General features: G+C 70.1%; 110 protein-coding genes and 1 pseudogene (2 of these 111 running past the window's edge). 52 read left to right on the forward strand and 59 right to left on the reverse strand.

Annotation, left to right across the window (positions count from 1 at the left end; all coding sequences use genetic code 11):
- The 9 genes in view from DY262_RS09740 to DY262_RS09780 are tightly spaced (at most 48 nt apart) and all read right to left on the reverse strand, a layout consistent with a single transcriptional unit that may run on beyond the window.
- On the reverse strand, window positions 1-744 hold the 5' end (the start) of the coding sequence (locus tag DY262_RS09740; RefSeq protein WP_070400761.1) for an AMP-binding protein. The gene continues 858 nt to the left of window position 1, outside the view; the window shows 744 of its 1602 coding nt (coding positions 1-744); the start codon lies at window positions 742-744; the stop codon falls past the left edge of the window.
- Window positions 745-787: 43 nt separating this feature from the next.
- Complete coding sequence (locus tag DY262_RS09745; protein WP_070400762.1) at window positions 788-1381, reverse strand: carboxymuconolactone decarboxylase family protein; 594 nt, start codon at window positions 1379-1381, stop codon at window positions 788-790.
- A 40-nt stretch (window positions 1382-1421) separates the two neighbouring features.
- Window positions 1422-2129: an ABC transporter ATP-binding protein gene (locus tag DY262_RS09750; RefSeq protein ID WP_070400763.1), complete on the reverse strand. Its 708-nt coding sequence runs from the start codon at window positions 2127-2129 to the stop codon at window positions 1422-1424.
- Window positions 2126-2878 carry an ABC transporter ATP-binding protein gene (locus DY262_RS09755; RefSeq protein ID WP_070400764.1) on the reverse strand — a complete coding sequence of 251 codons (753 nt, stop codon included), beginning with the start codon at window positions 2876-2878 and terminating at the stop codon, window positions 2126-2128. Before DY262_RS09755 ends, DY262_RS09750 begins: the two co-directional genes overlap by 4 nt.
- Window positions 2875-3843, reverse strand: a complete 969-nt coding sequence (locus DY262_RS09760; protein ID WP_070400765.1) for a branched-chain amino acid ABC transporter permease — start codon at window positions 3841-3843, stop codon at window positions 2875-2877. The genes DY262_RS09755 and DY262_RS09760 overlap by 4 nt, the downstream gene beginning before the upstream one ends.
- Window positions 3840-4697, reverse strand: coding sequence for a branched-chain amino acid ABC transporter permease (locus DY262_RS09765; RefSeq protein WP_070400766.1), 858 nt, complete (start codon window positions 4695-4697; stop codon window positions 3840-3842). Before DY262_RS09765 ends, DY262_RS09760 begins: the two co-directional genes overlap by 4 nt.
- 48 nt (window positions 4698-4745) lie before the next feature.
- Complete coding sequence (locus DY262_RS09770) at window positions 4746-6008, reverse strand: ABC transporter substrate-binding protein (RefSeq protein WP_245980922.1); 1263 nt, start codon at window positions 6006-6008, stop codon at window positions 4746-4748.
- The gene (locus DY262_RS09775) at window positions 5980-6219 is read right to left on the reverse strand and encodes an SDR family oxidoreductase (protein WP_070400768.1); all 240 of its coding nucleotides are present in this window, start codon (window positions 6217-6219) and stop codon (window positions 5980-5982) included. Before DY262_RS09775 ends, DY262_RS09770 begins: the two co-directional genes overlap by 29 nt.
- Before the next feature lie 25 nt (window positions 6220-6244).
- A complete protein-coding gene (locus DY262_RS09780) occupies window positions 6245-7432 on the reverse strand; it encodes a lipid-transfer protein (protein WP_070400769.1) in 1188 nt (395 codons plus the stop codon).
- Between the two features lie 201 nt (window positions 7433-7633).
- On the opposite strand from DY262_RS09780, the gene DY262_RS09785 reads away from it, so the two are divergent.
- The gene (locus tag DY262_RS09785) at window positions 7634-8329 is read left to right on the forward strand and encodes a TetR/AcrR family transcriptional regulator (RefSeq protein WP_070400770.1); all 696 of its coding nucleotides are present in this window, start codon (window positions 7634-7636) and stop codon (window positions 8327-8329) included.
- A gap of 117 nt (window positions 8330-8446) precedes the next feature.
- Here the strand turns inward: DY262_RS09785 and DY262_RS09795 are convergent, their stop codons facing one another.
- Genes DY262_RS09795 through DY262_RS09805 form a run of 3 tightly spaced genes read right to left on the reverse strand, consistent with a single transcriptional unit; the run spans window position 8447 to window position 12314 of the window.
- On the reverse strand, window positions 8447-10231 hold the full coding sequence (locus DY262_RS09795) for an acyl-CoA dehydrogenase (RefSeq protein ID WP_070400771.1): 1785 nt from the start codon (window positions 10229-10231) through the stop codon (window positions 8447-8449).
- A gap of 23 nt (window positions 10232-10254) precedes the next feature.
- A complete protein-coding gene (locus DY262_RS09800; protein ID WP_070400772.1) occupies window positions 10255-11481 on the reverse strand; it encodes a phenylacetate--CoA ligase family protein in 1227 nt (408 codons plus the stop codon).
- A gap of 14 nt (window positions 11482-11495) precedes the next feature.
- On the reverse strand, window positions 11496-12314 hold the full coding sequence (locus tag DY262_RS09805) for an enoyl-CoA hydratase/isomerase family protein (RefSeq protein WP_425459290.1): 819 nt from the start codon (window positions 12312-12314) through the stop codon (window positions 11496-11498).
- A 105-nt stretch (window positions 12315-12419) separates the two neighbouring features.
- Here DY262_RS09805 and DY262_RS09810 point away from each other — a divergent pair, with 105 nt between their 5' ends.
- From DY262_RS09810 to DY262_RS09860, 11 genes are all read left to right on the forward strand, one after another.
- Window positions 12420-13487, forward strand: coding sequence for a CaiB/BaiF CoA transferase family protein (locus DY262_RS09810; protein ID WP_070400773.1), 1068 nt, complete (start codon window positions 12420-12422; stop codon window positions 13485-13487).
- Window positions 13488-13607: 120 nt separating this feature from the next.
- Window positions 13608-14846 (forward strand): thiolase family protein, encoded by a 1239-nt coding sequence (locus tag DY262_RS09815; protein ID WP_070400774.1) that lies wholly within the window; start codon window positions 13608-13610, stop codon window positions 14844-14846.
- A 26-nt stretch (window positions 14847-14872) separates the two neighbouring features.
- On the forward strand, window positions 14873-15634 hold the full coding sequence (locus DY262_RS09820; protein ID WP_070400775.1) for an SDR family NAD(P)-dependent oxidoreductase: 762 nt from the start codon (window positions 14873-14875) through the stop codon (window positions 15632-15634).
- A 78-nt stretch (window positions 15635-15712) separates the two neighbouring features.
- Window positions 15713-16510, forward strand: a complete 798-nt coding sequence (locus tag DY262_RS09825) for an ABC transporter ATP-binding protein (protein WP_070400776.1) — start codon at window positions 15713-15715, stop codon at window positions 16508-16510.
- Complete coding sequence (locus DY262_RS09830) at window positions 16507-18474, forward strand: AMP-dependent synthetase/ligase (RefSeq protein ID WP_070400777.1); 1968 nt, start codon at window positions 16507-16509, stop codon at window positions 18472-18474. Before DY262_RS09825 ends, DY262_RS09830 begins: the two co-directional genes overlap by 4 nt.
- Window positions 18471-19355: a branched-chain amino acid ABC transporter permease gene (locus tag DY262_RS09835; RefSeq protein WP_070400778.1), complete on the forward strand. Its 885-nt coding sequence runs from the start codon at window positions 18471-18473 to the stop codon at window positions 19353-19355. Before DY262_RS09830 ends, DY262_RS09835 begins: the two co-directional genes overlap by 4 nt.
- Complete coding sequence (locus DY262_RS09840; RefSeq protein WP_070400779.1) at window positions 19352-20410, forward strand: branched-chain amino acid ABC transporter permease; 1059 nt, start codon at window positions 19352-19354, stop codon at window positions 20408-20410. The genes DY262_RS09835 and DY262_RS09840 overlap by 4 nt, the downstream gene beginning before the upstream one ends.
- Window positions 20411-20491: 81 nt before the next feature.
- Window positions 20492-21742: an ABC transporter substrate-binding protein gene (locus tag DY262_RS09845; RefSeq protein WP_083293312.1), complete on the forward strand. Its 1251-nt coding sequence runs from the start codon at window positions 20492-20494 to the stop codon at window positions 21740-21742.
- A gap of 60 nt (window positions 21743-21802) precedes the next feature.
- Window positions 21803-22591 carry an ABC transporter ATP-binding protein gene (locus tag DY262_RS09850; RefSeq protein ID WP_070400780.1) on the forward strand — a complete coding sequence of 263 codons (789 nt, stop codon included), beginning with the start codon at window positions 21803-21805 and terminating at the stop codon, window positions 22589-22591.
- 45 nt (window positions 22592-22636) lie between these two features.
- Window positions 22637-23788, forward strand: a complete 1152-nt coding sequence (locus tag DY262_RS09855) for an acyl-CoA dehydrogenase family protein (protein ID WP_070400781.1) — start codon at window positions 22637-22639, stop codon at window positions 23786-23788.
- A gap of 92 nt (window positions 23789-23880) precedes the next feature.
- Complete coding sequence (locus DY262_RS09860; protein ID WP_083293313.1) at window positions 23881-24591, forward strand: TetR/AcrR family transcriptional regulator; 711 nt, start codon at window positions 23881-23883, stop codon at window positions 24589-24591.
- A 178-nt stretch (window positions 24592-24769) separates the two neighbouring features.
- Here the strand turns inward: DY262_RS09860 and DY262_RS09865 are convergent, their stop codons facing one another.
- The 3 genes and pseudogenes from DY262_RS09865 to DY262_RS21605 form a co-directional block, all read right to left on the reverse strand.
- Window positions 24770-25702 carry a YozE family protein gene (locus tag DY262_RS09865; RefSeq protein WP_070400783.1) on the reverse strand — a complete coding sequence of 311 codons (933 nt, stop codon included), beginning with the start codon at window positions 25700-25702 and terminating at the stop codon, window positions 24770-24772.
- A gap of 263 nt (window positions 25703-25965) precedes the next feature.
- Window positions 25966-26550, reverse strand: a pseudogene (locus DY262_RS09870) (SDR family NAD(P)-dependent oxidoreductase).
- 46 nt (window positions 26551-26596) lie between these two features.
- Window positions 26597-27106, reverse strand: a complete 510-nt coding sequence (locus DY262_RS21605) for a hypothetical protein (RefSeq protein WP_139147118.1) — start codon at window positions 27104-27106, stop codon at window positions 26597-26599.
- A 422-nt stretch (window positions 27107-27528) separates the two neighbouring features.
- Between DY262_RS21605 and DY262_RS09875 the strand changes: the two genes are divergently transcribed.
- On the forward strand, window positions 27529-27774 hold the full coding sequence (locus DY262_RS09875; RefSeq protein ID WP_070400785.1) for a hypothetical protein: 246 nt from the start codon (window positions 27529-27531) through the stop codon (window positions 27772-27774).
- Between the two features lie 406 nt (window positions 27775-28180).
- On the opposite strand, the gene DY262_RS09880 is transcribed toward DY262_RS09875, so the two are convergent.
- Window positions 28181-29233 (reverse strand): hypothetical protein, encoded by a 1053-nt coding sequence (locus DY262_RS09880; protein WP_147326206.1) that lies wholly within the window; start codon window positions 29231-29233, stop codon window positions 28181-28183.
- A 244-nt stretch (window positions 29234-29477) separates the two neighbouring features.
- Window positions 29478-30530, reverse strand: a complete 1053-nt coding sequence (locus tag DY262_RS09885; RefSeq protein ID WP_116958707.1) for a DMT family transporter — start codon at window positions 30528-30530, stop codon at window positions 29478-29480.
- 266 nt (window positions 30531-30796) lie between these two features.
- On the opposite strand from DY262_RS09885, the gene DY262_RS09890 reads away from it, so the two are divergent.
- Window positions 30797-32341: a methyl-accepting chemotaxis protein gene (locus DY262_RS09890; RefSeq protein ID WP_116958708.1), complete on the forward strand. Its 1545-nt coding sequence runs from the start codon at window positions 30797-30799 to the stop codon at window positions 32339-32341.
- A 167-nt stretch (window positions 32342-32508) separates the two neighbouring features.
- Window positions 32509-32820 (forward strand): DUF4148 domain-containing protein, encoded by a 312-nt coding sequence (locus DY262_RS09895; protein WP_116958709.1) that lies wholly within the window; start codon window positions 32509-32511, stop codon window positions 32818-32820.
- Window positions 32821-32898: 78 nt separating this feature from the next.
- Here DY262_RS09895 and DY262_RS09900 read toward each other — a convergent pair whose 3' ends face one another.
- The 5 genes from DY262_RS09900 to DY262_RS09920 are packed head-to-tail and all read right to left on the reverse strand — an operon-like array spanning window position 32899 to window position 37491.
- Window positions 32899-33579: a PqiC family protein gene (locus DY262_RS09900; protein WP_116958710.1), complete on the reverse strand. Its 681-nt coding sequence runs from the start codon at window positions 33577-33579 to the stop codon at window positions 32899-32901.
- A complete protein-coding gene (locus DY262_RS09905; protein ID WP_116958711.1) occupies window positions 33576-34544 on the reverse strand; it encodes an MlaD family protein in 969 nt (322 codons plus the stop codon). The genes DY262_RS09900 and DY262_RS09905 overlap by 4 nt, the downstream gene beginning before the upstream one ends.
- The gene (locus tag DY262_RS09910) at window positions 34541-35326 is read right to left on the reverse strand and encodes an ABC transporter ATP-binding protein (protein WP_116958712.1); all 786 of its coding nucleotides are present in this window, start codon (window positions 35324-35326) and stop codon (window positions 34541-34543) included. The genes DY262_RS09905 and DY262_RS09910 overlap by 4 nt, the downstream gene beginning before the upstream one ends.
- Window positions 35327-36091: an MlaE family ABC transporter permease gene (locus tag DY262_RS09915; protein ID WP_116958713.1), complete on the reverse strand. Its 765-nt coding sequence runs from the start codon at window positions 36089-36091 to the stop codon at window positions 35327-35329.
- 59 nt (window positions 36092-36150) lie between these two features.
- The gene (locus tag DY262_RS09920) at window positions 36151-37491 is read right to left on the reverse strand and encodes an MFS transporter (protein ID WP_181936464.1); all 1341 of its coding nucleotides are present in this window, start codon (window positions 37489-37491) and stop codon (window positions 36151-36153) included.
- A 201-nt stretch (window positions 37492-37692) separates the two neighbouring features.
- On the opposite strand from DY262_RS09920, the gene DY262_RS09925 reads away from it, so the two are divergent.
- The 5 genes from DY262_RS09925 to DY262_RS09945 all read left to right on the forward strand — a co-directional run bounded on the left by DY262_RS09925 (window position 37693) and on the right by DY262_RS09945 (window position 44076).
- Window positions 37693-39738, forward strand: a complete 2046-nt coding sequence (locus DY262_RS09925) for an AsmA family protein (RefSeq protein ID WP_116958714.1) — start codon at window positions 37693-37695, stop codon at window positions 39736-39738.
- A gap of 111 nt (window positions 39739-39849) precedes the next feature.
- Window positions 39850-40773, forward strand: a complete 924-nt coding sequence (locus DY262_RS09930) for a LysR family transcriptional regulator (RefSeq protein WP_116958715.1) — start codon at window positions 39850-39852, stop codon at window positions 40771-40773.
- A gap of 135 nt (window positions 40774-40908) precedes the next feature.
- Window positions 40909-41901 (forward strand): Bug family tripartite tricarboxylate transporter substrate binding protein, encoded by a 993-nt coding sequence (locus DY262_RS09935; RefSeq protein ID WP_116958716.1) that lies wholly within the window; start codon window positions 40909-40911, stop codon window positions 41899-41901.
- 13 nt (window positions 41902-41914) lie between these two features.
- Window positions 41915-43108, forward strand: coding sequence for an aromatic ring-hydroxylating dioxygenase subunit alpha (locus DY262_RS09940; protein WP_116958717.1), 1194 nt, complete (start codon window positions 41915-41917; stop codon window positions 43106-43108).
- A gap of 8 nt (window positions 43109-43116) precedes the next feature.
- Window positions 43117-44076, forward strand: a complete 960-nt coding sequence (locus tag DY262_RS09945; RefSeq protein ID WP_116958718.1) for a PDR/VanB family oxidoreductase — start codon at window positions 43117-43119, stop codon at window positions 44074-44076.
- 19 nt (window positions 44077-44095) lie between these two features.
- Here the strand turns inward: DY262_RS09945 and DY262_RS09950 are convergent, their stop codons facing one another.
- From DY262_RS09950 to atpE, 3 genes are all read right to left on the reverse strand, one after another.
- Complete coding sequence (locus DY262_RS09950; RefSeq protein WP_116958719.1) at window positions 44096-44578, reverse strand: hemerythrin domain-containing protein; 483 nt, start codon at window positions 44576-44578, stop codon at window positions 44096-44098.
- A 100-nt stretch (window positions 44579-44678) separates the two neighbouring features.
- The gene (locus tag DY262_RS09955; protein WP_116958720.1) at window positions 44679-45227 is read right to left on the reverse strand and encodes a Rossmann-fold NAD(P)-binding domain-containing protein; all 549 of its coding nucleotides are present in this window, start codon (window positions 45225-45227) and stop codon (window positions 44679-44681) included.
- A 9-nt stretch (window positions 45228-45236) separates the two neighbouring features.
- Window positions 45237-45479 (reverse strand): F0F1 ATP synthase subunit C, encoded by a 243-nt coding sequence (gene atpE, locus DY262_RS09960; RefSeq protein ID WP_070400801.1) that lies wholly within the window; start codon window positions 45477-45479, stop codon window positions 45237-45239.
- A gap of 263 nt (window positions 45480-45742) precedes the next feature.
- Here atpE and DY262_RS09965 point away from each other — a divergent pair, with 263 nt between their 5' ends.
- A complete protein-coding gene (locus tag DY262_RS09965) occupies window positions 45743-46069 on the forward strand; it encodes a hypothetical protein (protein ID WP_070400802.1) in 327 nt (108 codons plus the stop codon).
- A 6-nt stretch (window positions 46070-46075) separates the two neighbouring features.
- On the opposite strand, the gene DY262_RS09970 is transcribed toward DY262_RS09965, so the two are convergent.
- Window positions 46076-46516: a PACE efflux transporter gene (locus tag DY262_RS09970; protein ID WP_070400803.1), complete on the reverse strand. Its 441-nt coding sequence runs from the start codon at window positions 46514-46516 to the stop codon at window positions 46076-46078.
- 121 nt (window positions 46517-46637) lie between these two features.
- On the opposite strand from DY262_RS09970, the gene DY262_RS09975 reads away from it, so the two are divergent.
- Complete coding sequence (locus DY262_RS09975; protein ID WP_116958721.1) at window positions 46638-47552, forward strand: LysR family transcriptional regulator; 915 nt, start codon at window positions 46638-46640, stop codon at window positions 47550-47552.
- Window positions 47553-47625: 73 nt separating this feature from the next.
- A complete protein-coding gene (locus tag DY262_RS09980; protein WP_147326207.1) occupies window positions 47626-47829 on the forward strand; it encodes a putative motility protein in 204 nt (67 codons plus the stop codon).
- Window positions 47830-47845: 16 nt separating this feature from the next.
- Here DY262_RS09980 and DY262_RS09985 read toward each other — a convergent pair whose 3' ends face one another.
- Complete coding sequence (locus tag DY262_RS09985; RefSeq protein WP_116958723.1) at window positions 47846-48838, reverse strand: LysR family transcriptional regulator; 993 nt, start codon at window positions 48836-48838, stop codon at window positions 47846-47848.
- Between the two features lie 125 nt (window positions 48839-48963).
- Between DY262_RS09985 and DY262_RS09990 the strand changes: the two genes are divergently transcribed.
- The 3 genes from DY262_RS09990 to DY262_RS10000 are packed head-to-tail and all read left to right on the forward strand — an operon-like array spanning window position 48964 to window position 51188.
- Window positions 48964-49941, forward strand: coding sequence for a tripartite tricarboxylate transporter substrate-binding protein (locus DY262_RS09990; RefSeq protein ID WP_116958724.1), 978 nt, complete (start codon window positions 48964-48966; stop codon window positions 49939-49941).
- A 3-nt stretch (window positions 49942-49944) separates the two neighbouring features.
- Window positions 49945-50502, forward strand: coding sequence for a 4-hydroxylaminobenzoate lyase (locus DY262_RS09995; protein WP_116958725.1), 558 nt, complete (start codon window positions 49945-49947; stop codon window positions 50500-50502).
- Window positions 50499-51188 (forward strand): nitroreductase, encoded by a 690-nt coding sequence (locus DY262_RS10000; protein ID WP_116958726.1) that lies wholly within the window; start codon window positions 50499-50501, stop codon window positions 51186-51188. Before DY262_RS09995 ends, DY262_RS10000 begins: the two co-directional genes overlap by 4 nt.
- A gap of 52 nt (window positions 51189-51240) precedes the next feature.
- Here the strand turns inward: DY262_RS10000 and DY262_RS10005 are convergent, their stop codons facing one another.
- The 4 genes from DY262_RS10005 to DY262_RS10020 all read right to left on the reverse strand — a co-directional run bounded on the left by DY262_RS10005 (window position 51241) and on the right by DY262_RS10020 (window position 58099).
- On the reverse strand, window positions 51241-52674 hold the full coding sequence (locus DY262_RS10005) for an efflux transporter outer membrane subunit (protein WP_116958727.1): 1434 nt from the start codon (window positions 52672-52674) through the stop codon (window positions 51241-51243).
- A gap of 13 nt (window positions 52675-52687) precedes the next feature.
- Window positions 52688-55909, reverse strand: coding sequence for an efflux RND transporter permease subunit (locus tag DY262_RS10010; RefSeq protein ID WP_116958728.1), 3222 nt, complete (start codon window positions 55907-55909; stop codon window positions 52688-52690).
- A gap of 24 nt (window positions 55910-55933) precedes the next feature.
- Window positions 55934-57172 (reverse strand): efflux RND transporter periplasmic adaptor subunit, encoded by a 1239-nt coding sequence (locus tag DY262_RS10015; RefSeq protein WP_116958829.1) that lies wholly within the window; start codon window positions 57170-57172, stop codon window positions 55934-55936.
- 93 nt (window positions 57173-57265) lie between these two features.
- Entirely contained in the window at window positions 57266-58099 is an 834-nt protein-coding gene (locus tag DY262_RS10020; protein WP_116958729.1) for an alpha/beta hydrolase, read from the reverse strand.
- A gap of 120 nt (window positions 58100-58219) precedes the next feature.
- Here DY262_RS10020 and DY262_RS10025 point away from each other — a divergent pair, with 120 nt between their 5' ends.
- The 4 genes from DY262_RS10025 to DY262_RS10040 all read left to right on the forward strand — a co-directional run bounded on the left by DY262_RS10025 (window position 58220) and on the right by DY262_RS10040 (window position 61985).
- Window positions 58220-59131: a LysR family transcriptional regulator gene (locus tag DY262_RS10025; RefSeq protein WP_116958730.1), complete on the forward strand. Its 912-nt coding sequence runs from the start codon at window positions 58220-58222 to the stop codon at window positions 59129-59131.
- Between the two features lie 49 nt (window positions 59132-59180).
- Complete coding sequence (locus DY262_RS10030; protein WP_116958731.1) at window positions 59181-59801, forward strand: response regulator transcription factor; 621 nt, start codon at window positions 59181-59183, stop codon at window positions 59799-59801.
- Window positions 59802-59809: 8 nt separating this feature from the next.
- Window positions 59810-61597, forward strand: coding sequence for an ATP-binding response regulator (locus tag DY262_RS10035; RefSeq protein WP_116958732.1), 1788 nt, complete (start codon window positions 59810-59812; stop codon window positions 61595-61597).
- A 79-nt stretch (window positions 61598-61676) separates the two neighbouring features.
- Complete coding sequence (locus DY262_RS10040; protein ID WP_116958733.1) at window positions 61677-61985, forward strand: hypothetical protein; 309 nt, start codon at window positions 61677-61679, stop codon at window positions 61983-61985.
- Between the two features lie 7 nt (window positions 61986-61992).
- On the opposite strand, the gene DY262_RS10045 is transcribed toward DY262_RS10040, so the two are convergent.
- From DY262_RS10045 to DY262_RS10140, 20 genes are all read right to left on the reverse strand, one after another.
- Window positions 61993-62505 carry a hypothetical protein gene (locus DY262_RS10045; protein ID WP_116958734.1) on the reverse strand — a complete coding sequence of 171 codons (513 nt, stop codon included), beginning with the start codon at window positions 62503-62505 and terminating at the stop codon, window positions 61993-61995.
- A gap of 103 nt (window positions 62506-62608) precedes the next feature.
- Complete coding sequence (locus tag DY262_RS10050) at window positions 62609-63487, reverse strand: sugar phosphate isomerase/epimerase family protein (protein WP_116958735.1); 879 nt, start codon at window positions 63485-63487, stop codon at window positions 62609-62611.
- On the reverse strand, window positions 63487-64671 hold the full coding sequence (locus tag DY262_RS10055) for a dihydrodipicolinate synthase family protein (RefSeq protein ID WP_116958736.1): 1185 nt from the start codon (window positions 64669-64671) through the stop codon (window positions 63487-63489). The genes DY262_RS10050 and DY262_RS10055 overlap by 1 nt, the downstream gene beginning before the upstream one ends.
- A gap of 1 nt (window position 64672) precedes the next feature.
- Entirely contained in the window at window positions 64673-65848 is a 1176-nt protein-coding gene (locus DY262_RS10060) for a Gfo/Idh/MocA family protein (protein WP_116958737.1), read from the reverse strand.
- 38 nt (window positions 65849-65886) lie between these two features.
- Window positions 65887-66858 carry a tripartite tricarboxylate transporter substrate binding protein gene (locus tag DY262_RS10065; RefSeq protein ID WP_116958738.1) on the reverse strand — a complete coding sequence of 324 codons (972 nt, stop codon included), beginning with the start codon at window positions 66856-66858 and terminating at the stop codon, window positions 65887-65889.
- Between the two features lie 25 nt (window positions 66859-66883).
- Window positions 66884-68239, reverse strand: coding sequence for an enolase C-terminal domain-like protein (locus tag DY262_RS10070; protein ID WP_116958739.1), 1356 nt, complete (start codon window positions 68237-68239; stop codon window positions 66884-66886).
- Window positions 68236-69066 carry a sugar phosphate isomerase/epimerase family protein gene (locus tag DY262_RS10075; RefSeq protein WP_116958830.1) on the reverse strand — a complete coding sequence of 277 codons (831 nt, stop codon included), beginning with the start codon at window positions 69064-69066 and terminating at the stop codon, window positions 68236-68238. Before DY262_RS10075 ends, DY262_RS10070 begins: the two co-directional genes overlap by 4 nt.
- On the reverse strand, window positions 69063-70562 hold the full coding sequence (locus DY262_RS10080; RefSeq protein ID WP_116958740.1) for a tripartite tricarboxylate transporter permease: 1500 nt from the start codon (window positions 70560-70562) through the stop codon (window positions 69063-69065). The genes DY262_RS10075 and DY262_RS10080 overlap by 4 nt, the downstream gene beginning before the upstream one ends.
- 12 nt (window positions 70563-70574) lie before the next feature.
- Window positions 70575-71084: a tripartite tricarboxylate transporter TctB family protein gene (locus DY262_RS10085; RefSeq protein ID WP_116958741.1), complete on the reverse strand. Its 510-nt coding sequence runs from the start codon at window positions 71082-71084 to the stop codon at window positions 70575-70577.
- An 18-nt stretch (window positions 71085-71102) separates the two neighbouring features.
- A complete protein-coding gene (locus DY262_RS10090) occupies window positions 71103-72110 on the reverse strand; it encodes a Bug family tripartite tricarboxylate transporter substrate binding protein (RefSeq protein WP_116958742.1) in 1008 nt (335 codons plus the stop codon).
- Window positions 72111-72197: 87 nt separating this feature from the next.
- Complete coding sequence (locus DY262_RS10095) at window positions 72198-72848, reverse strand: TetR/AcrR family transcriptional regulator (protein WP_116958743.1); 651 nt, start codon at window positions 72846-72848, stop codon at window positions 72198-72200.
- A 118-nt stretch (window positions 72849-72966) separates the two neighbouring features.
- A complete protein-coding gene (locus DY262_RS10100) occupies window positions 72967-73365 on the reverse strand; it encodes a DUF4148 domain-containing protein (RefSeq protein ID WP_116958744.1) in 399 nt (132 codons plus the stop codon).
- 246 nt (window positions 73366-73611) lie between these two features.
- A complete protein-coding gene (locus DY262_RS10105; RefSeq protein WP_116958745.1) occupies window positions 73612-74361 on the reverse strand; it encodes an SDR family NAD(P)-dependent oxidoreductase in 750 nt (249 codons plus the stop codon).
- Between the two features lie 7 nt (window positions 74362-74368).
- Window positions 74369-74872: a flavodoxin family protein gene (locus DY262_RS10110; RefSeq protein ID WP_116958746.1), complete on the reverse strand. Its 504-nt coding sequence runs from the start codon at window positions 74870-74872 to the stop codon at window positions 74369-74371.
- Window positions 74873-74884: 12 nt separating this feature from the next.
- Complete coding sequence (locus DY262_RS10115; RefSeq protein WP_116958747.1) at window positions 74885-75397, reverse strand: CBS domain-containing protein; 513 nt, start codon at window positions 75395-75397, stop codon at window positions 74885-74887.
- Window positions 75398-75540: 143 nt separating this feature from the next.
- Window positions 75541-76326 carry a helix-turn-helix domain-containing protein gene (locus tag DY262_RS10120; RefSeq protein WP_181936465.1) on the reverse strand — a complete coding sequence of 262 codons (786 nt, stop codon included), beginning with the start codon at window positions 76324-76326 and terminating at the stop codon, window positions 75541-75543.
- 158 nt (window positions 76327-76484) lie between these two features.
- Entirely contained in the window at window positions 76485-77129 is a 645-nt protein-coding gene (locus DY262_RS10125) for a LuxR C-terminal-related transcriptional regulator (RefSeq protein WP_116958749.1), read from the reverse strand.
- A 70-nt stretch (window positions 77130-77199) separates the two neighbouring features.
- On the reverse strand, window positions 77200-79269 hold the full coding sequence (locus DY262_RS10130) for a PAS domain S-box protein (RefSeq protein WP_116958750.1): 2070 nt from the start codon (window positions 79267-79269) through the stop codon (window positions 77200-77202).
- Window positions 79266-79928 (reverse strand): phosphoribosyltransferase, encoded by a 663-nt coding sequence (locus tag DY262_RS10135; protein WP_116958751.1) that lies wholly within the window; start codon window positions 79926-79928, stop codon window positions 79266-79268. The genes DY262_RS10130 and DY262_RS10135 overlap by 4 nt, the downstream gene beginning before the upstream one ends.
- A gap of 83 nt (window positions 79929-80011) precedes the next feature.
- Window positions 80012-81052 (reverse strand): hypothetical protein, encoded by a 1041-nt coding sequence (locus DY262_RS10140; RefSeq protein WP_116958752.1) that lies wholly within the window; start codon window positions 81050-81052, stop codon window positions 80012-80014.
- A 182-nt stretch (window positions 81053-81234) separates the two neighbouring features.
- On the opposite strand from DY262_RS10140, the gene DY262_RS10145 reads away from it, so the two are divergent.
- Entirely contained in the window at window positions 81235-81690 is a 456-nt protein-coding gene (locus tag DY262_RS10145; RefSeq protein ID WP_116958753.1) for a hypothetical protein, read from the forward strand.
- A gap of 67 nt (window positions 81691-81757) precedes the next feature.
- Here the strand turns inward: DY262_RS10145 and DY262_RS10150 are convergent, their stop codons facing one another.
- The 3 genes from DY262_RS10150 to DY262_RS10160 form a co-directional block, all read right to left on the reverse strand.
- Window positions 81758-82744, reverse strand: a complete 987-nt coding sequence (locus tag DY262_RS10150) for an acetyltransferase (RefSeq protein WP_116958754.1) — start codon at window positions 82742-82744, stop codon at window positions 81758-81760.
- A complete protein-coding gene (locus DY262_RS10155; protein ID WP_116958755.1) occupies window positions 82741-85431 on the reverse strand; it encodes a bifunctional acetate--CoA ligase family protein/GNAT family N-acetyltransferase in 2691 nt (896 codons plus the stop codon). The genes DY262_RS10150 and DY262_RS10155 overlap by 4 nt, the downstream gene beginning before the upstream one ends.
- A gap of 61 nt (window positions 85432-85492) precedes the next feature.
- Window positions 85493-87262: a PHA/PHB synthase family protein gene (locus DY262_RS10160; protein WP_116958756.1), complete on the reverse strand. Its 1770-nt coding sequence runs from the start codon at window positions 87260-87262 to the stop codon at window positions 85493-85495.
- 168 nt (window positions 87263-87430) lie between these two features.
- Here DY262_RS10160 and DY262_RS10165 point away from each other — a divergent pair, with 168 nt between their 5' ends.
- The 10 genes from DY262_RS10165 to DY262_RS10210 all read left to right on the forward strand — a co-directional run bounded on the left by DY262_RS10165 (window position 87431) and on the right by DY262_RS10210 (window position 95512).
- Window positions 87431-88420 (forward strand): zinc-dependent alcohol dehydrogenase family protein, encoded by a 990-nt coding sequence (locus DY262_RS10165; RefSeq protein WP_116958757.1) that lies wholly within the window; start codon window positions 87431-87433, stop codon window positions 88418-88420.
- Between the two features lie 118 nt (window positions 88421-88538).
- Entirely contained in the window at window positions 88539-88970 is a 432-nt protein-coding gene (locus DY262_RS10170) for an Hsp20/alpha crystallin family protein (protein ID WP_116958758.1), read from the forward strand.
- The gene (locus DY262_RS10175; protein ID WP_116958759.1) at window positions 88967-90469 is read left to right on the forward strand and encodes a bifunctional aminoglycoside phosphotransferase/ATP-binding protein; all 1503 of its coding nucleotides are present in this window, start codon (window positions 88967-88969) and stop codon (window positions 90467-90469) included. Before DY262_RS10170 ends, DY262_RS10175 begins: the two co-directional genes overlap by 4 nt.
- A gap of 84 nt (window positions 90470-90553) precedes the next feature.
- A complete protein-coding gene (locus tag DY262_RS10180) occupies window positions 90554-90907 on the forward strand; it encodes a hypothetical protein (RefSeq protein WP_116958760.1) in 354 nt (117 codons plus the stop codon).
- Between the two features lie 362 nt (window positions 90908-91269).
- Window positions 91270-92280, forward strand: a complete 1011-nt coding sequence (locus tag DY262_RS10185; RefSeq protein WP_245980925.1) for a thiamine pyrophosphate-dependent dehydrogenase E1 component subunit alpha — start codon at window positions 91270-91272, stop codon at window positions 92278-92280.
- 21 nt (window positions 92281-92301) lie between these two features.
- Window positions 92302-93360 (forward strand): alpha-ketoacid dehydrogenase subunit beta, encoded by a 1059-nt coding sequence (locus DY262_RS10190; RefSeq protein WP_116958761.1) that lies wholly within the window; start codon window positions 92302-92304, stop codon window positions 93358-93360.
- Entirely contained in the window at window positions 93357-93626 is a 270-nt protein-coding gene (locus DY262_RS10195) for a lipoyl domain-containing protein (RefSeq protein WP_116958762.1), read from the forward strand. The genes DY262_RS10190 and DY262_RS10195 overlap by 4 nt, the downstream gene beginning before the upstream one ends.
- A 3-nt stretch (window positions 93627-93629) precedes the next feature.
- Window positions 93630-94325: a lipoate--protein ligase family protein gene (locus DY262_RS10200; RefSeq protein WP_116958763.1), complete on the forward strand. Its 696-nt coding sequence runs from the start codon at window positions 93630-93632 to the stop codon at window positions 94323-94325.
- A complete protein-coding gene (locus DY262_RS10205) occupies window positions 94322-94975 on the forward strand; it encodes a BON domain-containing protein (RefSeq protein ID WP_116958764.1) in 654 nt (217 codons plus the stop codon). Before DY262_RS10200 ends, DY262_RS10205 begins: the two co-directional genes overlap by 4 nt.
- Before the next feature lie 63 nt (window positions 94976-95038).
- Window positions 95039-95512, forward strand: coding sequence for a phasin family protein (locus DY262_RS10210; protein ID WP_116958765.1), 474 nt, complete (start codon window positions 95039-95041; stop codon window positions 95510-95512).
- 27 nt (window positions 95513-95539) lie between these two features.
- Here the strand turns inward: DY262_RS10210 and DY262_RS10215 are convergent, their stop codons facing one another.
- From DY262_RS10215 to DY262_RS10230, 4 genes are all read right to left on the reverse strand, one after another.
- Complete coding sequence (locus DY262_RS10215) at window positions 95540-96007, reverse strand: helix-turn-helix domain-containing protein (RefSeq protein WP_116958766.1); 468 nt, start codon at window positions 96005-96007, stop codon at window positions 95540-95542.
- 212 nt (window positions 96008-96219) lie between these two features.
- Window positions 96220-97068 carry an HpcH/HpaI aldolase/citrate lyase family protein gene (locus tag DY262_RS10220; RefSeq protein ID WP_116958767.1) on the reverse strand — a complete coding sequence of 283 codons (849 nt, stop codon included), beginning with the start codon at window positions 97066-97068 and terminating at the stop codon, window positions 96220-96222.
- The gene (locus DY262_RS10225) at window positions 97065-98300 is read right to left on the reverse strand and encodes a CaiB/BaiF CoA transferase family protein (protein ID WP_116958768.1); all 1236 of its coding nucleotides are present in this window, start codon (window positions 98298-98300) and stop codon (window positions 97065-97067) included. Before DY262_RS10225 ends, DY262_RS10220 begins: the two co-directional genes overlap by 4 nt.
- Complete coding sequence (locus DY262_RS10230; RefSeq protein ID WP_181936466.1) at window positions 98293-99672, reverse strand: amidase; 1380 nt, start codon at window positions 99670-99672, stop codon at window positions 98293-98295. The genes DY262_RS10225 and DY262_RS10230 overlap by 8 nt, the downstream gene beginning before the upstream one ends.
- A 151-nt stretch (window positions 99673-99823) precedes the next feature.
- On the opposite strand from DY262_RS10230, the gene DY262_RS10235 reads away from it, so the two are divergent.
- From DY262_RS10235 to DY262_RS10275, 9 genes are all read left to right on the forward strand, one after another.
- A complete protein-coding gene (locus tag DY262_RS10235) occupies window positions 99824-100648 on the forward strand; it encodes an IclR family transcriptional regulator (RefSeq protein ID WP_181936467.1) in 825 nt (274 codons plus the stop codon).
- The gene (locus DY262_RS10240) at window positions 100645-101337 is read left to right on the forward strand and encodes an HpcH/HpaI aldolase family protein (RefSeq protein WP_116958771.1); all 693 of its coding nucleotides are present in this window, start codon (window positions 100645-100647) and stop codon (window positions 101335-101337) included. Before DY262_RS10235 ends, DY262_RS10240 begins: the two co-directional genes overlap by 4 nt.
- A gap of 29 nt (window positions 101338-101366) precedes the next feature.
- Window positions 101367-102191 (forward strand): class II aldolase/adducin family protein, encoded by an 825-nt coding sequence (locus DY262_RS10245; RefSeq protein ID WP_116958772.1) that lies wholly within the window; start codon window positions 101367-101369, stop codon window positions 102189-102191.
- A gap of 66 nt (window positions 102192-102257) precedes the next feature.
- A complete protein-coding gene (dctP, locus tag DY262_RS10250; RefSeq protein ID WP_116958773.1) occupies window positions 102258-103337 on the forward strand; it encodes a TRAP transporter substrate-binding protein DctP in 1080 nt (359 codons plus the stop codon).
- A 58-nt stretch (window positions 103338-103395) separates the two neighbouring features.
- Complete coding sequence (locus tag DY262_RS10255; RefSeq protein WP_116958774.1) at window positions 103396-103938, forward strand: TRAP transporter small permease subunit; 543 nt, start codon at window positions 103396-103398, stop codon at window positions 103936-103938.
- Window positions 103935-105227, forward strand: a complete 1293-nt coding sequence (locus tag DY262_RS10260; RefSeq protein WP_116958775.1) for a TRAP transporter large permease — start codon at window positions 103935-103937, stop codon at window positions 105225-105227. The genes DY262_RS10255 and DY262_RS10260 overlap by 4 nt, the downstream gene beginning before the upstream one ends.
- Window positions 105227-106627 (forward strand): amidase, encoded by a 1401-nt coding sequence (locus DY262_RS10265; protein WP_116958776.1) that lies wholly within the window; start codon window positions 105227-105229, stop codon window positions 106625-106627. The genes DY262_RS10260 and DY262_RS10265 overlap by 1 nt, the downstream gene beginning before the upstream one ends.
- Before the next feature lie 9 nt (window positions 106628-106636).
- Window positions 106637-108388, forward strand: a complete 1752-nt coding sequence (locus DY262_RS10270) for a thiamine pyrophosphate-binding protein (RefSeq protein WP_116958777.1) — start codon at window positions 106637-106639, stop codon at window positions 108386-108388.
- Window positions 108381-109304, forward strand: coding sequence for an NAD(P)-dependent oxidoreductase (locus DY262_RS10275; protein WP_116958778.1), 924 nt, complete (start codon window positions 108381-108383; stop codon window positions 109302-109304). Before DY262_RS10270 ends, DY262_RS10275 begins: the two co-directional genes overlap by 8 nt.
- A 61-nt stretch (window positions 109305-109365) precedes the next feature.
- Here the strand turns inward: DY262_RS10275 and DY262_RS10280 are convergent, their stop codons facing one another.
- The gene (locus DY262_RS10280; protein WP_116958779.1) at window positions 109366-109677 is read right to left on the reverse strand and encodes a DUF4148 domain-containing protein; all 312 of its coding nucleotides are present in this window, start codon (window positions 109675-109677) and stop codon (window positions 109366-109368) included.
- A gap of 170 nt (window positions 109678-109847) precedes the next feature.
- Here DY262_RS10280 and DY262_RS10285 point away from each other — a divergent pair, with 170 nt between their 5' ends.
- The gene (locus tag DY262_RS10285) at window positions 109848-110036 is read left to right on the forward strand and encodes a hypothetical protein (protein WP_116958780.1); all 189 of its coding nucleotides are present in this window, start codon (window positions 109848-109850) and stop codon (window positions 110034-110036) included.
- A 30-nt stretch (window positions 110037-110066) separates the two neighbouring features.
- A protein-coding gene (locus DY262_RS10290) for a B3/B4 domain-containing protein (RefSeq protein ID WP_116958781.1) crosses the window boundary here: on the forward strand, window positions 110067-110369 show its start. It continues 426 nt past the right edge of the window; the window shows 303 of its 729 coding nt (coding positions 1-303); the start codon lies at window positions 110067-110069; its stop codon lies beyond the right edge, outside the window.

Consider the following 110369-nt stretch of genomic DNA (forward strand, 5'->3'; position numbering starts at 1 on the left):
GAAGCGCTGCTTCAGGAAGGCCGGGATGCCCGCCAGCACCGTGGCCCCCAGTTGCAGGAACAGGCCGTTGGCATGGAACAGGGGCAGGCAGATGTAGTACTTGTCGGTTTCGGTGATTTCCAGGCTGCGTATCGACCCCAGCCCAAGCAGTGCGCAGTGGCAGTGCGGCATCAGCACGCCCTTGCTCGGCCCGGTGGTGCCGGAGGTGTACATGATGCAGAAGATGTCCTCGGGCCTCGGCGCGGGGCCCTCCCAAGGCGCGCAGGCGTTGCTGTCCGTCCAGGCCACCTGGCGCAAGTGCTCGGGCACGGCGGCGGGCGCATCGCCCACCACGATCAGGGTGCGCAGGTGGGGCAGTTCCTCCGCCAGGATGGCGATGTGTTCGACCAGCGATGCGTCCACCACTATGGTGGCCAGTTGGCAGTCGTTCAACTGGTGACGAAGGAATGAGGAGCGCAGCTCGGTGTTGAGCATCACCGCTGTGGCCCGCAGGTAGCCGATGCCGAACGTGGTCGCCACCATGGCGCAGCTGTTGAACATGAAGACGCCGACGCGCTCCTCAGGCTGCACGCCCAGTTGGTGTAGGAAGCCGGCAAACCGCTGGCTGCTCGCGAAGGCCTGCTCCGCAGTGAGGGTGCTGCCCCGGCTGTCCTCCAGCCAGGGCGCGCCAGGGTGGCTGGTGGCCCATTCGCGCAGGGCATCGGTCAGCGTGCATGCGTGGGGTTCGTGGATACGGCTGTACATGGGTCTCTTTCTCCATTCCTTGGAATATCGATGTGGGGCAGGCTCAGACTTCCAGGTTCTTGAGCCAGGGAACGTGGGCCAGCGCCTCCGAGGGAACTGGCTCCAGCACCGATCCCATCAGGCCGTTCCAGCGGTTGAACCATCCGACCATGGCCACGCAGGACACGATCTCGACGACTTCCTCCTCGGTGAAGACCTGCCGGGCCTGCCCGATGGCCTGGGCTGGTTCGCGCACCGGCAGGGTGCCGCCCGCGGTGGCGATGGCCAGCGCCTTGCGCTCCTGCCCGGTGTACCGGGGATCGTCCAAGTAGGACGGCAGCGCGGCCAGCTTGTCCCAACCGATGCCCAGGTGGTGGGCGGCATGGACGAGGTGTGTCGTCGTATAGCGGCAACGCGCGCCGCGCGCGGCTTCCGCGGCGACCAGGAAGCGCAGTGGCTCCGTGAGCAGGCCGTCGCCGCGCAGCGTCACGCCTAGCAGCTTGAGCAGCGCGGGCACCACGCCGGGCTTGCGCGCCATGGTCAGCAGCGCATTCGGGCGATAGCCGACGAAATCCACCAACTCTTCCAGCACGGGGTCTTGGGAGCGGGGGTCGTTTTCATGCAGGGGCACGATGCGCGCGGCGGTGTGGACGTTCATGGGCATGCCTTGACTTGAGATTTTTGTGAACACGGAGCGGTCACGCCGCCGCGCCCGTCGTGATGAGACCCTCGACGTGGGCGCGCTGCGCATCCAACTCCTGGGCCGTGCCGGACCAGGCGACCTGGCCGTGGTCCAGCACGTACTGACGGTGGGCCAGCTTCATCGGCACCTTGAGGTTCTGTTCCACCAGCACGATGCCGGTGCCCTGGCGATGGACCTCGCTGAACACCCGGACCAGCTGGGCTACGATGACCGGCGCCAGCCCCTCGGTGGGTTCGTCGAGCAGCAGCATGCGCGGGTTGCCCAGCAGGGCGCGCCCGATCGACAGCATCTGCTGCTCGCCGCCGGAAAGCTGGTCACCGCCAAAGTTCAGCCGCTCCCGCAACCGCGGGAACACGTCCAGCACCCGATCGAGGGTCCAGTGCCCCGGCTGGTGGGCCAGCGCGCCCATCTTCAGGTTCTCCAGCACCGAAAGGTTGGGGAAGATGCGGCGCGTGTCCGGCACCAGCGCCACGCCGAGCTTGGCGATGGCTTCCACGCCCAGGCCCGAAATGTCCTGCTCACCCAGCAGGCGCCGGCCGGCCACCAGCGGCATCAGGCCGATCAGGGCTTTCAGCAAGGTGGTCTTGCCCGCGCCGTTGCGCCCGACGATGGCGACGATCTCATGAAAATCGATCCGCACTGAGATTTCTTCCAGCGCCAGGGCCTGGCCGTACTTGATACTGGCTTTTTCGAGTTCGATCACTGCGCGTCCTCCCCGAGGTAAATCGAGCGCACCGATTCGTTCCGGCGGATAGCCTCGGGAGAGCCGCACGCAATGACCGAGCCGTTGCTCATGACCACAATTTCGTGGGAAAGCGACATCACCACGTCCATGTTGTGCTCGATCAGCAGCACCGTCCTCCCCTGCGCGGCCTTACGGATCAGGGCCAGTGCGGCCTGGATCTCATGGTGGCCGATGCCGGCCAGTGGCTCGTCCAGCAGCAGGATTTTGGGGTCGGGCAGCAGGGTCACGCCCAGCTCCAGCGAGCGCTGCAGGCCGTAGGGCAGCGTACCCGCGATGTCGTCGCGGTGGGCCGTCAGCCCCGTCAGCTCCAAAATGGCATCCAGTTGCTCGCGGAATTGCCGGTCAAAGTGGCGGCTCATCCAAAAGGGCTGGAACCCCGGCCTGCGCGACTGAGCCGCGACCATCAGGTTCTCCGCCACCGTCATCTCGCCGAAGATCTTGATGATCTGGAAGCTGCGCCCGATGCCCATGCGGGCCCGCTCGTGGGCTGGGCGCTGGCTGATGTCCCGGCCGCCGCAGTAAACCTTGCCGGAATGGCGCATCTGCCGCCCGGCGAGCACATTCAGCAGCGTCGTCTTGCCCGCGCCGTTGGGCCCGATCAGGCCGTAGATGCGGCCCTCCTGGAACTCATGGCTGACGTCGTTGACCGCCTTCAGGGCGCCGTAGCTGACGGTCACGCCCTCGCATCGCAGTGCCGCCTGGCTCATCGGGGACTTCTCCGCCGGTTCTTCTGGTACACCGCAAAGCCCTTCTCCAGTTCGCCGACGATGCCCCGCGGGAAGAATATGGTCGTGAGGATGAACACCAGGCCCAGCACGCCGTACCAGTACTCGGTCCAACTGCTCAGCCACTCCTTGAGCACCTCGAAGGCGATCACGCCGACAGTGGCGCCCCATAGCGAGCCGGAGCCGCCCAGCAGGGTCATGATGATCACGTCCCCAGAGGTCGTCCAGTGCAGCATCTGCGGGTTCATGTACATCAGCAGCGAGGCCAGCAGAGCCCCCGCCAGGCCGCTCAGGCCACCCGAGATCACGAAGGTGATCTGCTTGTATCGATTGACGTTGAAGCCCAGTTGGTCGGCGCGGGTCTCGTTGCCGCGGATCGCCGCGATCACGCGGCCGAACGGCGAGCTGCGCAGCGAGATCACCGCCAACATGACTAGGGCATACACGCCCAGCACGAACCAGTAGTAGTGGACGGGGTCGTAGAAGTCGATGCCCAGGAAACCCGGCCGCTCCACGCCCGAGATGCCGTCCGACCCGCCGGTGAAGCCGCGCAGCTTGCTGTCCGCCAGGATGAAGATCAACTGGGACAACGCCAGGGTCACCAGCGCGAAGAAAATGCCGGACACCCGCAGCGCAAAGAAGCTGAACAGCAAGGCGAACGCGGCCCCCACGATGATGGCCAGGCCGACGCCAGCGGAGAAGGGCAACCCGTACTTCTGCGTCGCCAGGGCCACGGCATAGCCGCCCACCCCGAGGAAGGTGGCGTGCCCGAACGACACCATGCCCAGCGCGCCGAAGACGAAGTCAAAGCCGACGGCGAAGATCGCCCAGATGGCCGCCAGGGTGACCAGTTGGATCAGCGCCTCCCCTGGGTGAAGGAAGGGCAGCAAGATGCCCGCCGCGGCCAGCAGCAGGCCAAAGCAGATGTCGAATCTGGTGAGTTTCATGCCGTCCTCGCCGTCCGGTAGAACAGGCCCTGCGGCCGCGTCAAAAGGGTGCCAATCAGCAGCACGAAGGTCATGATGTCCACCCAGCCGGGCAGGTACACATAGCCCAGCGCACGCACCATGCCGATCAGCATGGACGCGGCAATCGCCCCCCGGATGTTCCCGAGGCCGCCCAGGATCACGACGATGAAGCAGTCGATGATGGTGTTGGTCGCCATGCCCAATTCGATGGGGAACAGCGGCGCAGCAATTGCGCCCGCCAAGCCCGACAGGCCACAACCTGTGGCGAAGACCGCCATGCGGATCGTGCCCACCGGCAGGCCCAGGATGCGCACCATTTCCGCGTCGCTGCTGGCGGCCCGCACGAGCATGCCGAAGGTGCTTTTCTCCAGCACCAGGTACAGGCCCGCCGAGACAAGTGCGCCGAACCCGATCACGAACAGCCGGTACATCGGGATCGTGCTGCCCAGCATGTCCACGGTGCCGTTCCACAGCTGCGGAATCGCTACTTCCTGGTAGCCAGGACCCCAGACGAATCGCACCAGGTCGCTCAGGATCAGGATCAGACCGAAGGTCAGGATCAACTGGTAGAAGTGCGGGCGCTCGTAGAGCGGGCGCAGCGTCAGCTTCTCGATCACCGCGCCCGCCAGCGCGGTGAAGAACGTGGCAGCCAGCACCCCCATGAGAAACGAGCCCGTTCGCCGCCCCGTTTCATACGAGACGTAGGCGCCCAACATGTAGATGGCACCGTGGGCGAAGTTGATCACGCCCAGCATGCCGAAGATGAGCGTCAGACCCGCCGCCAACAGGAAGAGCAGCATGCCCAGGCTCAAGCCAATCACGATAGTTGACATAGTGATTCACCAAGTGCGGGGGGCCGGGGCGGCGCCCCGCAACAGCCCTCAGCTCTTGCAGGCCTCGAACAGCTTCTCTTCGGGGAAGACCTTGGTGATTTTCATCGTCAGGAGGGGGGCCGGCGGGGTGCCCTGCACCACCTCGCCCCAGAAGCCCGGCTGCAAGGCCTGGTGGTCGCAGGCGCGCATGGTCTTCTTGCCCTCCACGGAGTTCTCGCGGACGCTGGTGGCGAAGGCGTCCACCCACTTTTCCTTGTCCCAGGAGCCAGTCTTTTCCACCGTGTCCAGCCACCAGGCCATGCCGTCGTAGGCTTCCCCGGCCGTCATGCTGGGAGAGACGCCGAACTTCTTGCGGTAGGCTTCGACGAACTTGCGGTTGGCGGCGGTGTCGATGGTGTGGTCATAGCGCAAGCCGGAATTGACGCCCAGCGAGGCCGGCCCAGCGGCCGCTGCCATGGTTTCATCGGCAACCACAGGTCCGAAAAGCACCTTGCTCTTGCCCAGGTTCACCTGGCCCGCCTGTTTGAGTAGGGTGACCACGTCCGAACCCGTCAGCATCAGCAGCACGCCGTCGGCGTCGGACTTGGCGATCTTGTCCACGATCGACGAGTAGTCGCGGTTGCCCAGGGGCGGAAAGTCCTCGCCCACGATCTGTACACCGGTGGACCCGACCTGGCTCTTGATCCACTCATAGCCGTCGCGGGTGGCTTGGTAATCGGCGGTGACGGCGTAGATCTTCTTGAGCTTCTTGTCCTGCATGTACACCAGCGCCATGCGGTTTTCCATGCCCAGGTTGTTCGACGTGCGGAAGGTGTAGCGGGAGCCGCCAGGCACGGTGATTTTGTCGTCCGCCGAAATGGTGACGAGGTGGGGAACCTTGCGCTGCTTGGTCAGGTTCATGACGGCGAGCGTGGAGGCGGAGCTGAGCGCGCCGAAGATCATGTGCGAGCCCTCGGAGATCAGCTTGGTGGCCTTCTGCACGGCCGGCTGGGGCTTGGTCTCATCGTCCTCCCAGGTGATTTCGATGGGGACGCCCAGCACCTTGCCACCGCGCTCCTCGACAGCGACCTGCGCGCCTCGACGCATGTCCTCGCCCAGCAGCCCGTAGGGGCCGGACAGCGACAGCACGCCACCGATCTTGAACTTTTCCGGCTTGGTCTGGGCGTACCCGTTGGACACCAACCCCATGGCCGCCGCCGCGGCGACCACCATGCTCTTCTTGAACCATTTCGCAACGCTACCCATGATCTGTCTCCTGTCGTTGGTCACCATGAATTCCAGGTCAGCCGATGCCGGCGAAAATGCCGCCATCAACCATGATTTCAGCGGAAGTGACGTACTTGGATTCGTCACTCGCCAGCCACAGGGCCGTGTAGGCCACGTCCCATGCCTCTCCCATGCGGCCCATGGGACGCTGCCGGTCCCGCTTGGCCAGCGTTTCTTCCAGCGAGGCCTCCTGATATCCGTCCGCCAAGGCCAGTGAAGGTTGCCGAACCATGGGCGTATTCATCAGGTCGGGCATCAGCACGTTCGAGCGGATGCCTCGCTCAGCCTGCGCGCCCGTACAGGGTTACCACGGTGACGCCACCCAGGCCCGCGTTGTGCTGCAGGGCGAATCGCGCACCCTCAACCTGGCGTTCTTCGGCGCTACCGCGGATCTGGTGGGTCAGCTCGTAACACTGCGCCAGGCCGGTCGCGCCCAGCGGATGGCCTTTGGACAGCAACCCGCCCGAGGGGTTGACGACGACCGCGCCGCCATAGGTGTTGCCGTTGGCCTCGACGAAGGCCTGGGCCTCTCCGACGGGGCAGAACCCCAAGCCCTCGTAGCTGAGCAGCTCGTTCTGCGCGAAGCAGTCGTGCAGTTCGCACACGTCGATGTCCTGCGGCCCCACGCCCGCCGCCTTGTAGACCTGGTGGGCGGCCTCGCGCGTCATGTCGAAGCCCACGACGGAAATCCCCGACTTCTCGTCGAACGTGCCGGGACGGTCGGACACCAGCGACTGCGCCAGCACCTGGACGTTGGTGCCCAGCCCCATCTTCTGCGCGAACTTCTTGCTGACAAATACCGCCGCCGCGGCGCCGCAGGTTGGCGGGCAGGCCATCAGGCGGGTCATGGTGCCGGGCACCAGGGACGAGCTAGCCATCACTTCTTCCTCCGTCACCTCCTTGCGGAACAGCGCCAGCGGATTGCGCGCGGCATGGCGGCTCGCCTTGGCGCGGATCTTGGCGAAGGTTTCCAGCGAGGTGCCGTACCGGTCCATGTGCTCGCGGCCCGCCGCGGCGAAGTAGCGGATCGCCATGGGCAGCTCCGGATGGCCGAACACTTCGTCCATGACCCCGTTGAAGCGATCAAGCGGGTCGGGCCGGTCATCCCAATAGTTCTTCAGGGCACCGGAAGGCATCTGCTCGAAGCCCACCGCGAGGGCGCAGTCGACCGAGCCGTTGGCCACTGCCTTGCGCGCCAGGTACAGCGCAGTGGAGCCGGAGGCGCAATTGTTGTTGACGTTGATCACCGGCACGCCGGTCATGCCGACTTCATAGACAGCGCGCTGGCCGCTGGCCGAGTCGCCATAGACATAACCCGCATAGACGTCCTGCACGTCGGAGTAGGCGAGGCCGGCGTCCTGCAGCGCCTGGCGGATCGCCTGCGCGGCCATTTCCGGATACGGCAGGTTGTCTCCGGGTTTCTTGAAAGGGGTCATGCCGACACCGGCGACGAGAACGGGTTCTGACATTGCGATACCTCCGGGTTGATTCATCAAAACGTACGTTGAATCGAAGCGCACCGCACAATCCGCATGCTGTCCGCAACAGCGGGAAGGACGTTGTGCATGCTTTTCAGTGGGTACTATTTCGCATAAATTGGTACCATTAGATGCCCTTCATCGGTACCATGTCAAATGATTTGGTACCGAATTTGACTGGTGAAAACCCTTATGAGAAAGAATCTCACCGACGACGACTTCATGGATGCGTTGACCGATCTGCTGCTCGCGGAGGGCATCAACGGCCTGACGGTGGGCGAGATCGCCGCACGGCTGCACTGTTCGCGGCGGCGCCTCTACGACGTTGCGCAGACGAAGGAAGAGATCTTCTGCGCGGCGGCTGAGCACTTCTTCAACCGCATCCTGGGCCAGAGCGAAGCGCTGGTCGGCCGTGAGCAGGATCTGACAGCGGCGCTCGCCGCCTACCTCAACGTAGGTGTTCAGGCGGCCGGCCGGATCGGCGTCCAGTTCCTGAAGGATCTGGAATACTCCGCGACCGCCAGGAGCATCTTCGACCGCTACCAACAGGCGCGCACCATGAGGCTGTCCCAACTGATCGACGAGGGAGTGCAGCAGGGCGTGTTCGCGCCCTGCCACGGGTTGGTGGTGTCCGAACTCATCCTGGGCGCCGCGCTGAGGCTGCGCCGCCCGGCCTTCCTCGCCCAGGCCAACCTGACCATCGAGGAGGCCTTTCAGGAGTTCTACCGGGTATTGCTGGGTGGACTTCTGATCGACTCAGCCACTCCGAAAGTGACTCAGGATGGCACGCGGACAGGCCGGACTACCGCGCGGCGCACATTCGCAAAGAAAGATGTTGGTGCTGACGAGGTCGGCGCGATGTTGATGGCCGCCTGGAACCGCGATTAGTACTACAGCCGTAGCGATATCCGCTGCGGTGATGGTCTTCGAGAAGCAGGCGTTCATACCCGTCTGCAGATCTTCGGACGTCGTAGCCGTTCTGATCGTTCATCGTCTGCTCATCTTTCAGAGCTGGTCGTCCGACAATGCCAACGTGCTGGCCGCTCCATTGATCACGATGTCGCGCAGCGCGGAAGCCTCCACTAGGACGTGCGTCGCGTAGTGACTGGCCGTGATGCGCTTGGCACTCAGGAAGCCCGCATCGCCAGCGCCCGCCGCCAGTTGCGCCGTCGCGGCCTCAGCCATGCGCGCCGACAGCCAGCCCCCGATCACGGTGCCCGCCAGTCGAAGGAAGGGTACTGCGCCTGCGGCACAATCCTGCGACTGCGCATCACTGTGGACGAGCAGCCAATCAGCGCTTTCCTCCAGGGCATGAGCTGTTTTCATCAGCGCATCCCCGATTGGCTCGAGTTCCGGGTCGCGCGCATCCATCAGCCGGCGCGCATCGCTGTCGATACGAGCCAGTAACGCCTTCAGCGTGCGCCCACCCTCGCGCGCCAGCTTGCGGCCAATCAGGTCGTTGGCCTGGATGCCCGTGGTGCCTTCATAGATCGTCGTGATGCGGGCGTCGCGGAAGTACTGCGCAGCACCGGTTTCCTCGACGTAGCCCATGCCGCCATGGATCTGCACGCCGTCGGAGGTGATGCCCTGCGCGCTGTCAGTGCACCAGCCTTTGACCACTGGCGTCAGCAGGCCGACAAGGGCCTGTGCCTGCGCGCGCTCCTGGGTGTCGGGGTGACCGGCGGCACGGTCCATCTGGCCGGCGCAGAAATAGGCCAGCGCGCGCATCGCCTCGGTTCGCGCCTTCATGTCCATCAGCATGCGCCGCACGTCGGGGTGGCCGGCGATGGTGCCGCTGACGGCCAGCGCCGGCTTGCCCTGCACGCGCTCGAGCGCATAGGCCCGAGCATGCTGGTAGGCGCGCTCGGAAACGCCCACGCCCTCCAGCCCCACATTCAACCGCGCGTGGTTCATCATCGTGAACATGCAGGCCAGCCCCTGGTGCGGCTCACCGACGAGATAGCCGATGGCGCCCCCGCGCTCGCCGAAGCTCATGGACGCCGTGGGGCTGCCATGGATGCCCAGCTTGTGCTCGATCGAAGTGCAGGAAAGGTCATTGCGTTCACCCAGGGAGCCGTCGCCGTTGACCAGGAATTTCGGGCACAGGAACAGCGAGATGCCTTTGACGCCCGGCGGCGCATCGGGCAGGCGAGCGAGCACCAGGTGCACGATGTTCTCGGCCATGTCGTGCTCTCCCCAGGTGATGAAGATCTTGTTGCCGCTGATGCGGTAGTGATCCCCCTCGGGTACGGCGCGGCTGCGCAGCGCGGCCAGATCGGATCCGGCCTGCGGTTCGGTGAGATTCATGGTACCGGTCCAGCGACCTGCGATCATCGGCTCGAGAAAGCGCTGCTTGAGGGCGCCGCTGCCGTGGTGGGCGATCGCCTCCACGGCACCGAGCGTGAGCATCTGGCAGAGGCTGAAGGCCAGGTTGGACGACTTCCACATCTCCAGCACGGCGGTGGACACCAGCGTCGGCAGGCCTTGGCCGCCCCATTCGGTGGAGGCCGGCATGCCGATCCAGCCGTTCTCGCAGAAGCTGGACCAGGCTTCGCGAAATCCATCGGCAGACGTGACCTCGCCATCGTTCCAGCGCGCGCCCTGCACGTCGCCCGGACGATTCAGCGGATCCAGCACGCCAGCGGCATAGTTGGCAGCCTCCCGCAAAATTGCCTCGACCAATTCAGGCGTGGTCTCCTCATGGCCGGGCTGGGCGCAGATCGCCTCCAGGCCTCCCACTTCTTTCATCGTGAACAGCATGTCGCGCAAAGGCGCGGTGTAAACGGACATCGCTTACTCCTTGTATCCCCGCACTAGGAGTGCTTCCGATCGACCAGCAAGGGGGCATCAACGGCCAGATCGTCGGCTGATATCCATTCGATAGCGTCCAGCTTCAAACGGGTGCGTTGCTTGAAGATCTCGTGAAGAGCCTTCTCGGCCATTGCCGCCTCTCCGCCTGGGTTCAAGACGCCACGCAAGGTGATCGTTTCGCGATGCTGCTGGCTCGTGACCACCACTTGAGCTCGCTGGATAGGCGGAACCTGCGCCAACACCTCCTCGACGTTGCGCGGATAGATGAAGATTTCCCGGGCCTTTACACCCTGTCCGACCCGGCCTTCCAGAAGGTTGATGTGGCTGACGAAACCATCCGCTGAGGCGGCGCGTCCGCTGGCCACGTCGCCGGTGCCAAACCGCACGAGTGGCCAGCCACGGTTCATGGTGGTGACCACGATTTCACCGGTTTCACCCAAGGGCAGGGGAACGCCGGTTTGCGGGTCGCAGATCTGGACCAACCTTTCCGGTTGCACGGTGTAGCCTTCCTCGTCCGCTTCTTCGTAGCCGATGAGGCCGAAGTCACCGGTGGCGTATGCGGAGAAGATCTTGATGCCGTACCGGCTCTCGAGCGCGCGTCGCTTGCCCATCCAGTCGCCCATCTCCCCGCCGAGGAACGCCGACTTGAGCTTCCAGGCGCACGGCAGCGCGTGTCCCATGTTCTCCAGGGTCCGGATCAGTGTGAGAAAGAAGGCGGTGGAGGCACAGATGCAGGTGATGCCCAGTTCCAGGATCAGCTGGGCCTGCTGCTCGGCGCCACCTGGGCCGCAGGGGACGACGGTGGCGCCTGTGGCGGCGATGCCCTGATCGAGCAGCACGCCGGCGGGCACCAGGTGGTACGACCAGGTGTTCAGCACTCGGTCCTGCGGGCCGAGGCCTGCGCGCTGGAAGCAGTGGGCGAAACCGTGGCCGTCCTGGTCGTCCACCAACTGGGGTTCGTAGATGGGGCCGGGTGACACGAAGATGCGCTGGATCGCCGCTTCATCGACTGTCAGGAAGCCGCCAAAGGGCGGCGCCCGGCGTTGGCGCTCCAGTAGCGCGTCCTTGCTCGTGACGGGCAGGCGCGCCAGGTCCGCCGCGCTGCGGATGTCCTGTGGCGTCATGCGCGCGCGCTCGTAGATCTCGCGGATGGCGGGCGCCCGCTCGAAGGCGTGCTGCTGCGCCGCGCGCAGCGCGCCGAGACGATCGGATGGGAGGGAATGCGTCATGGCCCGGCGCTCCCTTACTGGCCGGTGAACCGCGGTGAGCGCTTCTCTTCGAAGGCCAGCAAGCCCTCGCGCAGATCGGCGCTGTGCGCATGCACCTCCGAGGCGAGCAGCTCTAGGCGCAGCGCGGTCTCGATGGGTTGTTGCAGGCCGTCGTCGACCAGCGCTTTCATGCGCCTCAGGCCCAGCGGGCTCTTGGCGGCAATCTTGTCCACGAGCGCCTGGGTGGCCGTTTCCAGTTCACCAGGGGCCACCACCTGGTTAACCAGGCCGGCCTCCATCAGTTCTTCCGCAGTGAGGAAGTCGCCGGTGAACAGCAGGTACTTGGCGCGTGTGGCCCCGATGATGCGGGGCAGGCGCACCGACCCCCCTCCACCAGGCAGCAAACCGTAGTTGGCGTGGGCATCGCCGATCTTGGCGCCGCGAACGGCGAGCACCAGGTCGCAGCAGAGCACCAGCTCGAGGCCGCCCGCCAGGGCCAGCCCGTTGAGTGCGGCGATCACCGGCTTGGGGAAACTGTCCAGCCGGTTCATCGTGGCCAGCACGGTGTCGAGGAAGCGGCGCGGGCCGTCCAGATCCAGATCCGATTGCGACCGAACGTACTTGAGGTCGGCCCCGGCGCAAAAAGCCCGGCCCGTGCCGGTGAGAACCACCGCGCGCACGTCTGGGTTCTTCTCGGCGTCGTTCAAGGCCTGATCGAGGCCGCCGAGCACTTCGGGCGTAAGGGCGTTCATCGCGTCCGGCCGGTTCAGGCGGATCCACATCGCACCTTGGCGGACTTCCGCGGCAACAGCGGCGGGCGGCATCGTTTCCATTTCCTGGGCTTGGTTCTTCATGGGCGGATTCTGCGATTCAAGGGTCGGTTTGGCTCTCAGGGGATTCCATTACTGCATGGTCGTTCAATTTACTTTACAGTAAAAATGATCAACAGAAAGGTCGACATGAATCCACCGATTGCATCGCAGGGATCTCCGCTGAAGGGGATCAGGATCGTTGAGTTCGAGGGCATCGGCCCGGGGCCGCTGGCCGGCCTGTTTCTGGCGCAGCTGGGCGCGGATGTCACGGTCGTGGCTCGTCCGGGTCCTGGCGCTTTGCCGAAGGACATGACGCCGCGCGAGGACGGCTTGCTGTCGCGTGGCAAGCGTCGGGTGGTTCTGAACCTGAAGCAGGAAAACGACAGGGACCGCGCGTTGGAGATCGTCGCGGCCAGCGATGGCTTGATCGAGGGCAACCGGCCGGGTGTCATGGAACGCCTAGGCCTGGGGCCCGGCGTCTGCGGGCGCTTGAACCCGCGCCTGGTATATGGGCGCATGACCGGCTGGGGACAGGACGGACCGCTGGCCCAGGCCGCCGGCCACGACATGAACTACGTGGCGCTCACGGGCCTGATGGCGCTGACGGAGCGCCCCGGCCACCCGCCCATATTGCCTCCCACGGTGCTCGGCGATGCGGCGGGCGCACTGGGCTTCTCGCTGGGCATGGTGTCGGGCCTGCTGGCCGCCAGGACGAGCGGGCAGGGCTGCGTGGTGGATGGCGCCATCGTGGATGTGCTGGCCATGCTGTCGCCGCTGGTACAGCTCGTCAGCGCCGCGGGCGGCTTCGATGCAGGCGTGCCGAGTGTGTTCCATGACTCGCCCTTCTACGACCGCTACCTCTGCGCCGATGGTCGCTACGTCACCGTGGGAGCGATCGAGCCACCGTTCTACGCACTGCTGCTGGAGCGGCTCGGGCTGAGCGACGTGGTGCTGTCCGAGCAGATGGACCGGTCCGCTTGGCCTGCATTGAAGGCGCGCATGGCGGCGCTCTTTGCATCGCGGCCCAGTGCGCACTGGACGCAGTTGCTGGAAGGCACAGACGCCTGCTACGCGCCGGTCTTGAACATGGCCGAGGCGGCCAGGCACCCTCACAACGTGGCGCGTGGCCTCTACCACGTGACACCGGCGGGCGATGTCGAGACCGTCAGAGGGCTGCGCTTCGCCGCGCTGGCGGACCGCGCCACCAGGGCCTGATCAGCCTCGGGATTTCCCTAGGCGGCTTGCGTGAATTTGACTATATAGTAAATCACTTTTATTTATAGTAGATTGGCGCTGATGCGGCGCCAACCATCGATCCAGTACAGGAGAAGCGCGTTGGAAGACATCTACGTCGTTGGTGTGGGGATGACCCCGTTTGGCCGGCATCTGAACAAGGACATCAAGCAGCTGACGCGCGAGGCCACTGAGGCGGCGTTGCTGGACGCCGGGATCCGGCGGGAGGACTTGCAGGCAGCCTTCTTCGGCAACACCTCGCAGGGCCACATGGATGGTCAGCACATGATCCGCGGGCAGATCGCCCTGCGTGCCATGGGGATCGGCCGCATTCCGGTGGTCAACGTAGAAAACGCCTGCGCCAGCGGCTCGTCCGCGTTCGTGCTGGCGTGCAACCACGTCCGCTCCGGTGCCGGCGAGGTGGCTCTGGCCATCGGTTCGGAGAAGATGTTCACCGCGGACAAGCAGAAGATGTTCTCGGTCTTCGACAGCGCCTGGGATCTGTCGAGGGCAGGCGAGATTCGCGAAAACCTGATGCTGCTCGGGCGCGACGTGGTGGTGCCGGAGGGCTCCACTTCGCCCAAGCCCTACAGCGTGTTCATGGATGTGTACGCGGCCTTCGCCCGTTCCCACATGCGCAGCTTCGGCACTACGCAGCGCCAGCTGGCGGCCGTCTCGGCCAAGAACCACGCGCATTCGGTGCACAACCCGCTGTCGCAGTACCAAGTGGCCTACAGCATCGAAGACGTGCTGGGCGCCCCGCCCATCACCTACCCTTTGACGCTGCCGATGTGCTCGCCGGTGTCGGATGGCGCCGCTGCGGTCATCGTGTGTAGCCGGTCCGCGCTCCAGCGGCTGGGCATCGACACGCGCCGGGCGATCCGGGTGCTGGCAGCCCTCGTTCAAAGCGGCTCGGACCGCAGCGAGGACGACCATGCCAGCCATTGCACCGCGCTGGCGGCCCGCCGGGCGTACGAACTGGCCGGTGTGGGGCCGGACGACATCTCCGTGGCCGAAGTCCACGATGCCACGGCCATGGGCGAAATCATCCAGTCCGAAAACCTGGGCTTCTGCGAGTTCGGCCAGGGCGGTGTGATCGCCGAGCGGGGCGACACCCGCATCGGTGGGCGCATTCCCATCAACCCCTCTGGCGGCCTGGAGTCCAAGGGGCATCCGGTCGGCGCGACGGGGCTGGCACAGGTGCACGAGCTGGTGACTCAACTGCGCGCGGAAGCCGGTACCCGGCAGGTAGAAGGCGCGCGCATCGCCCTGGCAGAAAACGGCGGGGGCCTCGAGGGCATCGAGGAAGCCGTGGCCTGCATCACCATCCTGGCGCGTTGAGCGCCCTACCCAAAGCGACAAGCAACATGGACATCAAGAACACGGTAGCGCTGGTGACCGGCGCGGGATCAGGCCTCGGCCTGGCGACTTGCAAAGCCCTGGTCGAAGCAGGCGCCCAAGTGGTGGCCGTCGATCTGGACGAAGAACGCCTGGTACGCGAGATGGCCCCGCTGGGCGAGCGCGTGCACACCCTGAAAGTGGATGTGGCCGACGACGCCAGTGTGGCGGCCGCCGTGGCGTTTGCGGTCGACACCTTCGGTGGCTTGCACGTGGCCGTGAACTGCGCGGGCATCCTGGGGCCGTGCAAGACCTTGTCCAAGGGTGAGCTCTTTCCGCTGGATCTCTGGAACCGAGTGATCGGCGTCAACCTCACCGGCACCTTCAACGTCATCCGGCACGCCGCACGTGCGATGGCGGCCAACGAGCCCAACGAGGATGGAGAGCGTGGCGTGATCGTCAACACATCGTCCGGCGCGGCCTGGCAGGGGCAGATGGGGCAGGCCGCCTATAGCGCGAGCAAGGCCGCTGTCATGGGTCTGACGCTACCGGTGGCACGCGACCTGGCGTCGCACGGGGTGCGCGTCGTCGCGCTAGCGCCCGGCCTGTTCGAGACCGGCATGTCGGCCGGCATGCCGGCCAAGGTGGCGCAAAACATCATCGACAACGTGATCCTGTTCCCGAACCGCATGGGGCAGGCGCCGGAGTTCTCGGCCCTGGTTTGCCACGTGGTGGAGAACGCCTACCTGAATGCCACCACGCTAAGCATCGACGGCGGGGCCCGGCTCTGATGCCCATCGTGCAAGCGCGCCACGACCTGAACAAGGAGACCCGATGGACATGATCCAACCTGGCAAAGGTCATTCGGCATGACGGCCGCCCACCCTGCCCACCACGACGACGTCGTGCTCTCGGCCCGCAACCTGCTGCTGCAGTTCGGTGGCATCGTCGCGCTCAACGACGTGTCCATCGACGTGCGCAAGGACGAGTTGCTGGCCATCATCGGCCCGAACGGCGCGGGCAAGTCCTCGCTCATGAACTGCCTGAGCGGCTTCTACCGCCCCAAGAAAGGTGACATCACGCTCGGCGGGCGCAGCGTGCGCCAGATGGCGGTGCACGAGGTTGCGGGCCAGGGCCTGGCCAGGACCTTCCAGGGCACGCACATCTTCTCGGGCATGACGGTGGTCGAGAACCTGATGGTGGGCCGCCACCTGCACATGCGCACGAACCTGGCGCAGTCGTTCTTCTACTTTGGCGCGGCCCGGCGCGAAGAGGTGGCCCATCGGGAAGTGGTGGAGGAAATCATCGAGTTCCTGGAAATCGAGGCCATCCGCCATGCCCCGGTGGGCAGCCTCGGCTATGGCCTTCGCAAGCGCGTCGACCTGGGCCGGGCGCTGGCTCAGGATCCTCGCATCCTCTTGATGGACGAGCCCATGGCGGGCATGAACGCGGAGGAAAAAGAGGACCTGGCGCGCTTCATCCTAGACGTGCGCGAGGCCAAACGCATTCCGGTCGTACTGGTGGAGCACGACATGGGCGTGGTGATGGACCTGGCCGACCGCATTGCGGTGCTCGACTTCGGCCGCAAGATCGCCGAAGGAACCCCCAAGGAGATCCAGGCCGATCCTGCCGTCATGAAGGCCTATCTCGGGGAGGACGGGCCATGAAGCTCCAGATCGAAACCCTGCCGCAGCTGTTGCAGCGCCGTGCGCAGGCCACGCCCGATCGGCTGTCCCAACGCCACAAGCAGCGCGGCATCTGGCGCGAGTACAGCTTCTCGGCGGTGCAGCGCCATGTGCTGGAGCTGACCCTGGGGCTGCACCGCATGGGCGTGCAGCGCGGCGCCACCGTGGCCATCATGGGCGAGAACGAGCCGCAGCACTACTGGGCCGAATTCGCGGCGCACGCGCTGGGCTGCAAGGTGGTCTCGCTGTATCCAGACCTGACGGCGGAGGAAGTCCGGTACCTGCTGGAAGACAGTGAGACGGTCTGCCTGTTCGCTCAGGACCAGGAACAGGTGGACAAGGGCCTGGAGGTCAAGGACGGACTGGGGCTGCTGCGCCACATCGTGTACTGGGACGACACGGGCATGTGGTCCTACAAGGACCCCGTCCTTAGCACCTTCGGGGCGGTGCAGCAGCAAGGGCGCGAGCTGGATGCGCAGGCCCCTGAATTGTACCGCTCGCTGGTGGCGCAGGGCACGCCCGACGATGTGGCGGTGTTGTCCTACACCTCGGGCACCACCGGCAAACCCAAGGGGGTGGTGCTCACGCACCGCTTCCTGATCGACAACGCGCAGCGCCTGATCCAGGCCACCGATGCCCAGCCGGGCATGGAGTACCTGAGCTACATCGCGCCGGCCTGGGCCACTGAGCAGATCAACGGGATTTCCATGGGCCTGGGCTTGCCCATGGTGGTCAACTTCCCGGAAAGCCCCGAGCAGGTGCTGGCCAACATCCGGGAACTGGCGGTCGAGGCCATGACCTTCGCCCCGCGCCAATGGGAAAGCATGGCCTCGTCGGTGCAGGCTCACATGCTGGACGCCGGGCCGGTGCGGCGTGCCGTGTACGAATGGGGCTTGAAGGTGGGGCATGCCTTCCACGTCGGCCGCCTGGATGGCAAGCCGGTCGGCTGGCTGGATCGCCTGCAGTTCCCCCTGGCCGAAGCCCTGGTCCTGCGGCCGTTGCGCGACCAACTGGGCCTGACCCGGTTGCGAATCGCCAGTTGCGGGGGGGCCACCATGGCGCCCGACGTGTTTCGCATGTTCCACGCCATGGGCGTGCCGCTGCGGAACATCTACGGCTCCACCGAAACTGGCCTGCTCACCTGCCACCAGGGCGAGCGCTTCGATCTGGAAACCGTAGGGCACTGGATGCAGGCGCACCCGCAGGCGGGCGCACCGCTCGAATGGCGGGTGAGCTCCGACGGCGAGCTCCAGATCCGGGGTGGGAGTCCCTTTCTGGGCTACTACCGACGGGAGGGCTCGGTCGAGTCCAAGGTCAAGGCCGGCTGGTTCCACACCGGCGATGCCGTGACCAGGACCGAGCGAGGAGAGCTGGTCTTTCTGGAGCGGCTGTCCGACCTGAAGCGGCTGCGCAGCGGTGACACCTTTCCGCCCCAATTCGTCGAGACGCGCCTTCGCTTCAGCCCCTTCATCAAGGACATCATGACCGTGGGCGATGAGCAGCGCGATTTCGTGGCCGCGCTCATCAACATCGACATGGCCGTGCTGTCGCGCTGGGCCGAAGACAAGCGCATCGGTTTCTCGACCTTCACCGATCTGTCGCAGCGGCCCGAGATCGCGGCCCTGATCAGCCAGGAAATCGCGCGTGTCAACCAGTTCCTGCCTGCGCATGCGCGGGTGAAGCGATTCGCCAACTTCCCCAAGGAACTTGATCCCGACGAAGGCGAGCTGACGCGTTCGCGCAAGCTGCGGCGCGAGTTCCTGGAGGAGCGCTACGGCGCCCTGATCCAGGGCCTGTACGACGGCTCCCGTGAGGTGCGGATCGACATCCCCGTGACCTACCAGGACGGACGCCGGAGCAACTTCAACGCGAACGTGTTCATTCACGATGCCGACGGATCCGGTGCAAACACCTCGACCGAACCCCAGCGCAGGAGGCCTGCATGAGCGATTTTCTGAACTACCTCATCAACGGGGCATTGACCGGTCTTCTCTACGCCCTGATGGCCATGGGCTTCGTGGTGATCTACCGCGCGTCCAAGGTGTTCAACTTCGCGCAGGGAGAGCTGGTCGTCTTCGGTGGTTACATGGTGTGGTGGACCATCATCCAGATGGGCATGCCGATGTGGCTTGGTCTGCCCGTGGCCTTCGCGAGCGCGGCGATCTTCGGGCTGATGATCGAGCGGATCTTCTTCGCTCGCCTCGTGGGCGAATCCGTCTTCTCGATGGTGATGGTGACCATCGGGCTGCTGATCCTGATCCGCGGCATCGTGCTGGTGTTCTTTGGCCCCCAGGTGCGCGCGTTCCCGATCATCTTTCCGATCGAACCCATCATCCTGGGTGACGTGGTCATCTCCCGCTCGCTGCTGTACGGCGGCCTGCTGACTATCGCCTTCGGCTTTGGCCTGTCCTGGTTCTTCAACCGGACCCGCATGGGCTTGACGATGACGGCCGTGGCCGAAGACCACCAGGTGGCCATGTCCATGGGTATCTCGGTGCAGCGCTCGATCGCCTTCGCCTGGATGCTGGGCGCCGCGCTCTCGACGCTGGGCGCCATGGTCCACCTGAGCGGCCGCTCCATCAACATGATGAGCTCCGACATCGGGCTGGCGGCGCTGCCGGTGGCCTTGCTGGCGGGCCTGGAGTCGCTGGCCGGGCTGCTGCTGGCCGGCATTCTGGTCGGCGTCATCCAGGGGCTGGCATCGGCCTACCTCGATCCCCTGGTGGGCGGGGCGCTGGGCTCGGTCTTCCCTTTCATCATCATGCTGCTGATGTTGTTGATCCGTCCCACCGGCCTGTTCGGCTGGAAAACCATTGAGAGGGTATGAGCATGGATCCCGCAGGCGTCTTCGCGACCTCGTTTACCCAGGACCAAGCGCTGGTGCGCACGCGCCGCCAGGCCGTGACACTGGTCCTGTTCGTGCTGGCCATGTTCTCGCTGCCCTTCGTCGCCGACGCCCGCGCGGTGGCGGTGATGACGTCGATGCTGATCACCGCCGTGGTGGTGATCGGCCTGCAGATCAACACCGGCCTGGCCGGCCAGATCAACATGGGCCAGGCGGCCTTCATGGGAGTGGGCGCGTACGCCACCGCGCTGCTGGCAACCAAGGGCGGCCTGCCGTTCTGGCTCGCGCTGCCGGCGGGCGGTGTGTGCGCGGCTCTGTTCGGCCTGGTGTTCGGCTTGGCCGCCGTGCGCATCAAGGGCTTCTACCTGGCCCTGACGACGATCGCGGCACAGATCCTGTTCCATTTCATGGTGCTGAACATGCCCGCGGCCTGGCTGGGAGGCTCCAACGGCATCACGGTCGAAGCGGCCCGGCTGTTCGGCCTGGTGCTCGACACCGACACCGGCGTCTACTACCTGTGCCTGGTGGTCGCCTGCATCATGATCGCCGGCGCCTACGGCGTGGCCCGCAGCCGGCACGGTCGGATCTTCGCCGCCGTTCGCGATGACGATGTCGCCTCCGGCATGATGGGCATCAACGTGGTGCGCACCAAGGCACTGGCCTTCCTGCTGGGTGCGTTCTACGCGGGCATCGGGGGAGGGCTGTGGGCGTACTACGTGCGCTTCGTCTCGATCGACCAGTTCACCCTGATCCACTCCATCTGGTTCATCGCCATGATCATCGTGGGCGGCATGGGCTCGGTGACGGGCGCATTGATTGGCGTGTTCGTCATCCGGCTTGCGCAGGAATCCTTCACCAGCGTGGGCCCTTCGCTGGTCGAGAGCTTCTCCTTCCTGAGCGGCGACGTGGTCTTCGCCGCGATGAACATTTTCCTGGGCGGCATCATCGCCGGCTTCCTGATTTTCGAGCCGCGTGGATTGATGCACCGCTGGAACATCCTCAAGCGTTCCTACCGGATGTGGCCCTACCCCTACTGATGCCGGATCTTCGCGGCCGTCCGCTGCGCTGGAGGACGGTCGATTCGTGTTGGACAGCGTGATCAAAATCAGGAGACTTGTGTGAATACAAACAATGGATGTCTGTCGGCCCTCGCGCGTCTGGCGCAATACGGCGCCTTGGCCGCGGGTGTGTTCGGTCTGGCGGGCACGGCCCAGGCGCAGACCACGTACAACATCGCCGGCCTGGCCGACTTCACGGGGCCCTATGCCGATGTCATGAAGGACATGACGGGCTGCCGCAAGGGCGTTCTGGACTGGTGGAGCGAAGAGGTGGGCAAGGCCCAGGGCGTGGCGCTTCGCATCAAGGAGTACGACACGCGCTACGATGTCGCGCAGGTGGCCAGCCTGTGGCCCGGCATCAAATCGGAACTCGACCCCGTGGCGATCCTGGGCATCGGCGGCTCGGACGCGGCGGCACTGCAGCAGCGCCTGCCCAACGACAAGGTGCCTCAGATCCTGGCCACCGCCGGCTATGGCTTCGCCTGGAAGAGCGACAGCTGGGTGTTCAACGCACGCGCCACCTACCCGCACGAAGTGGCGGCCTTCTACACCTGGCTGCAGAAAAAATCGGGTTCCACGGCGCCGATCAAGGTCGGCGTGATCTCGTCCGAGGTTTCCCCGGCCTACGTGGACATCCACAAGGGCACCGAGAAGTTCGCGAAGGACAACCCCAAGATCCTGGAGGTCGTGGAGACGGTCTACACCGAAGCCCAGCCGACTGACCTCACCCAGCAGGTGAACCGCTTGGTCCGCAAGGGCGCGACCGTGCTCCAGGTCTTCAACAACACGGCCTCCGTGGTGGCGACCCGCCGTGCACTTCAGAGCCTGGGCAAGACCAACATCCCCATCGTCATGTCGGCCCACAACGGCCTGGTTTCCTCGGGCAAGGCCCTGGGCGGGCTGGAGCAGATGGAGGGCAACTTCGAGGTCTACGGCATGGCCATGTCCACGGACGATCCCACTCCGGCACGCGCCTACTTCGAGCAGTTGCGCACCAAGTACAAGGCGCAGGTCAGCTACACCTCGGCCTGCATCATGGGCATGAGCCAGGGACTGATCGTGGCCCGTGCCGTCGAGCAGGCGATCAAGACCAAAGGTGCCAAGGGCGTCAAGGGCGAAGACGTGCGCGCGGCGCTGCTGACCACGCCGATGCCGAGTGAACGCAGCTTCGGCGTGCTGCCCGACCTCCAGTATGGCAAGGACGCGCCCTTCCCCACCGAAGGCCTGGCCGTGAACATCGGCACGGTCGAAAAGGGCAAGTACAAGCTGCTGGAGCAGAACGTTCCCATGCCCGTGCTGAACAAGTGGTAAATGAACCCTGGCCTGGATCCGGATCGATTCCGATCCAGGCCCACTCCAATGGAGTCCCCTGTGCTTGAACTGAACAACGTCGAGGTCCTGTACAGCGATGTCATTCTCGCGGTCAAAGGCATTTCGGCCAAAGTGCCTGCCGGGCAATGCGTGACCCTCCTGGGGGCGAACGGTGCCGGCAAGAGCACCACGTTGAAGGCCATATCGAACCTGATCAAAACGGAAGACGGCCGTGTGACGGCCGGCACCATCAGTTTCGATGGTATCGACATCGCGGGGGGCAATCCGGCCGACCAAGTCCGTCGAGGCATGGTGCACGTGATGGAGGGCCGCAAGGTGCTGCGGCATATGACGGTGGAGCAGAACCTGGTGGTCGGCGGACACATGGGCTCCGGGCGCGATGCCAGGGCCCTGCTGGACGAGGTATATGGTCGCATCAAGCGGCTTGCCGCCCTGCGTCACCGCACGGCGGGCTACCTGTCCGGGGGCGAGCAGCAGTTGCTGGTGATCGGGCGTGCCCTCATGGCCAAGCCCAAGCTGGTCATGATCGATGAACCCTCGCTGGGCCTGGCCCCGCTCATGGTGGAGGAGGTCTACGGCCTGCTGTCCGAGCTCAAGGCCAGCGGCCTGACGCTGCTGATCGTCGAGCAGAACACGCGCGTCGCGCTGGAGCTGGCCGACTACGGCTATGTGATGGAGGGTGGCCGCGTCGTGCTCGAAGGCCCGTCGACCAGCCTGCGGAGCAACGAGGACGTGCGCGAGTTCTACCTGGGCCTGACGGTGGAAGGTGAACGCAAGAGCTTCAGGGACATGAAGCACTATCGCCGCCGCAAGCGGTGGTTGGGCTGAGGGCATGGCCCGTCGGAACCGACAGACAAAATTCAAGGATGAGCAATGAGCAGCGTGTCGAATGCGTTTTTGAGCGAACAGGAAGTGATGATCCGGGAGTCGGCCCGCCGCGTGGCCAACGAGGTGGTGGCCAGCACCGCTGCCGAGCGCGACCGCAGCAGCGCCTGGCCTCACGATGAAATCCGGGCGGTGGCTGAACTCGGCTTCATGGGAATGCTGGCGCCCCAGGCCTACGGCGGATCTGGGCTGTCGTTCGTGGAGTACTGCCTGGCTATTGAGGAATTCGCCGCAGCCGATGGCGGCTTTGCCACCATGATGCATGTGCACAACTCGGCCGCGCACGTGCTGCGGTCGTTTGGCACCGAGGAGCAGATGAACTCCTTTCTGCCCGAGCTGGCCAGTGCGCAACGTATCGGGGCCTTCCTGCTGTCCGAACCCCAAGCTGGATCGGACACCGCCGCCATCCGCACCACGGCCCGGCGCGAGGGCAACAGCTATGTGCTCAATGGGAGCAAGCAATGGATCTCAAACGGCAGCGAGGCCGGCTTCGCACTGGTGGTCGCCGCCACGGGCGATCCGGGCTCCCGCGACCGCTTCAGCCTCTTCATCGCGGATCCGAAGGAACCGGGGTACCAGTGCCTTCGAATCGAGAACAAGCTGGGTCAGCACACGGCTCACACCGCCCAGATCCAGTTGGACAACCTGCGTGTGCCAGCGAAGAACATGGTTGGCGAGGAAGGGCGTGGCTATGGCAAGGCGCTCTCCTTGCTGTCGGATGGCCGCATCGCGATCGCAGCGCTGTCCATCGGCATTGCCCGTGCTGCTTTGGAGGCCGCGATCCACTACGCGAAGGAGCGGGAGGCCTATGGCAAACCGATCGCCGAACTGCAGGCCGTGAGCTTTGACCTGGCGGAGATGGCCACGCAGGTGGACGTGGCCCGCCAGTTCATGCTGTACGCCGCGCGCCTGACGGATGCGAAACTGCCGTCCATCAAAGAGGCTGCGATGGCCAAGCTATTTGCCAGCGAAATGGCAGAGAAGGTCTGTTCGGCTGCGCTGCAGGTCCATGGCGGCTACGGCTACGTGAATGACTTCCCCGTCGAGCGCTATTACCGCGACGTGCGGGTGACGAAGATCTACGAAGGCACCAGCCACATCCAGAGGCTGATTATTGCGCGCCAGATCTTGGCAGGATGACTCGGGCTTGCGACTTGAAGCTGCGATTAGCCTGTCCGATATCATCGAAGCCCAGCCTGCATCCGGGTTAACGCGCAGAGGACACTGCAAGAATGAGCACGCAGATTGACGCCAAGCCTAAGTCGAGACCCCGCGGCAACGCCGCCAGACGTCCAGGCAAGGGCGTTAAGTGGAACAACGCGGTGGGTGGCGCGGATGAGCAGTACCAGCTCAAGAAGCAGGCGGTCATTGCCGAGGCTTCTCGCACCTTTGGCCGCCATGGGTACAAGAACGTGTCCCTGGACGAGATTGCCGCCGCGCTCAATGTCACCAAGCCCGCTCTCTATTACTACTTCAAGAACAAGCAGGAGCTGATCTACGAGTGCCACGAACTGTCGATGAGGCTTGGTGACCAGGTGCTGAAAGACGCCATTGCATCAGAGGGAACCGGGTATGGGCGCGTCACTACCTTCATCAAGAACTACATCTCTCTGCTGACCGACGAGATGGGGGCCCCTGCCATCCTCCACGACTTCTCTGCGATGACGGCGGCGGATCAGCGCAAGATCACCTTGAGGCGCCGCAAGTTCGATTTGGAGTTGCGCCAGGTGTTCGAAGAAGGCATACGGGATGGATCCATCGCACCGTGCGATGCCAAGCTGGCGGTCTTCTGGTTCATGGGAGCCGTCGGCGGGATTTCCCAGTGGTTCCACGCAGAAGGTCGTCTGCGTGGGGATCAGGTCGCCGACATATTCATCGGCCTGCTGGCCCATGGCATTCGACCGGCTGCGCCGGAAAAGGGCGGCGCGAGGGGGAAGTCTTGATCCGATGTTCGGAACCATTGACCGTGATCAGCCAGCCCTGAAGCGCGTAAAGAAGTCGAATGCCACAGTCGATTGACCCAGACCCTGCCGCAAAAGCGGGGCGTACCGAGCCCGAGGTCGAGCGGGCCAAGTGCGCCTTGCGGCCGCAAAGACTTAGGTCTTCGGCGGCCGCAGGTTCTCAGTTGGGAAAGTCCGCACCGCGGATGTCGTCGAAGAACCACTCGTCAACGGTCAGCTTGAGCGTACCGCGCTTCTTCATCAGTTTGGCCGCAAGCTTCGGAGACGCGTAGTTGGTGAAGTCGAACTCGAATCCCGTGCGCACGTCCCCACTGTGGTTCGTCAGTTCCATCGCCTCTGCATCGGTCAGCTCGTGCGCTTCGGCCACAGTCAGCTTGAGCTCTGCGGCCAATGCCTCAGCCAGTGTGCGATGGCGCAACTCCCCGCCCTCAAACTCGCGCCAGGCCTGACGCGCGGCGCGAACGACGTGTGAGCCGTAGCCCGCAAAGTAGTCTTCCACCTCGCGCCAGGTAGAAGCCCCGATAGGGAAGGATTTGTCACGCTGGATGTCGCCAGCGACATCACCAATTGGGTCACTGCGACCTCGCTGGCCTTCGAGCCAGCGATGGAATGGAGCGCGCGCAGCCTCTTTTGCGACCTGTGTTGCACGCAAAGGCGTCTCCAGCACGTTCGGGGCACCGTCAGGGCGGTACTTCCGGCCGCGCTCCTCGGCCGGCAAGGTGTTCCATTGAGCAAGGCTGGAGAGGAAGCGCTCGCCGTCCTTGCCGTCGGTGTGATAGCTGGTGGGCACCAGGTGGTCCAGTGGCCAAAAGACGTCACAACGGGCGCAATAGCACTTCGTAGGGTCGTCTTCCACAACGTCTCCGTGCAGGTAGTAGCGGTACGGACCGGATGGGCGCAACGGCTTCGGCGCGTCCGCGACAGCCTGCGACGAGCTATCGCTGTGCTTCGACAGCAGCGACCAGTTGGTGAAGCCGTTCTGCACCGCAATGCGGTCCAGGGCTTCGCTGTGGCAGATGGAGAGTGCGCGGCCGAGCTTCTTCGCTTCGCGGCGGAAGCGCTCGAGCTGCAAGGGAGAGAAAGATGTAGCCATGACTTGACTCCGCGGTCGCGGCAAGTCCGATGCGCCCACACACCGAGCCAGCGGCGACCATTGGAAGGTCAAGGCAGGACTCGTCTTGAAACTCGCGCTGTCAGTACGACTTCGCCTCGTGGGCGGGCAAGCCGGCGGAACGGCTTGAGCCGAAGCATAGCGACACTTGGGCCGAATTGTCTAGTACCCCTGGAGGCGTCAGCAGCGCACCAGACGCCTACCTGTTGAACGTTCGTAAAGTCGCGTGCCTGTCTCACGTACATCTAGGTGCTCAGGCCGCCATCGACCATCAGGAGACTTCCGGTAGTGAAGGAGCTCATGTCCGACGCCAGATACAACGCCGAACGTGCGATTTCCGGAGGAGTGGCATGGCGTCCCAGCGAAATCTACTCGTCAAACATGGTTGCGGCATCTCGTTGGATGGCCTGCGAAATCTGCCGCTCTATGCCGAGCTGGAAGTCATTGGAAACCGGTCCAGGGTGAAGGGTGTTCACTCGGATGCCCCGGTGGCCTGCCTCCTTCGAGATGGAGCGCATCAGACCAATCTGCGCATGCTTGGCAGTGATGTAGGCGTACACGCCCTCAGCTCCAATGACGCCTGCCACACTGCTCGTGATGATGATGCTGCCGAAGTCGGCCATGTGCGGAAGAGCGTACTTGCAGACCAGAAACGCGCCGCGAACGTGTACAGCCATCACGCTGTCAAACACGTCTTCCGGGTACTCCGCGAGCGGCGCCACGACGCCAGCATTGCCAGCGTTGCTGAACAATACGTCGATGCGGCCCCAGGCTTGGCGCGCGGCTTCGATGAACGAACGAACGTCCTCGGCGCGTCTTACATCGGTCATGTGCACGTGAACCCTGTCGTCGTTGAGTGACTTCACTGCCCAAGAATCACTTTGCCTTGGAGCAACGTCTCGGACTGAGCCTGCTTTTCGCGGTGGGCAGTTGCCGTGCCACTTCAGGCATTGTCATTCCTTCCAGCACGTGGGTGATGACTTGCCGCTCTCGTCCCGAGAGAGCCGCCATGGTGTGCCTGGAGAGCTTGGCTGTCGCTCTCTCCTGCCTCGCCACTTGCATGTGGCGTCTTACCGCGCTGCAGGTAAGTCGTGCCTTCTGAGTCAACGCAGAGATGTCTTTTCCGTCGAAATCAGGGTGGGAAAGGCTGCGGCAGAGGTTCACGGCTACGCGGCAGCCATCGCGGAACACCGCCAGCAGGGAGAGTCGTTCTCGAATTCCCGTCTCTGCGTAGCAGACGGCGCGGTACTCCTCGTTGGAGACGTGTTCGGCCAACTGGTGGCTGCACCACAACTGCAATGCGCTCGTTGGCTTCTGTCTGCCAAGCCACAGCATGTTGGAATCCTGCAGGTCGAATCCCATGCGCAGGTAGTCGACCGCGGTCATCGATGCGGCTTACATAAGGGAGTGTTCAGCACCGCATGGGTGAACTCAATCAGCGGTGCGGGCGCTTTCGGCGCAAGTGCTGCGCTCGATATCGTTTAGGTTGAAAGCACTTTTCTCCGTTGGATTTCTTGTCTCTCCCTGGTCGTTGATACGCTCTGTAGCGCACGTAGAGATTCTCTAGACCAATGGCCGATTCGATGTCCTACGGAATCAGGACGGGCCAACCCGAAAAACCTCACCGCGTCAGTAGCGAGTCGACGGTCCAGTAACTGGTCGCCGTGGCCCATGCCGCATTCGCACTCACCGTCTTGTCGCTCTCAATCTGCGGTGGGGCTGGGGGTGCTTCCACGTCAAACCAGCCGTAGAGTGGTCGGCACTGGTGCTTCAGCCTTGGGAGCGTTGTCAGCGGAGAGGCCAAGATCATGGCGACTTTGGTGGAGATTGCAAACGCACTGGTCTATGCGGGACGGACCAAGCTGAGCAGCGTCACTCTAGAAACGCGGGCGCGATGCATCGGCGTTTCGATGTTTGTAGAAGCAGACTCCTCGAAACTCGTCGTGCCTGTCTGGGACGGTCTTTTGAGGCCGAAGGGGTTGCCCGAGGACGTCCACGCCAAGCCGTTGGCCCTCGTTGTGCGCGCCATCTACTCCGACGAATTGCGCGCGTAGTTGGTGGCGTTGGGAATTGAGTGCAAGTCAAGTGTCCTGAAGAATGGACCAAGTTCTTGAGGGAGGATTCTCAGATGAGGCAGAGGCGTCATCCGCAAGGCCAACATTCCGCTCGAAAACTGAGGGTGTGGTCCCCCGAAGGCGGCAGAAGATCGGTCTACTGATCTATGTTGCTTAGACGAAGAAACGCACCAGGATGCGCAGTTCTCGACTCTATTTGCTGCAACGCAGCGGTAGGCCACGCGGACTGCGGCGGCAGTTTTCGACATTGGGCGGAGTACGATGTCCTTCGACCTTGGCGAAGACCGCATGCGCCCTAGCGGGCAGTTTGCGACATTATTTGATCAGAATATCGATTGCGCGATCCGGCGCCAGCCCTCGGCGAATCCGCCGAGCGGATGGGGGGCTATCTCGATGCCACGGCGGGCTGCTCGTAACTGGGTGGCGGCGCGTTTCCCTGCTTCAAGGCCGCCGCCAGCCCACGAATCGAGCTCAACTCGGCGTCCGACATCACGATGTCGCCCACCGGCATCTTCTGCGCCTGGGCCCGAGCGAACATCTCGATGCCTTGGGAGGGGTCTTCGCCCAGTGCGTGCAACTCCCGCGTCGCGAATTCGGCGGCCGTCGGGTAGACGCCGTCCAGGCCGAAGTAGAGGATCGACTTCGAGACGTACCGTCCGGACAGCCAACTGCCTCCCGGGATGATGGCCAGAGCCACATGCCCCGCCAGGCCAGGCACCGCCGCGAGTCGCGCCTTGGTTCTGCGCGACTCGGCTTCGGGCGACGAGGTGATGTACAGGCCATAGGCCGCCAGCCAGCGCAGATCGTTCGCCGTCTGGGCTTGCTTGAGCAGGTTCGTCGGGAGTTTGATGCCCGGCGACAGGTCGAACCCCAGCTGGTGCGGGTTGGGATCGAAATAGGTGCTGTACACACCCGCTTCGCATGCCGGCTTTCCGAGCAGCTCCACCGCCTGGCCATCGTCGAGCGTCACCTGGAAGGGCTGGCCTGGCTGCAGGCCATGGCGGGCCTTTCGAAGCGCCACCATCGCCGAGTAGGGCTCGTCGGGTTCAATGGCCCGGCCGTTGATGGCCACCACGACGTCGCCGACCTTGAGCTTGGGCTCGGCCGTCGGGTCCACCCACACGACACGGGCCTTGTGGTCCACGCCAAGCTTGGCATAGGCCGCGCGCAGCTCATCGCTCAGCTGCTGGGGGTCGACGTGGCCCGTCGTCATCAGAATGAAGGGCTCGTGCGGGTGAGCCGTGCTGCAGTAGCGCTGTGTTGCCATGCGCTGGGCCTGTTCGTAGACGGCGCGCAGCAGGCCGATCTCGTTGTGGAGCTGAACCCGCGCCTGCTCCAGGGCGCCGGGGGAGACAGGCATGTCTTTGGCGATGCGCTGCGAGGCGCAGCCCGCCAGGGCGAAAAGCGACATCGCCAGAAGGAATGTGCGCAGTGTCATTTCAGATGGTTCGGCGCTGTCCCATGGCTGTGCCGACAGCCGGTGGCCCCGCGGTGGCGAAAGCCCGCCAGGTCGCGGGCCGTGGATGCTTGCATTTGAGCTAGCTATCGGCGACGGCGCCGAAAGCTTGAGGCCTTGCCGGCCGCGCTCGGTTCAACGCGGAAGACCCAGCCCCTGCCCATTCCTTCCGCGTTGAGCGCTCGCTCGCGCCCCCCCACCGGGTGCTCGACGCGCGAGGGGGCTCTCAATGCGTATGGCCGTGGTGCAGGTCGGGCACATGGGGGTGCGCATGCACCTGTGCCGCATGGACATGGCGATGGCTGTGAGCCCCCTGGGGCATGGGCTCGTGGTGGTGGTCGTGGTGGCCGTCGTCGTGCGTGTGGGCGTGCTCGTGTTCGGTGGGCTCGTGCGCGTGTTCGTGCTCATGCGACTCCAGCAGATGCAGCGCGATGCCCGCGAGCATGAGTGCGCCGCCCAGCACCAGCAGCAACGATCCACCGCGTTCCCCGAGGCCCCATGCACCCAGCGCGCCAATGAAGGGCGCAAAGGCGAACACGGATCCCGTGCGCGCGGCGCCAAAGCTGCGCTGGGCCAGCAGGTAGAAGCGAAGGCTCAGGCCATAGCCGCTGGCGCCGATGCCCACCAACCCGCAGGCCACCCAACCGCCGGGCAGGGGTTCGCCGAATGCCCAGGCCAGGGTGAACGTGGCCACCGCGCCCAGACAGGATTTGCTCAGCACGACTTGCCCGGGGTCGCGGTCGGCGAGCCCTCGCGACAAGCTGTTGTCCACGCCCCAGGCGGCGGTGGCCACCATCACCGCGACCAGGCCGAACAGCTGCGCGTGGCCCTGCAAGCCTTGCTCGAATGCGAGAACCACGCCGCCAGCCAGCAGCGAGGCCATGGCCAGGACGACGCGCTTGTCCACGGTCTCCCCATACAGGCGCCATGCCAGAACGGCGGTGAAAAAGGCTTCGAGGGTCAACATCAGCGAGGCCGAAGTGCCGCTGGTGCGCTGCAGGCCCCAGGCCAGGGCAACCGGCCCGATGACGGCACCCGACAGCGCCATCCCCAGCAAACGGCCGGTGTCGCCGAGCCGCAGTGGCGCTTCGCGCTCCCGGGGGCGGCGCACAAACAGCGACACCAGGCTGGCACCGCCGTAGAGGAGGGCGGCCGTGGTGAATGGGCCGAGGCCCTGGCCCCACCGCTGGACGAAGGGTGTGCTCAGGCCGAAGAGCGTGGCCGCCAGCAGCGCCAGCAGGCCACCTTTGAGCACGGGTGAAAGCGATCCGTGTGTCATGTCATGGCGACGGGTGAAGGGCGAGGCAACGAAGTGGCCCGGGTGAGAGAGAACGGCATGCGGATTCTGCTTCCTTCTGTCGGCCGCGACCGGCGCGCGTGAACGCGTCGCCCACGGGGGCTTGGGTGCGCGGCGCACCGGCCCGCGGTCCAGCGGTCGGCGGGCGGCTCAAGAACACCCACACGCCGTCGATACGGGAAGCACGCCCCCGCCGTGTCTGGCGCAGGGGCGAAACCCACCTTTCCGTACTACATCGGTTCTATCGGATGACACTCAATGACCTCAAGGTCGGCAGCCGCCTGGCCTTTGCCTTTGGACTGGTTCTGCTCATCACGGCCCTCATGTCCGGCATCGGGGTATGGCGCCTGCAGGAACTGGCCGACACGACGCAACGGCTCGCCACCACCGACAACGAGAAGCTCCAGCTGGCCGTGCGCTGGCGCCAGACCATCGATCTGAACTGGGTCCGCACGCGCGCCGCGGTACTGGACTCGGACACCAGCCGCATCAGCGATTGGCAGGCCCGCATGGACAAGACCTCCGAGATCACCCTGGCCTCGCGCAAGCGGCTGGTGGAGCTGGTGCAGGAGGACGAAGGCAAGCGCCTGATCGCGGCCATTGATGCCGCGCGCGAGGCCTACCGCACGCCGCGCGCGAACCTGCTCAAGCAGCGCCTGATCGGCGAGGACGTGAGCGCGGCGCTGGAGCGCGATCTGCGCCCGCTGGCCGAGGCCTATCTGGGCTCCATCGCCAAGCTCGAGGAGTACCAGCAGTCCCTCTATGACCAGGCCCTGGCCCAGGCCCATGCCAACGCGGCCCAGGGCCGCTGGATCCTGATCGTCGGCGGTGTGTTCGCCGTGCTGCTGGGCGCGGCCGCCGCCTTCGTGTTGAGCCGCTCCATCACCGTGCCACTGCGCCAGGCCGCCGACGGCGCGCGCCGCATCGCCGAGGGCGACCTCACCAGCCGCATCCACAGCGAAGGCCGCGACGAAGCGGCGCAGCTGCTGCAGGCCCTCAAGGGCATGCAGGACAACCTGGCGCGCGTGGTCGCCAACGTGCGCGGCAACGCCGAAGGCGTGGCCTCGGCCAGCACGCAGATCGCGCAGGGCAACAGCGACCTCTCGGCCCGCACCGAGCAGCAGGCCTCGGCGCTGGAGGAGACGGCCGCGTCGATGGAGCAGCTCAGCGCCACCGTGCGCCTGAACGCCGACAACGCGCAGCAGGCCAACCAACTGGCGCGCAGCGCCTCCACGGTGGCCGAGCAGGGGGGCGAGGTGGTGGCCCAGGTGGTCGACACCATGAAGGGCATCAACGACAGCTCGCGCCGCATCGCCGACATCATCAGCGTGATCGACGGCATCGCCTTCCAGACCAACATCCTGGCGCTCAACGCGGCGGTGGAAGCCGCGCGCGCTGGCGAGCAGGGCCGCGGTTTCGCGGTGGTGGCGGGCGAGGTGCGCAACCTGGCCCAGCGCAGCGCCGAGGCGGCCAAGGAGATCAAGGGCCTGATCACCGCCAGCGTGGAGCGTGTCGAACAGGGCTCGGCCCTGGTGGACCGCGCCGGCGCGACCATGACCGAGGTGGTGGCCAGCATCCGCCGCGTGACCGACATCGTGGGCGAGATCAGCGCCGCCAGCAGCGAGCAGAGTTCGGGTGTGGCCCAGGTGGGCGAGGCCGTGACGCAGATGGACCAGGCCACGCAGCAGAACGCGGCGCTGGTGGAGGAAAGCGCGGCCGCGGCCGCCAGCCTCAAAACCCAAGCCGCCCAGATGGTGGAGTCGGTGGCGGTGTTCCGGCTGAACCAGGGCTGAGCCGCGGGCGCTGGTGCCCGAGACAGTTGCCTAATCAGCAACTATTCATTTCCGTTTGGCTTGTTTATTCCTTTGAAGGCAGTCTTTACAGTTCATCCCATGCCGAACAGAAAGCGGCATCGAGATTCAAATCACTGTCTATCCGCTGTCTTTTTAAAGGAATTGTCATGAAAACCGCCAAAAACATCGCCCTTTCCCTTGCTCTGGCCCTGGGCGCCGGTGCCGCCTTCGCCGAAGGCCCCATCGAAGGCAACGAAGTCTTCAACTTCCAATCCACCCTGAGCCGCGCCGAGGTGCAGGCCCAGGCCGTGCAAGCCAATCAGGCCGGCCTGGTCGCCCGCGGCGAGATCTTCCCGGTCGACCAGGCCGTGGCCAGCAGCGGCCTGAGCCGCGACGAGGTCCGCGCCGAAGCGATCCAGGCCCAGCGCACGGGCCGCACCGCGCGCGGCGAGATCGTGTCGGTGGAAGCGGGCGCCTGAGCCCCAGGGCGCGCGCCGCGCCCTCGCCCGACATTCACAGCGGCGGCCCCTCGGGGCCGCCGCTTTTGCTTGGGCGGTTTACCCTCCGGGCGCCCTGGCCGGCGATGGGGGCGCGGCCGGTGGCGGTGTGAGCGCCATCGCACGCGCCACCGCCGCCGCCGCGTCGGTGGCCAGGCGGTCCAGCAGCGCGGCGTAGGCCTGGGCCTGGGCCTGCGGCGTGTCCGCGCCGGCCGCCAGTTCGTAGTCGAGCCGCTGGCTGGTCGCCGTGCGTGGCGCGGCGCCCATGGACGCCACCACGAGGCGCGCGCTCGCCTTCAGCTGGCGCTGCGCGCGCGAATAGTCCATGCGGTCGATCACCACGCGCAGGCCCGCCACCGGCGACCACTCCGAACACTGGGCCTCGCAGATGCGCCAGTCCGGCAACCGGGCGCGCAGTCCGGAGGTGAACTCGCGCGCCAGGCCCACCTCGATGCGCTCGGCCCAGAAGGTGTCGGGCCATTCGGCCAGGGTGCTGCCGTCGGTGCGGTAGCGCACGCGCCGCGAGACGAGGTACTCCGGAATCTGCAGGCGCGCGACCGCGAGCGTGGCGCCCTCCACCGGCGGCGCGGCCGCTGGCGCGGTGGCGATGGCCGGGGCGCCCGGCAGGGTCAGCAGCGTGGGCGCCCGCTCGGGCGCCGAGGCGCAGCCGGTGAGGACGGCCGCGGCGGTGGCCGCGAGCGTGAGGGCCGCGGCGCGGCGGGGGAAGGAGGGCGTGCTCATTCGCGTCGGTTCCCGAAAATGATGGCGTTGGGTTGTTCTTCGAGCAGCTCGGCGAACGAGCGCAGACCGCGCGCGGCCTGCGAGAGGTCGCGCACCGCGGTTTCCAGGTCGGCGCGCAGCGGCGCGTCCGGCGCGGACAGGTCGGCCAGGCGGTCCATGGCCAGCTTGGCCGATTGCGTGGCCTCGCGCGCGCCGACCAGCGCGCGCTGCAGCTCCGGGCGCGCTTCCTGCAGCGACTGTTCGGTGCTGCGCGACAGCCGCTCGACGGACGCCAGCGCCGCCGTCGAGCTGGCCTGCACCTGGCGGATGGTCTCCGTGGCCGCGGTCAAGGTCTGGCGCGAGGCCGCCGCCGTCAGCTTGAGCTCCGCCGAAGCCTCGGACAGCGCCACCTGCACGCCGCTCAGCGTCTTCTGCACCACCACGAGGGTGTTGCGCATTTCCTCTGCCGTGGCGCGCATCTCGCTCACGGTGTCGCGCAGCGGCAGTTCGGCCACCTGTTGGATCAGCGGGCCGAAGCGGTCCTGCAGCGCCGGGATCTCCGGGTGGCGCGAACCGCCGTGCAGCGTCGCGGGCGTCTGCGGCGCGAAGTCGAGTTCGACCGCCTTCTGGCCGGTCACGATGCTTTCGGACACCAGCCGCGCGCGCAGGCCGCGCGCCACCAGCGCGGGCACGTCGACGCCCGCGCCCGCGAGCGCCGAGGCCTGCAGCCGCAGGACCACGGGCACCGTGGTGCGCAGCGTCGCGCCATCGACGCGGATGCCGATCTCGGTGACCTGGCCGATGGCCACGCCGCGAAAGGTCACCGGCGCGCCGATCGACAGGCCGCTGACGTTGTCTTCATAGAACACCGTGGCCTTTTGCTGGTCGCTGAACCAGTCCTTGCCGCCGAGCCAGAAGATGGCGGCCAGCACGATGAACAGGGCGGCGACGACGAAGCTGCCGATGAGCAGGGCGTAGCGTTTCATGCGGAATCTCCCCGCGCGCTGGGCGCTGGTGGGTCGGGCGGCGCTTCCCTTCGCAGGAAGGCATCGACCGTGGGATGGACGTGGGCCCGCGCGAGTTCGCGCGGGCAGCCGCGCGCGATCGGCGTTTTGCTGTCGGCGTCCAGGAACAGGCCGTCGTCCGCGATGGCGAACAGACTGGGCAGTTCGTGGCTGACCAGGACCACGGCCGCGCCGGTGCGCTGGCGGATGTCGAGGATCAGGTCGTCGAGCCGGCGCGAGCTGATCGGGTCCAATCCCGCCGAGGGCTCGTCGAGGAACAGCAGCGGCGGCTCGGCGGCGATGGCGCGCGCCAGCCCCGCGCGCTTCTTCATGCCGCCGCTGAGTTGGGCCGGCATCTGGTCGGCGGCGTGGTCCAGGCCCACCCAGGCCAGCACCTCGCGCGCGCGCGCTTCCTGCGCCCGGGCATCCAGGGCCGTCTGCCGCGCCAGCGCCAGGCAGACGTTGTCCAGCACGGTCATGGACGACCACAGCGCCGCGCTCTGGAACAGCATGCCGAACTTCAGCCGCATGGCTTCGCGCTCGGCCTCGCCGCTGGCCCAGTAGTCGACGCCGCCGTGGCGCACCGTGCCGCTGGCCGGCGGCAGCAGGCCCACCAGGTGCTTGAGCAGGGTGCTCTTGCCGCAGCCGCTGCCGCCCATGATGGCGAAGATGCGGCCGGCTTCCACGTCGAACGAGATGCCGCGCTGGATCAGGCGATCGCCGAAGCGCATCTCCAGGTCTTGCACGCTCAGCAGCGCCGCCATTCAGATCCCCAGCGTGTTCGCGACCAGCGCGAACACGGCGTCGATGACGATGATGGCCACGATGCTGGTCACCACCGCGCCCGTGGTGGCCAGGCCCACGCCCGCGGCGTTGCGCTGCGCGTAGAGGCCGTGGTAGCAGCCCACCATGCCGATCAGCGCGCCGAACACCAGCGACTTCGCGGCGCCCAGGCCGAGGTGTGTCCAGGTGAGTGCCTCGGCCGTGCGGTGCATGTAGGCGGCGGGCGAGAGATCGAGCATCACCGAGGCCACCACCATGCCGCCCACCAGGCCCGCGAGACAGGCGAAGACGAACAGCAGCGGCATCATCACCAGCAGCGCCGCCACGCGCGGCAGCACCAGGAAGTCCATTGCCGGCAGGCCCAGCACCTCCAGCGCGTCCACTTCCTCGTTGGTCTGCATGGTGGCCAGCTCGGCCGCGAAGGCCGCGCCGGTGCGCCCGGCGATGACCACGGCGGTGATGATGGCCGCCATTTCGCGCGCCACCGAAATGGCCACCAGGTCGGCGACGAAGATGCCGGCCCCGAACTTGAGCAGCTGCACGGCGCCGACGAAGGCGAGGATGGCGCCCACCAGGAAGTTGACCAGGCAGACGATGCCCACCGCGCGGGCGCTGGTGTCGGCCAGCACGCGCAGGGCGTCCTGCACTCGGTAGCGGCGCCGTCCGCCCAGTGCCGCCACGGCCGAGAGCAGGACCTCGCCGAGAAAGGCCACGGGCCGGCGCGCGAGGGCGAGGGAGACCGGCATCAGGCGCGGACCTTTCGGCGCACGGGGGTGGCAGCGGGAGGGGCTGTCATCGGCCTATCTTATGCAGCCGAGGGCGTTTCCGGCTGTAACCGGTCTCGGTGCGCCAGCGCCGGGAATACCCGCCACCACACGGCCACCACCACCAGGGTGCCGATGCCGCCCAGCAGCACCGAGCCCACCGGCCCCAGCAGCGCCGCCGTCACGCCCGACTCGAACTCGCCGAGCTGGTTGCTCGCGCCGATGAACACCGCGTTCACCGCGCCCACGCGGCCGCGCATCTCGTCCGGGGTCTCGAGCTGCACCAGCGACTGTCGGATCACCACGCTGAACATGTCGGCCGCGCCGCCGACGGCCAGCGCCGCGAAGGCCGCCCAGAAGCTGGTGGCCAGCGCGAAGGCGATCATCGCGGCGCCGAACACCGCCACCGCGCCCAGCAGCCGGCGCCCTGCGCGGCGTGCAATGGGACAGCGCGCCAGGCACAGGCCCACCAGCACCGCGCCCAACGCCGGCGCCGAGCGCAGCAGCCCCAGGCCTTCGGGACCCGTGTGCAGCACGTCGCGCGCGAAGATGGGCAGCAGCGCCGTGGCGCCGCCCAGCAGCACGGCGAACAGGTCCAGCGACACGGCACCCAGCAGCACCGGTCGCCGCCAGATGAAGTGCAGGCCGGCCGTGAGCTGCGACAGGCCAGGCGCCGCGCGCGGTCCCGGCGCGGGCCGGTGGTGCATGCGCAGCACGCCCGCGATGGCCCCCATCAGCAGCAGCCACGACAGCGCGTACACGACCGCCGCGCCCCAGTGCGCGCCCAGGGCGCCGGCCTGGCCGGCCGCATCGGCGGCGGCCAGTGCCCGCGGGTCCATCCGCCGCGCCACCGTCGGTCCCAGGGCGTACAACGCGCCGCCCAGGGCGGGCCCGCCGATCACGGCGGCCTGCATGGTCGAGCTGGCGGCGGCCACCGCGCGTGGCAGCAGGCCCAGCGGCACCAGCGAGGGCAGCAGCGCCTGATGCGCGGGCATCTGCAAGGCGCGCGCCGCGCCCAGCAGAACGGACAGCAGCAGGATCACGTGCGGCCCCACCCAGCCCCCGGCGCTGGCCAGGGCCAGGCAGAAGGCGGCCAGGCATTGCAGGCCCAGGGCGCCGGCCAGCAGCAGGCGCCGGTCGTGCCGGTCCACCAGGTGGCCCGCGGGCAGGGTCAGCAGCAGCGCGGGCAGGAACTGCGCGAGCCCGACCAGGCCCAGGTACCAGGCGCTGGCGGTGAGGTCGTACATCTGCCAGCCCAGCGCCACCATCAGCATCTGGTTGGCGGCGCCGCCGGTCACGCGCGCGGCCAGCAGGCGCAGGTAGTCGCGCTGGTCGCGCAGCCGCGCTGGGACCGTGCCGGGCCGCGTGTCGGTAGGGCTCATGCGGCGAGTCTAGGCGGGTGGGCCACGCCGCCTCGGCGACCGGGAACATGCCCACCCGGTTCACAGACCGATACAGCGGCCCGGGAACGCCGCTTGCCGCGTGGGCTTCCCACACCCATGGCAACGCCGTTCCACGTCCATCGCCGGGGCCCTGGCTTGTCGCGGGGCCGCCCGGTGCGCGCCCTGCGCGGGGGGGACTGAATGGCCCCGCGGCGGCGCACCTTCATGGGCCTGGGCCTGGCCGGCGCGGCGCTGGTGGCCGCGCTGGTGGTGGCCGAGCACCAGGGCTGGCCCTTTCTGCGCGAACCGGTGCAGCGCGCGGCCACGCGCGCCGCGGCGGTGCCGGTGCGGCTGGAGGGGCCGTTTCGCCTGCACCTGTTCGGGCGCCCACGCATCGAGGTGGGCCAGTTGAACCTCGCCTCGGCCGAGCGCTTCGGCGCGCCGCACCTGGTGGACGCGCGCGGCGTGCGCCTGTCCTGGCGCTGGGGTGATATCTGGCGCTGGTGGCGCGGCGATCGCCTGCGCCTGCAGGCCCTGAGCGCGGACGCGCTCGACGCCCGGCTGCGGCGCCTGGGCGATGGCAGCGCCAACTGGCAACTGGGCGCGCGCGAACCCCGGCCCGAGACCGAGCCCCTGGGCGGCCTGCCGCGCTTCGGCTCGCTGGTGATCGGCCAGGGCGAGGTCGATTGGAAGGACCCCATCGCCGACGTCGACATCGGCATCCGCCTGCGCGGCCGCGAGGGCGAGGCCGAGGCCGCGAACGCCGGCTACCAGGCCTCGTTCAGAGGTCGCTACCGCGCGCTGCCGCTGCGCCTGCAGGCCCACGCGGGCGGCACGCTGCCGCTGCTCAACGACCCCGAGGCCAAGCCCGACGCACCCTGGGTGCCGGTGCGCGTGGAGGGCATGGCGGGCGCGGCGCGCCTGCGGTTCGATGGCGAGGCCGCGGCGCTGCTGGGTCTGCCGCGCCTGCGGGGCGCGCTGGCCTTGAGCGGCCCCTCGCTGGCGGCGGTGGGCCGGCCGCTGGGCATCACACTGCCGCGCACGCCACCCTTCGAGCTGCGCGGCACGCTGTCGCAAGGCGACGGCGTGTGGCGGCTGCAGGCCGAACGCGCCCACATCGGCAGCAGCCGGCTCGCGGGTGATCTGCGGTTCCACCAGCGCGCCCAGCCGCGTCGCCTGACGGGCGAGCTGCAGGGACAGCGGCTCGCGCTCGCCGACCTCGGGCCGGCGATCGGTGCCGGGGGCGGTGCCGCCGCGCCCGCCCCCCAGGGCCCGCGCCGCGTGCTGCCGCAGCGCCGCTTCGACCTGCCGTCGCTGCAGGCCATGGACGCCGACGTGCGCGTGGCCATCGAATCGCTGGACTTCGGCACGCGGGCCATGGCGCCGCTGCGCGGGCTGCGCACCCGCGTGCGGCTGGCGCAGGGGGTGCTGAGGCTCGACGATCTGCGCGCCGAGGTGGCCGGCGGCCGCGTCGAGGGCATGACCCAGCTCGACGCCACGGTCAGGCCCGCGTCGTGGCGGGCGCGCATCGAGATGAGCGGCGTCGACGTCGCGGGCTGGCTGCGCGGCCTGCGCCGCGAGGGCGCGGCCGCGCCGAGCGCTGCCCGCGCCCTCAAACGGGAGCGCGAGCGGGCGCGCCAGGGCGGCGAACAGGGGCTGAAGTCCTACCTCACCGGCGTGCTGTCGGCGCGCCTGGACGTGACGGGGGCGGGCCAGTCCACGGCCGAGATCCTGGGCTCGCTCGACGGGCCCATCGACCTGCGCCTGCGCGACGGCACCATCTCCCACGTGGCCACCGAAGCCATGGGCCTGGACCTTGCCCAGGCCCTGGGCGTGGTGGTGGGCGGCGACCGCCCGCTGCCGCTGCGCTGCGCGCGTTTCGACCTGCGCGCGCGCGAGGGCGTGGTCGAGCCGCGGCTCGCGGTGCTCGACAACCGCGACAGCACGGTGCATGTCGCGGGCCGCGTGAACCTGCGCGACGAAAGCCTGGCGCTGCGCCTGGTCACGCAGCCCAAGGACTGGTCGCCGCTGTCGCTGCGCACGCCGGTCACGGTGGGCGGCACGCTGGGCCAGCCCCAGGTCGGCATCGAGGGCGGGCGCCTGGCGGGGCGCGTGGCCGGCGCGATCGCGCTGGGGGCCGCCGCCGGCCCGGTGGCGGCGGTGATCCCTTTCATCGAGCGCGGCCGCCAAGAGCAAGGCGACCCCTGCGAGCCGCCGGCGCCCGCCGCGCCCGCGAACAAGCGCTGAGCCGATGCGCACCGGTGGGCACGGGTGCGCGGTGGGTCCGCGGCCGTCCGTCAGAATCGGCCTGCGCGGCGCGTGCCCCAGGGGCCCGTGGCCGCCGCAGCAGGAGACCCCATGGACGACCCCTCGTACGCCGAGGTGCGCGGCATCGACGTGACGATGCTGCGCGCCTTCGACGCGCTGATCCGCGAGCGCAGCGTGTCGCGCGCCGCGGCGCGGCTCTTCCTGAGCCAGCCCGCCGTCAGCGCTTGCCTCAAGCGCCTGCGCGTGGCCTTCGGCGACGAGCTGTTCGTGCGCACCCAGTACGGCGTCGAGCCCACGCCGCGCGCGCTCGCGCTGGCGCCTGGCGTGGAATCGGTGCTCTCGGATCTCCAGCGACTCATGAGCCGCCACCAGCCCTTCGACCCCGCCGCGTCCGACCGCATCCTGCGCGTGGCCGGCAGCGACCACCTCTGCCGCACCCTCATGCCCGGCCTGTGCCAGACGCTGGGCGCGCTGGGCTCGCGCATGCGCGTGTCCTGGTCGCTGGCCGACTACAGCAAGACCGCCGAGGAACTGGCGCGCGGCGACATCGACCTGGCGCTGATCCCGCGCATCACGCAGGTGACCGGCGTGCAGACCTCCATCCTGTGCGAGGACTCCTACGTGGGCGTGGCGCGCCTGGGCCACCCGGTGCTGGCCAGCGGCCTCGACCTCGACGCCTTCTGCGCCTGGCGGCACGTGGTGCTGGGCCAATCGCGCTCGGTGTTGGACGACACCATCGACAGCCAGCTCGCGCGCCTGGACCGCCGCCGCGTGGTGCAGGCCGGCGTCAACTCCTTCAGCCAGATGGTGGACCTGCTGGCCGAGACCGACCTGATCGCCGTCTTCCCGCAGCGCGTGGCGCGCCGCTACCTGCAGGCGCTGGGTTCGCGGCCGCTGCCGCTGGAGCTGCCCGACTACCGCCTGCACGCCTGCTGGCACAAGCGCAGCGAGGCGGACGAGGCCGTGGTCTGGCTGCGCGGGCAGGTGATCGAGGCCATCGAGCGCACGCTCTGACGGGCGCGCCGGCGGCGCGGCCGGGGGCAGCTATCAGCCCCACGCATATCTCATATCCAAACGTTTGCTTTGATCCGGCGCCCGCACCGGCCTATCGTGCGGCCCCGCATTGCACAACCCACGACGGAGACACGCATGAACCGACGCGACCTGGTGGCCCTCGGCCTGGCCTCGCCTTTCCTGGGCACGGCCCTGGCCCAGACAGCCCCCAGCTTTCCCAACCGCCACGTGCGCCTCATCGCCTTCGGCGAGCCTGGCGGCCCGCTGGACATCCTGGGCCGCGTGTTCGCCGAGCGCCTGTCCAAGGCCTGGGGCCAGCCGGTGGTGGTGGAGACCCGGCCCGGCGCGGGCGGCATGATCGCCGCCGACTTCGTCGCCAAGGCGCCGGCCGATGGGCACACCTTCCTGTTCACCATCACGCACACGCAGCTGGTGCTGCCCTTCCTGCAGAAAACGCCGTACGACCCGATCAAGGACTTCCAGCCCCTTACGCCGGTGGGCGTGGGCGGCCCGGTGCTGATGGTGCGCGCCGACTCGCCGGTGACCAATGTGCAGGAGTACGTGGCCTGGGCCAAGGCCAAGGGCCGCGCCACCTGCGCCACCTGGGGCCAGGGCACGGCCGCGCACCTCTACACCGAGCTGCTGCGCAAGCAGACCGGCGCGCCCATCGACCACGTGCCCTACAAGGGGCAGGCCGGCGCGCACATCGACCTGTTCGGCGGCGTCATCGACTCGGCATGGGCCAACCCCGCCACCGCCAAGGTGCACCTGCAGGGCGACAAGAACTCGGGAGGCAAGCCCAAGGTGCGGGTCATTGCCATCGCCGGCAGCCAGCGCAGCGGCACCCTGCCCGACGTGCCCACCTTCGTCGAGCAGGGCTTCAAGGGCGGCTTCGAGACCGAGAGCTGGTTCGGCTTCCTCGCGCCGGCGAAGACGCCGCGCCCGATCGTCGAGCAGATCGCCAAGGGCCTGCACGAGGCCGCCAGGACCGACGAGGTGCGCCAGCGCCTGGTCGACCTCGGCCTGACGCCTCTCACGCAAAGCCCCGACGAGTTCGCCCAGTCGCAGCAGAAGGAAATGCCGCAATGGGAGGCGCTGATCCGCGCCGCCGGCATGCGCGCCAGCTGATCGCCCCCTACCCATGAACGCACGGACCATTCCCATCGTCCCCGACCAGGGCACGGCCTACGGCCGCCCGGCGCCCAGCCACAAGAAGGAACTCACCGAGGTGGGTCCGGGCACGCCCATGGGCGAGCTGCTGCGCCGGTACTGGCACCCCATCGGCCTGGCCGCCGACGCCACCGACACGCCGCGCCAGGTGCGCGTGCTCGGCGAAGACCTGATCCTCTTTCGCGACAAGCAGGGCCGCGCCGGCCTGGTCTACCCGCACTGCGCGCACCGCGGCACCTCGCTGCTGTACGGCAAGGTGGAAGAGAACGGCATCCGCTGCTGCTACCACGGCTGGCTGTTCTCGGCCGACGGCCGCTGCCTGGAGCAGCCCTGCGAGCCCGAGGGCGGCAAGTTCCGCGAGAAGGTGCGCCAGCCCTGGTACCCGGTGCAGGAACAGTACGGCCTGGTCTGGGCCTACATGGGCCCGCCCGAGAAGAAGCCCACGCTGCCGCGCTACGAGGCGCTGGAGAACCTCGATCCGGGCGAATTCCTGGAGGCCAATGACCGCAGCATCGGCGGCGGTGGGCCGCAGATCATCGACTGCAACTGGCTGCAGCACTACGAAAACCTGGTCGACCCCTTCCACGTTGTGGTGCTGCACTCGACCTTCAGCGGCACGCAGTTCGTCGAGCAGATGGCGCTCATGCCCCAGGTCAGCTGGGACAAGGTCGAGCTGGGCGTGCGAACCACCTCGGTGCGCCAGCTCGACGACGGCAAGACCTTCCGCCGCGTGAGCCAGGCCGCCATTCCGACGCTGCGCGTGATTCCCAGCCCGCGCCTGGGCAAGTTCGGCCGCGTCGAATCGCTCGGCTGGATCCTGCCCATCGACGACCACCATTTCCGCATCTACGTGGTGGGCCGCGTGAGCGAGGCCGGCGAGCTGGCCAAGATGCGCTCGCGCCAGAACGGCAAGCTGTGGGAGGAGCTCACCGAAGAAGAGCACCGCGCCTCGCCCGGCGACTACGAGGCCATGGTCAGCCAGGGCAAGATCGCCAGGCACTCCGAGGAGCACCTGGCCACCTCCGACCGCGGCATCGTGATGCTGCGCCGCTTCCTGCAGGGCCAGGTGGAGGCCGTGCAGCGCGGCGAAGACCCGGTGGGCGTGAGCTTCGACCCCGAGGCGCCGCCGGTGTTCTTCGACGCCGGCAACTTCCTGGAAGGCTGATCGCGGCGATGGGCCTGGATTTGGTGGTGAAGGTCGTGCGCAAGCGCGTGGAGGCCGAAGGCATCGTGCTGCTCGACCTGGAGGGCGACGGCGCCGCGCTGCCGGCCTTCACCGCCGGCGCGCACATCGACGTGAAGACGCCCTCGGGCGCGGTGCGGCAGTACTCGCTGTGCGGTCCGCCCGGCCAGCCCGGGCCGTACCAGATCGCCGTGCTGCGCGAGGCGTCGGGACGCGGCGGCTCGGCGTCAATGCACGACGCGCTGGCCGAAGGCGACCGGCTGGCGGTGTCCGCGCCGCGCAACCACTTCGCCTTGAGCGAGGCGCCGGGCGCCAGCCTGCTGTTCGCGGCGGGCATCGGCATCACCCCCCTGGTGGCGATGGCCGAAGCCTTGCACGCCCAGGGCCGCGAGTTCACGCTGCACTACTGCGCGCGCAGCGAGGCGCGCACCGCCTTCCTGCACCGCTTGCGCGAGCGGCCCTACGCCGGTCGCGTGCGCTTCCATTTCGATGGCGGCGAGGCCAGCCGGCAATTGGACATCGCCGCCGCGCTGGCCGCGGCGCCGGACGGCGCGCAGGTCTACGTCTGCGGCCCCCAGCCCTTCATCGCCGCCGTGCGGGACGGCGCGGCCCGGGCCGGCTGGCCCGCGGCGCGCGTGCACTTCGAACACTTCTCGGGCCTGGCCGCCGACACCAGCGGCGACGGCTCCTTCGACGTCGTGCTGTCGCGCAGCGGGCGCACGGTGCGCATCGCGCCCGACGTGTCCATCACACAGGCGCTCGCGGCCGAGGGCGTGGCCATCGACACCTCCTGCGAGCAAGGCGTCTGCGGCACCTGCCTGATCCGTGTGCTCGAAGGCGAGGTGGACCACCGCGACCTCTACCTCACACCCGAGGAGCAGGCCTCGCACACGCAGATGCTGCCCTGCTGTTCGCGTGCGGCGTCGGCGCGGCTGGTGCTGGACCTGTAGGCGCGCCAGCGGCGCCGGCTCACGCCATTTCGGCGCCCATCAGCGCCTCCTTGCGCGATTGCAGCTCGTCCTTCATGGCCACCAGGTCCAGTTGGCGCGCCGCGCGCGCCTTGGGAAATATCTGGCCACGCTCTTCCTTGACGTGGTGATCGATGTGCTCGCCCAGCACCTTGACCTTGGCGTCGAACATTTCGTCGACCTCGTCCATGGACTCGAGCTGGGCGATCAGTTCCTTGGCGCTGGCGTGCTCCACCTCGGCCTCGGCCAGGGGGGTGGTGTCCCTGAGGGCGGCGCGCAGCGCGGGGTAGAAGACCTCTTCCTCAAGGGTCGCGTGCACCGTGAGCTCGTGGCAGATCTCGCGCGCGAGATCGAGCTTGCGCTGGGCGATGCCGCGTGCGCTGGAGTGGGCGATCTCCTCGTACGCCTTGAACAGCTTCTTGACCGCCTTGTGGTCGGCGTCGAGCAGGGTGCAGGCATCGGATGCGTGGCGGGTGGTGGGCATGAAGGACTCCTTGTATCGAGGGTGGGCCGGCCGCGTGGTACCCGGCCGGCTGGCAGGCAAATGGCGTTCCCAGGCCGCGCCCGCGCCCGCGCCGCGCGAGCTAGCGGGGCGGCCGCATGCCCAATGCGTACAGGGTGTCGATCAGCGTGCGCAGCATCCAGGCGGCGAGGCGCTCCAGCCAGCCGCCCGTGACGGCCTCGCCCGGTCGCGGCGACGGCGGGCGCACGCGGGCCTCGCGCGCGCCATAGCCCAGGGCCTGCACCGCCGCGCGCTCGGCCGCGTTCGGGGTGTGGCCCGGGGCGTGCACCAGTTCCAGCCGGCGCACGCCCCGCGCGTGCAGGGCCTGCATCAGCGCTACCAGCGCCGCCCGCTCGGGCCGCCAGAACACGGCCTCGCGCGCGTGGCGGCGGGTGTCAAGCACGATCACCACCTCGTCGCTCGGCGACACATGCGGCAGGCCGGCGCGCCAGCCATCGCCGTCCACCACCGCATGGCCCAGGCCGCGCGGCAGGTGCGCGAAGGCGCGTGTGCAGAGCACGGTCACCGGCACCGCGTCCACCCGGCCCAGCCGCTCGCGCAGCACCGCGGCGCCGGCGCGGCCGACGGCGCCGATCACGAGCACGCGGTGCTGGGTGGGGGAGGGACGCATCGCCGGCGTTCAGGTGGGGAAGGGCGCCGCCAGCGCGAACCACACGCCCAGCGCCACCGAGATGATGAAGGCGCCGTCGAGCAGGCCCGCGAGCAGGAAGACCTTGGGTTGCAGGGCTTCCATCATCTCCGGTTGCCGCGCCGAGGCTTCGAGGTAGCGGCTGGCCATGAGGCCGATGCCGACGCACGAACCGAGCGCGCCCAGGCCAATCATGTGGCCGACGGCGAGGGGAAGTTGGGAGAGGTCCGACATGTGAAGCTCCTGGCTGTTGATGGCCCCACTGTGCCGGGCGGCGTGCATCGAATCCATGACCTAGCAGGTCAAGGCGGGCCGGACGCCTCTTGCAGCAGCCCGTCGCGGAAGCTGGCCAGCGGCGGCAGCTGGCGCTTGTCCTGCACGCGGCGGGCCAGGGCGCGGCGGGGCCGCCACAGATCAGTGGCTTAGGTCCTACAGATGGGCGACAGTGAGGGGCTTCCCGGGGGTGCGCCGCGGCGACCCAGTGCTCTAATTTCTTCATGTTGAAGAAAGCGTGGTTTCGTTTCGGCCTGAGCCGCGCCCTCGGCGAACTGGGCATTCCGTCGAACACGGTGCCCTCGCACCTGCGCCAGGCGGTCATCGACCTGGGCCTGAGCGAAGGCTTCAACCCACGCGAGGCCGCGCTCATCATCTACTTCCGCACCCCGGCCATGCGCCTGCTCGAGGCGCAGCGGGCGCAGACCACCATCGCGGCCTGGCAGACCAGCCAGGCCGTGCGCCAGGGCTACTTCGGGCGCGCGGTGCGCCAGGAATTCCCGCTGCCCGAAGTCTCGGGCGTGCGGGAGAGCCTGTTCCAGGATTCCTGAGCCGGCTCAGCCGCCCGGGGCCGGCTGCGGCGCGGCCGAGGCCGGCAGGCCGAACACGCGGTCGAAGCCCAGGTTGAACACGTAGGTGTAGACCAGGAAAAACACGATCAGGCCCAGGTCCAGCACGAAGGCCTGCCACAGCGACACGCCCAGCCACCAGGCGAACAGCGGCACCAGCATGAGCACCAGGCCGGCCTCGAATCCCAGGGCGTGCGCGATGCGGCGCGCCACGCCGCGCCCCTTGGTGGCCTGGCGCGCTTCCCAGCGCTCGAACAGGGTGTTGTAGGCCAGGTTCCAGACCACGGCGATGGCCGAGGCCGCGACCGCCGCCACGCTGGCGTGGCCCAGGCCGCTGTCGGACAGCAGGGCCAGGCCGGCGCTGGAGGCGGCGATGGCGAACAGCTCGTAGAGGGAAACGTAGACGATCTTGCGTCGAATGCCTTGCATGGTACGAAATCCTTGGGGGAGGCCCCCGGCGGATGGGCGGGGGCGATGGGGGCACTGTATGCGCGCATTTCTGAAGGGAAAAGTCAGATAATTTCAGAAAATCTGATAGATCGAGGCGGCCATGGCCTTCACCAGCGACAACCTGCGCACCTTCCTGGCGGTGTTGGACACCGGCTCCTTCTCGGCCGCCGCGCGCCAGCTGGGCCGCGTGCCCTCGGCGGTGAGCATGGCCATCGCGCAGTTGGAGGCCGAGCTGGACCTGGTGCTGTTCGACCGCAGCGCGCGCGAGCCCCGGCCCACCGACGTGGCGCGCGCGCTGGAGCCGCAGGCGCGCCAGATCGCCAGCCAGCTGCGCCGCCTGGGCGCGCAGGCCCAGGCCCTGCACCAGGGGCTGGAGCGCCAGCTCACCATCGCCATTGCGCCCGAGCTGCTGTCGGCGCCCTGGAGCCGGTCACTGGCGGTGCTGGCCGAAGAATTTCCGGCGCTGCTGGTGGAGGTGCTGTCGGCGCCGCAGGCCGACGCCTTGCGCATGTTGCACGCCGGCGAGGCGCAGCTGGCCCTGGTGTTCGAGCGCCCGGGCAGCGACGAGCGCGAGGGCTTCCAGGAGTTGGGCACCGAGCTGTTCGTGGCCGTCATCGCCGCCGACCACCCCGAGGCCCAGGCGCGACAGGGCGCGCTGCAGCTCAACGACCTGATCGAGATCCGCCAGATCGCCGTGGCCAGCCGCGACCCGCGCGGGCGCGACCCGCGCATGCTGCTGTCGCGCCACCTCTGGCGCACCGACAGCCACCTGGCCACCCTGAGCCTGGTGCAGGCCGGCCTGGGCTGGGCCTACCTGCCGCGTCGCCTCATCGAGCCGCTGGTGGCGGCGGGCGGGCTCACCGAAATCCGCTTCGGCAACATCAGCAACCAGCTGCGCCTGTGGGTGGACGTGGTGTGGAACGCGGAGCGGCCGCTGGGCTTGGGGGCGCAGCGGTTCATCGAGCTGATGCGGCAGGCGACGCGGGAGGCGGGGGAGGGCCCTGGCCTGGGCTGAAGCGGGCGCGCGGTTCAAGAACGGGGGAGACCGACCGATACCAGGAGCAAGGCATACCGCAACAGGAGTTCCCGTGGACGTTTCACCCGCCGCCATGGTCCAGGCCGTCGTGGCCAACCAGCAGGCCGACGTGGCCCAGAAGGTGCAGCTTGCGATGCTGCGCAAGTCCATGGACATGCAGGGCAGCGCCGCGCTGGCGCTGCTGCAAGGCGTCACCGGCGCGTTGCCCCTGGCCACGTCGGGCAGCGTCGGCACGCAGGTGAACGTGCTGGCCTGAGCTCGCGCCGCGGTCTTCAGGTCTTCGCCGCGCCGGGCCTCCCGGCCGCGAGCGCCACCTCCGCCACGGTCTCGCGCAGCCAGGTGTGCGCGGCGTCGTGGTCGTGTCGGCTGTGCCAGACCGCGCGCGTGGTGGCCACGGCGGACGGGTAGGGCGGCTGGCGCATCACGAGGCCGCTGTCGCCGCGCGTGAGAGCGCGCGCCAGCGAGGCCGGCACGATGGACAGCATGTCGCTGTCGCGCAGCAGCGCAGGGATCGCGAGCGAATGCGGCACGGTCACGCGCACGCGCGGCTGCACGCCTTGCCCGCCCAGCGCCTCGTGCAGCGCGCCGCGATCGAACATCTCCGACTGGCGCGCCAGCCCGCGCTCCAGAATGAAGCCATCCACCGCGCCTTCCTCCTGCCCACCCACCGAGATGGTGACCAGCGGGTGGCGCGCGAGGGCCGTCAGCGTGAGCCGGCCGCGCGACGCCGGGTGGTCCTTGCGCATCAGGATCGCCTCGCCCTGCGACAGCAGCGTGCGCGCGCTCATGCGCGGTGGCACCTGCGAGAAGATGCCGATCGCGAGATCAATGCGGCCGAGGTCGATCTGCTCGGCCAGATCCAGCCGCGTGGACGGGCGGATGACCAGGTCCACGCCCGGCGCGGCGCGCTGCAGCTTGCGCGCCAGCGGCGCTACCAGAACGGCGGTGACGTGGTCGTTGGCCGCGATGACGAACTGGCGCTGCGAGGCGCGCGGCGAGAACGGCGCCACGTCCAGCGTCGATTCGATGCGGCGCAGCGCGTCGCGCAGCGCGGGCGCCATGCGCAGCGCGCCGCCGGTGGGCACCATGCCGCGCCCGGTGCGAACGAACAACTCGTCGCCCACCACCTCGCGCAGGCGCGACAGCGCGTGGCTCACGGCCGACTGGCTCAGGTGCAGCCGGCGCCCCGCGAGCACCAGGTTGCGTTCTTCGAAGACCGCGTCGAAGACCTTCAGCAGATTGAGGTCCACCTTGCCGATGCTCATGAGTGCCCACTCCGATATGAATGCCGTGCAATGAACCATTGCACAGAGACCAGTTCCCTGCAACCCGCGATCGTCGCAGCATTCGGTCCATCGGCGATCGGTCGCCGTTGAAAGCAGAGGACCCCATGAATGCACTCTCCCGTCGCGCGTTCGCGCAACTGCTGGCGGCGCTGCCGGTCGCCGGCGCCTCGTGGCCCTTGCGGGCCAACACCCCGGGCAAGATGCTCGTGGGCTACCCCGCCGGTGGCACGCTGGACACCACGGCGCGCCACCTCGCCGACGCGTGGCGGCGCGATGGCCGCACGTACATCGTGGACAACCGCGCCGGTGCAGCCGGGCGCATCGCCAACAGCCAGCTCAAGCGCGAAACCGCCGACGGCAACACCCTGCTGTGCACGCACACCTCGGCGCTCACCATCTACCCGCACGTCTACACGAAGCTCCAGTACGACGCCGATGCCGACTTCGTGCCCGTGTCTTCCGTGGTCACGGCGGGCTGCGCCTTCGCGGTCAGCGGCACCGTGCCCGCCAGCGTGAAGACCTTGCCCGAGTACGTGGCCTGGGTGCGCCAGACGCCCCGCGCGGCCCTCTACGCCTCGCCCGCCGCGGGTTCGGTGGCGCACTTCCTGGGCTACCAGCTGTCGGAAGCGGGTGGCCTGAAGCTGGAGCACATCGCCTACCGCGGATCGGCCCCCGCCATGCAAGACCTGCTGGGCGGGCAGATCCCCGCGTACTTCGGTTTCGTGGCCGACTTCCTGCCCTACCTGCAGCAGGGCAAGGTCCGCATCCTGGGCGTGACGAGCGAGCAGCGCTCGCGCTTTCTGCCGAGCGTGGCCACCTTCGGCGAGCAAGGCTTCGGCCAGATCCGTGGCGCGGAAACCTACGGCGTCTTTGTGCCACCCGGCACGCCGGCCGACACCGTCAACGCCCTGCACGCCGCCATCGAGAAGGCCAGTCGCGATGCCGCGCTGCGCGCCGGCTACGAGAAGGTGGGCCTGGAGGTGCGCACGCGCACGCCGAAGGAGTTCGCGGCCATGATCCGCCAGGAACGCGAGACCTGGGCGCCGGTGGTGCGCGCCTCGGGCTTTCGCATGGAGGAGTGAGCCATGTCCGCAGACACCGTCATTCGCGAACGAGATGAACTCATCGAACGCTGCCTGCCTTTTCTCGCCGAAGTGAAGGACATGACGGCGGGCACCGAGGTCGAGCGCTGGCTCAATGAGCAGCGTGGCCCGGGCAGCGCGCTCTACGACAACCTGGCGCGCCTGATCAGGCGGGGCGTGCAGGACGGGTGGGCCGCCAACGTCGAGATCGACGGACCCATCTACCGCCGCAGCCGCTTGCTGGAGCCGTCGCAACGCACGCACCACTTCAGCATCACCGCCGTCTACATGGACAGCCGGGGCAACACGCAAGGCAATCCTGGCGGCACCTACCGCGGCCAATACCACGCGCATCCCTATGGCGAATTCAACATGGTGATCCCCGTGACGCCGGGGGCCGCGCTGGCCGGGCCCAACGGCTGGTGCGAGGCCGGCTGGACCGCGCCGCCGCCTGGCAGCCACCACTACCCCGAAGCCAAAGGTGGCGCGGTGATTGCGCTGTTCTTCCTGCCGGCCGGGCGCATCGCTTACCACCCCGCGCCGGGCGAGGGCGCGCGATGAGCACGTCGACGTTCGACACCACCGCCTGCCTCGATGGCTTGCTGCGCTCGCGCTGCTCGGTGCGAGCGTTTCGCGACGAAGCCGTGCCTCGCGAGACGGTGCTCGAGATCCTGCGCGTGGCGTCGCGCGCGCCGAGCAATTCGAACACGCAGCCCTGGCAGGTCTATGCGCTCGCGGGCCCGGCGATCCGCGAGCTGGAGGCCGCCATTGCCGCCGTGTTCGACAGCGGCCAACTGCCGCCGCCGCACCACTTCCCGGTGCCTTTGCCAGACGAATACGGCGTGCGCCAGGCCGACTTTGCCGCGCGCTACTACCAGGCCCTGGGCATCGACCGCAGCGACGCCGCTGCCCGCGCCCGCCAGACGCGGCGCAACTTCGGCTTCTTCGGCGCGCCGGTGGGCCTGATCTTCGCCATCGACGCCTGCCTGAAGCCGCACAGCTGGCTGGACCTGGGCCTCTTCCTGCAGAGCGTGATGCTCGCGGCGCGCGCGCGCGGGCTCGACACCTGTCCGCAGGTGAGCTTCGCGCCCTACCACGCGGTCATCGCGCCGTTGCTGGGCATGCCTGACGGGCAGGTGACGGTGTGTGGCCTGTCCCTGGGCTACCGCGACGAGCGCGCGCCGGTGAACAGTGTCGAGACGCCGCGGCGTGGCGTGGACGCCTTCGTGCGAACGCTGGGGTTCTGACGATCGCCCCTGTCTTGGCGTTCACGCCATGCAATGGGCTGGTCGCCAGCGCTCAGCCGCGCCCCCGCTCGGCGTCCCAACCGCCACCCAAGGCCCGGATCAGCCGCACCGTGGCCTGCTGCCGCGCCGCCTCCACGCGCTGCGCCTGGCGGCGGTTCAGCAGTTCGTTGCGGCGCGCGTCCAGCAGCTCGAGCTGGCTCACCAGCCCGTTGCGCCAGCGCGTTTCCGAGATCGCGCTGGCGCGCTGCGCGGCGCTGACCGCGCGGCCTTGCGCCAAGGATTGCTCGCGCAACAGGCGCAGGGCCGAGAGCTGGTCCTCCACCTCGCGCAGGGCGTTGAGCACCTGGCTGCGGTACTGAGCTGCGGCGGCGTCGAAGCCGGCCCGCGCGTCCTGCACGCCGGCCTCGCGCCGGCCGCCGTCGAACAGCGGCAGCGACAGCAGCGCGCCCACGCCCCAGGAGCGCGCGGACCACTGGAACAGCTCGCCGAGTTCCGGCGAGGCATGGCCTGCCGCACCGGTGAGCGAGACCCGCGGGAACCAGGCGGCCTGGGCCACGCCCACGCGGGCCTGCGCGGCCAGCAAGGCGGCCTGCGCGGCGGCCACGTCGGGCCGGCGCGCGAGCACGGTGGCCGGCACGCCGGCCGGAATCGCGGGCAGTGCGCGCGCCGTGGTGGTGGCGGCCAGCGAGAAACCCGAGGCGGGTTCGCCAAGCAGCACGGCCAGCGCGTGTTCGAGTTCGGCGCGCGCGCGGTCCAGCGCGATCACCTCGGCCTCGGTCGCCGCCAGTTCGGTCTGGATGCGGATGACCTCGAGCTCGGCCACGTCGCCCGCTTCGAAGCGGCGCTGCGTCAGGCGCAGGGTGTCGGCATAGGCCGTGGCGGTGTCGCGCATCAGCGCGCGTTCGGTGTCGGTGGCGCGCAAGGCCAGGTAGGTCTGCGCCACCTCGGCCTGCACCAGCAGGCGCGTGCTCTGCAGCAAGGCCTCGCGCGACTGCGCGTCGAGCGATGCGGCGTCCTGCGCGCGCGCGAGGCGGCCGAACAGGTCCACTTCGTACGAGAGGTTCAGGCCCGCCTGCAGCAGCGTGGCGGGCGCCGGTCCGTTCGCGGTGTCGGCGCCCGCGCCGCGTTGGGCCGAGGCGCTGGCGCCGATCTGTGGCGCCCGCTGCGCCTGTGCGCCGCGCAGCAGCGCGCGCGCCTGGGCCAGCCGCGCGGCGGCCTGCTGGATGTCGGTGTTGCCCGCGGCCGAGCGTTCGATCAGTTCATCGAGCACCGGGTCGCCGAAGGCCTTCCACCAGGTGCCGCGGCTCTGGGCCTCGGCGGGCGGGGCGGTGGTCCACTGCGCAGCGTCCGTGGCCTGCGCGGCCTGGCCCTGTTCCTTGAATTGCGCCGGCGTGTCCACCGACGCGGGCAGCGGCGGCAGCGCGGTGGCGCAGCCGGCCAGTACCAGGGCAGCGGCCAGTGGCAGGAGGCGGTTGATGGCGTTCATGGTGGGAAATCCTTCAATGCGTGACCGGGGCCGCGGGCAGGGGCCGGGCGTCGGCGCCGCTGGCAAAGCCCTCGAAGTGGGGCGTCTCGCCGTGTTGCCGCAGGGGGCGGTTGCCCGTCAGCTGGCGCAGCAGCACGTAGAACACCGGCGTGAGGAAGAGGCCGAAGGCGGTCACGCCGATCATTCCGGCGAACACCGCCACGCCCATGGCCGAGCGCATCTCGGCGCCGGCGCCGCTGGCCAGCACCAGGGGCAGCACGCCCATGACGAAGGCCAGCGAGGTCATGAGGATGGGGCGCAGGCGCAGGCGGCTGGCTTCGATGGCGGCCTGCACCGGCGTGCGGCCCGCGAACTCCAGTTCGCGCGCGAACTCGACGATCAGGATGGCGTTCTTCGCCGACAGGCCCACCAGAACGATCAGACCGATCTGCGTGAAGACGTTGTTGTCCCCGCCGTCCAGCCACACCCCTGTCATGGCCGCGAGCAGGCCCATGGGCACGATGAGGAGGATGGACAGCGGCAGCGTCAGGCTCTCGTACTGCGCGGCCAGCACCAGGAACACCAGCAGGATGGCCAGCGGGAACACCCAGAGCGCGGAATGGCCCGCCAGGATCTCCTGGTAGGTGAGTTCGGTCCATTCGAAGCCGATGCCGGCGGGCAGGGTTTCGGCGGCGATGCGTTCGATGGCGGCCTGTGCCTGGCCAGACGAGAAGCCAGGCGCCGGGCCACCGTTGATGTCGGCCGTGAGGTAGCCGTTGTAGCGCATGGCGCGCTCGGGGCCGAAGCTGGCATCGACCTTCATCAGAGCCGACAGCGGGATCATCTCGCCGCTGGTGGCGCGCACCTTGAGCAGGCCGATGTCTTCGGCGCGCGCGCGGTAGGGCGCGTCGGCCTGGGCGCGCACGCTGTAGGTGCGGCCGAAGCGGTTGAAGTCGTTCACGTACAGGCTGCCGAGGTAGATCTGCAGGGTGTCGAAGATTTCCGTCACGGGCACGCCGAGCTGGCGCGCCCTGGTGCGGTCGATGTCGGCGTAGAGCTGCGGCACGTTGACCTGCCAGCTCGTGAACATGCCGGCCAGCTCGGGCGTCTGGTAGGCCTTGGCCATGAAGGCCTTCACCGCCGCGTCCATGGCCTCGTAGCCGAGCGAGGCCTGGTCTTCGAGTTGCAGCTTGAAACCGCCGGTGGTGCCCAGGCCCGCCACCGGTGGCGGCGGGAACATCACCACGAAGGCGTCCTGGATCTCGCCATAGGCCTGGTTCAACTGGCCCGCCACGGCGGCGCCGCTCTGGTCGGCGTTCCTGCGCTCGGCGAAGGGCTTGAGTGTGGCGAACACGATGCCCGCGTTGGAGCTGTTGGTGAAGCCGTTGATGGACAGGCCCGGGAAGGCGATGGCGTCTTCCACGTTGGGGTTTTGCCGGGTGATCTCGCCCATGCGCTGGATGACCGCGTCGGTGCGGTCCAGCGTGGCGCCGTCGGGCAACTGCGCGAAGCCGATCAGGTACTGCTTGTCCTGCGCGGGCACGAAGCCGCTGGGCACGGCCTTGAACAGGCCAACGGTCAGGCCCGCGAGCGCGAGGTAGATCGCCATCATCAGCGCCTTGCGCCCGATGGCGCGGTGCACGCCGCCGCTGTAGGACGCGGCGCCGCGGAGGAACACGCGGTTGAAGGCGCGGAAGAAGCCGCCGAACGCGCGGTCCATGCCGCGCGTGAGCGCGTCCTTCGGTTCGTGGTGGCCCTTGAGCAGCAGGGCCGCGAGCGCCGGCGAGAGGGTGAGCGAGTTGATCGCCGAGATCACCGTGCTGATGGCGATGGTCACCGCGAACTGCTTGTAGAACTGGCCGGTGAGACCGCTGATGAAGGCCAGCGGAACGAACACGGCCACCAGCACCAGGGCGATGGCGATGATGGGCCCCGAGACCTCGCGCATGGCGCGGTAGGTGGCTTCGCGCGGGCTCAGGCCCGCCTCGATGTTGCGCTCCACGTTCTCCACCACCACGATGGCGTCGTCCACCACGATGCCGATGGCCAGCACCAGGCCGAACAGGGACAGCGCGTTGATGGACAGGCCCAACAGGTGCAGCACCGCGAAGGTGCCCACCACGGAGACCGGCACCGCCAGCAGGGGAATGATGGAGGCGCGCCAGGTCTGAAGGAACAGGATCACCACCAGCACCACCAGTGCGATGGCTTCCAGCAGGGTGGTGATGACCGAGTCGATGGAGGCGCGCACGAACTGCGTGGGGTCGTAGGCGATGCGGTATTCCACGCCCTCGGGCATGTGCTGCTGCAACTCGGCCATGGTGGCGCGCACCTGGGCCGAGATCTCCAGGGCGTTGGAGCCCGGGGCCTGGAACACGCCCATGCCCACGGCGGGCTGGTTGTTCAGCAGGGAGCGCAGCGAGTAGTCGGCCGCGCCCATCTCCAGGCGGGCCACGTCGCGCAGCCGCGTCACCGCGCCGTCGGTGCCGGTCTTGACGATGATGTCGCCGAACTCCTGCTCGGTCTGCAGGCGGCCCTGCGCGTTGACGGAGAGCTGCAGATCCACGCCCGGCAAGCCGGGCGAGGCACCCACCACACCGGCGGCGGCCTGCACGTTCTGGCCGCGGATGGCGGCCACCACGTCGCCGGCCGACAGGCCGCGCTGCGCCACCTTCTGCGGGTCGAGCCAGACGCGCATCGCGTAGTCGCCGCCGCCGAAGATCTGCACCTGGCCGACGCCTTCGATGCGGGCCAGCCGGTCCTTCACGTTGAGCACCGCGTAGTTGCGCAGGTAGTTGATGTCGTAGCGGTCGTTGGGCGAGACCAGGTGCACGACCATGGTGATGTCGGGCGAGCTCTTGACGGTGGTCACGCCCAGGCGGCGCACCTCCTCGGGCAGGCGCGGCTCGGCCTGCGAGACGCGGTTCTGCACCAGTTGCTGGGCCTTGTCGGGGTCGGTGCCGAGCTGGAAGGTCACGGTCAGCGTCATCACGCCATCGGTGGTGGCCTGGCTGCCCATGTAGAGCATGCCCTCGACGCCATTGATGGATTCCTCCAGCGGCGTTGCCACGGTCTCGGCGATCACCTTGGGGTTGGCACCCGGGTACTGGGCGCGCACCACCACGGAGGGCGGCACCACCTCGGGGTACTCCGAGATCGGCAGCCCGCGCAGGGCGACCAGGCCGGCGATGACGATCAGCAGCGAGAGCACGCCCGCGAAGATCGGCCGGTCGATGAAAAATTTGGAGAGGTTCATGGGGAGCCGTTTCTGCGGGGCGCCTCAGGGCTGCTTGGCCGCGAGTTGCTGCGCGTCGCGGGTGGCGCGCGCCTGGTTCATGGGGACGGGCTGCGGCTGCACCAGCGCGCCGGGCCGCACGCGCTGCAGGCCGTTGACGACGATGCGCTCGCCCGCCTTCAGGCCGCCGAGCACGCTGCGCAGGCCATCCACCGACGCGCCCAACGCCACCTCGCGGTACTCGGCCTTGTTGTCATCGCCCACCACCAGCACGAACTTCTTGTCCTGGTCGGTGCCGATGGCGCGTTCGCTCACCAGCAGCTGGTGCGCGCTGCGCGGCTGCGCCATGCGGATGCGCGCGAACTGGCCCGGCATGAGCGTGCCGTCGGCGTTGTCGAAGACGGCGCGCACGCGCACCGTTCCGCTGCGCGGATCGACCTGGTTGTCGATGAGTTGCAGCCGGCCGGTGAAGGGCGTGTCGGCGTCGCCGGCCGTGCCCATCCGAACGGGGATGCGTTCGAGCGATCGGTGGGCACTGGCGCCACCCCGGTTCAGGCCCTGCAGCGCGCGCGCCACGGTCTGTTCGTCGGCGTCGAAGCTGGCGTAGATCGGGCTGACCGACACCAGCGTGGTGAGCATCGGCGCGCCCGGTCCGGCCGCGACGAGGTTGCCCGCGGTCACGTCGACCTTGCCGATGCGCCCGGCCACCGGCGCGCGCACCTGGGTGTAGCCCAGGTTGAGGCGGGCGGCCTGTACCTGGGCGCGCGCGGCCTGCAGGTTGGCCTCGGCTTCGCGCAGCGCGTTCTGGCGGTCGTCGAGCTCGCGCTGGGCGATGGCCTTGTCCTGCCAGAGCCGCTGCGAGCGCGCGAACTCGCCGCTGGCGTGGCTCAGGCGGGCCTGCGCGGCGCTGGCCTGCGCCTCGGCCCGCGCCACCTCGGCCTCGTAGGGGGCGGGGTCGATGGAGACCAGCAGCGCGCCCTTGGCCACCAGCGCGCCCTCTCGGAAGTGCGTGGCCAGCACGGCGCCCGCCACGCGCGAGCGGATCTCCACGCGCTCCACCGCTTCCAGGCGGCCGGAGAACTCGTCCCAGAGGGTGGCGTCGCTTTCGGCGACGGTGGCGACCGACACCGGCAGGGGCGGCGGTGCCGCATCGGCGGGCGCGCTGGCCTGCGCGGTCATGGCCTGTTGCGCGATCGCGAACGCGGCCGCTGAGATGGCGGCCAGCGCGGCGATGGGCAGCCAGATGCGACCCAGGGACGAAGGTTGGGTGGACGGGCGGGGCATGGTCTGATCCTTTTTGAGGGTGAGCAAGGCCATCCCCGGCGTGTGGCCGGGGATGGCGTCGGGAGAACGGGGGGAGAGGGGCGCGGGCGCCCGTCAGGACGGTGGTGGCGGCGTGGCGGCCTGGAAGAAGGCGCGCAGGTGTTCCCGCGCCTCGTGGGTGCAGGGACATTCCGCCGTCAGTGGCTCGGCCAGCGAGTCGGGCCAGCCCGTGTCGATGCCGAGCACATGGGCCCGCACGGCGATGCCGGCGCCGCGCAGGCGCTCGGCGTAGGCCAGGGCCTCGTCGCGCATGGGGTCGTCGGCGCCCGTGAGCACCAGCGCGGGCGGCAGACCCGCCAGGCGCTGGGCCAGACCGGGCACGGCGTAGGGGTGCTCGGCGTCCATGGGACCTCGCAGGTACTGTTGCCAGCCTTCGGCCCACTTGCATTCCACGCAATCGCCCAGCGTCTCGCGCAGCGAGGCGGTGGCGTTGCACGGGTCCAGCATGGGCGCCACCAGGATCTGCCCGGCCAGCGGCGGGTGGGCGCGGTCGCGCGCCATCAGCGCGGTGGCGGCCGCGAGGTTGCCGCCGGCCTCTTCGCCGGCCACGAACAGGGGAGCGTCCTTGCCGGCCAGGCGCGGGCGCTGCTTGTGCAGCCACTCCAGCGCGGCGTAGCCGGCCTCCAGCGCTTCGGGAAAGCGGTGCGCGGGCGCCAGCGGGTAGGCCAGCGAGGCCACCACCGCGCCCGCGCCGGCCAACAGTTCCGCCAGGCAGGCGCCGCTGTCCAGGTCGCCCGAGACGAACGCGCCGCCGTGGAAGTGCAGCACCAGCGGCCGCGCGCCGCCGCGCGGCTTGCGGCCCAGCACGCGCAGCGTGAGCGGCGGCTGGCCCGGCACCGACAGCGTCTGCGCCGCCGCGGCGGCGAAGGTGGAGGCAGTGGAATCCATGGCCGCGACTATAGGCACAGCGGCCGTGCGGAAAAAGCGGGATGGCGCCACCGCTCTGTTTCCGGTGCATGAACAATCCGGCCCCCACAATCGCCGCACAGCACAAACAGGAGCCGGGGAATGGACCAGTTGCAATCGATACGCGTGTTCGCGCGCGTGGTGGAGGCGGGCACCTTCACCAAGGCCGCGGAATCGCTGGACCTGCCCAAGGGCACGGTGACCAAGCTGGTGCAGCACCTGGAGTCGCGCCTGAAAGTCAAGCTGCTCAACCGCACCACGCGGCGCGTGACGGTGACGCCCGACGGCGCGGCCTATTACGAGCGGACCTCGCGCCTGCTCAACGACCTCGACGACGTCGAGGCCAGCATGACCAATGCCCAGGCCAAGCCCAGCGGGCGCTTGCGCGTGGACGTGGGGACCTCGGTGGCGCAGCTCATCCTCATTCCCGCGCTGGCCGACTTCTATCGCCGCTACCCCGACATCCAGCTCGACATGGGCGTGACCGACCGCCCGGTGGACCTGATCACCGACAACGTGGACTGCGTGATCCGCGGCGGCGAGCTGCTGGAGCAGTCGCTGGTGGCGCGGCGCATCGCCAACCTGCCGCTGGTGACGGTGGCCTCGCCGGCCTACCTGAAGGCGCACGGCAGGCCCACGCACCCCGAGCAGCTGCAGACCGATCACACGGTGATCAACTACTTCTCCACGCGCACGGGGCGGATGTACCCGAACGAATTCCACAAGGACGGCCAGAAGCTGGAGATTTCGGGCCGCTACCGGCTCTCGGTCAACGAGAGCAACGCCATGACGGCCGCGCTGCTGGCCGGCCTGGGCATCGGGCAGACCGGGGGCTTCGTCGCCATGCCGCTGATCGAGCGCGGTGAGCTGGTGCAGGTGCTGGAGGAATGGGCCTGCGAAACGATCCCGGTGTACGTGGTGTACCCGCCCAACCGGCACCTCAGCGCCAAGGTGCGGGCCTTCGTGGAATGGGCGGCGGAACTGTTCGCCAAGCACCCGCACCTGGGGCGCTGATAGGCTTGGCCCATGGCAGGCGAGCGACAGAGGAAAGGCCGATCCCGCGATGTCCGAGCAGCAGCAACCGAGAACCCTACTGGTGGTGGACGACCATGAGCTGGTGCGCGTGGGCCTGCGCCAGGTTATCGTCCAGCGCTTCGCCGATCGCTTCCCTGTCGAGGAGGCGCACAGCCTGGCGCAGGCCCTGTCGTTCCTGGAGCGCCGCGCCGACGAGGTGTTCCTGCTCCTGCTCGACTTGAACCTGGGCGATGCGCGTGGCCTGTCCGGGCTCAAGCTGCTGGGCCGGCTCTACCCGCGGCTGGGGGTGGCCATCGTGTCGGGCACGCACGACGCCCGCGTGCGCGAGGAGGCGCTGGCCCACGGCGCCCTGGGGTACTTCTGCAAGACGGGCGACACCGGCGACCTGAGCGGCTTGCTCGACACGATCGAACGCGCCGCGGCGCCGGGCGCGGCTGGGCCGAGCGCAGCGCGTGGCGCGGGGCTGCCGTCGGTGCCCTTGAACAACCGCCAGATCCAGGTGCTGGAGCTGCTGCTGAGCGGCCTGGACAACCGGGCGATCGCGGCCGAGACCGGGCTGGCGCTGGGCTCGGTGAAGAACTGCGTGTCGGCGATCTTTCTCTCGTTCAACGTGCGTTCCCGGGCCGAGCTGATCGGCCGTTTTTCCTGAGGCCCGCCATGACCGCCTGGCCATGGCAGCTCCCCCCCGCGCTCGCCGCGCCGCTGGCGGTGCAGCGCATCCAGCTCGAGCTTCTGCTGGAAAAAACCGGGCCGGTGCGCATCCTCTCGCCCATTCCCTTCGCGACGCCGCTGGCGATCGTTTTCCACCTGAAGTGGGCCTCCAGCCTTCCGCTGGTCTGGCTCGGTCTGTTCTATGCCGCCGTGCTGCTCACCTACCTGCGGCGGCGGCGGCTGCAGGCCCGGGGCCCGCTGCAGGACCACGAGCTGTCGGCGGTGCTGCGGGGCCGCGTGCGCGACATCTTTCTGCTGGGCGCCATGTGGGGTTGCGCGCCCTGGCTGCTGAGCGCGCACCGAAGCGTCGACGGCCTGCTGCTGATCTCCCTGTTCATCATCGGCGCGATCTCGCTGGGCTCGGCCATCGTCTCCACGCACCGCCAGACCATCGCCGCGTTCAGCGTCCCGGCCGCCGCTGGCATGGTCACCGCCTGCCTCTGGCACGGTGGCCTGGTCGGCTGGGTGCTGGCCTTTTGCATGGCGCTTTTTCTGGCGATGACGCTCAAGTGGACATTCCAGCAGGCCGATCTGCTGGCGCAGTCGCTCACGGTTCGCTTCGAGAAGGAAGACCTCGCGCGCCGCCTGGCGCAACAGGTGGAGCTGGTCGAACACGCCAACCGGGAAAAGAGCCGCTTCCTTGCCTCCGCCAGCCACGACCTGCGCCAGCCCCTGCACGCCATCTCGCTGTTCACCTCGGTGCTCGAGCGCGCCCGGCTCGACGCCGACAGCGCGCGAACGGTCGCGCGGCTGGGCCACTCGGTGCGCGTGTTGAACCAGTCGCTCGACACCATGCTGGACATCTCGCGGCTGGACGCGGGGGCGGTGCAGCCCCGGTTGGAGCCCCTGCGGGTGCACGATCTGTTCCTCGCGCTGAGCCACACGTTCTCGGGCAGCGCCCAGGCGCGCGACCTGCAGATCCGCTTCCGCGCGCCGGGGGACCTGGCCGTCGTGAGCGACGCGCAGCTGCTCACCCGCCTGCTCGGCAACCTGATCGACAACGCCATCAAGTACACGCGCTGCGGCGGCGTGCTGGTCGCGGCGCGCTCGGGGGCGCCGGCGGCCCGCGAGGGCTGGGTCTGCTTCGAGGTGATCGACACCGGGATCGGCATCGCCGCCGAACACCAGCAGCGGGTGTTCGACGAGTTCTACCAACTCGCCAACCCGCAGCGCGACCGCGCCCATGGCCTGGGCATCGGCCTGTCCATCGTCAAGCGGCTGTCCGGCCTGCTGGAGCACCCCATCGCGCTGGTGTCCGCGCCGCAGCGGGGCACGCGCTGTCGGGTCTGGGTGCGGCGGGCCGCCGCGCTCGACGCGCCCCGGGCGGCGGACACCGGGCGGGCGCCGGCCGAACAGCCGCTGCCGCGCCATGTGCTGGTCATCGACGACGAGCCGGTCGGCCGCGAGGCCCTGGCCTTGCTGCTCTCGTCCTGCGGTTGCACCGTGTACCCCGCCGGCGACCTGGGGCAGGCGCGGCAGCTGCTGGATCGGCACCCGATCGAGGCCGTGGTGTCCGACTTCCGCCTGCCGGGCGATGGCAATGGCCTCGAGCACCTGCTCGCACTGCGCCGCGCGTCGCCGCACCTGCGCACCCTGCTGGTCACCGGCGAAACCGCGCCCCAGCGCATCGCCGACATCAAGGCCAGCGGCGTGCCCTACCTGCACAAGCCCGTGCGGGCGCAGCAGCTGATGGACGCGCTGGCGGGCGCTGCGGTGGCCCCGCCGGCGATGTGACCGGGGTCACTTACGCCGGGAACCGGCGCCCGGGATACTCGCGGCCGTCCACACAACGCCCCCGCTCGGGCCCGCTCCCATGTCCCCTTCGCTGCTCGGTCTCGTCCTGTCCCTTCTTGCCACCACCGCCCTGGCCGCGCCCGACCCGCAGTGCGCCGAGTACGACACCTTGCGCGCCCAGCGCGACAAGGCCTTGCAGGCGAAGAACCTCCAACAGTACTGCGGCGCCCTCTCCGGCCTGATCCGCCTGATGCCGGCCACGCCCCCCGCGCCGGCGCGGCTTCAGTGCGAGGCCAAGGCCACGGGCATGAAGGCGGAGACCTGGCTGGGCGTGCGCCCCGACGTGATCGCCAACATGAAGAGCACCTGGGACGGACAGTGCCGCTGATCCGCCGTCACTGAGGCCGGTCGGTGCCGGCCTTCACCTGGGACAGCTTGCAGTCCTTCTTCAGGAACAGGTCGGCCAGGTGTTCGCTGCGCGCCTGCGTGCGCTCCAGGGCCTGCTCCGCGTTCATCTGCCGCGTGGTGGCCTGCATCATCTTGTCGACGCTGTCCTGCATGTCCGCCCGGCGCGCCTCGGCCGCGGCTTGCATGGCATAGCCCTGCACCTGCGCGCCGCCCGGGATCAGACCGAGCAGCCCGCCGCCGATGGCCGAGCCCATGCCGCCGCGCGCGCCGCTGGCCTGCTGCATCATCTGCTGCTGGATGTCCGCCATCGCCTGCTGCGCCTGCTGGGCATCGGCCCGCTGCGCCTCGCCGGCTTGCTCCAGTGCCTGGCTCTCCGCGTAGATCTGCGCGCAACTCAGTTCACCGTCGCTCAGCTTGCGCACGCTTTGCGCGCCGGCGACCACGGGGGCGAGGGCCAGCAGGCCATACAGGGACAAACGCGTGAACGGGGCGGGCGGCATGGGGTTCCTTCGTGCGGGGCGGGGCCGCGCGGGCGGCGATCCGGCCAGTGTCGGGCAGGCGCCAGCCGGCGGGAAGTGACCCAGGTCACACCGCGCCTGTGACTCAGACCACGCTGCGGTGCCGGGCGATGCAGGTTTGCAGCACCTCGTCGTGCCCGCGCTGCCACCAGTGGCCGGTGGAGAAAATTTCCACCTCGCTGAAGCCACCGAAGCCCTGGTCCTCCACCCAGCCGCGGATGCGCGGGATGTCGATCACGCCGTCGCCCATCATCCCGCGGTCGTTCAACAGGTCGGTGGTGGGCGTGAGCCAGTCGCACACATGGAAAGCCAGCAGGCGCTCGCGGCCCGCGCGTTCGATCTGCGCCTGCAGCTTGGGGTCCCACCACACGTGGTACACGTCCACCGCCACGCCGAGCGCACCGCTGCGCCCGGGGTCGAGCGTGTCGCACACGTCCAGGGCCTGCTCCAGGGTGTTGATGCAGGCGCGGTCGGCCGCGTACATGGGGTGCAGGGGCTCGATGGCCAGCGGCATGCCCTGGCCCTTGGCGTAGTGAAGCAGCTCGGCGATGCCCTCGCTCACCTGCTGGCGCGAGCGCGCGATGTCCTTGTGCGCGGCTTTGCCCGCCAGGGCGCCGGGCAGTGCGCCCACCACCAGCACCAGGCAGGGCGCGCCGAGCTCGCAGGCCTCGTCCACGGCGCGCCGGTTGTCGTCGCGCGCGGCGGCCAGGCCGGCCGGGTCCACGGCGGGGAACATGCCGCCCCGGCAATAGCCCGAGAGCTTCAGGCCCAGGGCCTTCACCTGCGCGGAGACGGCCTTCAGGCCGGCGGCCGCGACCTGGTCGCGCCACGGCGAGATGGCGGGGATGCCGTGGCGCGCCACGGCGTCCAGGATCTGCGGCAGCGGCAGGTCCTGGCCCTGGCTCTTGCGCACCGTCGCGGTGTTGATGGACAGCCAGCGGTGGTCGGTGGAGAAGTCGCGCATCACTCGATCCCGTGCAAGGCCAGCAGCGTCTTCATGCGCCGCGCCGCCAGCTCGGGCTGTTCGAGCAGGTTGGCCGCGTCGGCCAGGCGGAACAGCTCGGCCAGGTGCGGCAGCGAGCGCGTGCTCTGCTGGCCACCCACCATGCTGAAGTGGCTCTGGTGGCCGTTGAGCCAGGCCATGAAGACCACGCCCGTTTTGTAGAAGCGCGTGGGCGCCGCGAAGATGTGGCGCGACAGCGGCACCGTGGGGCCGAGGATGTCGTGGAACTGGCGGGTGTTGCCCCGCGCCAGCTCGCCCAGCGCGGCGCTGGCGGCGGGCGCGATGGCGTCGAAGATGCCCAGCAGCGCGTCGCTCTTGCCGTGGGTGGGCTCGCTGCCCCAGCCGTCGCCCGCGATGAGTTCGGCGTAGTTGAAGTCGTCGCCCGTGTACATGCGCACGCCGGCCGGCAGGCGGCGGCGCATGGCGATCTCCTTGTCCTTGTCGAGCAGCGAGATCTTGATGCCGTCCACCTTGCCGGCGTGCGCGGCGATGATGCCGAGCGCCGTGTCCATCGCGGCGTCCAGGTCCCTGGTGCCCCAGTAGCCGCTGAGCGCGGGGTCGAACATGTCGCCCAGCCAGTGCAGCACCACGGGCTGGCGCGCCTGGCTCAGCACGCGGCCGTAGACGCGCTCGTAGTCGGCCGGTCCCTTGGCCACGCGCGCCAGCGCGCGGCTGGCCATCACGATGAGGCGGCCGCCGAGCTTCTCGATCGCGGCCATCTGCTCCTCGTAGCCGGCGATGACCTCGTCGACCGTCTTCACGTTCTCCAGCACCAGGTGGTCGGTGCCGCAGCCCGAGGCCACCAGCGCGCCGGGGTGGTCCTTGGCGGCGTCGAGCGAGCGGCGGATGAGCTCCAGCGAGGTCGGCCAGTCCAGGCCCATGCCGCGCTGCGCAGTGTCCATGGCCTCGGCCACGCCCAGGCCCAGCGACCACAGGCGCTGGCGGTAGGCGATGGTGGCGTCCCAGTCGATGGCGCATTGCAGCCAGGGGTCGATGGCCGCGCGTGGGTCGGCCACCACATGCGCGGCCGAGTAGGCGATGCGGTTGAATGTCAGGCTCGGCGCGGGCTTCACCGGCGCGCTGCCGCGCAGGGTGTAGGCCTCGATCGCGCCCGAGGCGGTGGGCAGTGGCAGGGAGATCGCCATGTCAGACCTTCAGTGCCGGCACGTCGATCCAGCGGCGCTCGCTCCAGCTCGCCAGCGCGGCCTCCACCAGTTGCACGCCCTTGGCGCCTTCGGGCAGGGTCCATTGGTAGGGCGCGTCCTCCACCACGTGGCGGATGAAGTGCTCCCACTGGATCTTGAAGCCGTTGTCGTAGACCTGGGTGTCGGGCACGTCCTGCCACTGCTCGGCGAAGTTCATGGTCTGCTTGACGTCCGGGTTCCACACCGGGCGCGGCGTGTTCACGCGGCTCTGCGCCTTGCAGCCGGTCAGCGTGGCGACGGCGGACCCGTGGGTGCCATCGACGTGGAAGGTCACCAGGTCGTCGCGGTTGACGCGCGTGGCCCAGCTCATGTTGAGCTGCGCGATCACGGGCTCGCCGTTGTGGCCGGTGAGTTCGGCGGTGGCGTAGGCCGCGTCGTCGGCGGTGCACTCGTAGGGCTGGCCGGCCTCGTCCCAGCGCTGGGGGATGTGCGTGGTGCCGATGCAGGACACCGCCTTCACCTCGCCGAACAGGTTGTCCAGCACGTAGCGCCAGTGGCACATCATGTCGAGGATCATGCCGCCGCCGTCTTCCTTGCGGTAGTTCCAGCTCGGGCGCTGGATGGGCTGCAGGTCGCCCTCGAACACCCAGTAGCCGAACTCCAGGCGCACGCTGAGCATGCGGCCGAAGAAGCCGGCGCGGCGCAGCATGTCGAGCTTGCGCAGGCCGGGCAGGAAGAGCTTGTCCTGCACGGCGCCGTGCTTGAGGCCCCGCTTCTGGCTGGCCTCCTGCGCCAGGCGCGCGATCTCCACCGCCTCGTTCAGGTTGGTGGCGATGGGTTTCTCGCAGTAGACGTGCTTGCCCGCACGGATGGCCTTGGCCAGCAGTGTGGGGCGCATCTGGGTGGTGCCGGCGTCGAAGAACACCGTGTCGGCCGGGTTGGCCAGTGCGGCGTCGAGGTCGGTGCCCCAGCGCGCGATGCCGTGCGCCTTGGCCAGGGCCTCGATCTTCTCGGCGTTGCGGCCGATGAGGATGGGGTCGGGCATCACGCGCTCGCCGTTGCTCAGGACGACGCCGCCCTGGGCGCGGATGGCGCAGATCGAGCGGATGAGGTGTTGGTTCATGCCCATGCGCCCGGTCACGCCGTGCATGATGAGGCCGAGTGTCTTGACTGCCATGTGAAGGTCCTTGCTGGTGCTGTCGTCGTGCGGGGGATTCAGTTGCCGACCTGCAGGCCGGCGGCCTTGACCAGGGCCGCGTTGGCCTTGATCTCGTCCTTGATGTAAGCGTCGAACTGCTCGGGCTTGAGCGTCCAGGCGTCGGCGCCGAGCTTGAGGAAGCGCTCCTTCACCTCGGGCGTGGCCAGGGCCTTCACCACCTCGTCGTGCAGGCGGTTGACGATGTCGCGCGGCGTCTTGGCCGGCGCCATCATCCCGATCCAGAAGTTGAACTCGGAGCCGGGCACGCCGGCCTCGGCGGTGGTGGGCACCTCGGGCAGGGCGCTGGCGCGGCGCGGCGAGCCCACGGCCAGGGCGAGCAACTGGCCGTCCTTGATCTGGCCGATGACGGGCGCGATGGGCGAGAAGTAGTAGTCCACGCGGCCCGCGATGACCTCGGTCACGGCCTCGGCCGAGCCTTTGAACGGGATGTTCACCGCGTCGATCTGCGCGGCCATCTTGAACTTCTCGGCGTTCAGGTGCGTGGCGCTGCCCTGGCCGGCCGAGGCGAAGTTCATCTTGCCGGGGTGGGCCTTGGCGTGGGCCACGAGCTGGGGCAGGGTCTTGAGGTTCTTGCTGGGCGCGATCACCAGCACGTTGGGTGTGGAGGAGATCGGTGTGACCCCGGCGAAGTCGTTCGCGGTGTCGAAGGAGAGTTTCGCGAAGGTGGAGGGGCTCACCGTGTGCGAGGACGAGTGGATCATGATGGTGTAGCCATCGGGCGCGGCCGTGGCCACCGCGGCCTGGCCGATGGTGCCGCTGGCGCCGCCGCGGTTGTCCACGATCACCGGCTGGCCCATGCTCTGGCTCATCTTGTCGGTGATGGCGCGGGCGATGATGTCCGTGGTGCTGCCGGCCGCGAACGGCACGATCACGCGGATCGCCTTGTTCGGGTAGCCGCCCTGCGCGGCGGCGGGCAGACCCAGGGCCAGGGAGGACACGGCCAGGGCCGCGGCGAAGAGGGATTTCATGGGTCTCCTTGGGGGATGGGGAAAGTCAGTCGATGGCCTTCAGGCTGTGCCACAGCGGCGCCGCCGCGCTGGCGAAGCCCGGTGTGTGCAGCGAGCGCAGGTCCAGCCGGCCCTCGCGCACGGCCAGGCGCGGCCGGCCGCCGCCGTTGTCGTAGAAGCCCGCGTGGGCGCTGGCGAAAGCCTGGGCCTCCTCGGCGGGCGCGCTGCCGAAGCCGTCCACGTAGTGGTGGCCGTTGCGTTCGATGTGGCGCACACCCAGGCTGGCGGCGAGCAGCGTGTCCTGCTGCACCGCCAGGCCGGCCTGGCAGGTGAGGTCCTCGCCCGACAGCAGCAGGCGCGGGTCCTGCGCGATGCGCCGCGCGTTGCGCAGCGAGCGGTAGATGCCTTTGCAGGCCTTGCTCGAAATGCCGCGGTAGCCCAGGGCCAGGCCCTCGTCGAGCGCGTGGGCGTGGTCGTCGGACTCGTCGAGGATCACGGGGACGTCGATGCCCAGCGGCGCGATGGGTTCTCGCAGCGCCACGGCGCGCGCCAGCGGCTGCTCCAGCAGCAGGGTGCGCCGCAGCAGTTCGGCCAGCGCGGGCGTGGCGCGCAGCGCCTGCCAGTAGGCGCCCAGGCTGGCGGCGTCGGCGAAGGTTTCGTTGCCGTCCAGCGTGACGCGGTGCTCGGGCGCGTGCGCGCGCAGCACGGCGGCGATGCGCGAGAGGCGGTCCACGTCGGCCTCGACGCGTCCGCTGAGCTTGAGCTTGAAGTGGTGCAGGCCCTGGCGGCGGATGGCGGCTTCCAATGTGGCGGGCAGCCCATCGCCGGGGTCGCTGCCGGGGTCGTCGTCGTTGAGGCGGTCGGCCAGGCCCACGGTGTGGCGCAGCACCACCGCGTCGGGGTGGGCGATCGTGAGGCCCGCGCTCCAGGGATCGCCCAGCGCGCCGGCGCGCAGGCCGTCCACCCACGAGAGGCCGGCCGCGCGCAGGGCCGCGTCGGCCACGGCCTTGTCCAGCAGCGCGGCGCCGAACTGCGCGGCCAGGCGCGGCAGGCCGCGCGCCACCGACACGGCGATGGCCGATTCGCCACCCGACTGCGAGTGCGCGAAGGGCGTGAGTGGATCGCGCTGGGCCAGCAGCGCCTCGCGCGCGTTGCGCAGCGACTCGCGCAGCTGCTCGAAGTTCTGTTCGTGCGTGAGCGCGGGCGACTTGTCGAACCACTTGGGCACCATCAGCTCGGCGCCGGCGCCCTCCACGCGGCGGCCCTGGGCCTCGGCGTGCACGCGCACGAAGGCCTGCGGGCATTGCGTGACGGTGGCCGCGCCGAAGCGAAAGGGCAGGCGCAGCGTGACGTGGCGCTCGTACAGATCGATGGCGTGCAGGCGAAGGTTCACGCCGCTCATGTCAGGCCTTTCCAGAGTTGGTGCACGTGCCGCGCGCTGGCCTCGGCGCAGCCCGGGCCGTCGGGGACGCAGTCGAAGGGTTCCACCGCCACCCAGCCGGCGTAGGCGCTGTCCTTGAGCACCTGCAGCACGGGGCGCTGGTCGGTGTCGCCCTGGCCGGGGCCGCGCCGGTTGTGGTCATTGAGCTGCACGTGCGCGATGTGCCCGCTGGCCAGGAAGCGGCGCAGCACCTCGTGCACAGGCTCGCTCTCGCTGTGCGAGGCCGCGCTCACGTCGAGCATGGTGCGCAGCGCGGGCGAGCCGACGCGGTCGACCAGGTCGGCGGCCTCCGCCACGGTATTGATCACCGGTGTCTCAAAGCGGCCCAGGGGCTCCACGCAGTAGGTGACACCGGCCGCGGCGGCGTGCGGCGCGAGCTCGGCCAGCGCGGCCTCGAAGCGCGCGAGCGCGTCGGCCACGCTCTGCCCCGGGCCGGGCGAGCGCTGGCGCGGCGAGCCGTGCACCAGCACGCGCGCGCCGCAGGCGGCGGCCAGGTCGATCAGCTGGCGCAGCAGGTCCAGCGTGCGCCGGCGCTGCGCGGCGTCATCGCTCACCAGCGACAGGCCCTCGGGCCGCACCAGCAGCCAGTGCAGGCTGCTGATGGCCAGGCCCTGTTGTTGCGCCGTGTCGCGCCAGCGGCGCGCATCGGCGGCGCGCAGCGTGGAGGGGTCGTCGGCCAGGGTGAAGGGCGCGAGTTCCAGCGCCGCGTAGCCCCAGCGCGCGGCGGCCTCGCACTGCGCGGCCAGCGGCAGCGGGAGCAGCACCTCGTTGCACAGCGAGAGCTTCATGCCGGCGCGCGCCCCGCGCGGGAGGGGCGGACCAAGGACCACACCCGCCAGGCGATGGTGGCGAAGATCAGCGCCGCCACGGCGGCGGCGATGGGCCGGGTGAAAAAGGGCGTGAGGTCGCCGTCGGAGAGGATCAGCGCGCGGCGCAGGTTCTTCTCCAGCAGGTCGCCCAGCACGATGCCCAGCACCAGCGGCGCCATGGGGTAGCCATGGTGGCGCAGGGCGAAGCCGATCAGGCCGAAGGCCAGCATCACGTAGATGTCGAACAGCCGGCCCGCGATGGCGAAGCTGCCGACCGCGCAGAGCACGAAGATGATGGGCACGATCAGGTGCTGGGGCACGCGCAGCACCTGCACCAGGGCCTTGGTGAGCACCAGGCCGTAGATCAGGATGCCGATGGTGGCGAACAGCATCATGGCCACCACGTCGTACACGAACTGCGGGCTCTCCACCATGATCATCGGTCCCGGCTTGACGCCGTGGATGATCATCGCGGCCATCAGCACGGCCGCCGGCGCCGAGCCCGGAATGGCCAGCGTGAGCACCGGGATCATCGCGCCCGGCACGCAGGCGTTGTCGCCGGTCTCCGCGGCCATGAGGCCTTCCACCGAGCCCTTGCCGAACTTCTCTTTTTCCTGGCTGGCGCGCTTGGCGGCGGCGTAGGACGACCAGGCCGCCACGTCCTCGCCCACGCCCGGCACGATGCCCACGCCGGTGCCGATGAGGCCCGAGCGCAGGATGGTGCGCCAGTACTGGAAGACGTCGCGCAGCTTGGGGATGACGGTGTCGAAGGCGCTGATGGTCACCGGCGCCTGGCGCGCGCGCATGCTGGTGAGCAGCTCGGCGAAGCCGAAGGCGCCGACCAGGGCGGGCACCAGCTGGATGCCGCCGGCCAGGTCGCGCAGGCCCCAGGCGAAGCGCTCGTAGCCGTACTGCGGCTCTTGCCCGATGGTGGCCACGAACAGGCCGGCGATGCCGGCGATCCAGCCCTTGAGCGGGTCGTCGCCGGTGAGCGTGCCGGCGATGATGACGCCGAACAGCGCGAGCCAGAAGAATTCGTAGGCGCCGAACTTCAGCGCCAGTCCGCCCAGCACCGGCGTGAGCGTGGCGAGGAAGAACATGCCGATCAGCGTGCCCATCACCGAGCCGGTGGTGGCGATGCCCATGGCGCGGCCGGCCAGGCCCTGGCGGGCCAGGGTGTAGCCGTCCAGGCAGGACGCGGCCGAGGCCGGCGTGCCCGGGATGTTGAGCAGGATGGCCGAACGCGAGCCGCCGTAGATGGAGCCCACGTAGGTGCAGATCAGGATCAGCAGCGCCTGCGAGGGCGGCAGCTTGAGCGTGAGCGTGGTCATGAGCGCCAGCGCCATGGTGGCCGTGAGGCCGGGCAGGGCGCCCATCACCACGCCCACCAGCGAGGCCAGCAGGGCCAGGCCGACCGTCGAGGGCGAGGAGAAGTTGGCGATGGATTGGCCGAACAGGAGCAGACCGTCGAACATGGTGCGGGGGGCTCAGGGAAGGCGAACCAGGAAGATGGACTGGAACACCCAGGTGACCACGGCCGAGGTGAGCGCGCCGGCCAGCAGCGCCACCGCCAGGCGGCGCGCGGGGCGCTGTTCGGGCGGCGCGTACAGCGCCACGAAGGCCGCGACGAAGGCCGCCGTGGCCAGCCAGAACGGCAGGCGCCCGATCAGCACCGCCGCGTAGGCCAGCGTCAGCGCCAGCGTGGCGGCGATGCGGCGGTTGATCAGCGGCGCCGGGCCGGGGTCGGCCTCAGGGGCAGCGCCCGCGCGGGCGGCGTGGCGCCGGCGCATCCAGCCGCGCAGCATCAGCACCGCGCCCAGCAGCACCAGCGCGCCGCCCAGCAGGGCCGGGACGAAGCCCGGCATGGCGTAGAGCTGCGCGCCCATGGACTCGAAGCGCTCCATGCGCCAGGAGCCGATCAGGATCAGCAGGCCAAAGCCCACCCAGCCCGCCCCGCCCCGCAGATCGGAGCGGGCGGCGGTTCCACCCTCGGTCATGTGGGACCCCGCGGTGCGTCAGGGCTTGGGAATGCCCACGGTGTCGGGCGACACCTTGGCCTTGCCGGCGGCCTGCTGCGTCCAGGCGTAGGCCTGAACCGCGGGGAACACGGCCTTCTGCGCTTCCTCGCCCGCCATCGGCGCGAACATGGCGCCGCGCGACTGCGCGTACTTCCTCAGCGCCTCGCTTTTGCTCATCTCGGTGGCCCAGAGGCGGTTGAGCGTCTGCGCCACCTCGGGCGGCGCGGCCTTGGGCACGAAGACGCCGAAGTAGTTGATCGGGTCCTTGAAGCCCGGGACGAACTGCGACAGCGGCGGGATGGTGCCGAAGCCCTCGATCTCGATCGACTTGTCGCCCACCACCGCGAGCGGGCGGATTTTTTTGGCGCGGATCATGTCGGTCTGCTCGGCCGCGAGCTGCGTGGTCACCTGCGTCTCACCCGAGGCGGCGGCCACCGCCGCCGGCGCGCCGCCGTCGTAGGTGACGTGCTTGTAGGTGACGCCGGCCGCGCGCGACAGCGCCTCGATCGCCGAGTGGCCGCTGGAGTTCACGCCCGCCGTGGCCACCGAGACCGTGCCTGGGTTGGCCTTCATGGCCTTGAGCAGGTCGTCCATGGTCTTGTATGGCGTGTCCGCGTTGACGCCGACCACCGCGATGTGCGCCACGTTGAGGTACAGGTTCCAGTCGCTGATGGAGGTGTCCAGCATGCCCAGCACCTTGTAGGTGCCCAGGTCCTTGGCGCCACCGGCCGTCCAGGTGTAGCCGTCGGCCGGCGCGGCCAGCGCGTTCTTGGTGCCCACCGAGCCCGAGGCGCCCGGCTGGTTGAGGATGACGATCTTCTGGCCCAGGTGCTTTTCCAGTTCGGCCGCGGTCACGCGCGTGACCTGGTCGGTGGAGCCGCCGGGTGCCCAGGGCACGATCAGCGTGATCGGGCGGTCGGGCTTCCATTGGGCGAAGGCGCCGCCGGCGGCGGCGGCGAGCAGAGAGGCGACGAGCAACTGGCGCAGCGGCCGGGCGGTGGTCATGCGATGTCTCCTGGAGGGGGGGGGGGTTAATTCACCGAACGGTTAATGCTAGGAACCGCTCCCCTCGCCGTCAAGGCGCCCGCCGGCTCAGCCTCTCAGGACATACCCTAGGATCACGTCGCACATGTGCGAGAGCCGTTCGTTGAGGGCCTTGGGGGCCATCAGGTCGCGCCCGAAGATGGCCGACAGCGTGTGGTTGTTCGACAGGTAGAAGTACGCCAGCCCGGCGATCGACACGTAGAGCTGCACCGGGTCGATGCCGCCGCGAAAGCTGCCGTCGGCCTGGCCGCGCTCGATGATGTCCTGCAGCATGAGCACCAGCGGCGAGTTCAGTTCGCGGGCCCGCTCGGACTGCGCCAGGTGCCGCGCCTTGTGCAGGTTGGCGCTGTTGAGCAGGGTGAGGAACTCGGGGTGCTCAAGGTAGTAGTGCCAGGTGAACTCCACCAGGCGGCGCAGCGCGGTTTCGGGCTTGAGGTGCAGCAGGTTGAGCTTGTGCTCTTCCTCGCGGATGTGGTGGTAGGTCTGTTCCAGCACCGCCTGGAACAGGCGTTCCTTGTCCTCGAAGTAGTAGTAGATGAGCCGCTTGTTCAGGCCCGCGCGCTCGGCGATGCGGTCCATGCGCGCGCCGCCCAGCCCGTGTTCGGAGAACTCGTCGCGCGCGGCCTTGAGGATGGTGGCCTGCGATCGGTCGGCGTCGCGCAGGCGCTCTTCGGGGGCCGCTGGGGAGGGCTTGTTCACGCGCTTTAATTCTCTAATGAGTTAATTAAGTCCAGTATCGCAGATCGGATTCTGCGGGACCGCGCGGGCGCAAAAGAAAACGGCCCCGCAGGGCCGTTGTCGTGGAGGCGCTGGCCGCTCAGTTCGCGGTCACGGCGGGCTGGCCCGATTGCACCAGCTTGTCGCCGGTCGCGGCGCGCAGGCCGGCGGTGCGGATCTGCTCGACCTGGGCGGGCGTGGCCACCGGCAGGATCTCGCCGCTGGCGATCAGGCCCAGGCGGCGGGCTTCGATGGCTTCGGCGCGAACCTGCGCACGGCTCAGTCCGCTGTCGGCCAGGGTTTCCTGCACGGGGACGATCTCGCCGCGGGCGACCAGGCCGGCCTGGTTGGCTTGCACGGCCTGGGCCTGCACTTCGGCGCGGCTCAGGGTGGATTGGAAGTTGAAGACTTCGTTGCCTTCGATGGGGCCTTCGGCGAAGGCGGCACCGGCGCCCAGGGCGAGGGCGATGGAGAGGGCGAGGTTTTGAGCGGTTTTCATGGCAATTCCTTGAAGAGGGTTGGTTGTTGGTGGTGTTTGTCTGTCAATGCCGTTTTCTGTTTGGCATGGGTGTACTCTAGGGTTTTCCCTTAATTGGAAAAACCACCCCCGGGGCAACGCAGCGTTTCTGTTTCCGCAACGGTGCGGGCCGCGCCCGCCCCGTGATGTCCCTTGACACCCGTCAAGCCCCCGCCGCCGCGCCCGGCCTACGGTGCGCGCATGGTCCTGCCGCCCGCTCGCGCGCGCTCAGCGCGCGAGGTAGCCGCCGTCCACGGGGTAGTAGGCGCCCGTGACGAAGGACGCCGCGGGGCCGCTGAGCCAGAGCACCAGCTCGGCGACCTCCTCGGGCCGGCCCAGGCGCCCCATGGGGTGCAGCGCCACGAGCTGCGCGACCGAGGCGGGGTCGTCTTCCAGGCGCGCGATCATGGGCGTGTGGATGAAGCCCGGGCCGACCGCGTTGAGCCGTATGCCTTGCGCGCCGTACTCCAGCGCGGCCGCCTGCGTGAGCCCCACCACGCCGTGCTTGGCCGCGGTGTAGGCGGGCGCGTTGGCGAAGCCCACCGCGCCCAGGATGGAGGCGATGTTGACGATGGCGCCACCGCCGCCCTTGAGCATGGCCGGGATCTGGGCGCGCAGGCCATGGAATACGCCCGAGAGGTTGATGGCGATCACGCGGTCCCAGGCCTCCAGCGGGTAGTCGGCGGTGGGCGCCAGTTCCCCGCCGATGCCCGCGTTGTTGCAGGCGATGTCGAGGCGGCCGAATTGCTTGAGGCAGCGCTGCACCAGTCGCTCGTGGTCGCGGGGCTTGGCGACGTCGGCGGCGACGAAGAGGGCCTGGCCGCCGCGCTCGCGCACCTGCGCCACCGTGGCCTGCCCGCCGTCGGCGTCGGTGTCGGACACCACCACGCGCGCGCCTTCGCGCGCGTAGGCCAGGGCGATGGCGCGGCCGATGCCCGAGGCGGCGCCGGTCACCAGGGCGGTCTTGTCGTTCAGCATGGCCGCTTCAGCCCATCGCCGCGCTCAGGCGAGCGGTCGTGTGTCCGGGGCGCAGCCGCTCGCCCATGTCGAGCAGGCGCGTGGTGCCGCTGCCCGTTTCCACCTCGCGCGTGGTCAGCGCCAGCGTCGCCACCGGTGGCTTGCCGGTGAGCCGCTGGACCTCGGCGAAGGCGTTGGAGGCGCCGGCCGAGCCCATGGTCACGACCACGGCCACGCGGCGCAGGCGGTGTTCGTGCAGAAAGCTGCGCATCGGCCCCGCCAGGCGGTACATCCAGATGGGTGCCACCAGCACCACGGTGCGGAAGTCCTCGGGTCGGGGCCCCGCGTAGCGGATGCGCGGCCGCCGGCTCAGCAGGGAGTCCAGTACGCAGCGCCAGCTGCCGCTGGCGCCGGCGCGCCGGTGCAGGTCATCCACCTGGCCCAATGGCCAGCCGTGGTGCGAGGCGAGCAGCTGCGCCGCGCGGCGCGATACGCCGGTGTACGAGTAGTGGACGACGAGAATGCTGTCCATGTTGCCCTGGCCTCAGTGCGTGGCCGCCGTGCCGAAGTAGGGGTACACCGGCCGCTGTCCCTGGGGTGGCAACGGGGTCTGGCGGTCCTGGTGTTCGTGGGCGAGGCCCTTGCGCAGCGCGCCGGCGAGCAGCCGCAGTTCCTCGGCCACGGCGGCGAACAGGTCGTCGATGGAGAGCACGCCGACCACGCCGCCGTCCTCGTCGACCACCAGCAGCCGGCGCACACCGGCCTGCTCCATGGCGCTGGCCGCTTCGTGCACGTCGGCCGTGCCGCGCACCGCGACCGGCGGTGACTTGGCGAGGTGGCCGATGCGCAGGTCGGCGCCCGCCGCGCTGGAGCGCGCCAGGGCGTCGATCACGATGTCGCGGTCGGTCACCACGCCCACCACCTGGGGCGGGTTCTCGCCGGTGACCACCAGCAAGGCGCCGACGTGTTCGTCGAACATGCGGTGGGCGGCTTCGTTGAGGGGGGCGTTGGCGTCGATGGCCACGGCGGCGCGTTGGCACAGGCTGGCGATGTTCATGGGCTTCTCCGGTGAGGTCCTGGGGGCCGCAGGGCGCGGCAACGGGACCCATCTTGGAACGCCGGGCCAGCGCCAGGATGATGCGCGTCAAGTCGCGCGCGTGCGGCGCCGCCGCCGGTCCGACCGGGGGCCGTGGACGCGGGCTAGACCGAGTCGGCGTAGCTCGCGCGCAGGCCCTCGGGGTCGATGATTTCGATCTGGCGGCGGCGCACCGTGACGAAGCCCTGGCGCGCCAGCGAGGACAGGCAGCGGCTCACGGTCTCCAGCGTGGCGCCGAGGTAACTGCCGATCTCTTCGCGCGTCATGCGCAGCTGGAAGGCGCTCGCGGAATAGCCGCGCGCGTGCAAGCGCTCCGACAGGTTGAGCAGGAAGGTCGCCACGCGCTCCTCGGAGCGCGTGCTGGCAATCAGCGCGGCCACGTGGCGCTCGCGCACCAGCTCGGCGCTCAGCGTGCTGGTGAGGTGGTGCAGCACCGAGCGGCTCTCGCCCGCGGCCTCGCTCAGTTCCGCATAAGGCAACACGCAGACCTCGGCGTCCTCGATGGCGCGCACCGTGGTGGGGTGCTTGCCGGTGGCCAGGCCGTCGAAGCCGAACAGCTCGCCGGGCAGGTGGAAGGACATGACCTGCTCGCGCCCATCGCGCAGGCTCGCCACCGACTTGAAGGAGCCGTAGCGCACCGCGTAGATGAACTCGCAGCGCTCGCCGTCGCGGAACACGCTCTGGCCCTTGCGCAGGCGGCGCCTGGCGATCGGCGCGCGTTCCAGCGAGGTGTGCGTGCCCGGCTCCAGCCACGAGGGCAGGCAGACGTGCCGCACCAGGCAGGTGTCGCAGGTGCTGTGGCCGGGCGTGGCGGCCAGCGACGGGGCCGCGGGCAGGGGCAGCGACGAATCGACGAAGTGGATGGGCTGGACAGCGGCTTGAAGTTCCATGCGGGGCTCCTGGCGGGGGCGTCGGGGTGGGCCGGGCGAGTGGTCCGACGGTGGGACATGCGCGTCGGCCGGCGCGCGCCATGCCATGTTCAGTGGCCGGCCGCCGGCCTGGATAGGTACCTGTACCTAGGCGGCCAACCGCTGGTGCGCCGGGGCCTTCAGGTGCGCCGCATGCCGGAGGCGATCACCGCCGCGGCGCTGCGCAGGCCCAGCTTGCGTTTGATGTTGGCGCGGTGGATGTCGACCGTGCGCGCGCTCAGGCCCAGGGCGCAGGCGATCTCCTTGGTGGCTTTGCCCTGGTGCACCAGGTCCAGCACTTCGCGTTCTCGCAACGTCAGTGAATGCTCACCGTCTGTTGCCTCCGTCGTGTCCGGGCGGTGGCGTTTGAGCGTGCGGCTGAGCAGCCGCGCGTTCAGCCGCGGGCTCATCCACAGCTCGCCTTTGAGCGCCGCCAGCGCGGCCGGCACGATCTCGGCGGAGGCGCGCTCCTTCATCAGGTAGCCGCTGGCGCCCAGGGCCATCACCGGCTCGCCGTAGAGCATTTCGTCGTGCATGCTGAGCACCAGCGTGGCGCGCGGCCCCTGGGCCGCCAGCACCGCTCGCACGGTGGCCAGTCCGCTGGAGTCGCCCGTGCCCATGTCGGTGATCACCAGCGCGGGCTGGTGGCGTTCGATCAGGGCCAGGCCGTCGCGCAGGCTGGCCGCGCTGCCCAGCAGGCGCAGGTGGGGGCTGCCGGCGATCAGCGTCTCCAGGCCGAGGCGAACGATGTCGTGGTCGTCGATGACGATGACGGTGTTGTCCATGGAGAACCCGTTCCGATGGAGCGGAAGGCGGCACCTTATGCCCAGCCGCCGCGCGCGCCCCTGATGAAGATCAAAGTTCGTCGGGGGGTTCCGACCAGCGGAGCACCACCTCGCAGCCGCCGCTGCGCCGGTTGCGCAGCGCCAGCCGTCCCTGCAGCGCCCGCGCGCGTGCCTGCATGGACTTCAGGCCCATGCCGGGGTGCGAGGGGTGTACCAGGCTCAGGTCGCAGCCCTTGCCGTCGTCGCGCACCGTCAGGCCGCACAGCGCGCCGGCGCGCGCCAGGTGCACGGTGATGCGGCGCGCCTGGCCGTGGCGAACCGCGTTGGTGACGGCTTCCTGCACCACGCGGTAGACGTGGCCCGCGCTCTCGGCGCGGACGTCGCTGAAGTCGCCGCGCGCGCGCAGCGTGCATTCGATGCCCATGAGCGCGGCGGCGTCGAGCAGGTACTGCTCCAGCGCCTGTTGCAGCGCGCCAGCCTCGCTGCCCGCGGGCACGATGCCGCGCGAGAGCTGGCGCAGCCGCTCGGCCACCAGCTGCACCTGTTCGCGCGACTTCTCCAGCAGCGCGCCCACCAGCGCGGGGTCGTTGCGCCGCGCCGCCGCCGCTTCCAGCAGCAGCGAGACGCCCGCCACCGCGGAGCCCACGGCGTCGTGCAGTTCGCGCCCGATCTGATCCTGGCGGGCGTCCATCTCCCGCAGCAGCATGCGCTCGAAGCGCTGGCTCACCTCCTGCACCTCCTGGTGGGCGGCCAGCAGCGAGGCCTGGAACTGCTCGCGCTCGGTGACGTCGCGCACCGTCACCGAGAGCAGTCGCTCGCCGTCGGCGCGGGGAATCAGGGCCACCGAAAACTCGGCCGCAAAGACGTCGCCCCCCAGCCGCACGCAGTGCCCTGAGACGACGCCGTCGGGTCCGCGCACCGTGCCGCTCAGCACCTTCGCGATCTCCCCCTGGCAGTCCCGCCAGCTCAGCGGCGTGAACAAGGGTTCCAGGCCGCGGCCCAGGATCTGTTCCGGCGTGTGGCCGAAGAGCGCGCGCGCGGCCGGGTTGAAGGCGCGCACGCGGTTCGTTTCGTCGATCAGCAGGGTGGCGATGGGCGCGGCCTGCAGCATGCCCTCCAGGCGCTGCTCGCCCCGCAGACGGCCTGTTTCGGCGGCCTCGGTGGCCGTGCGCATGCCGTTCAGTGCGGCCGTCAGGCGCCGGCGAACCAGCCAGGCGCCCGCCAGCCCGGCGGCGATCACCAGCCCCATGGGCACGCCCAGGAGCAGCAGGCTTTGCCGGGTCGGCGCGTTGAAGGTCTCGGCGGGCATGCTGACCACCGCCGTCCAGTGCGTGGCCGGTGAGGTCCAGTACGACACCGCCCGGGGCGCGCCGTCCGCGTCGTCGATGCGGAAGCTGCCATAGCCCTCGCGGGCCAGGCGGTCCTGCAGCGCCAGGCCGATGCGCTCGCCTGCCGGTGCCGGCTCCGCTGGTCCGCGCACCAGGTAGCGGCCGCTGTTGTCGACGATGGCCGCTTGCCAGCGCGCTGGCAGCAGCGGGGCCTCGATCAGCGGGTACAGCCGCGACAGTTCGATCACGGCCTGCAGGGCCAGGACCTCGCCATTGGCGCGGATCACCGGCACACCGATGCCCACCACCGGTGTGTCGCGCCCGGGCCAGCTCGTCACGTCGACCACGCCGGTGCGGGCCATGCGGGCCACCTCGGCAAAGGCGGGCGGCGCGGTGCGTGGCGGCTCGGCCCCCGCCAGCGGCGGACTGCTGAGCAGCGCCTGTCCATTGGCGCGCACCAGCACGATGGCGTCGACCTCCAGGTCGCTCGCCAGGGCGGTGGCGGCGCGCTGGAAGTCGCGCAGGTCCTGGCCCTCGGCCGGCAATTGCTGGGCCAGGCGCTGCAGTGCGCCCTGCACATGGACGACATGCGCGTTCACGCGGTGCGACAGGGCCACGGTCCGCGTCATCAGGTGCTGCCCGGTCTCCACCTGCTCGCGATCGATCGCCAGCCAGGCCGCCACCCCGAACAGCAGCAGCGCGGGCAGCTGCAGGGCCAGCAGCATCCACAGCAGCAGCCAGCGCAGCCGGGGAGGGCCGGGAGGCGGCCCGGCCGCCGCCTCTGCGGAGGGGGCGCTCAGCGCCTGCATCATGGCGGCGTGCCCGCTCCCCCGGGCGCCGCGGGGTCCGCCGCGGCGCGCAGCGCGCGCACCACCTCGGCGTCCTCCACCTGCGGAAAGTGGGCGTAGAACTGGCCCACGGCCTGGAAATCGGCGGGCGTGAGCAGGCACACCAGTTCGTCGGCCGCCGGGCGCACCAGCGCCACGCTCTCGCGCGAGCCCACGGGCACGGCGCACACCAGGTGCGCGGGCGCGCGCTGGCGCACCGCGTGCAGCGCGGCGAGCATGGTCGCGCCCGTGGCCAGGCCGTCGTCGACCACGATCACCGTGCGCCCGCGCGCCGATGCGGCGGCGCGCCCCGGCGTGTAGGCGGCGCGGCGCCGCGCGATCTCGGCGAGCTGTTCGCGCCGCACGCGCGCGAGGTAGTCCGCGTCCGCGCCCGCCAGGTTGGCGTGCGGGGCCACGTAGACCCAGCCCGATTCGTCCACCGAGCCCACCGCGAATTCGTTGGAGTAGGGCGCCGGCAGCTTGCGAACGAGCACGATGTCGAGCTCGCCACCGAGCGTCTGGGCCAGGTGCGCCGCCATGGGCACCGCGCCGCGTGGGATGGCGAGCACCAGCGGGTGGCTGCCGCGGTGGTGGGCCAGCGCGGCAGCGAGCTGGCGGGCGGCGTCTAGGCGGTCATGGAACATGTTGGCTCGCTGTCGTGGGCCGGGCCCGGCGCGCGGTGGCCAGGCCACTGTAGTGGCCTGGCGGCGCCGCCGTTTGCGCCAGATCAAGGGGGGCGCATGCCGCGCCCTGGCGCGGGCCGGCGCGCCGCCTGCAGGTGGCGCGCCGCCAGACGCAGGTACTGCCGCGCGCGACGGCGCCAGCGCGCCTCGCCCTGGTAGCGCGCCTCGGCCAGGTGCGCGATCGCCAGGCCCGCGCGTTCGCAGGCCCGCAGGGCCTGGTAGAAGTGCACGAGGGCGCGCGGCGGTTCGTCGCCGCTGGCCTGCGCGTAGTGGCGCAGCAAGGTCTCGCCCAGGGCCGGGGCACCGGCGCGCTCGCATTCCAGCGCCAGGAAGCCGACCTCGTCGGCGCCGTCCTGTGTGCGCAGCGCCTTGGAGAACTCCAGGGCGTCGATGATCGCCAGTGGGTCGCCGAGCCAGATGTGCTCCGGCCGCAGGTCGCCGTGGGCCTCGAGCACGCACCCGGCCATGGCCCGCGCCTCGATCAGCGGCGTGCTGGACGCCAGCCAGGCGCGCAGCGTGCCCAGCAGCACGTCCACGCGCGTGCGCGGCAGCCGCCATTCGGGGCGGCCCAGCAGTTGCTCGCAGTCGGCCAGGCGCTGCCACAGCCGCAGGCGGTAGCCATTGGGGTCCAGGCGCGGGCGAGGCTGCCAGCGGTGGAAGCCGGCCAGCTGCCCGGCGATGCGGCGCATGTCGTCCTCGTTGGCCTCGCCGCGCAACAGGCGCTGGTCCAGCATGGGCCCCGGCGGCAGGCGGCGCATGGCCACCAGCCACTCCACCGGCTCGCCCGGCCCGTCCAGGCGCAGGCGGCCGTTCTCGTCCGCCGCCAGCGGCACCAGGCCCAGGTAGACCTGGGGCGCCAGGCGCCGGTTCACGCGCAGTTCCTCGCGGCAGTAGTGGCGCCGCCGCTCGAGCGTGGAGAAGTCTTGCAGGCCCTGGTGCAGCGGCTTCTTCATCTTGTACGCGCGCTCGCCGGCCAGGAACACCCAGGAGAAATGGGTTTCGATGGCCTCGACGGACGAGACCGGCAGGCGATGGTTCGCCGGGTCCCGCAGCGCGGCCACCTTGTCCTGCAGTGTGTGCTTCATGGCAAGCACTATCCGGCCGGTCGCCAGGGCGCGTGCTTGACGGCGGTCAAGGATGCGCGCGCCGCAACGCAGCGGTGCGCGCAGTGGGCGAGCTTGACCGGCATCAATGAACGCCCCGCCGCCCGCGCCGACAGTGTGCAGACGCCCGATGTGGGCGTTTTTGCCTCACACAGGAGGGCGTCATGAACCGATTCATTCCCCCACTGCTCGCGGCCGCCGCCCTCATGGCGGCTTCGGGCCCGAGCGCAGCCGCCGACAAGGAACTGAGCTGCAAGCTCACATTCACGTCCAGGCAGTGGTCGGCCGTGTACTCGAGCGCCGAGGGCGAGGGCACGGTGAGCTGCGACAACGGCGCATCCCTGCCGGTGACCATCAGCGCGAAGGGCATCGGCCTGACCGCGGGGAAATGGAAGATCACCGATGGCACGGGCAAGTTCACCCACGTGTCCGCGATCGAGGACGTGCTGGGCAGCTACCTGGCGGTCAGCGGCGACGCCGGCGTGGCCAAGGCGGGCACCGCGCAGGTGCTGACCAAGGGCAAGGTGTCGCTGGCGCTGGCGGGCAAAGGCGAAGGCTTCGACCTCGGCATCGCCATCAGCGACTTCAAGATCGCCAAGCGCGCGGCCGAAGCGAAGTAGACGAGGCGGACCGCGCCGCCGCGCACGGCCACAGGGTCCGCGCCACGCCGGGTGGGGTTTGCGCGCCCTAAAGGGGCGGGGCCGCAACGGGCCCGCCGGTGCCGAAGGCCTGTTCGAACGCGGCGAGAAAGGCCGCCAGGCGCGCGCGCGGCAAGCGGTCGATGCCGGCCGCCCCCGCGCGGCCCCCGCCACCGAAGCCGCGACACAGGCGGTCCGCGTGCGGCCGCTGCCGGGGCGCCCGCACGTTCACCATGAAGGCGTCGTCCCCGGCCGCGCGCAGCACCGCGCAAGCCCGCCCGGGTTCGCGCTCGATGCAGCGGTAGGCCAGGCTGCCCTGCACGCGCCGCGCCCAGGCCTCGTCGGGCAGCTCATACACCAAACCGGCGGCCAAGCGCCAGCGCGGCGCCAGCGCGTCGGCGCGCTCAAGGTCCTGGCGGCGGCGTTCGATCAGCGCGGCGGCCACGGGCTCGCACCGCAGAAAGTCCAGCGGGGTGGCGTGCGCCCGCATGAGGCCGTGCAGCGCGGCCGGCGCGATCAGCACGTCGGCCTCGGACTCGCCATAGGCGTTGTGGTTGATGGCTTCGCCGAGCGTGCGCAGCGTGGCCAGGTGCGGGTCGTCCAGCCCCGCCGCGTGACCGAGCGCGCGCGCGCTCGCGCCCATGCCGTCGCCGAAGGCGCCGGTGACGGCCCAGGCCGCGTGCGGCCCCCCCAGGTGGCGGTGCACGATGAGGCTGGTGCAGCGCGTGGGTGCGGTCTCGATCACGAGGGTCAGGGCGGGGTGGCGCGGCAGGGGGTCGTCGCCGGCGTGGTGGTGGTCGAAGTACTCGATGCGCACGCCGCGCGCCAGCAAGTCCAGCAGGGGCGTGCGGTTGCGCGCGAGGGAGATGTCGAGCACCGTGACCGTGTCGCCCGGGCCGGCGTCCACGCGCTCGAGCAGCGCGATCTCGCGCTTGAGGCCGGTCACCAACTGCGATTCGCGCGGCCGCGCCAGGCGCAGCTGCTGCAGCGCGCACAGGCCGTCGGCGTCGCCATTGAACACGTCCCAGTGGTTCAAGGCGCGGCCTGGTCGGCGGGGCCGGTGGGCGGCGGGCCGAGCGCCAGCCGCAGCTCCAGCGTGCCGTCGGCGCTGCCGCGCATGCCGAAGCCGATCGCGCGCGCCAGGTTCACCATGCCGTGGTTGCCTTCGAGGCACCAGCCCACCAACTGGCGCGTGCCGCGCGCGCGCAGGTGGTCGATCAGCATCCCCAGCAGCGCGAGGCCCAGGCCGCGGCGCTGCCAGGGCCGCGCCACCTGCACCGCGAACTCGGCGGTGTCGTTGTCGGGGTCGCAGGCGGCGCGCGCCTCGCCGCACAGGGTGTCGCCGGACAGGGCGATGAAGCACATCTCGCGCTCGTAGTCGATCTGGCAGTAGCGCGCCAGCTCGCTGGGCGGTACCTCGCGGCGCGTGAAGAAGAAGCGCAGGCGCAGCTCCTCGGGCGAGCAGGCGGCGTAGAAGCGCGCGAGCCGTTCGCCGTCCTCCGGCCGGATCGGCCGCAGCTGGAGCGCTTCGCCGTCGATGACGGTGACGCGCTCCAGGCCCGAGGGGTAGGGGCGCAGCGCCAGGTGCGCGCCGTCGCGCGTGGTCGCGGCGGGGCGCACGCGCACGCGCGCGTCCAGCGCCAGCGCGCCCTCGGCGTCGACCAGCAGGGGGTTGATGTCGAGCTCGGCCACCGGCGCGAGGTCGCTGGCCAGCTGGCTCAGGCGCAGCAGCACGTCGACGACCGCGTCGATGTTCGCCGGGGGCCGCGAGCGGTAGCCGCGCAGCAGGCGGGCGACGCGCGTGCGGCCAATGAGATCGCGCGCCAGCACGGCGTTGAGCGGCGGCAGCGCGATCGCGCGGTCCGCCCGCACCTCCACCGCCGTGCCGCCTTCGCCGAACAGCAGCACCGGCCCGAACACCGGGTCGCTGGCGATGCCGACGATGGTCTCGACCGCCAGCGGGCGGTGCGCCATGGCCTGCACGGTGAAGCCGGTGAGGTGGGCGTCCGGGCGCGCCAGCGCCACGCGCTCGCGCATGGCCTGCGCCTGGGCGCGCAGCTGCGAGGCGTCGGCCACGTCCAGCACCACGCCGCCCACGTCGGATTTGTGCAGCACCTCGGGCGAGACGATCTTGAGCGCGACCGGGTAGCCGATGCGCGCGGCCGCGGCGAGCGCGGCGTCCAGGTCGGGCACGCGCTCGGTGGCCACGCAGGGAATGCCGTAGGCGCCCAGCAGGCGCTTGGCGTCGAGTTCGTCGAGCCAGTCGCGCCCGCCCGCCAGGGCGGCTTGCACCAGGGCGCGCGCGCCGTCGCGGTCGGGGTAGTGCAGCTCGGGTCGCGACTCGGGCAACTGCAGCAGCGCGGCCTGCGCGGCCTGGTGGTCGCGCAGCTGCAGCCAGGCCGCGGTGGCGTTCTCGGGCGTGTCGTAGCAGGCCACGCCCTGCGCGTCGAACAGCTCGCGCGCGCCGGCCACGCGCTGGCCGCCGAGCCAGCAGGCCAGCACCGGCCGGTCGGCACCGCGCAGCAAGGGCAGGCAGGCCTGGGCGATGTCGGTCGGCGAGGCGATGGCGGTGGGCGCGTGCATGAACAGCAGGCCGTCCACCTCGGGCGCGGCGAGCAGCACCCGCAGCGCGTCCAGGTAGCGCTGCGGCGGGGCGTCGCCAATGATGTCCACCGGGTTGCCGCGCGACCAGTTGGCCGGCAGGCAGGCATTCAGCGCAGCCAGCGTGTCGGGCGCGAGCGTGGCGAGTTCGCCGCTGCCCAGGGTGTCGGCGGCGAGCACGCCGGCGCCACCGCCGTTGGTGAGCACGGCCAGGCGCGGGCCGCGCCAGCGGTGCACGCGCGCCAGCGTCTGTGCGGCGTCGAATAGGGCCTCCAGCGTGTCCACGCGCAGCATGCCGGCGCGCCGCACGGCGGCGTCGAACACCGGGTCGGAGCCCGCGAGCGCACCGGTGTGGGAGGCGGCGGCGCGCGCGCCGTCGGGGCGCCGGCCCGACTTCACCAGCACCACGGGCTTGTTGCGCGCGGCCGCGCGCGCGGCCGACATGAACTTGCGCGCCTGCTTGACCGACTCGATGTAGAGCAGGATGGCGCGCGTGCGGGGGTCGCTGCCGAGGTAGTCGAGCAGGTCGCCGAAGTCCACGTCGGCGCTGTCGCCGAGCGAGACGAAATGCGAGAAGCCGACGCCGCGCGCGTTGGCCCAATCGAGCATGGCCGTGGCCAGCGCGCCCGACTGCGTGACGAAGGCCAGTTCGCCCTGGCGCGCCTGGCCCGGCGCGAAGCTGGCGTTGAGCGCCTGCCCCGGCACCAGGGCGCCGATGCAGTTGGGCCCGAGCACGCGCAGCAGATGGGGCCGGGCGGCGTCGAGCATGGCCTGTTCCAGGCTGCGGCCGTCGCTGGTGCGGCCTTCGCGCAGGCCGGCGGTGAGCACGATGGCCGCGCGCGTGCCGCGGCGGCCCAGCTGGTCCACCAGCTCGGGCACGCTGGCCGCCGGCGTGCAGATCACCGCGAGCTCGGGCGCCTGCGGCAGCGCGTCCACGCCGGTGAACACGGGTGCGCCGTCCAGTTCGAAGGGCTGGCGGTTCACCGCCCACAGCGGCCCGGCGAAGCCGCCTTCGCGCAGGTTGCGCCAGACCAGCGCGCCCACGCCGTCCGCCCGGCGCGAGACGCCGATCACCGCCACGCTGCGCGGCTGGAACAGGTGCTCGAGGTGGCGAACGCTCATGGGACGACCCTCCGTGCGGCGCACTGGGGGGCTGAGCGCCTGGGGAACGGCCCAGCGGCGCTCATTCGCTCACCTCCGCCGCGGGGTCGAACACGTAGGTGCCCGGCGCGGGCACGGCATGGCCGCGCACGCGCAAGCCCGACACGGTCCGGGCCTTCACCCGGCGCGAGGAGTGCGCGGCCAGCCATCGCTGCCAGTGCGGCCACCACGAACCCGGCGAGGCTTTCGCCTGCGCGAGCCAGTCCTGCGGGTCGGCCGGCGCCGCGCGCGGCGCCCACTCGCCCACGCGGTAGGAGGCCTCGGGGCTGGCCAGCGGCCCCTCGGGCGGGCTCACGATGCCCACGTTGTGGCCGCCCGAACTCAGCACGAAGTGGGCGTTCGAGTGCGTCAGGCGCATCAGCTTGTAGACCGATGTCCAGGGCGAGACGTGGTCGCGCTCGGTGGCCAGCAGGTAGAGCGGAACGCGGATGCGGTCCAGGTCGACCGGCTCGCCGCGCACGCGGTAGCGGCCTTCGGCCAGGTCGTTGTGCAGGTACAGGCGGCGCAGGTACTCGCTGTGCATGCGCGCGGGCAGGCGCGTGGCGTCCGCGTTCCAGGCGCGCAGCGGCGTCACGGGCGTGTGCGCGCCCATCAGGTACTCGTGGACCAGCTTGGACCACACCAGGTCCTTGGAGTTGATGAGCTGGAAGGCCCCGGCCATGCGCTGGCCGTCGAGGTAGCCGCGCTCGGCCATGATGTCCTCCAGGAAGGCGATCTGGCTTTCGTCGATGAACAGCCCCAGCTCGCCGGGTTCCTGGAAGTCCACCTGCGCGGCCAGCAGCGTCAGGCTGCGCAGGCCCGGGTCGCCGCGCGCGCCGAGCAGGGCCGCCGCCATGGACAGCAGGGTGCCGCCCAGGCAGTAGCCCATGGCGTGCACGCCTGCGCCGGGGCAGCGCTCCTGCACCGCCGCCAATGCCTGCAGCACGCCGAGGTCCAGGTAGTCGTCCATGCCGAGGCCGGCGTCGGCGCTGCCCGGGTTGCGCCAGGACACCATGAACACGGTGTGGCCCTGAGAAACCAGGTAGCGCACCAGCGAGTCGTCCGGCGTCAGGTCGAGGATGTAGAACTTCATGATCCACGAGGGCACCACCAGCACCGGTTCGCGCCACACCGTGGGCGTGGCGGGGGTGTACTGGATCAGCTCGATCAGGTGGTTGCGCATCACCACCTGGCCCGGCGTGAGCGCGAGCGCCCGACCAGGTTCGAAGGCCTGCAGCCCGCGCGCCTCCCCGCCCGAGGCCACGGCCATGGCGTCGCGCGCCCAGTTCGCCGCGCCGCTGGCGAGGTTGGCGCCGCCGGTGCGCAGTGTTTCCTGCAGCACCTGCGGGTTGGTCAGCGGCGAGTTGGACGGCGACAGCATGTCCAGCCACTGGCGCGCCACGAAGGCCGTCACCTCCTCGTGGTGGCGCGAGACGCCGCGCACGCCGTGCGTGGCCTCGTCCCACCAGCGCTCCTGCAGCAGGAAGCCCTGGGCCAGCGCGTTGAAGGGAAAGTGCCGCCACTCGGGCCGGCTGAAGCGCTTGTCCTGGGGCGCGGGCGTCACGCAGTTCTCGCACGGGCCCTGGGCGGCGCGCCAGAGGTAGTGCGCCCAGGCTTGCGCCTTGTGCAGCGCGCTGGCCGACAGCTGCGCCTGCCGGGTGGGCGACACCAGGAGGTGCAGCCACCAGTCGGCCTGGGCCTGCGCCAGCGCGACCGGCGACAGGCCGTTGGACAGCCGGGCGAGCCACAGCTTGAGCGGCAGGTCCATGGGCGGCGGGCCGGTCGTCGTCGGCGGCGGGTCGTCGGTTCGCATGCCGCCATGATCGGCCCCGGCCGCCGCGCGCGCTTGCGCTATGTCAAGGGCGGCGCGGATCGGGCTTGCGCCGCGCCCGGGGGCGTCTAGCATGGGCCGGACGGGAAGCGCCGCCGCCGGGGCGCGCGCCACACCCCGCGCGGAGGGAGTCCATTGAGCGTTTCGAGCATGCGGGCCATGGCCATCGACGCCGCCACCCGGCAACTGGTGCCGGTGCGCCGGCCCGTGCCCGTGCCCGGCCCGCGCGAGGTGCTCCTGCGCGTGCGCGCCTGCGGGGTGTGCCGCACCGACCTGCACATCATCGACGGCGAACTGCCGCGGCGCGAACCGTCGGCCGTGCCGGGCCACGAGGTGGTGGGCGAGGTGGTGGGCCTGGGGCCGCAGGCGCGGCGCTTCGTGCCGGGACAGCGCGTGGGCGTCGGCTGGCTGGGCCGAAGCTGCGGGGCCTGCCCCTTTTGCGCCATGGCGCGCGAGAACCTGTGCGATGCGCCGCTGTTCACCGGCTACGACCGCGACGGCGGCTACGCCGAGTACTGCGTGGCCGACGAGCGTTTCTGCTTTGCCCTGCCCGAGGGCGTCGACGACCTGCACGCCGCGCCGCTGCTGTGCGCGGGGCTGATCGGCATGCGCGCCTGGCGGCTGGCGGGCGGGCGCCGGCCGGCGCGCCTGGGCCTGTGGGGCTTCGGCGCCGCGGCGCACATCGTGTGCCAGATCGCGGTCGCGCAGGGACAGCAGGTGCACGCCTTCACGCGGCCCGGCGATGCGGCGGCGCAGGCCTTCGCGCGCCGCCTGGGCGCGCACTGGGCGGGCGCCAGCACCGAGGCGCCGCCGGACGGGCTGGACGCGGCGCTGATCTTCGCGCCCGACGGCGCCCTGGTGCCGGCGGCGCTCGCGGCCGTGCGCAAGGGCGGCGTGGTGGTGTGCGCGGGCATCCACATGAGCACCATCCCGGCCTTCGACTACCGCCTGCTGTGGGGCGAGCGCGAACTGCGGTCGGTGGCCAACCTCACGCGCGACGACGGCGAAGCCTTTTTCCACCTGCTGCGCGAGGTGCCCGTGCAGACCCACGTGCAGGCCTTTGCGCTGGAGGAGGCGCAGGCCGCGGTGCAGGCGCTGCGCGACGGGCGGCTGCAGGGCGCGGCGGTGCTGGTGCCCTGAGCGGTGGGCGGGCGCGCGCAGCTTGCGCCACATCAACAAGCGCCGCGCGGGCGCGGCCTAGAGTGAAACCGCGTCACACAGTGCGCACCCGATTCCACTATCTGATGAGGACACCACCATGAGCAATCTTCGCCTGCTGGACCCGATGTTCAGCGACTCGTTCGACAACGCCATGCGCCGCTTCTTCTCCCCGGCGACCTTCGACATGGAGCCCGCGCCCCTGCTCAAGATGCGCGTGGACGTGACGGAGAACGACAAGGCCTACGAGGTCAAGGCCGACATCCCCGGCGTGAAAAAGGACGACATCAACGTGCGCATCGATGGCAACGTGGTGCAGATCGATGCCGAGGCGCGCAGCGAGAAGGAGACCAAGGGCAACGGCGACAAGGTGCTGCGCAGCGAACGCTACCAGGGCACCATCTCGCGCACCTTCAGCCTGGCCAACGACGTCGACGAGGCCAAGGTGGACGCGCGCTACGCCGACGGCGTGCTGACGCTGACGCTGCCCAAGAAGGCCACCGCAGGCGCGCGCAAGATCGCCATCCAGTGAGCGAGGCCGGTGCCCGCCCGCCCGACGCGTCGGCGCGCAGCGCGGCGCTGGCCCATGCCCTGGCCACGCGCCTGGGTGCCTCGCTCATCGAGACGCACATCTCCTGGGTGCTGCTCACGGGGGACCGCGCCTACAAGCTGAAGAAGCCGCTGCGCCTGCCCTTCCTCGACTACTCGACGCTGGCGGCCCGCCAGCGCTGCTGCGAGGAAGAGCTGCGGATCAACCGCCGGCTCGCGCCCTCGCTCTACCTGGACGTGGTGGCGGTCACCGGCGGCGTGGACGCACCCGCCATGGGCGGCGCCGGTCCCGCGATCGACTGGGCCGTGCGCATGCGCCGCTTTCCCGAGGGCGCGCTGTTCGACGAGCGGCTGCGCGATGGGCGCCTGGGCGAGACCGAGGTGGACGCGTGTGCGGCCCTGCTGTCGCGCTTTCACCTGGAGGCCCCCGTGGCGCGCGCGAACAGCGGTTTCGCCGGCGCGCCGCACCGCGCGGCGCTGGCCGCCGCCGCGCTGGCGGGGGCGGCGCCGGTGGTGTCGACCGAGGAAGCGGCGCTGCTGTCCGGCTGGCTGCGCGCGCAGGCGCAGCGGCTCGCGCCGCACTGGGCCGAGCGCCTGCGCACCGGCCACGTGCGCGAGTGCCACGGCGACCTGCACCTGGCCAACCTCATCGTGGTCGACGGCGACGTCAGTGCCTTCGACGGCATCGAGTTCGACCCGGCGCTGCGCTGGATCGACGTCATCGACGACATCGCCTTCCCCGTGATGGACCTGCGCGCGCGCGGGCGGGCCGACCTGGCGTTTCGCCTGCTCAATGCCTGGCTGGACGCCACCGGCGAGCACGCCGGCCTGCCGGGTTTGCGGCACGCCCTGGTGTACCGCGCGCTGGTGCGGGCGCAGGTGGAGTGCCTCAGGGGCCACGAGGCGTCGGCCCGCCGCTATGTCGAGGCCGCCTTGCGCTGGGTGCGCCGTGCACCGCCCTGGCTGGCCCTGATGCACGGCCTGCCCGGCTCGGGCAAGAGCTTCGTCTCGCAAGGCCTGCTGCAGGCGCAGGGCGCCATCCGGCTGCGTTCGGACGTGGAGCGCAAGCGCCTGTTCGGTCTGCCGGCCAGCGCCGATTCGCGCGCCAGCGGGCGGGACATCTATGGCGAGGAGGCCACGCGGCGCACCTACGACACGCTGTTCGCGCTGGCGCACACCGCGCTGGAGGCCGGCTTCCCCGTGATCCTGGACGCGGCCTTCCTGCGCCGCCACGAGCGCGAGGCCGCCGCCGCGCTGGCGCGGCGCGCGCGCGTGCCCTGGCGCATCGTGCACTGCGAGGCGCCCGACGAGGTGCTGCGCGAGCGCCTGCGCGCGCGGCGCGGCGATGCCTCGGAGGCCGACGAGGGCACCCTGGCCGCGCTGCGCGGCGCGCAGGAACCGCTGGGTGAGGACGAGTGGCTGCGCACCGAGGTGGCCTCCCAGGCCCTGGCCCCACCGACCGCCCCGCCCGCCGGTTCTTGACGGCGGTCAAGCTCGCCCGCGCCGGGCCTGCCAGACTCGCTTGCCTGGTGGGCGCCAGGGAACGATTCGATTCAAGGAGATCCCATGTCCGCCATCGATCCAGCGCGCCGCGACACCAACGCCGACCTGCGCGCCCTCATGCACCAGCGTCGCCAACGCCTCGTCGCCCGCCTCTGCCGCGAGAGCCTGCCGCTCGGGCAGGCCGACGACATCGTCGAGGAAGTGGACCGCCTCGACAGCGCCATTGCCCGCCTGGAAGACCCCGGGCCTGAGGGTTGCGCCCGCTGTGGCGAGCCGATTTCGATCACGCGCCGCACCCTGTCGCCCGATGGCGACCTGTGCACCGCCTGTTCCCTGGTGCCCGACAGGGCCCCGCGCGGCGACCGCGAGGGCCCGGCCTCGACCTGGGACGCCGAGTTCCTACCCGAACTCGGGTAGACCCCGCATCGGCTGGGCGCCCTTGGGCGCTCTCGCCGAGAAGGCGGCGAGGCCAACCGCGGTCACCGGTGGGGTGGGCGCCCAACGCTGCCTGCGTCCATGGGCGGCGAGCGCGGGTCGTGCCGCAGCGGCCGGCGGGGGGCGCCGGCCACCCTTCACCACCCCCGACAGCCAGGACAGCCACCAGTGGCGCGGTTGGCGAGGCCACTGTGCGCGTGGCCCGGGCGGCCGTGTTTGCGGCGGATCAAGTTCGCCCGCGCGCAGCGGTCGGGGCAGGGCGGCGGCCTTCTTGCGCCACGTCAACTTCCCTTTCGTCGCCAGGCCTAGATTGGCCGAACCCATTCAACGAGCCGGAGACCACCGTGACCAAACTGTCCCCCGACAAGCTGCTCTGGATGTACGAGACCATGCTCGTGATCCGGCGCTACGAAGAAACCCTGGCGCAGGTGTACCTGGAGGGCAAGCTGCCGCCGCACATCCAGCAAGGCCTGGCCTTCGACATCGCGTCGGGCCCCGTGCCCGGCGAGATGCACCTGGCCGCCGGGCAGGAGCCCGTGGCCGTGGGCGTGTGCGCCCACCTGAGCGAGGCCGACACCGTGGTCGGCACGCACCGCCCGCACCACTTCGCCATCGCCAAGGGCGTGCCGCTGGACCGCATGACGGCCGAGATCTTCGGCAAGGTCACCGGCCTGGGGCGCGGCAAGGGCGGCCACATGCACCTGTTCGATCCGGCGCACCGCTTCAGCTGCAGCGGCATCGTGGGCGCCAGCCTGCCGCCGGCCTGTGGGGCGGCGCTCGCGGCCAAGCTCACCGCCAGCCAGGCGATCGCCGTGGCCTTCTTCGGCGAAGGCGCGGCCAACCAGGGCACCTTCCACGAGGCGCTGAACCTCGCGGGGCTGTGGCGCCTGCCGGTGGTCTTCGTGTGCGAGGACAACCGCTGGGCGATCTCGGTGGCCAAGGACAAGGCCACGGCCATCGCGTCCAACGCCGAGCGCGCCAGTGCGTATGGCATCGCGGGCATCGCGGTGGGGCAGAACGACGCCATCGCGGTGTACGAGGCCGCCGCCCAGGCGGTGGAGCGCGCGCGCAGCGGCGGCGGCGCCACCCTCATCGAGGTGAAGACCGACCGCTACTTCGGCCACTTCCAGGGCGATGCCGAGGTCTACCGGCCCAAGACCGAGGTGAGCGAGCTGCGCCAGCACGACCCGATTCCCGCCCTGGCCGCTTCGCTGCGGCGGCGCAAGCTGCTGGACGACACCCTGGACCACAACATCCACCAGCGCGCCGAGGCGCGCGTCGCGGCGGCCTTCGAATTCGCGCGGGGCAGCCTGTACCCGGCCGCGTCGGAGGCCATGGACCATGTATTCGCCTGAGCGGCGAGGAAGGACCCCACCATGAGCACCCCTGAGAGCGCTGCCGCCGGCGCAGCGCGCACCCTCACCATGGCCCAGGCCATCGCCGAGGCGATCGGCCAGGAGATGGCGCGCGACCCGCGCGTCTTCGCGATGGGCGAAGACATCGGCCGCTACGGCGGCATCTTCAGTGCCACCGGCGGCCTGCTGGACCGCTTCGGTCCCGAGCGCGTCCGCGACACGCCGATCTCGGAGAGCGCCTTCATCGGCGCGGCCACCGGCGCCGCCGCCGCGGGCCTGCGGCCGATCGCCGAGCTGATGTTCGTGGACTTCTTCGGCGTCTGCATGGACCAGATCTACAACCACCTGGCCAAGAACCGCTACATGTCGGGCGGGCAGGTGAAGCTGCCGGTGGTGCTGATGACGGCCATCGGCGGCGGCTACGGCGACGCGGCCCAGCACTCGCAGTGCCTCTACGCCACCTTCGCGCACATGCCCGGCCTCAAGGTGGTGGTCCCGTCCAACGCCTACGACGCCAAGGGCCTGATGACCCAGGCGATCCGCGACGACAACCCGGTGATGGTCTTCTTCCACAAGGGCATCATGGGTCTGCCGTGGATGCAGTTCTACGAAGGCGCCAGCAACGCCGTGCCCGAGGAGGCCTACACCCTGCCTTTCGGCCAGGCGGCGGTGGTGCGCGAGGGCCGGCACGTGACGATCGTGACGCTGAGCCAGATGGTGCACAAGGCCCTGCTGGCCGCGCGCACGCTGCACACGCAGGGCATCGAGGCCGAGGTGATCGACCTGCGCACGCTGGTGCCGCTGGACACCGAGACCGTGCTGCAATCCGTCGGCAAGACCGGGCGGCTGCTGATCGTGGACGAGGACTACCTCAGCTTCGGTCTGTCGGGCGAGATCGCGGCGGTGGTGGCCGAGAACATGGACCGCATCGCGCTCGCCGCGCCGGTGCGCCGGCTGGCGGTGCCCGATGTGCCCATTCCCTACAGCCGGCCGCTGGAGCAGGCGGTGATCCCCTCGGTGACGCGCATCGTCGAGGCCTGCTGCGAGCTGGTCGATGCCAAGCTGAAGGCGGCGGCATGACCACGATCGCCCGGGGCCGTGTGGAGCTGGGCCTGCCGGCCGACCACTGGAGCGGCGTGGACGAAGGGGTCCAGGCCCTGCTGGACCGCTGGCTGGTGGCCGAGGGCGCGCGGGTGAGCGCCGGCCAGGCCGTGGCGCGCGCGGTGCTCGTCAAGAGCACGCTGGACATCGTCGCGCCGGCGGACGGCGTGCTCGAGCGCATCCTGGTGCCGGCCGGCGCGAGCTTCGCGCGCGACCAGGCGATCGGCTGGCTCGCGCGGGGGTGAGCCATGCAGATGCCGATGGCGCTGGCCGGGGTGTCCTCGCACGCGGGCCTCTCGCTGGGGCGCTCGCAGCGCGGCGACACCGCCGAGGCCTTGTCGCCCTGCCGTCTGCGCGCCAGCGGTGGCGGCGCGGTGCTGCTGGGGCCCTGGCTGCTGCGCGCCGTGCTGCTGTTGCCGGCGGCGCACCCGCGGCTGCAGCAAGGCCCCGGGGCCGCCGCGCTGTGGTTTGGCGCGCTGCACCGCGACTGGCTGCGCGGCCACGGCATCGACGCCATCTGCCACGAGGGGCCGGTGGTGCCGCACTGGGCCTGCTTCGCGGGGCGCTCGCCCGGCGAGGTGCTGGTGGACGGACACAAGCTCACCGGCGTGTCGCAGACCTGGCGGCGCGAGCGCGTGCAGCTGTGGTCGGGCACGCTGCTGAGCCCGGTGCCCTGGTCGATGCTGTGCCAGGAGCTGAACCGGCGGGCCGAGCACGCGCAGGTGCTGGCCGCCACCACCACCACCGTGCAGGCCTGCCTGGGCCACGCACCCAACGCGGCGCGCTGGGCGGCCGAGCTGGCCGTCTATCTGCGCGAGGCCGCGGCGCGAGACGCAACTTGCGCCGCGTCAATGCAGGGGCCGCGCGCGCGGCCCAGACTGGGGCCTCCCGTCGAAGCCCCCGGGGCCGACGGCCCCCTTCGACACGAGGAGTTGTTTTCATGAAGACGGACGAGCAACTGAAGCAGGACGTGGCGGCGGAACTCGCCTGGGACCCCGCCATCAACACCACCCAGATCGGCGTGGCCGTGCGCGCGGGCATCGTCACGCTCAACGGCACGTTGGACAGCTACGCGCAAAAGCACGCGGTGGAGCGCGCGGTGCGCCGCGTGGCCGGCGCGCGTGGCATCGCGCTCGACCTGGAGGTGCGCCTGTCCCCGGGGCACGCGCGCACCGACAGCGACATCGCGCAGGCCGCGGCGCATGCCTTGCGCTGGCATTCGCTGGTGCCCGACGACAAGGTCAAGGTCGAGGTCGAGGAAGGCTGGCTCCGCCTCTCGGGTGAAGTCGACTGGGCCTACCAGCGCGCGAGCGCCGAACAATCGGTGCGCCCGCTCGTGGGCGTGCGCGGCGTGACGAACGAGATATCGATCAAGGCGCGCGCCAACGCCGGCGAGATTTCGCGCGGCATTGCCTCGGCCCTGGAGCGGCACGCCCGGCGCGAAGCCCAGCGCATCGCGGTGGACGTGGAGGGCGGCGTGGTCACCCTCAGCGGCACGGTGGAGTCGCTGGCCGACCGGCAGGCCGCGGTCGGCACCGCCTACGCCGCCCGCGGCGTGTCGCGCGTGGTCGATCACCTCGAGGTCGCCGCCTGAGGCACGCCCCGCGCGCCCGGCGGCCAGCCGTGTGCGCCCCCCTTTAACGATCAGGAGCCGACCATGGCCACCAAACGCCACACCTCCCCCAGCGCCGCGCCGGTCGCGGCCACGCCCGAAGCGGCCTGGAACGCCGCGAGCGACCTGCCGCGCCAGCAATTGAGCCTGGCGACCGAAAGCGCCTGCGCGATGTTCCGCGGCTTCGAGGCGATGCGAAAGATTCAGGAGAAAGCGGCGCACCAGGCGCTGCAGCACTACTCGCGCGCGGCGGAAAAGCTCAAGGAGGCCAGCGAGCCCGCGCAGCTCATGCAGATCCAGGCCGACCTGATGCGCTTCGATCTCGAGAGCGCCACGCAGTACTGGCAGCAGCTGGGCGCCGTGGCCGCGGACATGCAGCGCGAATGGATGGCCTGCTACACCCACCTGGCCGACAACGGTGCCCTGGCGCGCGTGGGTTCGGCCGTGGACGGGTTCTCGGGGCTGGCGAACGGTTTCAACCCGTTCTTCCCGGTGTCGTCGCGCACCGAGGCTTCCTGAGTGGCGGCCCGCGCCAGCGGCGCGGGCTCAGCCGGCCGCGCCGCCGCCCGATGAGGCCAGCTGCCTGAGCACCTCACGCTTGCCCTGGCTGCGCAGCGCCAGGATGGCCGGCAGGAAGCGCGCGCGCGGCGTCACCTGGCCGGTTTCCCACTTCCACACCGACAGCGTGGAGGTGCCGAGGTAGGCGGCCATTTCCTTTTGCGTGAGGCCCAGGCGCTCGCGCTGGGCCTTCAGGCGCTCGGCGCTGAACACCGCCCGGCGCCCGCGCTGGGGCGCCTCGGCCGGCGCGTCGGGCGCCACGGTGTGCAGGGCCTTGTCGGCGCGGCGGCTGGTCTGGCGCAGCGCCACCTGCAGTTCGCGCACCTGGCGCTTGAGCGCGGCGATCTCGCTGCGGTGGCTGGCGCTGGCCTTGCGCAGGGCGTCCAGCTCCTCGCGCAACTCCTTGCGCGCGACCCGCGCGATTTCCTTCTTCAGCGAGGAAGCAAATGTGGTCATCGTCCCATCCGACGGCATTGGTGCCGAACAGCAGAATAGCGCAGGCCCGAGATGTGACCGGATGTGACGGACGCCCGGGGCGCGGTGGATGTCCAACCTGGACCGCTTCGTAGCGCAGCGGCGCGAAGCCGGAGCCGAAGGCCACGATGAGCTCATCGAGCAGCCCGTGGTGGTGGAACTGGCCGACGAGCGTCGCCGCGCACGAAGCGGATTCAGCGGCCCGCCCGCGCCATCAGCCGCCGCGCCCGTTCCACGATGGGCTTGTCCAGCATGCGGCCCTGGTGCTGCACGGCGCCGCGGCCCTCGGCCAGGGCGCGCTCGAAGGCGGCCACGATGGCCGCCGCGTCCTGGAGCTCCTGTTCGTTGGCACCGAAAGCCTCGTTGAACACGGGCACCTGCGTCGGGTGGATGGCCAGCGCGCCGGTGAAGCCCGCGTGCCGCGCCGCGCGCGCCATGCGGCCCAGCAGCGCCAGGTCGCCGAACTCGGCCAGGCTGCCGACCACGCCCCAGGCCGCGCGGCCGTGGGCGCGCGCGGCCAGCGCCACGGCGTGCGCGGCGTATTGCATGGACTCCATGGTCGGCACCACGCCCAGGGCGTTGGCGTAGTCCTCGCTGCCGAAGACCACGCCGATCACCTCGTCCGGGCAACAGGCCGCGAGCTCGGCCGCGCGCAGCACCGCCGGCGGTGTCTCCAGCAGCAGCACCAGGCCCGCACCGGCCGGGCGCAGGCGCGCGGCCACGGCGCGCACCTGCGCCGGGTCCTCGGCCTTGGGCAGGAAGACGCCGGCCAGTGGCGTGGCCAGCGCGGCCTCGAGGTCGTCGTTCAACAGGGCGGGGTCGTTGTTGACCCGCACGAACACCGGCACGCCGTGCGCGGCGATGCGCCGCACCACGCCGGGCAGCGCACGGCGCGCCTCGGCCTTGGCCTCGGGCGCGATGGCGTCCTCCAGGTCCACGATGATGGCGTCGGCGCCGCGCTGGTGCGCCTTGTCGACGAAGCGCTCCGACAGGGCGGGCACGAAGAGCTGCGAGCGCAGCGCGTGGGCTTGTTCGAGGTTCATGGGGCGATGAGTTTCTGGTCGATGAGTGCCTGGATGGCCGCTTCGCTCAGGCCGGCGCCGCGCAGCAGCTCCAGCGTGTGTTCGCCCAGGCGTGGCGCGGGCCGTGCCAGCCCGCCGGGCGTGCGCGACAGGCGCGGCACGACGGCGTGCATGGGCAGCGCGCCGGTGTCGGCGTCGGGCGCGCGCACCACGATGCCGCGCGCCACCACGTGCGGGTCGGCCACGATCTGGCCGATGTGATAGACCGGGCCCACGGTGACCTCGCGCTCGCGGAAGAAGGCGAGGTTCTCCTCCAGCGTGCGCTCGCCGATGAAGCCGCCAACCACGGCGTCCAGCGCGTCCACGTGGGCCAGCCGGTCGGCGTTGGTCCGAAAGCGCGGATCGTCGATCAGCTCGGCGCGGCCGATGGCGCGCAGCAGGCGCTCGGTCATGCCCTGGGTGGAGGCGGACAGGGCCACCCAGTCGCCGCCCTTGGTGCGGTAGATGTTGCGCGGCGCGGTGATGGAGGTGCGGTTGCCGGTGCGCGCGGGCACCTGGCCGCTGACGTGGTGGGCGGCGGCGTCGGGGCCCATGATGGACAGCAGCGGCTCCAGCAGCGACAGGTCGATGACCTGGCCGGCGCCACCGTTCGTTTCGACTTCGCGCACGGCGGCGGCCACGGCGAAGGCGCCGTACAGGCCGGCCACCATGTCGGCCAGGGCCATGTTGGGCAGCATGGGCGGCGCCTCGGGCGCGCCGTTCTTGGCCGCGAAGCCGGACATGGCCTCCACCAGGCTGCCGAAGCCGGGCTGCTGGTGGTAAGGGCCGGTCTGGCCCCAGCCGGTGAGGCGCACGATGACCAGCTTCGGGTTGAGCGCCAGCAGCGCCTCGGGCGCGAGGCCCATCTTCTCCAGCGTGCCGGGCCGGAAGCTCTCGATCAGCACCTGGGCGCCGGCGGCCAGCGTGCGCAGCGCCGCGCGCCCGGGCTCGCTGCGCAGGTCGATGGCCAGGCTCTTCTTGTTGCGCGCGTAGACCTTCCACCAGACCGGCACGCCCTCGGGGTGGTTCGGCCCGCGCTCGCGCCACTGGCGCAGGGTGTCGCCGCCGTCCGGGTCTTCCACCTTGATGACCTCGGCGCCGAAGTCGGCCAGCTGCAGCGACAGCATGTTGCCCGCGACCAGGCGCGAGAGGTCGAGCACGCGCAGGCCGCGCAGCGGGCCGCTGTGGGTGGGGTCGAAGCGGACGTCAAGCATGCAGGACGGGCGCGGCGCGCAGGTGGTGGTCGGTGAGGGACTGGTAGGCGTGCCCCAGGCGGAGCGCGGTGGGCTCGTTGTACCAGCCGGCGGCCAGCTCCAGCGACATGGGCAAGCCGTCGCTGCTCAGTCCGCAGGGCACGGCCAGGCTGGGGATGCCGGCGATGGGCCAGGCGCAGCTGAAGCGCGGGATGCGCCGGATCGCCTGCGCGAAATCCAGGCCCTGCGCGGCGGGCGCGGTGGCCGGCGTGGTGGGCGAGAGGATCGCGTCCACGTGCTGGAACACACCGCGCAGGCGGTGGCGCCAGCCTTCCATCCAGCGCATGGCCTGCGCGTACTGCTCGCCGCTGACGTTCTCGCCCAGGCGCATGCGCATGAGCACGTCGGCGCCGTAGTCGGCCGCGCGCTCGGCGATGCGCTCGCGGTGCAGGCGCATGGCGTCGGCGGGAATCATGGTGAAGCTGAGCATCTGCTGCGCGTTCTGCACGTCGCCGAGGTCGATGTCCACCAGCTCCACCCCGAGCGAGCGGAACACGTCCAGGGCGCGCTCCATGGCGGCGGCGATGTCGGGGTCCAGGTCCTCGTAGAACCAGCGCCGCTGGATGCCCAGGCGCAGGCCGCGCACCGGCTCGTTGAGCTGGGCCAGGAAGTTCGGCACCGGCACGTCGGCCGACATCGGGTCGCGCGGGTCGTGGCCGGCGATGGCGGCGAACACCCGCGCCACGTCGCTCACGCGGCGCGCCAGCGGGCCCAGGGTGTCGAAGGTCGGGCTCACGGGCAGCGAGCCGGTGGTGGAGATGCGCCCCACCGTGGGCCGCAGGCCGGCCACGCCGTTGAACGAGGCGGGCAGGCGGATGGAGCCGGCCGTGTCGCTGCCGATGGAGGCCACGCACATGCCGGCCGCCACCGAAGCGCCGGAGCCGCCGCTGGAGCCGCCGGCGATGTGGCCGGTGTTCCAGGGGTTGCGCACCGGGCCGAAATGCAGGCTCTGGCTGGTCGGGCCGAACACCCATTCGTGCAGGTTGGCCTTGCCCACGATCACCGCGCCGTTGCGCACCAGGCGGTCCACCACGAAAGCGTGGGTGCGCGCGACGTTGTCTTTCAGGATGACCGAGGCCGCGGTGGTGGGCACGCCGGCCACGTCCACGTTGTCTTTCACGCTGACGGTCATGCCGTGCAGCAGGCCACGCCATTCGCCGGCGGCGGCCGCGCGGTCCAGCGCCTCGGCCGTGCGCAGCGCGGGCTCGGCGGTGGTGCAGATCATGGCGTTGATCGAGGGGTTCAGCCGCTCGATGCGGTCCAGCGCGTGGCGCGTTTCCTGCACGGCGCTGCCCAGGCTGGACGGGAAAAGGGGGGTCTCGGGATCGGACACGGGCGCTCCTCTTGGGTGGACGTCGGGTGGGGAACCGCTGTTCACTCTATCTCATTTAATGGTGTTGACATACCGTTAAATGGTATGCATAGTCCGCCGCCTGAAATCGAATAAGCTTTCGTTTCATTTAATGAGACGAAAGGACGTCCCAATGCCCGCAGTCGCCGAATCCGACCACGACACCGCCAGCCCCCAGGCCTCGCTCACGCAAAGCCTGGACCGGGCCATTGGCCTGCTGGAAGAGGTGGTGAACCACGCCGCGTCTGGCGCCGCGCTGGGCGCGCTGGCCGAACAGGCGCGCCTGTCCAAGCCCACGGCGCACCGCCTGCTCAACGGCCTGCGCAAGCTGGGCCTGGTGGACTACGACGAGAAGACGCGCCTGTTTTTCCCCGGCCTCAAGCTCTACCGGATGGGCCTGGCCTCGGCCGCGCGCTTCGACCTGGTGCAGCTGGCCCAGCCCGGCATGGCCCTGCTGGCCGAGGAGACCGGCGACACGGTCTACCTCTCGCTGCGCGCCGGCGACAGCGCGCTGTGCGTGGCGCGCCAGACCGGCTCTTTCCCGATCCGCACGCTCACGCTGGAGGTGGGCGACTACCGCCCGCTGGGCCTGGGCGCCGGCAGCCTGGCGCTGCTGGCCGCGCTGCCCGACGATGAGGTCGAGCAGGTGATCGCGCGCAACCGCGAAAAGCTCGCGCCGCACGCCAACTTCGACCCGGCCAACCTGCGCGCCATGGTGCGCCAGACGCGCGAGCAGGGCCACTCGCTCAACGACGGCAAGATGCTGCCCGAGATGGCCGCCATCGGCGTCACCGTGCGCGACGTGGCCGGCCGTCCGGCGGCGGCGCTGTCCATCGCCACCATCACCAGCCGCATGCGGCCCGAGCGGCGCGCCTCCGTGGTGGCGCTGCTGATGCGCGAGGCGCGCGCGCTCGAGCAGGCCCTGGGCGTGGCGCCCGCGCCGGAGGCGCGCCCATGACGGCGGCGCAGCGGTTCAAGCAGGCCCTGCGCGAGGACCGGCCGGTGGCCGTGATCAACGCCGACTACGCCAACGCCGGCCTGGTGGAGTTTCTGGCCCGGCCCGAGCTGGGCGTGGACGCCGTGATGCTGGACGCCGAGCAGGGCAGCCCCGACTTCGAGCGCATCGAGGACATGGCGCGCGCCGCGCGCCTGAGCGGCCTGTGCGTGCTGGTGCGCCTGTTCTCGCCCGAGCCCTGGGTCATCGAGCGCATGCTGCTGCGCGGCATCGACGGCCTCATCGTGCCGCGCCTGGACACCGCCGAGCAGGCGCGCGCCGCGCTCGAGGTGCTGCGCTACTGCCACCCGCACGACGCCGACGACAAGCTGTTCGTGGTGCAGATCGAAAGCGCCGCCGCGCACGCCAACCTGGACGACTTCCTCGCCGTCGACGGCATCGACGCGCACTTCATCGGCCCGGTGGACCTCTCCCGCAGCATGGGTCACCGGGGCGATTACGCCGCGGCGCCCGTGCAGGCCGCCGTCGACGACATCCTGCGGCGCAGCCGCGCGGCCGGCCGCGCCGTCGGGACCATGGTCAAGCCGGGCGACGCCGAGCAATGGATGGCGCGCGGCGCGCGCTTCCTCTACTTCCACGTCAACGACTGGCTGCGCATCGGCGCGCGCTCGTTCCCGATCGCGCGCGGCTGACGCCGCCCCCTCTTCGCAAGGCCCCTCGCATGGACACGACTTCCCCGCCCGCCGCCGACAAGGCGTCCGTCTACCAACCGTCCCAGCAGGGCCTGTACTTTCCGCGCCCGCCGGTCTTCCAGACCCTGGAAGAGGAGCGCCTGCACCGCAAGCAGCGCCTGGCCGCCGTGTGCCGCGTGTTCGCGCGCTACCGCTACGAATACGGCTTCGCCGGCCACGTGACGGTGCGCGACCCGGAGTTTCCCGACCGCTTCTGGACCAACCCCTTCGCCATGGACTTCGGCCGCGTGCGCGTGTCCGATCTGCTGCTGGTCGACCACGACGGCACGGTGCTCGAAGGCAGCTGGGCGGTGAACCAGGCCGGCTTCGTGCTGCACTCGGCCATCCACCGGCAGCACCCGCACGTGCTGGCCTCGTGCCACATGCACACCGCCAACGGCATGGCCTGGGCCGCGCTGGGCCGCCCGCTGGACCCCATTACGCAGACGGCCGCCGGCTTCTACAACGACCACGCGGTCATCACCGAACAGGCCGGCGCCGTGGTGGTGGAGCGCGAGGCCGGGCAGGCCGTGGCCGCCGCCTTCGGCGACAACAAGGCCGTCATCCACCAGAACCACGGCCTGTTCACCGTGGGCCGCGAGAGCGTGGACGAGGCCGCCTGGTGGTTCATCGCCATGGAGCGCGCCTGCGAGATCCAGCTCAAGGCCGAGGCCACGGGCCACCCGCTCAAGCTCATCTCGCCCGAAGCCGCCGCGCACTCGGCCAAGCACCTGGCCACGCCGCTGGCGGCCTGGCTGCATTTCCAGCCGATCTACGACGCCGTCGCGCGCGCCGAGCCCGACCTGTTCGATTGACCGGTTCGACCGATCGCTCCCGTTTTCCCCACCCCTCCCGCAACCCTGACCTGGAAGAAGACCTGCATGAACACCTTCGGACGATTCTTCAAGGGCGCGCTGATCGCCGCCTGCGCCCTCACCGCCCTCGGCGCCGCCGCCCAGCAGCCGCGCAAGCTCACCTACGCCACCTTCTACGGCTCCAGCGAGTTCTATGAGATGTCGGCGAAGTACTTCATGGACGAGGTCACCAAGCGCACCCAGGGCAAGGTCACTTTCCAGCCCTACTACGGCGGCACCCTGCTCAAGACGGCCGAGATGAGCACCGGCCTGGCCAAGGGCGCGGCCGACGTCGGCGCCGCCGTGCCCGCCGCCTTCAACCCGCGCGAGTTCCCGCTCACCGGCGTGGTCATGCCCTTCATCTCGGAAAACCCGATCGCGGTGACCTACGCCTTCAAGGAGCTGATGGACACCACGCCCGAGCTGCAGCAGGAGTACCAGCGCAACAACCAGAAGCTGCTGTGGGCCCTGGCGTCCGGCGAGAACTCGCTGTGGACCAACAAGCCCATCCGCACCGCGGCCGACCTCAAGGGCTCGCGCATCCGCGCCATCATCGGCGTGGCCGACGGCATCAAGGCCCTGGGCGGCACGCCCATCAGCATCCCCTGGGTGGAAGCGCTGGAGCTGGTGCAACGCGGCGGCGCCGAAGGCGTGAGCGGCACGCCCTTCAACCAGGCCGTCATCACCAAGGTCTACGACATGGCGCCCTACGCGTCCAACGCCGGCCGCATGGGCGTGTACACGCCGGTCACCTGGTCCATCAACCTGGATACCTGGAAATCGCTGGACGCGGCCACGCAGAAGGTGATGGAAGAGGTGGCGGCCGAGGTGCCGGGCAAGTACTTCGCCGCCTACGAAGGCGAGATGAACAAGGCCGTGGAGCAGGCGCGCGCCGCCACCAAGATGACCTACGTGCCCATGGACGAGGCCGAGGTCAAGCGCTGGCAGGACGTGGCGCGCCCCGAGGTGCAGAAGAAGTGGGCCGACATGGCGCGCCGCTACTACAAGGAGCCGCAGCAGCTGGTCGACAAGTTCACCGCGCTGACCCGCAAGTACGAAGCGCAGCACCCCTACGTGACCGGCTTCGACCGCCTGAGCAAGAAGTAAGTCCCATCCCTTGGTGGCCCTCGCGCGCCCAGCGGCGCGGGGGCCGGGAGACCCAGCCGTGTTCTCAACTCTGTCAGGCGCGATCCGGCGCCTCAGTCTGGCGCTGGGCGTCATCGCCGGCGCGGGCACCGCGCTGCTGATGCTCACCGTGGTGCCCGACCTGTTCTCGCGCAGCTTCCTGGGCGAGGCCGTCTACGGCATGGCCGAGACGGGCATCTTCCTGCTGGTGCTCATCGTCTACCTCGCGCTGGGCTCGGCCCAGGTGCGCAAGGAGCACTTCCACGTCGGCGTGCTCGACACCCTGATCGGCCGCGACGCGCAGCGCTGGGTCTGGGTGCTGCGCTTCGGCATCTCGGCCCTGGTGTGCGGCGTGTTCACCTGGTACGCCAGCAAGGGCGCGATCGACTCCACCCTGAGCCTGGAGCAGTCCTACGCGGTGATCGAGTACCCGATCTGGCCCGCCAAGATCGTGGTGGCGCTGGGCCTGCTGCTGCTCACCGTGCAGTTCCTCATGGACCTGGTCGATGCCCTGACCACCCCGCAATACCTCCCCGACGGCGGCCACGAAGGCGCGCCCGACCACGCAGGCGAAGCACCATGACCCCATTGGAAATCGGCTACCTGATGGTGGCCGGCGTGATCGTTCTGCTGGCCCTGGGCATCCCCGTGGCCTTGAGCCTGCTGGCCGTGGGTGCCTCCGGCCTGTTCGCCATCCGCGGCGTGCGCGGCACCGAGTTCCTGCTGGAAAGCCTGCCCTACACCAGCGTGGCCAACCTGGCGCTGATCGTCATTCCGCTGTTCATCCTGATGGGGCACTTCGCGTTCTCCGCCGGGCTCTCGGAGAAGGCGTACAAGGCCGCCAAGGCCTGGGTCGGCCACATCGCGGGCGGCCTGCCCATCGCCACCGTGTTCGCCTGCGCGGGCTTCGCCACCGTGTGCGGCTCCAGCGTGGCCACGGCCGCGACCATTTCCAAGGTGACCGTGCCCGAGATGCTGCGCGCCGGCTACAACCAGCGCCTGGCCGCGGGCCCCGTGGCCATCGCGGGCGCGCTGGGCATCCTGATCCCGCCCAGCGGCATCCTGGTGATCTACTCGATCGCGACCAACGTCTCGGTGAGCGACCTGTTCATCGGCGCGCTGATCCCCGGCATCCTCACCGCCATCGTCTACGCCTTCGGCATCTACTTCATGGTGCGGCGCGACCCGGAGCTGGTGAAGCGCACGCGCATCCCCAAGGCCAGCTGGGGCGAGCGCGCCAAGGCCACGGCGGCCGCGTGGGAGGTGGTGGTGCTGTTCCTGGTGGTGATCGGCTGCATCTACACCGGCGTGGCCACGGCCACCGAGGCGGCCGGCATCGGCGCCGCGCTGGCGCTGGTCTTCGCGCTGTTGCGCAAGGGGCAGAAGGGGACGATCTGGAAGGGCCTGGTGGAGACCGGCTCCAGCACCGCGTCCATCTTCCTGCTGATGATCGCCTCGGCCGTGTTCAGCGTGGCCCTGGGCACCACGCAGCTGCCCACGGTGCTGGCCGAGGCGGTGACGGGTCTGAACCTGTCGCCGGCGGTGCTGCTCCTGCTGCTGATCGTTCCCTACCTGATCCTGGGTTGCCTGATCGACGGCATCTCGATGATCTTCATCACCATGCCCGTGGTGTTTCCCATCATCGAGGCGGCCGGCATCCACCCGGTGCTGTTCGGCATCTTCGTGACCAAGCTGGTGGAGGTGGGCGCGGTGACGCCGCCGGTGGGCATCAACGTGTTCGTGGTGCAGGGCTCGGTGCCGGGCCTCAAGCTGGGCGAGATCTTCCGTGGCGTGATCCCCTTCATCCTCATGGAGCTGGGGCTGATCGGCCTGATGATCGCCTTCCCGCAGATCGTGACCGGGGTGCTGTGATGGACGATCCCCTGCGCCTGGGCGCGACCGAGCTGCGCGAGGCCTACCAGCGCCGCGCGCTGTCGCCGGTGGAGGTGACGCGCGCCTACCTGGAGCGCATCGCCGCGCGCAACGGCCACCTGCACGCCTACCTGGAGGTCTACGCCGAGGGCGCGCTGGCGCAGGCGCGGGCCAGCGAGCAGCGCCTGGCCAGCGGCCTGCCCGTGGGGCTGCTGGAAGGCGTGCCGCTGGCGCTCAAGGACCTGCTGCACATCGAGGGCCGGCGCACCACGGCCGGCTCCACCGTGTTCGCGGACCGCGCGCCGAGCGGGTTCACGTCCACCGTGGCCGCGCGCCTCATGGGCGCGGGCGCGGTGGTGCTGGGCAAGGCCAACCTGGTGGAGTTCGCCTACGGCGGCTGGGGCACCAACCAGGGCCTGCGCTCGCCGGTGAACCCCTGGGACGGCGCGGTCGAGCGCTGCGTCGGCGGCTCCAGCAGCGGCTCGGGCGTGGCGGTGTCGGCCGGCCTCGCGGCCGGCGCGATCGGCACCGACACGGGGGGATCGGTTCGCATTCCCTCGGCCTTCTGCGGCCTCACGGGCCTGAAGACCACGCAGGGCCGCGTGAGCAACTTCGGCGTCGACCTGGTGAGCCACACGCTGGACACCGTGGGCCCCATGGCCTGGACGGCCGAGGACGCGGCCCTGCTGCTGCAGGCCATGCACGGACCCGACCCGCGCGACCCCGCCACGCTCGCGCACGCGCCCGAGGACTTTCTCTCGCGCCTGCGCGAGCCCATCGCCGGCCTGCGCATCAGCGTCGCGCCGGCCGGCGTCCTGGGTGCCGTCGAGCCCGCCATCGCCCAGGCGGTGGACGAGGCGGTTCGCGTGCTGCTCTCGCTGGGCTGCCTGCGCCGCGACGAGGCCTTCGCCCGCATCGACTTCGTCGCCGACCAGGCCGAAACCGGCGTGATCATCTCCAGCGAGGCCTACGCCGAGCACGGCCACCTGCTGGCCGGCTCGCCGCCGCCGGGCGACGCCGCCGCGCGCGCGCGGCTGCTGAGCGGCGGCGCCATCGCCGCGCCGCGCTACGCCGCCGCGCTGCGCGAGCGCCAGCGCCGCGTGCGCGACTTCGCCCGCGTGTTCGAACACACCGACCTGCTGGTGCTGCCCACGCTGCCCGTCACCGCGCGGCCGCTGGCCACGATCGACGAGGCCGATCTCGCGCCCAGCCGGCTCACCCGCTTCGTCGGCTACCACGGCCTGAGCGCCATCGCGCTGCCCTGCGGCCTCTCGCCCGAGGGTCTGCCGGTGTCGCTGCAGCTCGTGGCGCCCGCCTTCCACGAGGCGCGCCTGCTGCGCGCCGGCGTGGCCTTCCAGTCCGCCACGGATTTCCACCGCGCGCGGCCGTCCACCTTCTGAGTTGTCCGAATGTCCACCGCTTCTTCCGCTTCTCCCGCCACCCTGACGATGTCCGGCGGCGCCGCCATCGCCCGCATGATCCGCGCCTTCGGCGGCGGCCCCATGTTCGGCATGGGCGGCTTCCAGGTGCTGCCGCTCTACGAGGCCGCGCGCGAACTGGGCCTGCCGCACCACCTCATCCACGACGAGCGCAACGCCGTCTTCGTGGCCGACGCCTACGCCAAGGTCAGCGGCCGCGTGGGCCTGGCCGACGCCACCGTGGGCCCCGGCGCCACCAACATGCTCACCGCGTTGGCCGAGGCGCTGAACGCCGGCTCGCCCCTGGTCTGCGTGGTGGGCGATACGCACCGCGACCACTCCTGGAAGAACATGACGCAGGAGAGCCGCCAGGTGGACGCGCTGCGGCCCATGTGCAAGGAGCTGATCCGCGTCGAGTCCATCAAGCGCATCCCCGAGCTGATGCGCCGCGCCTTCGCCGTGGCCACCACCGGCCGCCCCGGCCCGGTGGTGGTGGACGTGCCCGAGGATCTGATGCACGACACCTTCGACTTCAGCGAGGCCGACTTCGTGGTGAACCCGGCCTACGAGGCCGCGCCCGCGCTGCGCTCGCGGCCCGACGGCGAGGCGGTGGCGCGCGCGGCCGATCTGCTGGCGAACGCGAAGCAGCCCATCGTGCTGGCCGGCGGCGGCGTGCACCTGTCGGGCGCGGCGCAGGCGCTCACCGACTTCGCGCGCGCCACGAACATCCCGGTGGCGCACACGCTCACCGGCAAGGGCGCCATCCCCTGCGTCGATCCCTTGAGCGCCGGCCTGTTCGGCCGCTACGACCGCATCGCCAACGGCCTGATCGAGCAGAGCGATGTGGTGCTGGTGGTGGGCTGCAAGCTGGGCGAGATCGCCACCAAGCGCTACACCGTGCCCGCGCCGGGCAAGACCGTCATCCACCTCGACATCGTGGCCGAGGAGTTCGGCCGCACCCTGCAGCCCGAGGTGATGCTCTGGGGCGACGTGAAGCTGGGCCTGCAGGACCTGATGGCCGCGCTCGGCGAGCGCGCCGCCGCGCTCAAGGCCCGCCTGCGGCCGCTGGCCGAGAGCGTGCCCGCGCGCATGGCGAAGTGGCGCGAAGAGGTATCGGGGCGCCTGTATTCCGAAGAGAAGCCGATCTCGGTCGCGCGCCTCATCACCGAGATCAACAAGGTGCTGCCCGAGGACGGCATCCTGGTCGCCGACGGCGGTTTCGCCGCGCACTGGGCCGGCCTGCTGTTCGACACCAAGCGCGCCGGCCGCGGCTTCGTGCCCGACCGCGGCTTCGCCTCCATCGGCTATGGCCTGCCGGGCGCCATCGGCGCCGCGCTGGCCGCGCCGGGGCGCCCGGTGTTCAGCCTCACCGGCGACAGCGGCTTCTGCATGGTGCTGGGCGACCTCGAAACCGCCGCCCGCCTGAACCTGGACTTCACCGTCATCGTGGTCAACAACGCCGCGTCCGGCTACGTGAAGGCCTTGCAGCACCTGGTCTACGGCGCGGGCAAGCACATCAGCGCGGACCTGAACGAGGTGAACTTCGCCAAGGTCGCGCAGGCCTTCAACTGCACCGGCATCCGCGTGGAAGAGCCCGGCGAACTGGAAGGCGCGCTGCGCCAGGCCATGGCCACCAAGGGGCCGGTGGTGATCGACGTGATCGTCACGCGCGACCCGGCGAAGATGCTGCCCGGCGTGGACAGCCGCGCCGCGGTGATCAAGAAAGGGGACCGCATTGCCTGACGACGGCCGGCCGAGCGCCCCGCCCAGCGCCGGCGCGCGCCGCCGCGTGGGCGTCATCGGCCTGGGCATCATGGGCGGCGCCATGGCGGCGCGCCTGCTGGAGGCCGGCCACGCGGTGAGCGGCTTCGACATCGACGCCGCCGCGCTCGCGCGCTTCAGCGAACGCGGCGGCACGGCCTGCGACTCGCCGGCCAGCGCCGCGCAGGGCGCCGAGGTGCTGCTGCTCATGGTGCACGACCAGCAGCAGGTGGAGCGCGTGCTCGACGGACCCAGCGGCGCCCTCAAGCGCCTGCTGGCGGGCAGCGTGGTCTGGCTGGGCAGCACGGTGCCGCCGGCCTGCGCCCGCGCCTGGTCCGAGCGGCTGGCCGAGCGCGGCATCGGGCTGATCGACGGCCCGGTGAGCGGCGGCGCCACCGGCGCCGAAGGCGGCGAGCTGGTGGCGATCTGTGGCGCCAGCGACGAGGCCCTGGCGCGCGCCGGCTTCGCGCTGCGCGCCTGCGCCCGGCACGTTTACCACGTGGGTCCGCCCGGCGCGGGCGCCACCGTGAAGATGATCAACCAGCTGCTGGTGGCGGCGCACGCCGCCCTCACGGCCGAGGCCATGGCGCTGGCGCACCGCGCGGGCGTGGAGCCGCTGCAGCTCATCGAGGTGGTGTCGAACAGCGCCGGCCAGTCGCGCATCTTCGACAAGCGCGCGCCCCGCATCGCGGTGGGCGATCACGCGGTGCACGTGTCCATCGACACCTTGCGCAAGGACCTGGGCATCGCCATCGATACCGCGCGCCAGTTCGGGCTGGAGCCGCGCCTCGCGCTGGGCGTGCAGGCGCTGCTGGACGAGGCCCACGGCGCGGGGCAGGGCGCCGACAGCGACACCCGGCTCATCGAGCGCTACCTGGCCCCCCCAGGACCGCGCTGAGCCGCCCAAAGAAAAACGGCCCCGAAGGGCCGTTGTCGTGGAGCCAAGGGCTCGCCGCGGCTTAGGCGCCGGTCGACACCGTGCCGATTTCGCCCCGGGCGATCAGGCCCAGGCGCTCGGCTTGCGCGGCCTCGGCGCGCACCTGCGCACGGCTCAGGCCGCTGTCGGCCACCTTGTCTTCCACCGGGAAGACTTCACCGCGGGCCACCAGGCCGGCGCGGTTGGCTTGCACGGCCTCGGCTTGCACTTCGGCGCGGCTCAGGGTGGATTGGAAGTTGAAGACTTCGTTGCCTTCGATGGGGCCTTGGGCGAAGGCGGCACCGGTGCCCAGGGCAAGGGTCAGGGAGAGGGCGATGCTTTTGGCGGCGTTCATGGCAGTTCCTTAAAGATAACGGGTGGTTAACGGGGTTTGCTTTTCATGCCGCTTTGTGTTCCGGCATGGGATGAACTGTAGAGATTGCCGCCCGAGGAATAAATAACTGGACGGAGAATGAACAGTTGCCGAAATGGGAATAATCCCCGGCTCCGCTAAGCTGTGCACCCATGCCACGCGACCCCGACGCCCTGTTCAAGACCGTGCTGCAGGTGCTGGCCATCCTGGGCCTCATGGGCCTGCTGGCCATGGTCTTCCACAAGGCCTTCGCCGACCTTGCCCTGCTGTGGCAGCAGCACCCGGGCAGCGACTTCTGGCCCGCGTTCGTGCGCTACCTGTTCAAGAACCTCGCGGGCTGACGCCGTCGCCCGCCCCTTATCGGGCCCCCCATGAACCCCACCACCCTGAACTACCAGCTCGCGGCCGAGGTGCTCGCCGACCACCCGGGCTACTGCCGTGGCGTGGTGGTGGTGCGCGGCGCCGACAACACCCGCGCCGCACCGGCCCTGGTCGCGCTGCTGCGCGAGGCCGAGGCGGGCCTGCGCGAGGCGGTGCGCGGCAACGTGGCCGAGCACGAGCGCATCGCCGCCTGGCGCGAGGCCTACCGCCGCTTCGGCGCCAAGCCCTCCGAGCACCGCGCCGCCATCGAGGCCCTGGCGCGGCGTGTGCTCAAGCCCGACCAGCTGCCCTCG

The organism is Hydrogenophaga borbori, from assembly GCF_003417535.1.
Taxonomy (GTDB): domain Bacteria; phylum Pseudomonadota; class Gammaproteobacteria; order Burkholderiales; family Burkholderiaceae_C; genus Hydrogenophaga; species Hydrogenophaga borbori.

Excerpts from the sequence above, each read along its gene's own strand:
- DY262_RS09745 (WP_070400762.1), bottom strand. The coding sequence starts at position 1,381 with ATGAACGTCCACACCGCCGCGCGCATCGTGCCCCTGCATGAAAACGAC.
- DY262_RS09755 (WP_070400764.1), bottom strand. The coding sequence starts at position 2,878 with ATGAGCCAGGCGGCACTGCGATGCGAGGGCGTGACCGTCAGCTACGGC.
- DY262_RS09760 (WP_070400765.1), bottom strand. The coding sequence starts at position 3,843 with ATGAAACTCACCAGATTCGACATCTGCTTTGGCCTGCTGCTGGCCGCG.
- DY262_RS09765 (WP_070400766.1), bottom strand. The coding sequence starts at position 4,697 with ATGTCAACTATCGTGATTGGCTTGAGCCTGGGCATGCTGCTCTTCCTG.
- DY262_RS09770 (WP_245980922.1), bottom strand. The coding sequence starts at position 6,008 with ATGGCGGCATTTTCGCCGGCATCGGCTGACCTGGAATTCATGGTGACC.
- DY262_RS09775 (WP_070400768.1), bottom strand. The coding sequence starts at position 6,219 with ATGCCCGACCTGATGAATACGCCCATGGTTCGGCAACCTTCACTGGCC.
- DY262_RS09780 (WP_070400769.1), bottom strand. The coding sequence starts at position 7,432 with ATGTCAGAACCCGTTCTCGTCGCCGGTGTCGGCATGACCCCTTTCAAG.
- DY262_RS09785 (WP_070400770.1), top strand. The coding sequence starts at position 7,634 with ATGAGAAAGAATCTCACCGACGACGACTTCATGGATGCGTTGACCGAT.
- DY262_RS09795 (WP_070400771.1), bottom strand. The coding sequence starts at position 10,231 with ATGTCCGTTTACACCGCGCCTTTGCGCGACATGCTGTTCACGATGAAA.
- DY262_RS09800 (WP_070400772.1), bottom strand. The coding sequence starts at position 11,481 with ATGACGCATTCCCTCCCATCCGATCGTCTCGGCGCGCTGCGCGCGGCG.
- DY262_RS09805 (WP_425459290.1), bottom strand. The coding sequence starts at position 12,314 with ATGAAGAACCAAGCCCAGGAAATGGAAACGATGCCGCCCGCCGCTGTT.
- DY262_RS09810 (WP_070400773.1), top strand. The coding sequence starts at position 12,420 with ATGAATCCACCGATTGCATCGCAGGGATCTCCGCTGAAGGGGATCAGG.
- DY262_RS09820 (WP_070400775.1), top strand. The coding sequence starts at position 14,873 with ATGGACATCAAGAACACGGTAGCGCTGGTGACCGGCGCGGGATCAGGC.
- DY262_RS09825 (WP_070400776.1), top strand. The coding sequence starts at position 15,713 with ATGACGGCCGCCCACCCTGCCCACCACGACGACGTCGTGCTCTCGGCC.
- DY262_RS09830 (WP_070400777.1), top strand. The coding sequence starts at position 16,507 with ATGAAGCTCCAGATCGAAACCCTGCCGCAGCTGTTGCAGCGCCGTGCG.
- DY262_RS09835 (WP_070400778.1), top strand. The coding sequence starts at position 18,471 with ATGAGCGATTTTCTGAACTACCTCATCAACGGGGCATTGACCGGTCTT.
- DY262_RS09840 (WP_070400779.1), top strand. The coding sequence starts at position 19,352 with ATGAGCATGGATCCCGCAGGCGTCTTCGCGACCTCGTTTACCCAGGAC.
- DY262_RS09855 (WP_070400781.1), top strand. The coding sequence starts at position 22,637 with ATGAGCAGCGTGTCGAATGCGTTTTTGAGCGAACAGGAAGTGATGATC.
- DY262_RS09860 (WP_083293313.1), top strand. The coding sequence starts at position 23,881 with ATGAGCACGCAGATTGACGCCAAGCCTAAGTCGAGACCCCGCGGCAAC.
- DY262_RS09865 (WP_070400783.1), bottom strand. The coding sequence starts at position 25,702 with ATGGCTACATCTTTCTCTCCCTTGCAGCTCGAGCGCTTCCGCCGCGAA.
- DY262_RS21605 (WP_139147118.1), bottom strand. The coding sequence starts at position 27,106 with ATGACCGCGGTCGACTACCTGCGCATGGGATTCGACCTGCAGGATTCC.
- DY262_RS09875 (WP_070400785.1), top strand. The coding sequence starts at position 27,529 with ATGGCGACTTTGGTGGAGATTGCAAACGCACTGGTCTATGCGGGACGG.
- DY262_RS09880 (WP_147326206.1), bottom strand. The coding sequence starts at position 29,233 with ATGACACTGCGCACATTCCTTCTGGCGATGTCGCTTTTCGCCCTGGCG.
- DY262_RS09885 (WP_116958707.1), bottom strand. The coding sequence starts at position 30,530 with ATGACACACGGATCGCTTTCACCCGTGCTCAAAGGTGGCCTGCTGGCG.
- DY262_RS09890 (WP_116958708.1), top strand. The coding sequence starts at position 30,797 with ATGACACTCAATGACCTCAAGGTCGGCAGCCGCCTGGCCTTTGCCTTT.
- DY262_RS09895 (WP_116958709.1), top strand. The coding sequence starts at position 32,509 with ATGAAAACCGCCAAAAACATCGCCCTTTCCCTTGCTCTGGCCCTGGGC.
- DY262_RS09900 (WP_116958710.1), bottom strand. The coding sequence starts at position 33,579 with ATGAGCACGCCCTCCTTCCCCCGCCGCGCCGCGGCCCTCACGCTCGCG.
- DY262_RS09905 (WP_116958711.1), bottom strand. The coding sequence starts at position 34,544 with ATGAAACGCTACGCCCTGCTCATCGGCAGCTTCGTCGTCGCCGCCCTG.
- DY262_RS09910 (WP_116958712.1), bottom strand. The coding sequence starts at position 35,326 with ATGGCGGCGCTGCTGAGCGTGCAAGACCTGGAGATGCGCTTCGGCGAT.
- DY262_RS09915 (WP_116958713.1), bottom strand. The coding sequence starts at position 36,091 with ATGCCGGTCTCCCTCGCCCTCGCGCGCCGGCCCGTGGCCTTTCTCGGC.
- DY262_RS09920 (WP_181936464.1), bottom strand. The coding sequence starts at position 37,491 with ATGAGCCCTACCGACACGCGGCCCGGCACGGTCCCAGCGCGGCTGCGC.
- DY262_RS09925 (WP_116958714.1), top strand. The coding sequence starts at position 37,693 with ATGGCCCCGCGGCGGCGCACCTTCATGGGCCTGGGCCTGGCCGGCGCG.
- DY262_RS09930 (WP_116958715.1), top strand. The coding sequence starts at position 39,850 with ATGGACGACCCCTCGTACGCCGAGGTGCGCGGCATCGACGTGACGATG.
- DY262_RS09935 (WP_116958716.1), top strand. The coding sequence starts at position 40,909 with ATGAACCGACGCGACCTGGTGGCCCTCGGCCTGGCCTCGCCTTTCCTG.
- DY262_RS09940 (WP_116958717.1), top strand. The coding sequence starts at position 41,915 with ATGAACGCACGGACCATTCCCATCGTCCCCGACCAGGGCACGGCCTAC.
- DY262_RS09945 (WP_116958718.1), top strand. The coding sequence starts at position 43,117 with ATGGGCCTGGATTTGGTGGTGAAGGTCGTGCGCAAGCGCGTGGAGGCC.
- DY262_RS09950 (WP_116958719.1), bottom strand. The coding sequence starts at position 44,578 with ATGCCCACCACCCGCCACGCATCCGATGCCTGCACCCTGCTCGACGCC.
- DY262_RS09955 (WP_116958720.1), bottom strand. The coding sequence starts at position 45,227 with ATGCGTCCCTCCCCCACCCAGCACCGCGTGCTCGTGATCGGCGCCGTC.
- atpE (WP_070400801.1), bottom strand. The coding sequence starts at position 45,479 with ATGTCGGACCTCTCCCAACTTCCCCTCGCCGTCGGCCACATGATTGGC.
- DY262_RS09965 (WP_070400802.1), top strand. The coding sequence starts at position 45,743 with ATGTTGAAGAAAGCGTGGTTTCGTTTCGGCCTGAGCCGCGCCCTCGGC.
- DY262_RS09970 (WP_070400803.1), bottom strand. The coding sequence starts at position 46,516 with ATGCAAGGCATTCGACGCAAGATCGTCTACGTTTCCCTCTACGAGCTG.
- DY262_RS09975 (WP_116958721.1), top strand. The coding sequence starts at position 46,638 with ATGGCCTTCACCAGCGACAACCTGCGCACCTTCCTGGCGGTGTTGGAC.
- DY262_RS09985 (WP_116958723.1), bottom strand. The coding sequence starts at position 48,838 with ATGAGCATCGGCAAGGTGGACCTCAATCTGCTGAAGGTCTTCGACGCG.
- DY262_RS09990 (WP_116958724.1), top strand. The coding sequence starts at position 48,964 with ATGAATGCACTCTCCCGTCGCGCGTTCGCGCAACTGCTGGCGGCGCTG.
- DY262_RS09995 (WP_116958725.1), top strand. The coding sequence starts at position 49,945 with ATGTCCGCAGACACCGTCATTCGCGAACGAGATGAACTCATCGAACGC.
- DY262_RS10000 (WP_116958726.1), top strand. The coding sequence starts at position 50,499 with ATGAGCACGTCGACGTTCGACACCACCGCCTGCCTCGATGGCTTGCTG.
- DY262_RS10005 (WP_116958727.1), bottom strand. The coding sequence starts at position 52,674 with ATGAACGCCATCAACCGCCTCCTGCCACTGGCCGCTGCCCTGGTACTG.
- DY262_RS10010 (WP_116958728.1), bottom strand. The coding sequence starts at position 55,909 with ATGAACCTCTCCAAATTTTTCATCGACCGGCCGATCTTCGCGGGCGTG.
- DY262_RS10015 (WP_116958829.1), bottom strand. The coding sequence starts at position 57,172 with ATGCCCCGCCCGTCCACCCAACCTTCGTCCCTGGGTCGCATCTGGCTG.
- DY262_RS10020 (WP_116958729.1), bottom strand. The coding sequence starts at position 58,099 with ATGGATTCCACTGCCTCCACCTTCGCCGCCGCGGCGGCGCAGACGCTG.
- DY262_RS10025 (WP_116958730.1), top strand. The coding sequence starts at position 58,220 with ATGGACCAGTTGCAATCGATACGCGTGTTCGCGCGCGTGGTGGAGGCG.
- DY262_RS10030 (WP_116958731.1), top strand. The coding sequence starts at position 59,181 with ATGTCCGAGCAGCAGCAACCGAGAACCCTACTGGTGGTGGACGACCAT.
- DY262_RS10035 (WP_116958732.1), top strand. The coding sequence starts at position 59,810 with ATGACCGCCTGGCCATGGCAGCTCCCCCCCGCGCTCGCCGCGCCGCTG.
- DY262_RS10040 (WP_116958733.1), top strand. The coding sequence starts at position 61,677 with ATGTCCCCTTCGCTGCTCGGTCTCGTCCTGTCCCTTCTTGCCACCACC.
- DY262_RS10045 (WP_116958734.1), bottom strand. The coding sequence starts at position 62,505 with ATGCCGCCCGCCCCGTTCACGCGTTTGTCCCTGTATGGCCTGCTGGCC.
- DY262_RS10050 (WP_116958735.1), bottom strand. The coding sequence starts at position 63,487 with ATGCGCGACTTCTCCACCGACCACCGCTGGCTGTCCATCAACACCGCG.
- DY262_RS10055 (WP_116958736.1), bottom strand. The coding sequence starts at position 64,671 with ATGGCGATCTCCCTGCCACTGCCCACCGCCTCGGGCGCGATCGAGGCC.
- DY262_RS10060 (WP_116958737.1), bottom strand. The coding sequence starts at position 65,848 with ATGGCAGTCAAGACACTCGGCCTCATCATGCACGGCGTGACCGGGCGC.
- DY262_RS10065 (WP_116958738.1), bottom strand. The coding sequence starts at position 66,858 with ATGAAATCCCTCTTCGCCGCGGCCCTGGCCGTGTCCTCCCTGGCCCTG.
- DY262_RS10070 (WP_116958739.1), bottom strand. The coding sequence starts at position 68,239 with ATGAGCGGCGTGAACCTTCGCCTGCACGCCATCGATCTGTACGAGCGC.
- DY262_RS10075 (WP_116958830.1), bottom strand. The coding sequence starts at position 69,066 with ATGAAGCTCTCGCTGTGCAACGAGGTGCTGCTCCCGCTGCCGCTGGCC.
- DY262_RS10080 (WP_116958740.1), bottom strand. The coding sequence starts at position 70,562 with ATGTTCGACGGTCTGCTCCTGTTCGGCCAATCCATCGCCAACTTCTCC.
- DY262_RS10085 (WP_116958741.1), bottom strand. The coding sequence starts at position 71,084 with ATGACCGAGGGTGGAACCGCCGCCCGCTCCGATCTGCGGGGCGGGGCG.
- DY262_RS10090 (WP_116958742.1), bottom strand. The coding sequence starts at position 72,110 with ATGACCACCGCCCGGCCGCTGCGCCAGTTGCTCGTCGCCTCTCTGCTC.
- DY262_RS10100 (WP_116958744.1), bottom strand. The coding sequence starts at position 73,365 with ATGAAAACCGCTCAAAACCTCGCCCTCTCCATCGCCCTCGCCCTGGGC.
- DY262_RS10105 (WP_116958745.1), bottom strand. The coding sequence starts at position 74,361 with ATGCTGAACGACAAGACCGCCCTGGTGACCGGCGCCGCCTCGGGCATC.
- DY262_RS10110 (WP_116958746.1), bottom strand. The coding sequence starts at position 74,872 with ATGGACAGCATTCTCGTCGTCCACTACTCGTACACCGGCGTATCGCGC.
- DY262_RS10115 (WP_116958747.1), bottom strand. The coding sequence starts at position 75,397 with ATGAACATCGCCAGCCTGTGCCAACGCGCCGCCGTGGCCATCGACGCC.
- DY262_RS10120 (WP_181936465.1), bottom strand. The coding sequence starts at position 76,326 with ATGGAACTTCAAGCCGCTGTCCAGCCCATCCACTTCGTCGATTCGTCG.
- DY262_RS10125 (WP_116958749.1), bottom strand. The coding sequence starts at position 77,129 with ATGGACAACACCGTCATCGTCATCGACGACCACGACATCGTTCGCCTC.
- DY262_RS10130 (WP_116958750.1), bottom strand. The coding sequence starts at position 79,269 with ATGATGCAGGCGCTGAGCGCCCCCTCCGCAGAGGCGGCGGCCGGGCCG.
- DY262_RS10135 (WP_116958751.1), bottom strand. The coding sequence starts at position 79,928 with ATGTTCCATGACCGCCTAGACGCCGCCCGCCAGCTCGCTGCCGCGCTG.
- DY262_RS10140 (WP_116958752.1), bottom strand. The coding sequence starts at position 81,052 with ATGAAGCACACACTGCAGGACAAGGTGGCCGCGCTGCGGGACCCGGCG.
- DY262_RS10145 (WP_116958753.1), top strand. The coding sequence starts at position 81,235 with ATGAACCGATTCATTCCCCCACTGCTCGCGGCCGCCGCCCTCATGGCG.
- DY262_RS10155 (WP_116958755.1), bottom strand. The coding sequence starts at position 85,431 with ATGAGCGTTCGCCACCTCGAGCACCTGTTCCAGCCGCGCAGCGTGGCG.
- DY262_RS10160 (WP_116958756.1), bottom strand. The coding sequence starts at position 87,262 with ATGCGAACCGACGACCCGCCGCCGACGACGACCGGCCCGCCGCCCATG.
- DY262_RS10165 (WP_116958757.1), top strand. The coding sequence starts at position 87,431 with ATGCGGGCCATGGCCATCGACGCCGCCACCCGGCAACTGGTGCCGGTG.
- DY262_RS10170 (WP_116958758.1), top strand. The coding sequence starts at position 88,539 with ATGAGCAATCTTCGCCTGCTGGACCCGATGTTCAGCGACTCGTTCGAC.
- DY262_RS10180 (WP_116958760.1), top strand. The coding sequence starts at position 90,554 with ATGTCCGCCATCGATCCAGCGCGCCGCGACACCAACGCCGACCTGCGC.
- DY262_RS10190 (WP_116958761.1), top strand. The coding sequence starts at position 92,302 with ATGAGCACCCCTGAGAGCGCTGCCGCCGGCGCAGCGCGCACCCTCACC.
- DY262_RS10195 (WP_116958762.1), top strand. The coding sequence starts at position 93,357 with ATGACCACGATCGCCCGGGGCCGTGTGGAGCTGGGCCTGCCGGCCGAC.
- DY262_RS10200 (WP_116958763.1), top strand. The coding sequence starts at position 93,630 with ATGCAGATGCCGATGGCGCTGGCCGGGGTGTCCTCGCACGCGGGCCTC.
- DY262_RS10205 (WP_116958764.1), top strand. The coding sequence starts at position 94,322 with ATGAAGACGGACGAGCAACTGAAGCAGGACGTGGCGGCGGAACTCGCC.
- DY262_RS10210 (WP_116958765.1), top strand. The coding sequence starts at position 95,039 with ATGGCCACCAAACGCCACACCTCCCCCAGCGCCGCGCCGGTCGCGGCC.
- DY262_RS10215 (WP_116958766.1), bottom strand. The coding sequence starts at position 96,007 with ATGACCACATTTGCTTCCTCGCTGAAGAAGGAAATCGCGCGGGTCGCG.
- DY262_RS10220 (WP_116958767.1), bottom strand. The coding sequence starts at position 97,068 with ATGAACCTCGAACAAGCCCACGCGCTGCGCTCGCAGCTCTTCGTGCCC.
- DY262_RS10225 (WP_116958768.1), bottom strand. The coding sequence starts at position 98,300 with ATGCTTGACGTCCGCTTCGACCCCACCCACAGCGGCCCGCTGCGCGGC.
- DY262_RS10235 (WP_181936467.1), top strand. The coding sequence starts at position 99,824 with ATGCCCGCAGTCGCCGAATCCGACCACGACACCGCCAGCCCCCAGGCC.
- DY262_RS10240 (WP_116958771.1), top strand. The coding sequence starts at position 100,645 with ATGACGGCGGCGCAGCGGTTCAAGCAGGCCCTGCGCGAGGACCGGCCG.
- DY262_RS10245 (WP_116958772.1), top strand. The coding sequence starts at position 101,367 with ATGGACACGACTTCCCCGCCCGCCGCCGACAAGGCGTCCGTCTACCAA.
- dctP (WP_116958773.1), top strand. The coding sequence starts at position 102,258 with ATGAACACCTTCGGACGATTCTTCAAGGGCGCGCTGATCGCCGCCTGC.
- DY262_RS10260 (WP_116958775.1), top strand. The coding sequence starts at position 103,935 with ATGACCCCATTGGAAATCGGCTACCTGATGGTGGCCGGCGTGATCGTT.
- DY262_RS10265 (WP_116958776.1), top strand. The coding sequence starts at position 105,227 with ATGGACGATCCCCTGCGCCTGGGCGCGACCGAGCTGCGCGAGGCCTAC.
- DY262_RS10270 (WP_116958777.1), top strand. The coding sequence starts at position 106,637 with ATGTCCACCGCTTCTTCCGCTTCTCCCGCCACCCTGACGATGTCCGGC.
- DY262_RS10280 (WP_116958779.1), bottom strand. The coding sequence starts at position 109,677 with ATGAACGCCGCCAAAAGCATCGCCCTCTCCCTGACCCTTGCCCTGGGC.
- DY262_RS10285 (WP_116958780.1), top strand. The coding sequence starts at position 109,848 with ATGCCACGCGACCCCGACGCCCTGTTCAAGACCGTGCTGCAGGTGCTG.